The sequence below is a fragment of the Actinomyces ihuae genome, assembly GCF_001457875.1.
Lineage (GTDB): Bacteria > Actinomycetota > Actinomycetes > Actinomycetales > Actinomycetaceae > Pauljensenia > Pauljensenia radingae_A.
In genome coordinates this window covers 288,358-403,700 of sequence record NZ_CZPX01000005.1, presented here as the reverse complement: position 1 = coordinate 403,700, position 115,343 = coordinate 288,358, and the positions used below count along the sequence as shown (strand labels likewise).

Sequence of the window (115,343 nt, the reverse complement as noted above, 5' to 3'; positions counted from 1 at the left end):
CACGGCTAAAGTCGCTGATGGTGTGATGGAACGAAGACGCGCTGAGGCGCGGTGAGCAGTTTGGTTCGACATGTCTCTATCGTTGCACGATTGGAGGCCGTGCGGAAGAAAATTCCTAGGAATGGACGCGCTATGATCAGGGGTGCTGGTGCGGACGGTGGAAGCCAAAAACACAGATCTGTGATTTTCTACATGCGGCGTGAAGTTGTACACTGGCGCGTTAACGCCCTAAACTAGCGGGGCGGGTCATGGGCGTCAGCCTGTGACAAGCGGTGAAGGGCAGTGGCGCAATTAGGTAGCGCACCGGTCTCCAAAACCGGCGGTTGTGGGTTCGATTCCCGCCTGCCCTGCTACATTGTAGATATCGGCCTACACGACAAGGAGAGGTTCTGTGAGCGACAGTCGCGCACTTGGCGGACCCGACAATGACGGTCTGCCCGACGTGCCGGACAAGCCGAGCGCTCCTGTGCGTCGTGACCGCACGAAGAGTGCACCGACTCCGAGCCGTGAGAAGTCGACGCATGAGGAAGGCGAAAAGCGTGGACTGTTCTCCCGCATTCGCCTGTTCATCAGCCAGGTCATCGCTGAGATGAAGAAGGTGACGTATCCGACTCGCAACGAAACATGGACGTACTTCGTTGTCGTGATCGTCTTCGTCACCGCTGTGATGGCATACACAGGACTTTTAGACCTGATATTCGGTAAGCTAAACGCATTGATATTCGGCTGAACCCGATTGACCCGCCGGCAGGAACCTGCAGGCGGGTTTCTTCTACGGTTCGTCAACCACTGCTGACAAGCCCACGCGCGTTGGCTCTGAAGGAGGACACGTGAGCGACCACATTGAAAACGCACCAGATGCGGATGAGACTACCGCTGTAAACGATACGCACGTCGACGCTGATTCTGCCCCTCAGTTCGTCTCTGCATCCGAATCTGTATCGGAGGGCAGCGGCGCGCAGAAAGCTGATGGCGCCGAGACAGCTGATGGCGTCGAGACAGCTGACTCCACCCTCGCGCAGGAAGAAACTGCAGCTGTGATTGAGTCAGTTGCTGCCACCGAACACGGTGGATCCGATGCTGATGCGGCTGTAGCTGAGGCGCCCGCTCTTGATGAGGTGCCTGCTAAGGATCAGCCACCCTCGGAAATTGGCGACGCTGAAGCAAGCGAGCAGCCGGGCGATGCGGACACTGAATCCGCGGCTGACGAAATCGAAGACCCCATCGAAGTTCTGCGTGGCGAGCTGCGCCTTCTGCCAGGCGACTGGTACGTCATCCACACGTATTCCGGCCACGAGCGCAAGGTCAAGGCTAACCTTGAACAGCGCATCACCAGCCAGAACATGGAGGACTACATCTACCGCGTTGAGGTTCCCGACGAATATGTCATGGAATTCCGCGGCTCTCAGAAGAAGCGTGTGCGTCGTGTGCGCATCCCCGGATACGTCCTGGTGTGCATGGACTTCACTGACGCGTCATACCGAGTTGTCAAGGAAACGCCAGCCGTGACCGGCTTCGTTGGCGATCAGCACAATCCGATGCCTCTGTCTGAAGATGAGGTTGTCATGATGCTCACCCCGAACGTCATGGAAGAGGCCGCTCAGGAAAACAAGACTGGCCCGGCTCCGGTTCAGGAACTCAAGGTCAGCTACGAGGTGGGCGAAGTTGTCACAGTGGTGGACGGACCGTTCGAAACGATGAACGCCGTAATCTCCGAGATCATGCCCGAGACCCAGAAGCTGAAAGTTCTGGTCACGATTTTCGAGCGCGAAACGCCTCTGGAACTCAACTTCGATCAGGTTCAAAAGATCGACGACTAGTCGCCGCGGCGCAGGGGCGGACACGCCCGCCCAGGTGTTGCGCACAGCTTAGTGAGTGATGTCGCGCACGAGAACTTGGGATCAAGGTATCTGACGCGATATCATCGCTGTTTGTGCGTCTGCATTTGCGTGTAGGACGCGCAGGCGGATCGGCAACCGTCGGTTCGCTTCGAATCACCAATGAAAGACCCGTAACTTATATGGCACCAAAGAAGAAGGTCACCGGCCTGATCAAGCTGCAGATCCCTGCCGGTGCTGCAACTCCGGCTCCGCCAGTTGGCCCGGCACTGAGCCAGCACGGCGTGAACATCGTGGAGTTCACCAAGGCGTACAACGCTGCAACCGAATCTCAGCGCGGCAATATCGTCCCTGTTGAGATCACCGTCTATGAAGACCGTACGTTCACGTTCGTTCTCAAGACGCCTCCGGCTGCACAGATGATCAAGAAGGCGGCTGGCGTGGACAAGGGCTCACCGACGCCTCACACCACCAAGGTGGCAAACCTGACCAAAGATCAGGTTCGCGAGATCGCTGAGACCAAGATGCAGGACCTCAACGCCAACGACATCGAAGCCGCGATCAAGATCATTGCCGGCACCGCCCGTTCCATGGGCATCACCGTCAGCGACTGATACGTCACCAAACCAATCTTTGTGGAAGGGCAAGCGCTTGCCCGAACACACCACACCTGCAAGGAGATAGCAGAATGACAAAGCGCTCGAAGAGCTACCGGGCCGCCGCGGAGAAGATCCACGCCGGTGAGGTATACGAACCTCTTGAAGCCATGAAACTGGCAAAAGAAACCACTGTCACCAAGTTTGACGCCACCGTTGAGGTGATGTTCCGACTGGGTGTCGATCCCCGTAAAGCAGACCAGATGGTCCGCGGAACCGTTTCCCTGCCGCACGGCACTGGCAAGACCTCACGGGTCTTGGTCTTCGCTGTGGGCCCGCGCGCGCAGGAAGCGATCGACGCCGGAGCTGACGAGGTCGGCGGCGACGAACTGATTGAGAAGGTCCAGAAGGGCTACACCGATTTTGATGTGGCCGTCGCAACCCCTGACATGATGGGCAAGGTTGGCCGTCTGGGTCGCGTCCTCGGTCCTCGTGGCCTCATGCCGAACCCGAAGACCGGAACGGTCACGATGGAAGTTGGCAAGGCTGTCAAGGAGATCAAGGGTGGCCGTATCGAGTTCCGTGTGGACAAGCACGCGAACCTGGCGTTCATCATCGGCAAGGCATCCTTCACTGCTGAGCAGCTGACGGAAAACTACGCCGCTGCCCTCGATGAAGTCCTGCGTCTGAAGCCGTCCTCCTCCAAGGGTCGCTACATCACGAAGGCCACCGTTTCAACGACGATGGGCCCTGGCATCCCGTTGGATCCGACCAAGACGCGCGATCTGCTCGGCACTGACGACTGATTGTTCGATGCCTGACGGCATTGATTCTCGGTGCTTCGGCGATCGGTTGCAGAGATGACCGGTTGGGTTGATGACCAGACGGATTGATGCCTGAGCGATCATCGACGAGGGTGCCGCAGCGCCCGCGTCACGTCGCAATCTTGAAAAATGGGGGTGGGTTCGCACACGTGTGCGAACCCACCCTCATTGTGTGCCGTCATCGATGAGCCCTGTCTTGAATGCGCGGCCTCTTTCTAGCACGCCGTCTCCAGCGCATGGCATTTTGACCTGAGCCGACTTCAGCAAATGGCGACTCTCTTGTGGAATATCTTCGTTGCGTGCCACCTTTTCCGCGTCCGGTCTCATCCGCATTTCGTCTTACTCTCGGCAGCCCCCTTTTCCCGAAGCCCACCCACCCCTACCAATCCCAACTGTCGATCTCGATGGACCAAGAAGGCGGGCTGGATTACTGGCTTTCACCACTGACGAACGTTTTCACTGGTCAGAGAGTGTTATTCGCGGAAGGTGTGGGCCTCCCTCGTCAATTAGGACGATAACGGGAGCTCCAGATCGACAGTTGGGGATTAATGCGGACAGGATGAGGGGGGAAGGCGGGGAAGATGAGGGGAGGCGGAGAGGAAGGCCGAGGAGCAGGTCGAGAGCAGGCCACGAGGGATGCCGAGGGGAGCTAAGAGAGCGAGCGGAGAGAACGGCGAGAAAAAGCGAGAGGAGAACACGTGGGAATGTGCAGGATGCCAGAGGCATAAGGGCGGGAATAAATAGCGGCACACAAACGTGCTTTGTTGCACACAGCGCACAGTAGAGGCCACACATCGATCTTGGTATAGTGGAACAGCCAAAGACCGTCGGACATCTACTGACAGTAGATCGAAGCGCAAGAGCGACCGACGCAGGAAACGTGACTTGAACAGCTCCCTTGCGGAAACCTGGACAAGCGTGGTGCAAGCCCGACACGAACCTGCGTGTCGGGCTTTTTCGTGGGTACGGCGGCTGACTTTTCGGAAGGAGGACCATGGCGAGGTCTGACAAGGAGGCAGTTGTCGCCGAGCTGACGGAGAAGTTCCGCAACTCGGATGCCGTGCTGCTGACTGAGTATCGCGGTCTGACCGTTGCACAGCTCAAGGAGCTGCGTCGCGGTTTGGGCAATGACGTGAGCTACGCCGTGGTGAAGAACACGCTGGCACGGCTGGCGGCCCGCGAAGTCGGATTCGATTTCCTCGAGGACGACCTGAAGGGCCCGACAGCTATTGCATTCGTCAGCGGTGAGCCGGTTGAGGCCGCCAAGACGCTGCGTGATTTTGCCAAGGATAACCCGGCGCTGGTTTTGAAGTCTGGCGCTATGGATGGTGTCGCACTCGATGCTGACGCCGTCAAGAAGCTTGCTGATCTGGAATCCCGCGAGGTCCTGCTGGCCAAGGCTGCAGGTGCCCTCAAGGCGAAGCTCTCCCAGGCTGCGTACGCATTCAATGCACTGCCCACCAAGGCTGTGCGCACAATCGATGCTCTTCGCGACAAGCAGGAGCAAGCGGCCTGACGCGACAGGCCCCGGGTTACTGGCCTCACCGCCATGCACCCGGACTCATTTACACAACGTAATCTGCTCGCGTAGCAGGCCAAACAAGGAAGGATGCCACTCATGGCTAAGCTCTCCGCAGATGAGCTCATCGAAGCTTTCAAGGAAATGACCCTGATCGAGCTGTCCGATTTCGTCAAGCAGTTCGAAGAGGTCTTCGACGTTGAGGCCGCCGCACCGGCCGCCGCCGTTGTTGCAGCACCAGCCGCTGGCGGTGAAGAAGCAGCAGCCGAAGAAAAGACCGAGTTCGAGGTTGTCCTCGAAGCAGCCGGCGACAAGAAGGTTGCCGTTATCAAGGCTGTCAAGTCCCTCACCGGCCTCGGCCTGAAGGACGCCAAGGGCCTGGTTGACGGCGCACCGTCGACCATCTTCGAGAACGCTTCCAAGGAAGACGCCGAGAAGGCCAAGGCAGAAATCGAAGAGGCTGGCGGCACCGTCACCCTCAAGTGATTTCACTTGAAACTCTCGCGCTAGCTTAAGCGCATATCAAGTTGTCGCGGTTCAGCATCAGCTGGGCCGCGACACTTGTATATGGGCGGTGTGGCCACTGTGCGCAGTGTGGGCAGGCGGTGACGCGCGAGCCCCGCAACCGTGATGTCTGCACGCTAGCCGTCCGGCAGCGATGTCTGCACGCGAATGCCGCGCCCCGCTGCTCCGAGTGGGAGTGCTTTCCGTGTGACAATTGACGAGGGGAAAGGAGGATCCATGTCGGACACCATGAACTCCCTGCTGGTCACCGGTGGCTGCGGTTTCGTCGGCAGTAACTTTGTGCGATTCGCACTCGAACGCGATCCTCATATTCACATCACGGTGCTCGACAAGTTGACCTATGCCGCCAACCGGCACAGTCTTGATGGTTTGCCGCCCGGCAGAGTCGCCCTCGTCGTTGGGGATATCTGTGACGAGGAGCTGGTTGAATCCCTGGTCGCTGACCACGAGGCCGTCGTGAACTTTGCCGCCGAAAGCCACAATGACAAATCGATTGCTGACCCCGAGCCTTTCATCCACACTAACATTTCAGGCACCTACAGACTGCTGGAGGCATGCCGGCACCATGAGCGGCGCTTTCATCACGTCAGCACCGACGAAGTGTACGGCGACCTGGCTCTCGATGATTCCATGCGATTCACTGAAGAATCACCTGTGAAGCCGTCAAGCCCTTACAGCGCCAGCAAAGCCTCGTCTGACCTGCTGGCATGCGCGTGGTTTCGCACCTTCGGTGTCCGGGTGACGATTTCGAACAGCTCGAACAACTACGGACCATATCAACACATTGAGAAATTCATTCCTCGACAGATCACGAACATTTTGACCGGCCGGCGCGCCAAGCTGTACGGCGATGGACGAAACGTTCGCGACTGGATCCATGTCGACGACCATTCGGCGGCCGTTTGGCAGATCCTGTGTCGCGGCATACCCGGAGAAACATACCTGATTTCCGCCGAAGGGGAGCGTTCCAACTGTGACGTTTTACGCTCGATCTTGCGCCTCATGGGCAGGGACGAGGATGACTTCGACTGGGTCGGGGATCGGCCCGGCCATGATCGCCGATACGCGCTGGATGCGAGCAAACTGCGCCGGGATCTTGGGTGGGAGCCGGAAAAGAGGGATTTTGAAGCGGGGCTGGCTGAGGTGATCGCCTGGTATCGCTCACATGAATCGTGGTGGCGTGACGGCAAGGATGTCATTGAAGATCAGTACGCGCGCTGGGGGCACTGAAGATCTCGCCGTCTGCATCCTCGCTGTGTGGGGGCAGGATGTGTACTGGGGCGCCAAGCCGCGACTGGTGCGTCGTGTAATTGCAGGTATGCGGGTTTTCTGTGCTCCCGAAGCTCTCGGCAAAGGCGGCAGCTTCAACTCCGCCCTCCATTCCATTCCCCAACTGTCGATCTCACTTCGTTTGCAGACACGCCGTATATGCTCGCGAGCTTCTGACCTGCAAAAGGAGCGGAGTCTGCTCGGCAATAGGTCACTCAGACCCGTTGAAATCGACAGATGGGGGACGAGGGGTGTGAGGGAGCGAAGGGCGGTATGCGGATCGGCCCGTGCGGCGGTAGCGGTGGCAGCGGCGGTGAACCTGCGAGAAACTGACAGTGCAAGCGCGCAAAGGAGAGTGCCATGAATACGGAAATGAACAGCCGGACAGATGCAGCCGCACGTGACATCGACGCGGATGAGCCGCGCCGCGCCGGAGAGGTGCACGGCTGGGTCGACGAACGATTCGAGTCGGTCAAGACTCTTTTCGCACGCATGCTCCAGCGCGATCCCACCTACTCTGCTCAGGTGTGCGCCTACGTCAACGGTGACAAGATCGTTGACTTATGGGGCGGCGGTCTCATGGATGGGCAGACGGTTACAGGGTTTTTCTCGGCAACAAAAGGTGCTTCCGCACTGACCTTGGCGCGCTTGGTTGACTCAGGTGACTTGGATCTTGAGCAGCGAGTTGCGTATTACTGGCCGGAGTTTGCCGCCTGTGGCAAAGACCAGATTACAGTCAGTCAAATGCTGTCCCATCAGGCGGGACTGCTTGGCGAAGAATCGATGCGTTTGATGGATGTGCCCTATGACTCGCGCGGGATGGCGGCAAAGTTGGCAGCCATGTCACCGCTGTGGCGCCCGGGCACGGCGTTTGGCTACCACGGCCGCACGATCGGACCGCTGATGGAGGAACTTTTCCGTCGAGTCGCCGGCGAGGACCTGCAAACCCATTACGAGCGTGAGGTTCGTGCCCCACGTGACATTGACTTCTATATCGGCTTTCCTGAATCGGAAGATGATCGCTACGAACCCATCCTGCCGTCTCTTCCCTTCGAGAAAGCCCTGGCGGAACGTGACAAGCGTGGCGAACGGGTTCCGGGAACGGCCGCTCTGTCCGACGATCCTGGCGCCGGGCCTGTCAGCGCTGATGAGCTTGCGGCAGCGGTAGGCCAGTGCGAGCTCGGAGATTCGCTTGGCGCGCTGTCCGCACTCGGTGGCGGCGTCATTGAGCCAGACAACACACCCACACCGAACCACCGCCATATTCGTGCCGCCGGCGTTGCGTCGACAGGTGGGGTCGGTTCCGCTCGCGGCCTGGCTCGCCTGTACGCAGCAGCTGTCACCGGTCTCAACGACTGTTCTGTTTCACGAATTGACGAGGGAAACCCACGCCATGATCTGTCTGAGCCGTTCTTAACGCCTGACACGGTGAAACTAATGGGAACGCAGCAGGTGTTCGGGATGGATCGAGTGCTGCAAAACGTCATGTGCTTTGCTCGGGTGTTTCAAAAGCCCAATGGTATGTTCCCGTTTGGCTCCTATCAGGCTATCGGGCACGACGGTGCGGGCGGAGCGTTGGGCTTTGCTGATCCGTTCTACGGCTTGGCATTCGGATACAATGTGCGCCGCATGAACGAGCCTGGCGGACTGGACCCGAAGTCAGTGCTGCTGTCTGCTTGTATTCGCGACATCCTTGGCGGCGGCCGGTAGGGCCTGGTGTCTGCTGGCTCGCGTGTATTGAGCACCTGGCGAGCGGTTCCTAATTCGGTTCGCCGTTCGTTCCCGTGCTCGCTTTCTCTCACCACCCCCTTCCGTACTATTCCCGTCTGTCGATCTCGACTTTCTCCCCTCATTTACCCGACCGTCGATCTTGACTTCCTCCCTTCGATTCACCCATCTGTCGATCTCAGCGCACTCAGTTCGGGTGTCATTGCACGTCCGCGCCTGCGACCTGCATAAACGGATGGGTACCCTCGTCAATTGCGAAGAAAACCGGTCGAGATCGACAGAAGGGAAGCGGAGGGAGAGGAGGAGATAGGGAGAGGGGGAGAGGGAGGAGGAGGGAGAGGCGGCACTCGGGGCTGGGAAAAGACGGCGACCAGCCGCCGGCAACAACCAGCCAGACGGAAAGGGCAGAAACAGCGAATGGAAAGGGTGGAAAACAGTGAAGGGGAGGGACAGAGAAAAGTAGACGGGGGCAAAGAACAGTGAACGGGAGGGGCAGAGAAAAGTGAAAGCGCCGGTCAGGCCCCAAGCAACACGGCGGTGGGGTCCGTGAGATTGGGCACAGCTTCGCGCATACCCCTTGCCGACGGCGGCGAAGGATTCTAACATAACTATTTGCGCCTGATGACGCCCGAGGTGAGCTGTGCCCGCACGCGAGACCAGCGCTAAGTGTGCTAGCGACACAGTATCAGATAGGGGCGGCAGGCGGGAGCGCGCACTCACCGACTGCAGGGAAGGACACCCTTTGGCTGCCAGTAGCACCACTGCACATCAGCCCAGGAACCGTATCTCATTTGCGAAGCTTCGCGAACCTTTGCAGGCCCCGAACCTGCTGGGTCTGCAGATTCAGAGCTTCGATTGGCTTCTGGGGAACGACAATTGGAAACAACGCGTTGAGGCTGCGAAAGCTTCAGGCGGATTCGACGTGCCGGACGTTTCCGGGCTGGAAGAAATCTTCCAGGAGATCTCGCCGATTGAAGACGTCGCACAAACCATGTCATTGTCATTCCGCGACCATCGACTCGAACGCCCGAAGTACTCGGTCGAAGAGGCAAAGGCCAAGGATTACACGTACTCAGCACCGATGTACGTCACCGCCGAGTTCATGAATTACATGACCGGCGAAATCAAGTCGCAGACCGTCTTCATGGGTGACTTCCCCCTGATGACCAAGCGCGGCACTTTCATCATTAACGGCACGGAGCGCGTCGTCGTCTCCCAGCTGGTCCGCTCGCCTGGCGTGTACTTCGAGCGCACATCTGACCGCTCCTCCGATAAGGAAATCTTCGGAGCCAAAGTCATCCCCAGCCGCGGTGCCTGGCTCGAATTCGAGATCGACAAGCGCGACGCAGTGGGTGTGCGTATCGACCGCAAGCGTAAGCAGTCGGTGACTCACTTCCTCAAGGCTATCGGCATGACCGAAGCTGAGATCCGTGAACAGTTCGCGGACTACCCGGTTTTGCTGGAAACCCTTGAGAAGGACACGGTCGACACCCAGGAGGAAGCTCTCCTGGATATCTACCGCAAGATTCGCCCCGGTGAGCCCGCAGTCGTCGACGCAGCTCAGACACTGCTGAACAACTTCTACTTCGATTCCAAGCGCTACGACCTGGCGAAGGTTGGCCGCTACAAGATCAACAAGAAGCTGGCTCTGGATGCGGATCCTCGTACCTCCGTTCTGACGCTGGAAGACATCGTCACGACCATCAAATACATGCTCTCGATGCATAAGGGTGACAAGACGTTCACCGGCGTGCGTGGCGGCAAAGCCGTGGAAGTCAGCGTTGAGTCGGACGATATTGACCACTTTGGTAACCGTCGTATCCGCGCGGTGGGCGAACTGATCCAGTCGCAAGTGCGTACCGGCCTGGCGCGCATGGAACGCACCGTGCGTGAACGCATGACAACGCAGGAAGCCGATTCGATCACGCCTCAGTCGCTGATCAATATCCGCCCCGTTGTCGCAGCGATCAAGGAGTTCTTCGGAACATCCCAGCTGTCACAGTTCATGGATCAGAACAACCCGCTGGCCGGTTTGACGCACAAGCGCCGCCTGTCGGCACTGGGCCCTGGCGGTCTGTCGCGTGACCGTGCCGGCATGGAGGTCCGTGACGTTCACCCGTCGCACTACGGACGCATGTGCCCGATTGAAACCCCTGAAGGCCCAAACATTGGTCTGATCGGCACGATGGCGACGTTCGCGCGCATCAACCCCTTCGGTTTCATCGAGACGCCGTACCGCGTGGTGCGTGGCGGCCACGTCACCGACGAGGTCGAGTACCTGACCGCTGATGACGAGAACGGCCACTACATCGCTCAGGCATCATCGCCGCTGACGGAGGACAACACTTTTGCCGAAGAGATGGTTCTGTGCCGTCTCTCCGGCGAAGACCCGTTGCTCGTTGCACGCGACGACGTTGACTACATGGACGTTTCTGCACGTCAGATGGTCTCTGTTGCCACCGCGTTCATCCCGTTCCTCGAGCACGATGACGCCAACCGAGCCCTGATGGGCGCGAACATGCAGCGCCAGGCTGTCCCGTTGCTGCGCACCGAAGCTCCACTGGTCGGCACCGGCATGGAACGCCGCGCCGCTCAGGACTCAGGCGAAATGGTGATCGCTGAGCGCGCCGGTGTCGTCACCGAGGTCAGCGCCGACTTGATCGTCGTTGAAACTGACGAGGGTGGCCGCGACACCTACCGACTCGAAAAGTTTGAACGCTCCAACCCCGGCAACTGCACGAACCAGCGTGTCATTGTCGAGGAAGGCCAACGCGTTGAAGAAGCAGACGTTCTGGCTGATGGCCCGGCCACCGACAACGGTGAAGTCGCCCTCGGAAAGAACCTGCTGGTCGCCTACATGTCGTGGGAAGGCCTGAACTACGAGGATGCCGTGATTCTGTCACGCCGCGTCGTGCAGGATGACGTCCTGACCTCCATCCATATTGAGGAGTACGAGGTTGACGCCCGCGAAACGAAGCTGGGCGACGAGGAAATCACGCGCGACATTCCGAACGTGTCCGAGGAATCACTGGCTGACCTTGACGAACGCGGCATCATCCGCATCGGTGCTGAGGTTCAGGCCGGCGACATCTTGGTCGGCAAGGTCACCCCGAAGGGTGAAACCGAACTGACCAGTGAGGAGCGCCTGCTGCGCGCCATCTTCGGTGAGAAGGCGCGCGAAGTGCGCGACACCTGCCTGCGTGTCCCACACGGTGAAGAGGGCATCGTCATTGGCGTGCGCGAGTTCAATGACGAAGAAGACGATCTGAACCCCGGCGTGCGCCAGACGGTGCGCGTGTACGTGGCTCAGCGCCGCAAGATCACCATTGGTGACAAGATGGCTGGCCGTCACGGAAACAAGGGCGTCGTCTCCAAGATTCTGCCTGTCGAAGACATGCCGTTCCTGGAAGATGGCACACCTGTGGACATCATCTTGAATCCGCTGGGTGTTCCTGGACGTATGAACGTCGGTCAGGTGCTCGAGTACCACCTCGGCTGGCTGGCCCACCAGGGTTGGGATGCCACGAAGGCGAAGGAAGCTGGCGAAGACTGGACGAAGTTCCTGCCTGAGAACGGCATCAGCGCCGAGCCCGGCTCCTTGGTTGCAACCCCCGTGTTCGACGGTCTGGAAGCAGAGGAGCTGCAAGGCCTGCTGCGTTCAGTTCGTCCCAACCGCGATGGAGAGCGCTTGACCAACGATGAAGGTAAAGCTCAGCTGTTTGATGGCCGTTCGGGTGAACCGTTCCCGTACCCCATCGCAGTGGGGTACGCCTACATGCTCAAGCTGCACCACTTGGTTGACGACAAGATTCATGCCCGTTCAACCGGCCCGTACTCGATGATTACGCAGCAGCCGCTGGGTGGTAAAGCCCAGTTCGGTGGCCAGCGCTTCGGCGAGATGGAGGTGTGGGCACTGGAGGCCTACGGTGCCGCCTACGCCCTCCAGGAGCTGCTCACCATCAAGTCGGACGACACCGTTGGACGTGTCAAGGTCTACGAAGCCATTGTCAAGGGTGAAGACATCCCGGAACCTGGTATTCCAGAGTCCTTCAGGGTCCTCATCCAGGAAATGCGCTCGCTGTGCTTGAACGTTGAAGCACTCGACGCGGCAGGCAACCCGATTGACCTGCGCGACGAGGACGAATCGTACGATGCGCAAGAGGATATGGGCATCACCTTGGATGCCCGTCCGAACGCAGCAGCAACCATTGACGCCATTTAACTCAGTCGGTTCCGCGGCGCACAGGTCGCCCTCGTCAATCAAGACGACGAACGAGGGCGACGCGCTTGCGGGGAACCTCAGCCCCTCCAGCGGCGGGCTTGAGCAGACCACTTACGCTGGAACCGACGAACTAATGCAAGGAGCGAGACCTTGATCGACGCTAAGACGTTCGACAGCCTCAAGATCACCCTGGCAACGACAGATGACATCTCAGGATGGTCCCACGGCGAGGTAAAAAAGCCCGAAACGATTAACTACCGCACCCTCAAGCCTGAGCGCGACGGCTTGTTCGGTGAACAGATTTTTGGTCCGACCCGCGACTGGGAATGTGCGTGTGGCAAGTACAAGCGCGTGCGCTACAAGGGCATCGTGTGTGAAAAGTGTGGCGTCGAAGTCACACGCTCGAAGGTGCGTCGCGAGCGCATGGGTCATATCGACCTGGCAGCGCCTGTCACGCACATCTGGTACTTCAAAGGCGTGCCCTCACGCCTCGGATACGTCCTGGACCTGGCTCCGAAGGACCTCGAAAAGGTTATCTACTTCGCTGCCTACATGATCACCGAGGTTGACGAAAAGGGTCGCGACGAGGACCTTGCCGACCTGCGCAGCGAGCTCGAAGTTGAAAAGGGCCACCTGGAGTCCCAGCGTGACGACGCGATCAACCAGCGCGCCGAAAAGCTGGAGCAGACCCTGGCACAGATGGAAGCCGATGGCGCCAAAGCTTCCGATCGCGACCGTGAACGCAAGGCAGGGGAACGCGAAATGGGGCAGATTCGCCGCCGTTTCGACCGCGACCTGGAACAGCTGGAGACCGTGTGGGAGCGTTTCCGCGACCTCAAGGTTGGTGACCTGGAAGGTGACGAGCGCCTGTACCGCGCCATGCAGCTGCGTTACGGCACGTACTTCAAGGGCGATATGGGTGCAGCCGCCATTCAGAAGCGTCTGCAGACCTTCGACCTGGATGCCGAAGTGGAGAACCTGCGCAACACGATCGCCAACGAGTCGGGCCCGCGCAAGACCCGTGCGATCAAGCGCCTGAAGGTCGTCAACGCCTTTGTGCAAACCGGTAACAAGCCGGAGTCGATGGTGCTGACCGCTATCCCCGTCATCCCGCCGGATCTGCGCCCGATGGTTCAGCTGGACGGTGGCCGCTTTGCGACCTCGGACCTGAACGATCTGTACCGTCGCGTCATCAACCGCAACACGCGCCTGAAGAGGTTGCTGGAGCTGGGTGCGCCCGAGATCATTGTCAACAACGAAAAGCGCATGCTGCAGGAGTCTGTGGACGCCCTGTTCGACAACGGCCGTCGTGGCCGCCCCGTGGCCGGTCCTGGTAACCGCCCGCTGAAGTCGATCTCTGACATGCTCAAGGGTAAGCAGGGTCGTTTCCGTCAAAACCTGCTCGGTAAGCGCGTGGACTACTCGGGCCGTTCGGTCATCGTGGTGGGCCCGCAGCTGAAACTGCACCAGTGCGGTCTGCCCAAGCAGATGGCTCTGGAACTGTTCAAGCCATTCGTGATGAAGCGCCTGGTTGAGAAGTCGTTCGCGCAGAACGTCAAGGCAGCCAAGCGTAAGGTTGAGCGCCAGCGCCCCGAGGTGTGGGACGTCCTCGACGACGTTATTCGTGAGCACCCGGTGCTGCTGAACCGCGCACCTACACTGCACCGCTTGGGCATTCAGGCCTTCGAACCGCAGCTGATTGAAGGTAAAGCTATTCAGCTGCACCCGCTGGCCTGTGGCGCGTTCAACGCTGACTTTGACGGTGACCAGATGGCAGTCCACCTCCCGCTGGGTGCTGAGGCTCAGGCTGAGGCACGCATCCTGATGTTGTCGACGAACAACATCCTCAAGCCTTCCGACGGTCGCCCTGTTGCAATGCCGTCGCAGGACATGATCATTGGTCTGTTCCACCTGACCAGTGATCCTGATCCGGCTGTTGAGGTGGCGACTGATGAAAACGGTGAGCCGGTTGTGCCGTGCTATTCGTCAGTGGCTGAGGCACGTATGGCGTTTGATCGTGGCGAACTGGATCTGAATGCCCGTGCACGGATCCGCTTCACCGACATTGTGCCGCCCAAGGGCTGGGAAGTCCCGGAGAACTGGGAAGAAGGCGATCCGATCCTGCTGGAAACCTCGCTGGGGCGCGCGATCTTCAACGAGACTCTGCCGGTCGACTACCCGTTCGTCAACTACGTTGTGGGTAAGAAGCAGCTGGGAACGATCGTTAACACATTGACGGAGCGTTACCCGAACGTCCTCGTCGCCGAATCTCTGGACGCACTGAAAGCTGCCGGTTTCCACTGGTCAACTTGGTCTGGCATCACAATCGCGTTCTCTGACATTCAGGCGTCAGACCGCAAGGAAGAAATCCTGGCGCGTTACGAAGCCAAGGCTGCGGAGATTCAGGACCAGTTCGACACCGGTATCATCCTGGAAGAAACCCGGTACGAGGAACTGGTCAAGCTGTGGCTGAAGTGCACTGAGGAAGTTGCTGACGACATGCGTCAGAACTTCGATGCTCGCAACACCGTCTACCGCATGGTGTCGTCGGGTGCTCGTGGTAACTGGAGCCAGGTCCAGCAGATCGCCGGTATGCGTGGTCTGGTGTCTGACCCGAAGCAGAAGCTCATTGAGCGTCCGATTAAGGCAAACTACCGTGAAGGCCTGACGGTTCTGGAGTACTTCATCGCAACTCACGGCGCTCGTAAGGGTCTGGCTGATACCGCTCTTCGTACCGCCGAATCTGGTTACCTGACCCGCCGTCTGGTCGACGTGTCGCAGGACGTGATTGTGCGTGAAGAGAACTGCGGTACCCGCGCCGGCATTCGCGTGCCGATCGCCCGCAAGAACGAGTTTGACGAGTGGGAAGCCGTTGAAGCGGTTGAGACTACCGCGTACGCCCGTACGCTTGCTCGCGATGCGGTGGGTGAAGATGGCACTGTCGTGGCGGAGGCTGGCACCGACATTGGTGATGACCTGATTGCTCAGATGGTTGCCGCCGGTGTGACCGAGGTGACGACCCGTTCCGTGCTGACCTGTGAGTCGGCGGTGGGCGTGTGCGCCAGCTGTTATGGCCGTTCGCTGGCCACCGGTAAGCGTGTCTCGATCGGTGAAGCTGTCGGTATTATCGCAGCTCAGTCGATTGGTGAGCCTGGTACCCAGCTGACGATGCGTACGTTCCACACCGGTGGTGCTGCGTCGGCTGCTGACATTACCCAGGGTCTGCCGCGTGTTCAGGAGCTCTTCGAGGCGCGCAGCCCGAAGATTGAAGCCAAGATGAACGAGGCCGCCGGTCGCGTCCATATTGACGACGAAGATCCCGGTTCACGCAAGATCGTGATCACTCGCGATGATGGCCGTGAGGATTCAGTCATCGAGGTGACTCGTCGCCAGAAACTCCTGGTGAACGAGGGCGACCACATCGAAGCTGGAACCCCGTTGACTGAAGGCCAGTTGGATCCCAAGGAGGTCCTGCGTATTATGGGCCGCAATGTGGCTCAGAAGCAGCTGGTTGATGAGGTGCAGAAGGTCTACCGCGATCAGGGTGTGGGTATTCACGCCAAGCACATCGAGGTCATCGTGCGCCAGATGCTGCGCAAGATCACTATTCTGGAGCCGGGCGACACCTCGTTCATGCCGGGTCAGCTGGTGGATCGTTCAGCGTACTTGTCGGCCAACCGTCGAGTTGCCGCCGAGGGCGGTCAGCCCGCGTCAGGTCGCCAGATGCTGATGGGTATCACCAAGGCGTCGTTGGCAACGGATTCGTGGCTGTCGGCTGCGTCTTTCCAGGAGACCACAAAGGTCCTGACCGAAGCCGCCATGAACGGCAAGGTTGATCACCTGGTGGGTCTGAAGGAGAACGTCATCCTCGGAAAGTTGATCCCGGCCGGCACCGGCCTGGCTCGCTACAACCAGGTTGTCGTGGAGCCCACTGCTGAGGCAATGGCCGATGCGAACTATTCCGAACTGGATTTCCAGGATGGAGAAGTTCCTGAGTCCTTCCTGGCCTCGCTCGACTCGATCGATTTCGGAATTCCGTTCCACGGCCAGAACTGACCGTTAACCTCAGGTGGCTGGTGTAAGCCCGCGAATTGCGGCGGGCTTGCACCAGCCGCTTCTTTTTATGGCGCGGTGTGGTGCCTTGCACGGTGTGATGAGGTCCCTCGTTACGGCGTGGTGAGGCTCTTTGTGCGCTGAGAGGAGTATTTCCTCCGCGACTGGGCGAGTTGCCTTAAGCGGTGTGGTGGGGGCTCCTCGTTGTGGCGTGGCGAGTTTCCTTGTGCGGTGAAGGAGAGCTTGTGCGGTGAGGGAAAGCTTAAGGTGCGCGAGAGAGATTCATTGTGTGGTCTGGCGGCTGCCTCCCCGCTCAGCCACTGTCTCTTTTAAGGAAGTACCGATTGCGATGTCGAGGCGGTTATCTTTCTTGAATTAGCTGGTGTTTTCTCGGTTTTCTTTGTGGTTTCTCTGTTCGGTTAGTGTCCGTGGGCTTTTTCGGCGTGGTCGGTGAGGACTTGGTGGGGTTTGGTTAACAGGAATGGGGCGCTGGTTTCTCTTGTGCTTGTAATGCTAGGGATTGTGTGCGTGGCGCCGGTGAACGGGTTGGTTAGTGTGACGTCCCACGTGGTGGTCAGTGTGACGGTTTGGTGGGGTGATTCGTTTTGCCATGAGTGTGTGTGCACCATGTTGGGGTAGGGGTTTCCTGGGGTGGTGGTGACCAGTGGTGGGGTGTGGTCGTTGAAGTCGAATGTGTAGGTGGAGGCGTGAAGGGTGAGGGTGACGGTGTGGTTGAAGACGGTGAGGGTGTGGGTTTGGGTGGGTGTGGCGGCGTAGATGTTGGAGGGCACTTCGGTGAAGGCGTGTTGGTGTGGTTGGATGGTCAGGCCTGCGCCGCGTAGGGTGATGGTGTTTAGGGCTGTGCGTGCGATGGTGTCGGTTGACGGAGTGGCGGGCTGGTCTGGTTCTTTTCCTTCAGGTTTTTCTGTTGGTGGTGGGGTGCATTTGTCTGCTGGTGTGGCGCCGGCTGTGCCGGTGCCGATCTTGCAGCGCACCTGCCAGCCCGGTACACGAAAGCCACCAACCGGTCCCTCAACAACCTCAACCACACCACCAGCACCAGCGACGTCAACATTCTCCACGCCAGCACCCTCCACACCAGGCACCGACACCACCTGGGTAAAGGTGTGTTTGACAGTCAGCACGTTATTGTCTGCCTTAAGAATGTCTTGATCCCAGCTGTCATTTGTGTCTCCTACAGGTGCACTCATGACAAGAAATGACATTGCTAAAACGGGCTCGACGAGATGGAATGCACTCATGACTGGGGGCTTTCAGGTGATTCGGCGTATAACGACTTGGTGACGAAGGACCGCTCTCTTGCTTGGACTTCTACCTGGAATACCAGTTCTTTGTCAGGGTAGTTAGAAATGGAGTCATTTGAGTAGTTTGTGTATGGCGCTGCTTGGACAAGCATTTCTACGAAGTAGAGATTCTCATCATCTGGATGAGTGAGAACATCGTTGAACTCGGCGACCTCATACCCTATGCCTTCCGCCCATCCTCCTTTTTCGTATTGATCAGCGATTTTCGTTAAGTTGACTTGGCAGAGTTTGCAGTCTGGGCTGCTGACTTTTTTGAGGGTGGTGGTGTTGCCGGTGTTGATGGAGTATGCGAGGAGGTTGAGGTAGTACTCGGCGAAGTAGCGTGCCCCGAACGCGTCCATGTTGGTGGCAGCACTGGGCAGTTGTGGTTCGTGTGGTTCCACCCAGTCCACGGGCCTGCCGAGCTTCCCGTCGGGCAAGACCGGGTACTCGCCCGACATGGGTATGCTGTGGGCTGCATCGCCTGACCCACTTTGATTGGCAGAGACTTCAATGTTGTTGCTTTGCCCGTCTTGTGCCTGGCTACATGCAGCCAGCATGATCATTCCGGCCACTACTGGAACAAGGAGCCTGGCGTGCGTGGAGCGTCGTGATCGTCGTGTCATGTGCACCACACTACGGAACAGCACTGCTGCCCGTACAGCCCCAATTCATAATTGTGGACCAAACTCCTCCTGCACCCACCTGTCGATCTGGAAGCCTCTCACTGGATTCATCACGGCTCTACCTCCCGATAGGTAACTCCTGGCCAGTGCAAACGCCTCGCCCGTGGGTGCGATTGCCGGTGACCTGCCCTTCAGATCGACAGACGGGGAAAGAGGGAAGGAGAGGGAGAAGGAAAGTACAGATCTGCCGACGATTCCCAGAATATGGATCGTCAAAGTCGGCCCGAAACATCGAGAAAACTCACTGATGCCGATCTGGAGCGTACTGCGTGTAGCAGTAGATGGGAGTCTCCCTCGTTAATGGGTAGAATTTGGGTGGAACCGAGAGGGAGTGACGGATGAGAAAGCTCGGACTACCTGCGCTGATTGCTGTGACGGCACTCACTGCAGCCGGGTGTGTGGCCGATAACAGCCCTGCCGAGCCGGAGCAGTCTCTCGCTCAATCCGCCCTTTCGAATCAGTCAACCTCGTCGAACCAATCGGAAATAGAAACCGACAACCCCATCGAAGCTGCCCCCGACCAATCCCAATCCAGCCATCCAGCCGAGCAGTCTTTCATGACCACCGGAGAATGCGTGGACGTCGTGGCGATTAATGCGCGTGGAACGAATGAGGAGACCGGCGGCGGTGGCCTCACTGATGCCGTAGCGGGCGAGATCGTTGAGAAATGGTCGAAAGACGCGCGTGCCATTGCGCTGGAATATCCCGCAAGTTTTGACGTTAATGCTTCCGTCGAAGACGGGGTTTTAGCTCTGACCGCGATGCTTGAAGATGGCGCGGCTCGGTGCCCGAATCAGAAATACGTGCTCGTGGGTTATTCGCAGGGCGCGATCGTTGTCGCTGAGACGCTGAGCAAGCCTGAAGACCGGCTGATCATGGGCGATGTCGAGCGACTGAGTGAGCCTGCGCGGAAGGCGATTGCTGCCGTCGAGCTATACGGTGATCCTGGTTTTGTTGGGTCGATGCCGTATAACCGCGGCGACTACGATCCGCGTTTTAACGGGATGTTGCCGCGACACTCGCAGGCTTTAGCTGAATTTGCCACCCGGATTCGTGACTTTTGCGTTGCGGAGGATCTATTTTGCCAGGGGAGCCGGCGCACAGGTATTCAGCGCTCGGCTCATTCGCTCTACTGGACGAACGGCATGCAGGCTGAAGGTGCAGCTCACGCGCTGGAGCGCCTTTACCGGAGGGCCGAGTTGGCTGGAGAGGATATCGGTGCCGAAGGCGCAGCGCCTGAGGAAACTGACAGTGGCGACGCCCAAAGTGGAGGGGCAAATAACGGGCACTAAGAGCGCCGTGATGTGGCCTTTTGGCTCTGACATCGAGTGTCGTGACGCTTCCGAGACCTCTGGCGATTTTGTGTGCGAGGTTTCTTCAGATCTTGGTTGCCACAGTCGCAAAATGGTGCTGTTTCCCTCCCCGCCGCCCTGTCCACCCAAGTGTCGATTTGGCTGCCGTATCCTCCCAATTGACGAGGGTGCCCTACGCATCGTCACTGGCCAGCAGGCATTTGTGGATCGAGATGCGTGGAGAGAACCGTCGGATGGGCCTTGAAATCGACAGTAGGGGAGAGAAGGAGGTGGGAATTGGAGACTATTAACGGCGGAAGAACAGTATCGAGTCCCTGCATTGGCGCAGAGAAGCACATAGAATTGACTACGTTGATCCACTAGTCAAATGGAGGAGACACCGTGATCAAGAAACTCTTCAAGCTCGTTCTTTTTGGCGCTCTCGCAGCGTTCGCCGGCCTCATTGCGATCCAATACGATGGCCCTCGCAACTTCCTGAAAGACCTTGGTGTGCCGCTGTAAGCAACTAATTCGCAGATCGAAGACCTGTCGAATTTGCACGCTTAGTCACGCCGATTAGTCTCTAGGTGCCGAGCTGTACCACCAAGGTAGAGCTCGGCACCTTCATGCAGTTTTCGGCAGTTCTTTCACGAAGCAAGCACATTCAACAGTGCACCACATTCAGGGCATCTGCATTCAACTCGTTGACACCGATCTCGCGCGGGCGCTCGCGGCCTCCCTCGTCGATTCGGAGAACCAATACGTCGATCAGCGCTTTCCACGCGCGTCCCACGCAACCGGGCTTCGATCCGCGCAGCCGAATGCTCAGGGTGGTGCAAATCGTCCCAAATGAAGCGTTCGAAAACCCAGCCGCGCGCCTCCAAATCTCGCTGCCTCCTGCCCTCAGATTGGTAAGAGTGAGCGATCTGTGAGTGCGACACGCCTCGTTTGCTGCGGCCGTCAAATTCAAGTGCGACCTTCTCGCGCGGAAAAGCAATATCGATGAAGTACACGCTCGCCGGGCGCGCTCCAGCAAGGCTCTCAGCTGGGCGTTGGTGCACTTCAAACTGTGTACGCACAGCGTGAAGCTTCCGACTGCGAACTATCCACAGCAGCATCGCCTCGCCAATTGATTCGCAGCCCGCATCCGCATGCTGTATGAGCCATCTCGCGCGAGCCACATTGCGATGCCCCCTCGGAAAGCGACTAAGCTGGCGGACCAGAGCAGCTCGCACACGCTCTTCAGCCTTGCGAGACCTGTCCTGATGGTGCTTGTTGAAGTGACTCAGCCGACGCATCCCGTCGCATAGCGTCACGAACGCGTGGCTCGCCGGCATCGTGAGAGCGCACAAAATGAGCGTGTCCTCAAGTGTCGCCACACGTAGCAGCATTCGACGGCGCGACCCCGACACGTCGCTTTCACGCCCGCGGTCGATGCTGGATCCGCGGATTCTGACCGTGCGTATCGGCCCGATAGCTGGTACCTGGTGTCGCATTATTCGGGCAGCTGGGATAGAAATTCTGCTTGCTTCGATGGGGGATCGCCGAGGGTGGCCGCAACGAATCTCAATCCGAGGCAAGGTCGGGGATTCGTTTCCTGGTCTGCCATGCGTAAGGATGTGAACGTCAGGCGAACGGTCCCAGCACCACAGGCCGTGGAGCAAAGCTGCAGATGGGCCTATGAATGTCGCGTGCGGATGCGTCAGACAGGTGGCCGCAATCCGTGCCAAGGCGGCATCATTGCGGATCTTCCACGTTTCACTCTGGGTAGCGCTGGGATCGATGCGCCACGTGACGCCTCGCTTAACGCGCGCGTAGTACTGACCAGTTTGTTTCTTAAGGGCGCTGAGGCGGCGGTGGCGCGAGGTTGTGGCGAGGTGAAGGTGCTCGATGTAGGTGGTCACTCGGATACCTCCTTTCTAAGGGTGCCCAGTTGTCGAGCACTGACTGTGTGGCGATAGAGCTGGATGCGTGATGGTTGTGTTGGGCGTGCGGACGGTTATGTCGAGTTGCATGGCTGAAAGAGCATGACATGGGGAAGCGGCGTATGCGGCAATAAGAGCGGCAGCTTGTGGATACGGTGGTGGTAGGGGTGATACTTGTGGATAACTCGGCTTGAGCCGGGCGGGTACCCTCGGCCGTGAGGATTCCCTCTGGTCGGTTCGCCTTGGAATATTCCACGATTCCATCGGGACAACTTCTGCAGGGAGGTCGCCGGGCAATCTTTCCGCTTTCCTTCCACTACTCCCTCCCTTCCTTTCTTTCACCCAACTGTCGATCTCGAGGCGCGATTCGACAAGATGTTTTTTAAAACCGCAGGTCAAGAACAGTTTTTATGAAAGGTAGTGCCGAAGATCGTGCTGAAATCGACAGTTGGGTAAGGGTAAGAGTAAGAGTAAGAGGAGCAGGGGCGGAGGAAGGGACGGGGTCGATGGGAAGCCCTCCTTGGAAGGTCGCCCGGCAGTCGCCGTAAGCGGCCTGCCGCGAGGCGTCGGAAGTTTCCGTGACTCCATTCCTAACAATCCACTCTGACCGCGCCTCCGTCCAGAATGCGCCTTAGCTCACGCCGTACACAATTGACGTGCCCGCCGCCCACAAACTAAGCTGAAATGCGGTAACCCGAGTACATCGGGTCACCTGACCGCTTGATCACACGATCTGGCGGCGATGCGACACTGATCGCACCAGTGATCAAGACGCAGCGCCACAACCGGTGATACAAGCATCGGGCTCCACAAGGAGGATACCGAGCGGACGGCCATCGCCCCCTCGCCCTCGTGCCATCGGAGCTCCGGGCGTCATTCTCTGACCGCACGGGCAGCAGGCCCCACAGCCTGGGTGCACAGCAGAACAAGCTGAGCAACACGCTAACCGTCGGACATCATGGCGCGCCGGCCCCTGATGGATCAACGCTGCCCAGTCAGGGGACTTGACAATATCGGGCTGACTGAAGCCAGGGTGCCTGCGCTACGCCGGGCACCACACAAGAAAACGCACGACGATGCGTGGCTTGCCCTCGTCAACCGGCAACGATCCGCCGCCAAACTCACGGCAGCGAAATTCAACCGGACACTGGCCCGACAACGGGGCAGCTGCTGACACAGGCAAACACAGTCATCAGAGTGCACAACGACTGGAGAATTTTTCAGTGCCTACAATCCAGCAGCTCGTCCGCAAAGGGCGCAGCTCCAAGCGCGGCAAAGTGAAGACGCCTGCGCTCAAGGGCTCGCCTCAGCGCCGTGGCGTGTGCACCCGTGTGTACACCGCCACCCCGAAGAAGCCGAACTCTGCGCTGCGCAAGGTTGCCCGTGTGCGCCTTTCGTCAGGCATCGAAGTGACGGCTTACATCCCAGGTGAGGGACACAACCTCCAGGAGCACTCCATCGTGCTCGTCCGCGGTGGTCGTGTGAAGGACCTCCCTGGTGTCCGTTACCGTATTGTCCGCGGATCACTTGATACGCAGGGCGTGCGCAACCGCCAGCAGGCTCGTTCACGTTACGGTGCGAAGAAGGAGAAGAAGTAATGCCTCGTAAAGGCCCAGCTCCCAAGCGCCCGCTTGTCGACGATCCGGTTTACGGTTCCAAGATCGTCTCGCAACTGGTCAACCGTGTTCTGCTCGACGGCAAAAAGTCGTTGGCTGAACGCATCGTGTACGGCGCGCTCGAGACAGTGCGTGAGCGTACCGAGCAGGATCCAGTGGTGGTTCTCAAGCGCGCTCTGGACAACATCCGCCCAGCCCTTGAGGTGCGTTCCCGCCGTGTCGGTGGCGCTACCTACCAGGTTCCGGTTGAGGTTCGCCCGGCCCGCGCCACCACTCTGGCTCTGCGCTGGCTGGTTGACTTCTCGCGTCAACGTCGTGAGAAGACCATGACCGAGCGTCTCGCTAACGAAGTTCTCGATGCGTCCAACGGCCTCGGTGCCGCTGTGAAGCGCCGCGAGGACATGCACAAGATGGCCGAATCGAACCGCGCATTCGCCCATTACCGTTGGTGATTTTTCCATTCCCGAGGGCGGCCTCTGACGCCGCTGACAACCATGCTGCGTGAAATAATACTTTTGCCAGCTGTTTAATCCCCAGCGGGGCTCCGCCCTCGTTAATGGGGATCACCGAAAGAACGCACGACGAAGCGAAGGACAACTCCGTGGCACAAGAAGTGCTAACAGACCTGAGGAAGGTCCGCAATATTGGCATCATGGCTCACATTGATGCCGGCAAAACGACCGTGACTGAACGCATCCTGTTCTACACGGGCATTAACTACAAGATCGGTGAAACGCACGACGGTGCGTCAACCACTGACTGGATGGACCAGGAAAAGGAACGCGGCATCACGATTACCTCGGCTGCTGTGACCTGTTTCTGGAAAGGCAACCAGATCAACATCATCGATACCCCTGGCCACGTGGACTTCACGGTGGAAGTTGAGCGCTCACTGCGTGTGCTCGACGGCGCCGTGGCTGTCTTCGATGGTAAGGAAGGTGTGGAGCCTCAGTCAGAAACCGTGTGGCGTCAGGCCGACAAGTACAACGTCCCACGTATCTGCTTCATCAACAAGATGGACAAGCTGGGCGCCGACTTCTACTACTCGGTGCAGACCATCAAGGATCGCCTCAAAGCGAACCCGATCGTCATGCAGCTGCCCATTGGCGCCGAGGATACCTTCGAAGGCAACGTTGACTTGCTGTCAATGAAGGCTTTCCATTACCCGGCAACTGACGCAGACGGTAAGCCCACCCTTGGTGCCATCGTCGAGGAAGGCGAGATTCCCGCCGACCTGCAGGACAAGGCCGAGGAATACCGTGAGGCTCTGATGGAAGCCGCCGCTGAAGGCAACGACGAGCTCATGGAAGCCTACCTGGAAAACGGCGAACTGACCGTTGACCAGATCAAGGAAGGCGTGCGTGCGCTGACCGTTTCAGGCAAGGCCTTCCCGGTCTACTGCGGTACCGCACTGCGCAACATGGGTGTTCAGCCCGTGCTGGACGGTGTGATCAGCTTCCTGCCATCACCTCTGGATATCGAATCCGTCAGCGGTTTCGAACCTGGTGATGACTCTGAGGTAGAGAACCTCGTTCGTCATCCCGATGAGAACGAGCCTTTCTCAGCGCTGGCATTCAAGATTGCGGCGCACCCGTTCTACGGCAAGCTGACCTTCATCCGCGTCTACTCCGGCAAGATGGAAGCCGGCTCCCAGATCATGAATTCGACCAAGGGTAAGCGTGAGCGTATCTCCAAGATCTTCCAGATGCACTCCAACAAGGAGAACCCGGTTGATCTGGCGCACGCTGGTCACATCTACGCTGTGATCGGTCTGAAAGACACCACCACCGGCGACACGCTGTGTGACCTGAACGATCAGATTGTTCTGGAGTCGATGACCTTCCCGAAGCCCGTTATTCACGTGGCTGTCGAGCCGAAGTCGAAGGCTGACCAGGAAAAGATGGGCGTCGCCATCCAGAAGCTGGCTGAAGAGGACCCGACCTTCACCGTTGAGCTGGACCAGGAAAGTGGCCAGACCATCATCGGTGGTATGGGCGAGCTTCACCTCGACATCATTGTTGACCGTATGCGTCGCGAATTCAAGGTCGAGGCTAACGTCGGCAAGCCGATGGTCGCCTACCGCGAGACGATCCGTAAGACCGTCGAAAAGTTTGAATACACTCACAAGAAGCAGACCGGTGGTTCGGGTCAGTTCGCCCGCGTCATCATCATGCTGGAGCCGCTGCCGAGCGATTCCGAAGAAGAGTACGTCTTCGAGGACAAAGTCACCGGTGGCCGCGTTCCGCGTGAGTACATCCCCTCTGTAAACGCTGGTATTCAGGAAGCCATGCACTCCGGTGTTCTGGCTGGATACCCGATGGTGGATGTCAAGGCCACGCTTCTTGACGGTGCATACCACGAAGTTGACTCGTCTGAAATGGCGTTCAAGATCGCAGGTTCAATGGCCATGCGTGAAGCCGCCAAGAAGGCGAAGCCGGTTCTTCTTGAGCCGATTATGGCCGTCGAGGTGCGTACGCCTGATGAATATCTGGGCGACGTGATCGGCGACCTGAACTCTCGTCGTGGTGCCATCCAGTCAATGGATGAGCAGCATGGTGTGCGTGTTGTTCGCGCGCAAGTTCCGCTGTCGGAAATGTTCGGATACGTTGGCGACCTGCGGTCCAAGACCCAGGGACGCGCCGTGTACTCGATGCAGTTCGACAGCTACGCCGAGGTTCCTCGTAGCGTTTCAGAGGAAATCGTCGGAAAGTCTCGGGGCGAGTGAGTCCCACGGGGTCGGATCAACCCCGATCGGTGTACCGTAGTGCTATTGCCTGTTGCACTGCGTGATTGCACTGGTCAGATCGGTCAGCGGTGGGGGACTTCGCAGTAGCGGGGGTCCCGCGCCGGAACCGATCGGTCGAGACCGGAGCGTCAGTGCAGCGCAAGACGGATAGCGCCGGGATTCCGGTGAGCGAGGTGGCGGGGATCACTGTCAAGGGGCAGTGTGAAAGCTGCAGCGCAGATCCGCACTCCAATTCAATAGAAACCCTGTAGGATCTCACGCCCTGTGGGTGTTAAGCTAACACCTAGCCATAGGCTGAGAACATCTACCCGAGTCCAGGAGGACACAAGTGGCGAAGGCCAAGTTCGAGCGCACCAAGCCGCACGTCAACATCGGTACCATCGGACACGTTGACCACGGCAAGACGACGCTGACAGCAGCAATTACCAAAGTTCTGCACGACAAGTACCCGGAACTGAACGAGTACACGCCGTTCGAGAACGTCGACAACGCTCCTGAAGAGCGCGATCGTGGCATCACGATTAACGTCTCCCACGTGGAGTACCAGACCGAGAAGCGTCACTACGCACACGTTGACGCCCCCGGTCACGCTGACTACATCAAGAACATGATCACCGGTGCAGCCCAGATGGACGGCGCAATTCTGGTGGTCGCAGCAACCGACGGCCCGATGGCTCAGACCCGCGAGCACGTTCTGCTTGCCCGTCAGGTCGGCGTCCCCACCATCCTTGTTGCTCTGAACAAGAGCGATGCCGTGGATGATGAGGAAATGCTGGAGCTCGTTGAGGAAGAATGCCGCGACCTGCTCAACTCTCAGGACTTCGATGGCGACAACGCCCCGATCATCCGCGTCTCGGCACTCAAGGCTCTTGAGGGCGACGAGAAGTGGACGAAGGCAATCGAAGAGCTCATGGATGCAGTGGACGAGTACGTCCCGACCCCTGAGCGCGATCTCGACAAGCCGTTCCTGATGCCGATCGAGGACGTCTTCACCATCACCGGCCGTGGCACCGTTGTGACCGGCCGTGTCGAGCGTGGCAAGCTGGCTCTGAACTCTGAAGTCGAGATCCTCGGCATCCGCCCGACCCAGAAGACCACCGTCACCGGTATCGAAATGTTCCACAAGTCCATGGATGAAGCATGGGCAGGCGAGAACTGCGGTCTGTTGCTGCGTGGCACGAAGCGCGAAGATGTCGAGCGCGGCCAGGTTGTGGCCGTCCCCGGCTCCATCACGCCTCACACGAACTTCAAGGGCCAGGTTTACATCCTGAAGAAGGACGAAGGCGGCCGTCACAAGCCGTTCTTCTCCAACTACCGTCCTCAGTTCTACTTCCGTACCACGGACGTCACCGGCGTCATCACGCTGCCCGAGGGCACCGAGATGGTTATGCCTGGCGACACCACAGAAATCACCGTTGAACTGATTCACCCGATCGCAATGGAGCCCGGCCTGGGCTTCGCTATCCGCGAGGGTGGCCACACCGTTGGTTCAGGTCGTGTGACCGAAATCGATAAGTGATTCGGTAGCTGGGTACAGTTGGCATTGAGCCGACTGTAACTGGCGCTGGCACTCGCGAGGTTCCCCGTTTGGGCCGTTTGAGTCGGTATTGACGAGGGCGCCTGGCGGTGAGCCGAATGAGCTGAGATGGGCTTGGTGGCATCGAAAGATGCTTCCAAGCCCATCTTTTTTGTGCTGCTGTATCTTCTTGCCGTTTCTGTCTTTTTGCGTGCTCTGTTTCGAAGCGCGCCCATTCCTTTGGCGCCCTCTGGCCTGAAGCGTGTTCTGCCTTTTGGTAGCGCCGCCCTTTTCTCGTGCTCTGTCTTTTGGCGGCTCCGGCTCCTAGCTGTAGTCCGTCTCTTAGCCTGCTCCGGCCTTTAGCGTTCTCCGCCCTTTTGTCGGCCCAGTGTGATTCGTGCTTCCCATTGTCTGATCGTGAGATCAATAGCCAAGGGGCGTGTATATGCTTTCTGTCGCTATTACGCGGCGATGGCGCTGTATGCTCCAACGAATTCGGGTCTGGCACCTTTTCGCGCTCCGAACTGTTCCGGCCCCATCTCTTCTTGCGTTCCGAACTGTTCCGGCCTGAGCCGTTCTACTTTGAACTGTTCCGCCTCGAGCTTTTTGCTCCTAGCTGTCTATCTGCCTGTTTCCCACCGGTTGTTTACCCAACTGTCGATCTCGGCAGCATTCCGTTTGAGTAAACGAAGGTGAATTGGCTGTGACCTGCACCGATGCAGTCGCGCCAAGGGATGTCCTTCCATAGGTGTCCTTGAGATCGACAGATGGGTAGAGGCGGGGAAAGGGCAGTGCTGGAAAGAAGTCTCTGCAGAGATTAGGAGTGAAGGCGCGGTGGCGCCGCAAGAACTCCTCCGATCGGCTACGCGAACAATCTTGTAGGTATGCCTATGTGCTAGACCTAACATCTATTGTTTGCGAATGCTTCTCGAAGGAGTTCCGAAAAAACTTCGAACACGGATACTCCGCAGATCTTTTCGTTAAGACTTCCCTCCCTCTACCCGAGTGTCGATTTGAAGGCTGAAAGTTCCGGTCCTGCTTCCCTAGCAGGCCCTTGACCAGCTGTGATGCGTGGAAGTCTCAGCGGAGAATCGTCGATTCGACCCTCAGATCGACAGTTGGGAACTGGGGGATAGGGCAAGTGAGGGACAGGACTAAGTGGGGAGGGCCCGAGGAAAGAGGGGATCGATCAAAAGAAGGGCCCGAGCGGAAGAAGGGGCTATGGGGGGTGAGGGGACCAAGTGGGGAACGGGCATGAGATGGAGATGGGAGCAAGTGAGCGCTGAGAATTGAACGGACGAGCACATTGTGGAAGGGCAGACTGCCGAGTGACAGGCTGTAGAGAGACAGGGTGAGGTGGAAGGATGGCACGCGGGCAGAGTGCGGATGGGCAGGCTGGGGTAGCTGAGGGGGTGCACCAGCGATAGTGATACTGACGACAATTCTTGGCAGCAGGGTGACAGAATGTGCCTCCGTGGGCCCGTAGCAAGGCATAAAAGCTGGATAGCAGGCTAGTTGTCAGGTGATTCACACCGGTTTTTGCCTGAGCGGACTTGAACCAACGAGGGGTTTTCTGTCAAACTAATCAGGTTGCCCCGCGAGGGTGGGGCTCATCCAGACCAAAATCTGGCCGGGCTTTATAGCCCGAGTTCTTTAGATAAGACAACGGTCCGTCCCTCACCCGAGGGAAACCGCGTACGAATGTGTCGCGAATTGCGACACGCCCGAATGCGGGGACCGGTGACGAAGCTGTACGAGAAGAGGTAGACGGCATGGCGGGACAGAAGATCCGCATCCGGCTTAAGTCCTATGACCACGAGGTCATCGACAGCTCCGCGCGCAAGATTGTGGAGACCGTGCAACGCGCGGGCGCCACGGTCGTGGGCCCGGTGCCACTGCCGACCGAAAAGAACGTGTTCGTCGTCATTCGGTCGCCCCACAAATACAAGGACAGCCGCGAGCACTTTGAGATGCGCACACACAAGCGGCTCATCGACATCATCGACCCGACTCCGAAGGCCGTCGACTCGCTTATGCGTCTTGACTTGCCTGCGGACGTCAATATTGAGATCAAGCTCTGAGGACATCTGCAATGACAACTGATACCAAGCAGAAGGCCAGCACGCCCATGACGGCGCTGTTGGGCCGCAAGCTCGGCATGACCCAGGTATGGGACGCCGAAGGGCGTCTTGTCCCGCTCACTGTCGTGCAGGTCGGCACCAACGTCGTCACACAGGTGCGTACCGAAGAGGTTGACGGTTACTCTGCGATTCAAATCGGTTACGGCAAGATTGACCCCCGCAAGGTGACAAAGCCTCTCGCGGGACACTTTGCCAAGGCAGGCGTGGAACCACGTCGCCACCTAGCCGAAGTTCGCACAACCGAGGCCGATAACTACGCAGCGGGGCAGGAACTCGACGCAACCGTGTTTGAAGCGGGACAGCATGTTGACGTTTCCGGAAACACCAAGGGCAAGGGATTTGCCGGTGTGATGAAGCGTCACGGCTTTGCAGGCGTGGGAGCCTCTCACGGCGCCCACCGCAATCACCGCAAGCCAGGCTCCATTGGTGCCTGTGCAACACCTGGTCGCATTTTTAAGGGGCAGCGCATGGCCGGCCGTATGGGCAATGCGCGCCGCACAATTCAGAATCTGACGATCCAGGCTGTGGACGCCGAAAAGGGCCTCCTGCTCATTAGCGGCGCAATCCCCGGCCCGAAGAACGGTATCGTCCTGGTTCGCACGTCCGTGAAGGGTGCGTGACATGACTGATAACCAAACCACGCGCACGATCGATGTGCTCGACCGTGAGGGCAAGAAGGTTGACACGATCGACCTGCCCGGTGAAATTTTCGACGTGCCGGCGAACATTCCGCTGATGCATCAAGTCGTCGTGGCGCAGCTTGCTGCGGCCCGACAGGGAACACACGCGACCAAGACCCGTGGCATGGTTTCCGGCGGCGGCAAGAAGCCGTACCGCCAGAAGGGAACCGGTAACGCTCGTCAGGGCTCCATCCGCGCACCGCAGTTCACCGGTGGCGGAGTGGTTCACGGACCTCAGCCGCGTAACTACGCACAACGCACCCCGAAGAAAATGAAGGTCGGCGCTCTGCGCTGCGCGCTGTCCGATCGCGCTCGTAACGATCGCATTCACGTTGTGACTTCATTGTTCGAGGGCGACAAGCCGTCCACCAAGACAGCTCTGAAAGCTCTGCGGACAATCGTTGCTGGCAACGACAACGTCCTGGTGGTCCTTGAACGCGGTGAAGATCTGACGGCACTGAGCCTGCGCAACCTGCAGGAAACTCACATTCTGTGGGTTGATCAGCTCAACACCTATGACGTCCTCGACAACGACGATGTCATCTTCACCAAGGGCGCCCTCGAGACTTTCCTCGGTACTAAGGAGGAGACCAAGTGAGCGCACTCGAATCCACCAAGAACCCGCGCGACATCATCTTGAAGCCTGTCGTGACTGAGAAGTCATCGATCCTGATGGATCAGGGCAAGTACACATTTGAAGTTGATCCTCGCGCCAACAAGACCGAGATCAAGATTGCTGTCGAGGCAATCTTTGGTGTCAAGGTTGCCTCTGTCGCGACCCAGAACCGTAAGGGTAAGGAATACCGGACCCGCAACGGAATCGGAAAGCGCAAGGACGTCAAGCGAGCAATCGTGACCGTTCGCGAAGGCACCATCGACATCTTCGGCGATCAGGCCTGAAGGCAGCCGGAGAGGTAGAGGAACATTATGGGAATCCGCAAATACAAGCCCACAACGCCGGGCCGTCGCGGCTCAAGTGTGTCGGACTTTGCTGAAATCACGCGTTCTACGCCAGAAAAGTCGCTGCTGCGTCCGCTGAGCAAGACCGGTGGTCGTAACGCGCACGGCCGCGTGACCTCGCGTCACCGCGGTGGTGGCCACAAGCGCGCCTACCGCGTGATCGACTTCCGTCGCCATGACAAGGACGGCATCCCCGCCGTTGTGGCTCACATCGAATACGATCCGAACCGCACCTCGCGCATCGCACTGCTGCACTACGAGGACGGAGCCAAGCGTTACATCCTGGCACCAGCCAACCTGTATCAGGGTGACCGCGTGGAAGCAGGCCCACAGGCTGATATCAAGCCAGGTAACTGCCTGCCGCTGCGTAACATCCCTCTCGGTACCGTCGTGCACGCAGTTGAGCTGCAGCCCGGTGGCGGCGCGCAAATCGCGCGTTCCGCTGGGGCGTCTGTGCAGCTCGTTGCCAAAGAAGGCCGCTTCGCGCAACTGCGTATGCCTTCCGGTGAAATCCGCAACGTTGACGCTGCATGCCGTGCAACTGTTGGCGAGGTCGGCAACTCCGATCACTCCAACATCAATTGGGGTAAAGCAGGCCGTATGCGTTGGAAGGGCAAGCGCCCCCACGTTCGCGGTGTTGTGATGAACCCGGTCGACCACCCGCATGGTGGTGGTGAGGGCCGTACCTCTGGTGGTCGCCATCCGGTGTCACCGTGGGGCAAGCCCGAGGGCCGTACCCGTCGTCCGAACAAGGCCAGCGACAAGCTTATCGTGCGCCGTCGCCGGACCGGCAAGAAGCGCTGATAAGGAGCTGAAAATATGCCGCGTAGTTTGAAGAAGGGCCCCTTCGTCGACGACCACCTGCTCAAGAAAGTCGACAAGGCCAACGAAACCAATTCAAAAGCCGTCATCAAGACATGGTCACGCCGCTCAGTGATCACCCCAGACTTCCTGGGCCTCACATTTGCGGTGCATGACGGCCGCAAGCACGTCCCGGTGTTCGTCACCGAGGCGATGGTGGGTCACAAGCTGGGAGAATTCGCTCCCACTCGTACCTTCCGAGGCCATGACAAGGACGATCGCAAAGGACGTCGGCGCTGAGCCGGCCCTAGGGAAGAAAAGGCAGGATTTCATGGAAGCCAAGGCGCAGGCGCGTTACGTTCGCGTCACGCCCCAGAAGGCACGCCGCGTGGTGAACGAAGTTCGCAACAAGCGTGTCCTGGAGGCAGCCGACATTCTGCGGTTCGCTCCGCAGGCCGTCGCAACCGATGTCCAGAAGGTGCTTCACAGCGCTGTCGCCAACTCCAAATTCAAGGCTGAGCTGGCAGGGGAGGCTTTTGACGAAGCCGACCTGCTGGTCCTCGAAGCCTTTGTGGACGAAGGCCCGACTATGAAGCGTTTCCGCCCCCGCGCACAAGGACGCGCCGGACGGATCCTCAAGCGCACCAGCCACATCACCATTGTGGTGGGTACCAAGGACGATAAGCAGAAGGGAGACCAGTAATGGGGCAGAAGGTTAACCCAACCGGGTTCCGTCTGGGAATCACCACCGATCACCGGTCCCGCTGGTTCTCCGACTCAACCACCAAAGGCCAGAGCTACGCAGATTACGTAGCCGAAGACGTTGCTATTCGTCGCGCTTTGTCTGAAAGCCTTGAGCGCGCCGGCATTTCGAAAGTTGACATCGAGCGCACCCGCGACCGCGTGCGCGTCGACCTGCATACCGCGCGTCCCGGCATTGTGATCGGACGTCGTGGCGTCGAGGCAGATCGCCTGCGTCAATCTCTCGAGAAGCTGACTGGCAAGCAGGTCCAGCTCAACATCCTCGAGGTTCGCAACCCCGATCTGGACGCACAGCTGGTTGCTCAGGGCATCGCCGAGCAACTCGCAGCACGTGTCTCGTTCCGTCGCGCCATGCGTAAGGGCATCCAGTCCGCACAGCGTGCAGGCGCCAAGGGCATTCGTGTCCAGGTGTCCGGCCGTCTGGGTGGAGCCGAAATGTCTCGCTCCGAGTTCTACCGTGAAGGCCGTGTGCCGTTGCACACCCTGCGCGCGAACATCGACTACGGCTTTTTTGAAGCTCGTACCACCTTTGGTCGCATTGGCGTCAAGGTGTGGATCTACAAGGGCGACATGACCGAGCGCGAATTTGCTCGCCAGCAGGCTGAGCAGCAGAACCGCGGCGGACGCCGCGGTGATCGTCGCGGACCCCGTCGCGGCGGCCGTGGAGGCCAGGGACGCGGTGGACGTCAGCGCAACCAGGAACGCGCAAGCGAAAACACGCAGCCAGAAAAGGCTCAGACTGAGCCCCAGGCCGAACAGCCGGCTGCCGATCAAGGAACGGAGGCCTGAGTCTTATGCTCATTCCCCGTCGGACCAAGTTCCGCAAGCAGCATCGTCCACACCGCACTGGTGTGGCTAAAGGCGGCACCGAGCTGGCCTTCGGCGACTACGGCATCCAGGCTCTTGAAGGCGCCTATGTCACGAACCGTCAAATCGAGGCAGCTCGTATCGCGGTGACCCGTCACGTGAAGCGTGGCGGCAAGGTGTGGATCAACATCTTCCCTGACCGCCCGCTGACCAAGAAGCCCGCAGAAACCCGTATGGGTTCCGGTAAAGGCGCTCCTGAATGGTGGGTCGCCCCCGTCAAGCCGGGCCGCATTATGTTCGAACTGGGCGGCGTTTCCGAGGAGCTCGCTCGCGAAGCTCTGAGCCGTGCCCAGCACAAACTTCCAATGAAGACCCGATTTGTGGTCCGAGAGGGTGGTGAACTCTGATGGCCGACAAAGGTCTGACGACCGCCGACCTGGATGCAATGGACGCAGCACAGCTGTCCAAGGAGCTCGAGAAGGCTAAGGCTGAACTGTTCAACCTGCGCTTTTCCCAAGCCGTCGGTTCCCTCGAGGACCATGGACGCATGAAGGTAGTTCGTCGCAACATTGCCCGGATCTACACCATTAGCCGTGAGCGGGAGCTCGGCTTCCGCACAGCCCCCACTACGAAGGAGTGAGTCGCATGTCCGAGACCACTAATGAGGCTGTCGCACGTAATTTCCGTAAGGTTCGTCGTGGCTACGTGACCAGCGACAAGATGGATAAAACCGTCGTCGTTGAGCTCGAAGACCGCATGAAGCACGCACTTTACGGCAAAGTCATGCGTAAGAGGAAAAAGGTTAAGGCCCACGACGAGAACAACGAGTGCCACGTCGGTGACCTCGTTCGCATCATGGAGACCCGCCCGCTGTCAGCCACCAAGCGCTGGCGCGTCGCGGAGATCATCGAAAAGGCGAAGTAATTCGTCCTCATAGACCATCATCCGTTCGGTCAGGCTCTAGTGGCGCAACCGCGCTGCGATGAGAACCGGCACGACGACAGGAGTCACACACAATGATCCAGCAGGAGTCGCGACTGAAAGTCGCTGATAACACAGGTGCAAAGGAGATCCTGACCATCCGTGTTCTCGGCGGTTCGGGTCGACGCTACGCCGGAATTGGCGACACGATTGTCGCCACCGTCAAAGACGCTATCCCAGGCGGCAACGTCAAGAAGGGCGAAGTCGTTAAGGCGGTCGTCGTACGTACGCGTAAGGAAACGCGTCGTTCCGACGGTTCCTACATTCGATTCGATGAAAACGCCGCAGTGATTCTCAACAGCAATGGGGAGCCACGCGGGACGCGTATTTTCGGACCTGTCGGCAGGGAACTGCGCGACAGGAAGTTCATGCGCATCATTTCACTTGCCCCGGAGGTGCTCTGATGGCAGCGAAGATTCGTAAAGGCGACCTCGTCGAGGTTGTCCGTGGACGCACGTCAGACGAGGCCAAGCTCGCCAAGCGCAACGAGCGCCGCGAAGCTGAGGGCCTTGAACCCCTCAAGCCAGGTGACAAGGGCCGCCAGGGTCGCGTCATCAAGGTGTTCCCGAAGGAACAGAAGGTCCTGGTCGAGGGTGTCAACCTGAAGACACGTCATGTGCGCCAGGGACAGTCCCAGAACTCAAGTGGCGGCATTGAAACAGTGGAAGCACCGATTTCACTGTCCAAGGTCGCTCTGGTTGATCCCGACACAAAGCAGCGCGTTCGCGTGGGCTTCAGGGAAGACCAGGTTGAGCGTGACGGTCGTACCCGCACCGTGCGTGTTCGCGTGACCCGTGGTCGCGTGGCAGCAGGTATCGAGCAGGGCAAGGAGATCTGATCATGGCCCCGCGTCTGAAAGAAAAGTACAACTCAGAGATTCGTCAAGCGCTGCGTGACGAGTTCAAGCACAGCAACGTCATGGAGGTGGGCGGTCTCACCAAGATCGTCGTCAACATGGGCGTTGGTGAAGCCGCTCGTGACTCGAAGGCACTTGAAGGAGCACTGCGCGACTTGACGGCAATCACCGGCCAGAAGCCTGTGACAACCAAGGCCAAGAAGTCCATCGCACAGTTCAAACTGCGTGAAGGCCAGCCCATCGGCGCACACGTCACCTTGCGTGGCGATCGCATGTGGGAGTTCCTTGACCGTCTTCTGTCGACCGCTCTGCCCCGTATCCGCGACTTCCGCGGACTGTCATCGAAGCAATTTGACGGCAACGGCAATTACACCTTCGGTCTGTCGGAACAGTCCATGTTCCACGAGATCGATCAGGACAGCATCGACCGCGTGCGCGGCATGGACATCACAATCGTGACCTCAGCCCGCACCGATGAGGAGGGCCGTACACTGCTACGTCACCTCGGCTTCCCCTTTAAGGAGGACTGACCATGGCTAAGACGTCTCTCAAGATCAAAGCCGCGCGCGCCCCGAAGTTCGGTGTCCGTGGCTACACCCGGTGCAGCCGGTGCGGACGCCCGCGCTCGGTCTACCGCAAGTTCGGACTGTGTCGAGTCTGCCTGCGTGAGCTTGCCCTTCGTGGCGAACTCCCAGGCGTGACAAAGAGCAGCTGGTAAGCACTACGTCGTAGGTCCCGGGGACCCCGGTGGAAACCGCGACGAGGAAGGGGAATTAGTCCCCATGACAATGACTGATCCCATCGCAGACATGCTGACGCGTCTGCGTAACGCAAACTCGGCTCAGCACGAGTCGGTCTCCATGCCGTACTCCAAGCTGAAGGCCGCCATTGCGAACATCCTGGTGGAAGAGGGCTATATTGCCTCGACCTCCGTCGAGGATGCTCGCGTTGGCAAAACACTGATCCTCAATCTCAAGTACGGCTCCAAGCGTGAGCGTGCAATTGAAGGTCTGCAACGCGTGTCCAAGCCAGGCCTGCGCGTTTATGCGAAGTCGACGAACTTGCCGAAGGTCCGCGGCGGACTGGGTGTGGCTATTCTGTCCACATCTTCCGGTCTGCTGACCGACCGTCAGGCATCCGACAAGGGTGTAGGTGGGGAAGTCCTCGCCTACGTCTGGTGAGAGGGGGGAACCGACAATGTCACGAATCGGTAAGAGCCCAATCGCAATCCCGTCGGGAGTTGACGTCGACATCAAGAGCGCCACAGTCACGGTGAAAGGCCCCAAGGGCGAGCTGAGCCATGAGCTTCCTCATCTGATCTCAGCACGCGTCGAGGACGGCCAGATCATCGTCGAGCGTGCGGATGACGGCCGCGAAGCCCGTTCACTGCACGGACTGAGCCGTTCACTGATCAACAACATGGTTGTGGGCGTGACCCAGGGCTTCAGCAAACAGCTCGAGATCACCGGCACCGGTTACCGCGTAGTCGCCAAGGGCAAGGACTTGGAATTCTCGCTGGGATTCTCCCACACCGTTCCGTTCAAGGCCCCTGAAGGCATTGACTTCACGGTTGACTCACAAACGAAGTTCACGGTCTCAGGCATCGACAAGCAACTCGTCGGTGAAACTGCAGCGCGGATTCGTAAGATCAAGAAGCCTGAACCGTACAAGGGCAAGGGTATTCACTACGTGGGTGAAACGATCCGCCGCAAGGTCGGAAAGGCTGGTAAGTGATGGGCTACTCCGTCAAAGGCAAAGGCAAAGTTGTTGCGCGTAAGCGTCGCCATCAGCGTCTTCGCAAGAAGATCAGCGGCACTGCCGAGTGCCCGCGCTTGGTCGTGACCCGTTCGAACCGTCACATGGTCGCACAGGTCATCGACGATACGGTTGGCAACACCCTCGTGTCCGCTTCCACGATGGAAGACGAATTTGCTTCGGCAGAAGGCTCGAAGGTGGACAAGGCTCACCGTGTAGGCGAACTGATCGCAGAGCGCGCCAAAGCTGCTGGCATCTCCGCAGTGGTCTTCGACCGCGCAGGATACAAGTATCACGGCCGCGTCGCGGCTGTCGCAGAGGCCGCCCGTGAGGGCGGATTGAACCTCTGAAAGCGACTGAGGGAAAGAGAGATCAACTGATGGCTGCAGCGCAGCGAAGCAGAAACGGTCAGGAATCCTCCGGGCGCAACGAACGTGACAGCGAGCGTCGCGATCGCCGCCAGGGGCGTAACACTGACCGTCGCGACAACCGTCGCAACGAAGACAAGAACCAATACATCGAGCGTGTCGTCACGATCAACCGCGTTTCCAAGGTGGTCAAGGGTGGACGTCGCTTCAGCTTCACCGCTCTGGTAGTGGTGGGCGATGGCGAAGGCACCGTCGGCGTCGGCTACGGAAAGGCCAAGGAAGTTCCCCAGGCTATTTCCAAGGGCGTTGAAGAAGCTAAGAAGTCCTTCTTCCACGTGCCCATGATCCGCCGCACGATCACTCACCTGGTCCAGGGCGAAGATGCAGCCGGAATCGTGCTGCTGCGTCCCGCTACACCAGGTACCGGTGTTATTGCCGGCGGCCCTGTGCGCGCCGTCCTCGAGGCAGCTGGCGTACAGGACGTGCTGACCAAGTCGCTCGGATCCGACAATGCACTTAACATCGTCCGAGCAACGGTGGCAGCTCTGAAGCAGCTGGAAACACCTGAAGCAGTGGCCGCACGTCGTGGACTTCCGGTGGAGCGTGTTGCTCCGTCCGGCATGTTGCGCGCACAGGCAGAAGGCGAAGCGGAAAAGAAAGCTCAGGCCGAGCAGAAGGAAGCCGCCAAAGCCTCCGCAGGGGTGAGTGAATAATGGCAAAACTCAAGATCACGCAGGTTCGATCAACGATCGGCGCCAAGCAGAACATGAAAGAGACCATGCGTACCCTTGGGCTGCGCAAGATCCGCCAAAGCGTTGTGCGTGAGGATTCCGAGTCAGTTCGCGGAATGATCAACACAGTGCGACACCTGATTACAGTGGAGGAGGCTGACTGATCATGGCGAAATCAACGTCGAACAAGACGACTGAGGAAGCCCCCGCAGGCATCCTCAAGCTGCACGACCTGCGTCCCGCCAGGGGAGCCAATAAGGCCAAGATCCGTGTGGGTCGTGGTGAAGGCTCCAAGGGTAAAACCGCCGGCCGCGGCACGAAGGGCACCAAGGCCCGCCGTTCCGTCCCAGTTGGCTTCGAGGGCGGCGCCAAGCCGATTCACGTGCGTCTTCCTCAGCTGCGCGGATTCAAGAATCCGTTCCGCGTGGAATACCAGGTGGTTAACGTCGGCAAGCTGCAGGAACTGTTCCCCGAGGGCGGCTCCGTTTCATCGGAAGACCTGGCTCAAAAGGGAGCTGTTCGTGACGGACACCCGGTCAAGGTCCTCGGAGGCGGAGAAGTGACCAGCGCATTCACCCTGGATGTGGATGCATGCTCACAATCGGCTCAGGACAAGATCACGCAGGCTGGTGGCACCGTCACGGTGCGATAAGTCTGAAACACGGTGGGGGTGGTTTGTTAGCCAAACCACCCCCATAGTGTCGCAGGTCGATCACATGGGCGCAGATGGCGCGTCATCGGGTCGCCCTCGGCAATGAACTAACGAAAAACCGCGGTGTAGCCAATCCAATTGACGTGAGACGTGCTAACTCGGGTAGGCTAGGCACGGTGAGTAAAGTTGTGATTGCGTCAAGCTGTCACACCATCAACCTAGGAAGAGGAAGCCGTGTTAAGTGCCTTCACACAGGCGTTCCGCACTCCTGACCTGCGTCGGAAGTTGCTGTTCTCCTTGATGATCATGGCGGTATTCCGCCTCGGAGCATTTATCCCGACCCCAGGCGTCAACACTGTCAACGTGCAGAAGTGCCTGGCAACTCAGGAAGAAGGATCCCTGCTCGGGCTCGTCGACCTGTTCTCAGGCGGCGCGTTGCTCCAGCTGTCGATCTTCGCGCTCGGCATCATGCCGTACATTACGGCGTCGATCATCGTCCAGCTTCTGCGAGTTGTCATTCCTCGGTTCGATGACCTGCACAAGGAAGGTCAGACGGGTCAGGCCAAGCTCACGCAATACACGCGGTACGGCACAATCTTCCTCGGCGTACTGCAGTCGACCACCATGGTGTACATGGCGCGCTCGGGCAACATGTTCCCCGGCTGCCAGCACGACATCATAGCTGACCGGTCCATCCCCATGTACCTCGTGATGATCGTTACTATGACCGCGGGTACCGCCGTCATCATGTGGCTGGGTGAATTGATCACTGAGCGTGGCATCGGCAATGGCATGTCACTGCTGATCTTCACGTCGATCACCGCTCGTATGCCTGCTCAGTTGTTCTCGATCGGACAAGGTGGCGGCTGGGGCAAAGTTGCCGCAATTGTCGGCATGATTCTCGTAGTCGCACTTGCCATTGTCTACATCGAGCAATCACAGCGCCGAATCCCCGTTCAGTACGCCAAGCGCATGATCGGCCGCCGCATGTACGGCGGTTCCTCGACATACATCCCGCTGAAGATCAATATGTCGGGCGTTATCCCCGTCATCTTCGCGTCATCGATCCTGGCTATGCCGGTGATGATGGCGAACTTTGGCTCACCAGAATCGACGTGGGTGCAGTGGGTGCGTTCAAACTTCAACCACCAGTCATGGCTCTACCTCGTGCTGTACGCCCTGATGATCCTCGGCTTCGCATTCTTCTACACTTCCATCACCTTCAACCCGGACGAGGTTGCCGACAACATGAAACGCTACGGCGGTTTCATCGTGGGGTACCGTGCTGGACGCCCGACCGCTGAATTCCTGCGTTACGTCATGAACCGCATTACCACGGCGGGTGCGTTCTACCTGATGATTGTCGCCCTTGTACCGTCGCTGATGATGATCCCACTCGGTCTGCAGAATGGACAGATGCCGTTCGGTGGTACCACGCTGCTGATTATGGTCGGCGTCGGCCTGCAGACCGTGAAAGAAATCAACACTCAGCTCGAACAACATCATTACGAGGGATTCCTTCGATGACAGCTATTATCCTGCTCGGTCCTCCTGGAGCGGGCAAAGGAACTCAAGCAAGCATAATTGCATGCAAACTCGGCATCCCGGCCATTTCAACAGGGGAAATTTTCCGCGCCAACATTGCCGAACAGACGGAACTCGGCATCCTCGCACAGTCCTACATGGATCGCGGCGAACTTGTTCCCGACTCGGTCATCAACCCGATGGTGCATGCTCGCCTGAAGGCGCCTGATGCCGCTGAGGGCTTCCTGCTCGATGGCTATCCGCGCACTGTTGAGCAGGCACATGCTTTGCGTGACACGCTCGCTGACCTGGGAACCGAACTTGACGTGGTGATCGAGCTTCAGGCGGATGAAGATCAGGTTGTGCACCGCATGCTCAAGCGCGCAACCGAACAGCACCGCTCAGACGACACTGAGCCGGTTATCCGTCATCGCCTGGCGGTTTACCATACGCAAACTGAGCCGGTCGCCACGTACTATGTCGATCAGGATCTGCTCGAAGCAGTCGATGCGAACGGGTCGGTCGAAGAAGTCAGCGAACGCATTTTTGCCATTCTCGATTCACTGAACGGTGCCGGCTCCGGGAGCGGTGCTGACTCAGCGGACGGTGCCGGCGCGGATGAGGTGACGGGCGGCCAGGCCACCCTCGACGATCCTCGTGATCCGTGGTTCGAAGCCCACCAAAACGGTGAAGGAGAGTGCTGCGGGGCGGAAGAATTCCCCGAAGATGACCCAGCCGAGGCTTCGGAGCCTGCCAGCTCCAGCTCGTCTGACCAGGGCGGCGCTGCTGCCTCGGCAAATGCGGATGCTTCGGTCTCAGAAGGTCGCTGAGGACGATGGGTCACGCGCGTATTGAGCTGAAAACCAGGGATCAGATTCTGCAGATGCGTCGCGCAGGTTTGATCGTGGCGGATATCCACGCAGCACTGCGCCGCGCGGCTCAACCAGGCGTCACATTGACGGAACTGGACCGCATCAGTGCCGAAGTGATTTCCCAGGCGGGAGCGACCTCGAATTTCCTGAACTACTTCGGATACCCGGCGACGGTCTGTATCAGCATCAATGACACTGTTGTGCACGGCATTCCGAATGATGATGTCCTGCGCAACGGCGACATCGTCTCCTTCGACTGCGGAGCCTACGTGACGCACCACGGCCGCGGCTGGCACGGTGATGCCGCGTTCTCCATGATTGTGGGCGATGAACAGGCCGCATCTCAGCGCCGGCGTGAACTCAACGAAGTGACGCGCGCTGCTATGTGGCGTGCGATCGCAGCGTTGGCTTCTGCTCGCCGCGTCAGCGCGGTGGGACAAGCTGTTGAAGACACCTGCGAGGATTACCGGGACACGTTCGGGTGGGAAGCACAGATCGTTGAAGAATTCGGCGGACACGGCATCGGAACGGCGATGCATCAACCGCCCGACGTGTTGAACTACCGTGCGACCGGGATCAGCCCGCGTCTGAAGCCAGGTATGGTGCTGGCGATCGAACCCATCCTCGTGTCGGGCAACCCTGCGACGCGCACCGAAGCTGACGGGTGGACCGTGCACACGCTGGATCACAGCGATGCCGCGCACTGGGAGCACTCCGTTGCCATCATGGAGGAGGGCATTTCAGTCCTGACTGCGCCAGACGGTGGGGTAGAGGGCCTGGCTCATTACGGAGTAACCCCCATTTCACTGGACTGATACACGCAGCCTGCGTATTTCTGATTGCTGTGTGATCGGCGCTCCAGGCGTCGCCCTCGTCAATATGGAAGGCAACTCGAGACCGGCGCGTGAGGGATATCCCACTGAATGGGCTTCACCGGCGTTGCATCCTCCTCTAGAATGGACAGTCGGGCTGACTTTCTTGCCGATTGGCGAGGGGAACGCCCGCCACGGTTTCGGCCGTGAGCCCTACTGACAAACGTAGAGGATAGACGGAGGACATGGCGAAGAAAGACGGAGTTATTGAGGTCGAAGGCACCGTTATTGAGGCGTTGCCGAACGCGATGTTTCGTGTTGAGCTCACCAACGGTCACGAAGTTCTGGGATACATCTCAGGAAAGATGCGTCAGCACTACATTCGTATCCTGCCTGAAGACCGCGTAGTCGTCGAGCTCAGCCCGTATGACCTTGAAAAGGGTCGAATCGTCTACCGATACAAGTAAACCGACACAACAAGCGTCGCCTGGCGACGTGGAGGTGCACCATGAAGGTCAAGCCTAGTGTCAAGAAGATCTGTGACAAGTGCAAGGTGATTCGTCGCCACGGCAACGTCATGGTTATTTGCGACAACCCCAGGCACAAGCAGCGTCAAGGATGAAAGCCGTAGCTGCTCAGTGGCAGTGAGCCACTGGCGGGCGATTTGCCCACAGCACACCGTCGACCGCGCAAGCGGGACCCCTGGTTCGGAGGCCGGGGCTGATTGATGGATCAGAGACGGGGTGACGACCTCCGAAAACCATGTGGAGAAAAGTCATGGCACGTATTGCCGGCGTTGACCTCCCCCGTGAAAAGCGGATGGAGATTGCGCTTACTTACATTTACGGTGTGGGACGCACCCGCGCCAAGGAAACACTTGAAGCAACCGGGGTCAGCCCCGACCTTCGCGTACGCGACGCCAGTGAAGAAGATATGGTCAAGCTGCGCGACTACATCGAGGCCAACTTTAAGGTCGAAGGCGACTTGCGTCGTGAGGTCCAAGCCGATATCCGCCGCAAGATCGAGATCGGATGCTACCAGGGCATGCGCCACCGTTTTGGCCTGCCTGTTCATGGTCAGCGGACGAAGACAAATGCGCGTACCCGTAAAGGACCCAAGCGCACCGTGGCTGGCAAGAAGAAAGCCACCAAGTAACTCATAGAGCTGGGTGATGAAACCTGGCCCCTCGACTTCAAAAGGAAAATCAATGGCTGTCAAGTCTACTCGCTCATCTTCGGCGCGTAAGCCGCGTCGTAAAGAGCGCAAGAACGTCACGCACGGCAAGGCGTTCATCAAGTCGACGTTCAATAACACGATCGTCTCCATCACCGATCCCACCGGCGCTGTCCTGTCATGGTCATCGTCCGGTCAGGTCGGTTTCAAGGGCTCACGTAAGTCCACCCCGTTCGCCGCTCAGCTTGCCGCTGAGGCTGCAGCACGTCGCGCGCAGGAACAGGGCATGAAGAAGGTTGACGTTTTCGTCAAGGGCCCGGGCTCCGGCCGCGAAACGGCGATTCGTTCGCTGCAGGCCGCTGGTCTTGAGGTTGGATCCATTCAGGATGTCACTCCGCAGGCTCACAACGGTGCACGTCCCCCGAAACGTCGCCGCGTCTGAAAGACCCGTGTGAGGGACGAGGGCGACCCGTCCGCGTCCCACGTCACGATGTTCCCACACAAGTGGGAACCATCTGCACCCTGTTTTTTCCGTCACTGTTCGCGTGACGGGACCACAAATCCGACATCATATAGCGGTTGTCGGAAAGAAAGGACCAAGACGTGCTCATTGCAGAACGCCCCATCCTCTCAGAGGAGAAGGTGAGCGATTACCGCTCCCGTTTCACTCTTGAGCCACTCGAGCCTGGGTTTGGATACACACTGGGTAACTCCCTGCGCCGTACATTGCTGTCGTCCATTCCGGGCGCAGCGGTCACCTCGATCCGCATTGACGGTGTGCCACACGAATTCCACACGGTGGAAGGCGTGAAGGAAGACGTCGCTGAGATCATCCTGAACATCAAAGACATCGTTCTGTCCTCTGAAGAGGATGAGCCTGTCGTGATGTACCTGCGCAAGGCTGGCCCCGGTGAGGTCGTCGCAGGGGATATCACTCCTCCTGCAGGCGTGGAAATCCACAACCCTGACCTTCATCTGGCAACGCTCAATGAGAAGGGCAAGCTCGAGATTGAACTGACGGTTGAGCGTGGCCGTGGCTACGTTTCCGCTGCTCAGAACAAGGATCCGCAAGCTGAGATCTCCCGCATCCCGATCGATTCGATCTACTCGCCGGTGCTCAAAGTGACATACAAGGTGGAGGCCACCCGTGTCGAGCAACGCACCGACTTTGATCGTCTGATCATCGATGTGGAAACCAAGCCAGCTATCAGTCCGCGCGATGCTCTCGCGTCAGCCGGAAGCACCCTGGTGGAGCTCTTCGGCCTCATGCGTGAACTGAACGAGGAAGCAGAAGGCATCGAAGTGGGCCCATCGACTACCGATGAGACCCTTGCGCAAGACCTGGCCTTGCCGATCGAAAGCCTGAACCTGCAGTCCCGTTCGTACAACGCGCTGCGTCGACGCGGCATCCTCACCGTGGGTGAACTCGTTGCCCACTCTGAGGCTGACCTGCTGGATATCCGCAACTTCGGAACCAAGTCCATCGAGGAGATCAAGGAAGCCTTGGCATCCTTGGGTATGACCCTCAAGGATGCAGTCATGCCTGAACGCGCCGGCGGAGAAGACGCCGGAAACGTTCAGTTCAGTGACGACCAGTCTTTCTGATCGAATCCACTTTGCGTCCGTGCCGCCTCCAGCGGCCGTCATCGATGGACGAGGACGCCCAAACAAACTGTGTAGGAGAAACTCATGCCCACCCCTAAGAAGGGCCCACGTTTGGGTGGCAGCCCAGCGCACCAGAAGCTGCTGTTGGCTAACCTTGCTGCTCAACTGATCGAACACCGTGCGATCACCACGACCGAGGCCAAGGCCCGCGCGCTGCAGCCGTACGTTGAAAAGCTGGTCACTAAGGCAAAGCGCGGCGACATTCACGCTCGCCGTACGGTTGCCCGCAAGATCCCGAACAAGGATGTCCTGTACATGCTGTTCGACGAGGTCGTTCCGGCCATGGATCCAGAGCGCAACGGTGGCTACACCCGCATCACCAAGCTGGGGCCGCGCCGCGGCGACAATGCTCCGATGGCTCGTATTGAGCTTGTCATGGAGAAAGTCGAGAAGAAGGCTGTCGTTGCCGACGCTGAGCGTACCGCTTCGAAGGCTGCTGCAAAGTCCGGTAAGGATTCCAAGGCGACCGGCAAGGCTGACGAAAAGGCCGAGACCGAAGCTGAAGCAGCAGAAACAGCCGAGCCGGCTGCTGACGAAGCCGCTTCACAGGAGTCAGCTGACGACAAAGCTGAAACCGAAGCTGAGGAAGCTGCCAAGTAGTCATGCACCGTCGTGACCTGCTGATCTGACTGGCACTGCGCTGATTGAGCGGTGACCAGTCCAGCGGATGGCTGATCGGAAGCTGGGTAAACCCCGTGTGGGTTTACCCAGCTTCCGTGTATTCGCGCGGTTGGTGTGCCGGCCGTGTCGGATGCTCTTTAGGTGGAGCCCGTGTGCACTCGCCCCTCGTTCCCCAACTGTCGATCTCACTGGGGCCGCGCAGCACGAACCCGACCCGAAATTGCTGTGACCAGCACGGATGTGTTGCAGGCCAGTCGGTGACCCCGCAGAGTTCACGCGAGTTCGACAGTTGGGGACATGCAGGGGAGGGGTAGAGCCGCGGATGGGTCGCCCTCGTCAATGAACAGGAAGCTGGCGTGGGGCGGACAGCTCGTTGGAAACCCGAGGTGAGAGCAAGCCATTATGCTAAGAACATGTCTGAAGAGATGACCCTCGCTGTCGACTGCGGCGGGGGCGGAATCAAAGCCTCAGTGCTCGACTCGCGCGGAACGCTGACCGCATCGCCGGTGCGCACGCCCACGCCCTACCCGCTCCCTCCCGAACTGCTCGTCAAGACCACACAGGACCTTGCCGCGCAACTGCCTGCCGCCACGCGCGTCACGATGGGAATGCCTGGCATGCTGCGCCACGGAGTGGTCATCACGACTCCGCACTACATCACGCGTGACGGCCCGCGATCACGGATCCTGCCTGAACTGGTCGAGCAATGGGCCAACTTCGACATGGGACGGGCACTTGAAGCTGCTCTGGGCATGCCGACACTGGTGCTCAACGACGCTGAAGTGGCCGGCGCAGGTGTCATCACGGGCACGGGCCTCGAAATGATCGTGACCCTGGGGACCGGGCTGGGAAACGCGGTTTTCGATTCAGGTGTGCTCGCGCCGCACGTGGAAGTATCGCAGGGATTTGTGCGATGGGGACTGACCTATGACGACTACATTGGCGAGCATGAACGCCTCCGGCTGGGAGACGCGCACTGGTCTCGACGAGTGCGCCGAGTGATCGACGGCCTGCGCCCGATGTACGTGTGGGATCGCCTGTACCTGGGTGGTGGAAACTCGAAACGCGTCACGGCGATGAACCGGGCCAAACTCGGTGACGACGTGGTGATCGTTCCCAATGACGCCGGCATCATCGGCGGTGTTCGCGCATGGACACTGTGAGGGCGCGGCTTGACCTGGCATACGACGGCACCTTCTTCCACGGCTGGGCCGCACAGCCCGGACTACGCACCGTGGAAGGTGAACTGGTTCGAGCCCTGTCGCTGATCGCCCGCCAGGAAGTGGCGGTGACTGTGGCGGGACGCACCGATGCGGGAGTGCACGCAGATCATCAGGTGGCTCACGTCGACCTGCCGGCGCAGGTGTGGGACAGCCTTCCGGGAAGGTCCTCGCGCACACCCGAAGATGCGCTGGTTGACCGTCTGGCCTCTCTGCTTACCCGCGCGCACGGTGATTTCATGAAGGCGCACGGGCTGGTGTCGCCGAGAGGGTACTGCGACGTTGCGCTTCTGAGTTCTCATCGCGTGCCGGAAACCTTCGATGCGCGTTTCAGCGCTGTGGGGCGTCACTATGTGTACCGGCTGCTTGACCAGCGCGCGGGCAGTGACCCCTTTTCCGGGCGACGCATCTGGACGGTTCCTGCACGCCAGACGCTTAATTTGGAAGCCATGGCTGAAGCTGCTTCCAGCGTCATCGGTGAGCATGATTTTCTGTCCTTTTGCAAGCCGCGTGAGGGCGCGACCACGATCCGTACGCTCCGCCAGCTGGACGTCGTGGCGGCGGGGGAAACGTCGCCGATCCTGGTGCGCGTCCATGCTGACGCTTTTTGCCACTCAATGGTGCGATCCCTGGTGGGAGCACTGATTGACGTGGGGACAGGCCGCCGCTCGCCGGCGTGGATGAGACATCTGCTGGATGCGCGTTCGCGTGAGGCAGCCGCTCCGCTGGCTCCGGCGCATGGCTTGACTTTGGCGCACGTGGACTATCCGCCTGCCGATCAGTGGGCACAGCGCGCGCAACAGACCCGCGCGGTCCGCTCTTTGGGCTGCTGCTAGGTGGACTGTTTTGCTGCCGTGTTGCAGATGACCGGCTTCGTTGGGATTCAGGATGGACGAGGGCGGCTCGGGCTTCCTGAGTCGAGCCCGTCGGAGTGGAGGATGGTGGTGCCTACTTTTTGTGAATGCGCTTGGCACTGGTGCGCCACGTGGGTGTGGTACTGACGCGCGTGTGGTGAGGCTCGCGAGCTGTGTGCTCAGCTTTGGGCGTTGAAATCGACTCGATGAGCTGGCTGACAGCGGTTGCCGTCATGTCCTGCAGTGGCCACATCACCGTGGTCAGGCCCATGGAATTGTCTTCGTGCGCATTGTGATCGCCGAAGCCGATGATGGACAGATCGTTGGGGACATGCTTACCCAGGTCGCGTGCAGCGGAGAAGACGCCCGGTGCCTGTGTGTCATCAGCGCACCATACTGAATCAATGTCGGGGTGGGCGGTGAGCATGCGCATGCAGGTCTCGTACGAGTCGTGAGCACTCCAGGTGGGCAGGGAGAGAAACTCTGCGCGGTCCTGGAAATGCTCGAGGACAGGTACCTGACGGAAGTGGTTGATGTTGGGGCCTGCAAGGTACAGGGCCCGTGACGTGTCCGTGGCGTCGAGGTCGCTGAGGATTTCCCGGACTCCTGTTCCTTCATCAATGCTGACGAGGCCCACTCCGCCGAAATGGTTCGAGGTTTCAATCATCGACATCCACATCACTGGAATGTCGAGCTGGCTGAGCAGGGGACCAACGAACTGCTGGGTGGAGGTGGTCTCGCAGATTGCACCTGCCAGTTGAATATCGGAGAGCACCGATTGAATGAAACGGCGGTTGGCGGCATCGCCCTCAGGTTGGAAGAGCGGCAGAAGAAGGTAGCCGCGACGTTGAACCTCAATCATGGCTGTGGTCAGTACTTTGTGGACGACCGGCACGAACGGGTCTTCCGGCAGTTCAGCCATGATCAAAGCGATGATGTTGGTGGATCCTCGCCTCAGTGATCGTGCCGCAGCGTTGGGGACGTAGTTCATTTCACGGGCGACGTTCGTGACGTGCTCGATCGTAGCCGGTGCAATCTTGACTTCGTGCCCGTGGCCGTTGAGTATAAGAGAGACGGTGGATGGTGCGACGCCTGCTTTCCGAGCGACATCAGCCCGAGTTGTCCGTGTCATGGTGAATTCCTTCAAGAAAAAGTACCGCGAAGTCAGCCAGAGCGACGCAGCTCTGAGCGGTAACACAGTAACTATATCGTGTTAGTTCTGGAAAAGATATTTGGGTATTGGCCCTTTTGTGGATGTGCTGTATGAAGCTGGATTGACGTGGCCTGGCCGGAGTGTGGACTATCGTCTGGATACGCAGGGCGTCGATGCGTACAGCTGGCCGAACGCGCGGGAATTGCATCTGATTTTGAGGTGCCAGAGTGTGTGGTGTGAGGTTTCTTACATTTGTGATCGACGGTGAGAAACGGTGGGTGGGTGCGGGGTGTGTCGCTCACGATATTTCCGATCGAAAACGTGCGGAAACGTGATGAGCGTTAAAGTCTGACGTACCGGTTTTGTCGCCGGTCGTAATCAAAGTGAGATCTTTGGGGTTAGTGAAAACCGTAAAAATGTCTTATTCTTTCACTGTCACCTAACACGAGATAGTTAGAGAGACGTCAACCGGCACGCAGCCGGCTGGCTTTCTTCTCGACCAATGGAGGTCTTTAAATGAGATTGACACGAGCAACACGCGGCGCCCTTGGGGTGCTTGCCGTTTCATGCCTGTCATTAACAGCGTGTGGAGGCGGAGCTGAAGAGAGCGGAACATCATCAGCCAGTGGCATCCCAACGCCCGACGTTGCCTGCGACATTCCAGAAGGCAACGTTGACGGCAGCGTTGTTGACACTTCGAAAGTGGAAGGCGAAATCACCTTCCAGACACAGGGCCTGCAAACCGATTTCGCCGACTTCTTCCAAGCCAAGATCAAGGAATTCGAAGAGGCAAACCCGGGGACCACCATCAAATGGACCGACCAGGGCGGAGGTACAGACTTCGACCAGGCCATCACATCCCAGGCAACAAACTGCAAGATGGCAGACGTCGTCAACGTGGCATCGTCATCCATCCTGGCGCTGTCCAAAGCCAATTTGCTGATGGACTTTGACGTCAAAGCACCCCAGATCGGTGACAAGTTCGTTGAAACCATCTGGAACTCAACGAACCTCGGCGCTCAGGATCATCACACCGCGCTGCCCTGGTACTTCGGCCCCTACATCACCACATACAACAAGGACGTCTTCCAACGTTCCGGACTGGATCCGGAAAAGGCGCCCTCGACAATGGACGACCTGCTGGACGCGGCAGCCAAGGTGGGGGCAGCCGGAAACGGCGACTATGGCATCTACGGATCACCAGACTGGTACCTGGTTGCGCAGCTGCATGGAATGGGCGTGCAACTGCTCAACGATGACCACACTGAGTTTGACTTCGCAGATAATGCAGATGCAGTCCGATACGTCACCAAGATGGCGGAACTGTACAAGACCAACGCCATCCCGAAAGACTCCCTGACCGGCGAGCCCGACCCGTCCAAGGCCTATTCCAATGGAAACCTCGCATTCGGCACTCCGAACGCCTCGTTCCTGAAAGCCATTAAAGACAACAACCCGCAGGTCTACGAAGCAACAGGTGTTGGCCCGTTCCCAACAAACGAAGGTATCAAACCTGTCTATGAAGGCCAGTACGTCGGCATCTCCGTGACCACCCAGAACGCGCCGCTGGCGATGAAATGGGCCGAGTTCATCACGAACGCCGAAAACGAATACGCCTGGGCACATGACGGTGGAGCAATCGTCTTCCCGGCTGCTACCGAGGCACTCGACAAGATTATGGAAAACCCGCCGGAGGTTGCACAGGATCCTGTCTTCAAGGCTGCATATGAACAGGCCGCAAATGCCGCTAAAGACGCAGAAGCATACTTGGACGTCTTCTACGTCACCGGTTCAGTTCAGAAAGCACTGGTCGACAACGTCAACCAGGCCATCCGCGGCGAAGTCAGCCCAGAGGATGCACTGAAGACTGCTCAAGAACAAATGAACCAGCTGCTGGACGATCTGAACTCCTAATTATCCGGAACCAGCGAAGCGTGTGTGGGCTTATTCAGGTCATCACATGACCACCATGAATAAGCCCACACCGCCTGACGCGGTCCACTTTTACGAACGAAGCGTACCCAGAGTGATGGAGGATAGCACTCATGGCGACTCAGAAGAAGACAAGCGCGCGTAGTCTCAATGGCGCAGCACGGTTCCGAAAATGGTGGGTGCCGTGGCTGTGGGTCACAATCCCCGTGCTGTGTATTATCACTTTCTATATCTACCCATTCATCAACACGGTCGTGACGTCCTTCACCAAGACGAAACCACTTGGCAGGCTCGGACGCTTCAACGGAATTGACAATTACGCGCACATTTTCTCCGACCCGGTGTTCTGGGAAGCCACACGCAACTCCGTGATCTACGCGCTGTGCGTTGTTCCCCTGATGGTGCTGCTGCCGCTGCTGCTGGCACTGCTGGTGCGCCAACACGTGCCGGGAATCGGCTTCTTCCGTGCCATCTACTACGTGCCGGCGATCTGCTCGCTTGTCGTCATCTCACTGGCGTGGCGATACATCCTGGACCAGAAAGGCCCGCTGAACTCCTTTTTCGAAGGTATCGGGCTGATCCAGTCGCCCATTCCCTTCCTGTCCAACGAGTGGCTGATCCTCATCTGCGCAATGATCATCACCTTGTGGCAGGGGTTGCCGTACTACATGATCCTGTATCTGGCTGCATTAACCAACGTTGATCAGTCTTTATACGAAGCAGCCGAAATTGACGGTGCAGGCAGCGTCCGCCGCTTCCTGACGGTCACCGTGCCGGGCGTGCGGGTCATGATGTACCTGGTCGGTGTCCTGTCGACGATCGGATCACTGAAAATCTTCACCGAGGTATATCTGCTGGGCGGAACGAACTCGCCCACACAGACCCTGACCATGTATATCCGTAACCGAATCATGGACCCAACGTTTGGATCACTGGGACAAGGCGACGCCGCTTCGGTGTTCCTGTTCCTGATCACATTCGGATTCATCATTGCCTCACAGAGGCTGCAGAACAAGGCGGAAGCATAATGACTCATTCACCCACGCACACACCTGTCGCGACTGCGCCTCACACCAGCAAACTCAGCGAGTACCGCCACCGCCGCAAACTTGAACGTCAGGGCCGCCAGGTCGCATCCCGGCAAATACGCGGGTGGCGCCTCGTTGGACGCTACGCGGTCCTCATCATTGTGGCGTGCCTGCTGGTCGGCCCACTCTTGCTGCCTCTGCTTGTCGCATTCAAAGCCCCAGGTGAGCCCGTCTTCGGCCAGGGGGCAACGCTCTTTCCGCAGGACTGGTCGCTGGAATCCTTTGCGCGCCTGTTTGAGCGCACCAACATTTTGCTGTCCATCCGTAACTCGGCAATTGTGGCAGCGCTGCTGGTGACATCCAACATGGTGCTCTCATGCCTGGGCGGCTACATGTTGTCCAGGCGCGGATGGACAGGGCGAAACATCATGTACTTCGTGGTGTTGTCGGCAATGATCTTTCCGCTTGAATCCATCATGCTGTCCCTGTTCTCAATGATGGTGCACGTCGGACTGTACGATCATCTGCTGGGAGTGTGGCTGCCAATTCTTATTGGCCCATTCCAGATCCTTCTGATGCGCGCGGCCTTCATGGGAATCCCAGACGAGATCGAAGACGCAGCACTGATCGATGGTGCAGGCGAGTTGCGTCGTTTCTGGACGATCTTTCTGCCCCAGGTTCGCGGCACCCTAACGGTTGTCGGCCTGACAAGCTTTATCGGCGCGTGGTCTGACTTCCTGCTGCCACTGATCATGCTGCCCAGCCCGAAGAATCAGACACTCATGGTGACCCTGTCAGCCATTCAGAATTCCCCGCAGGGCACGAGCTACCAGTTGGTTCTGGCCGGAGCGGTCGTCGCCCTCATGCCGGTTGTTGTGGTCTTCATGTTTTCTCAGAAGTACTTTTTCCGCGGCATTGAAGCAGGCGGCCTGAAGTTCTGAGCTTCATCTGACCCGGTTCGTCCCGGAAGGGATGCTGCGGCGGACGCGGATTTGCCGGGCCCGTTGAGCAAGCCGGTTCGCACTCAAGCTGCACGTGAATCACAGGTTCACGTGCAGCTTCTTCTTTCCGCCACGATCGAGGCAGCCCGCGCGTGGGCGACGACATCTGCGGCTCTTCGTGCGAGCCTTTGCGATACGTCGTGTTGAGTGTTCCCCGGGGTGTGCGGGCACGGACTTTCCTGCCCCGCCCCATGTGTCGTTTACGACGAACCATGGACGAGGGCGACTACGGTCGCAATTGGCTGGCCTGCATGAATGCTCCGAGGGGTCTCCCACTGTCGGGCGAGCGCGCCTCGAGATCGACAGGAGGGGCACATGGACGGTACGGGCGGTCAGCGTCGCATCTGCAGCACGCTTCTTCCCGCTCCCCAGGTTCGAATTCGGCGGCGCTACGCTGTGCTGCAACAGCATGGGGCCCGTATCGTTGCTGGTCAGCGCGTAGGTGGCGGTGCCTACCCTGCTGAAGGCGCGTCGAGTTCGAACCTGGGGGGATGAAAGAAAAGGGGGAGAAGGGCGAGAGAGGAAAAGCAACCATGGGTGCCGCACGGCGCATGGATACGACGAAACACGGGGCGAAAGAAGGCCCTCGTTTAAGAAGGGGTGCTTCCTTAAACGGGGGCCTGACCGTTCACAGTCGAAGCCGAAGACGGCCCCGATGTGCGGCCAACCTATCGTCTGACAGCAAAGGAACGCCTGCGTGCAGCGTAGATGCTGACCGCTCCTGCCCCGAGAACCATCAGAGAAAACGGAATCACCTGTGCTGATGCACCCGAGTGCGCCAGGAAGCTCCCTGAATTGGTGCTCGATTTGCGCTGTTGATCGGACGACACGCCGGTGGTCGCAGGAAGGGATTGCGCAGAGCCATCGCTTTGTGATGACTGGGCTCTCTGGCTGTCAGCAGACTGCGGATCGGTCTGCGTGCCCTGGTCGGCAGTCGGAGACTCGCCGACCCAGTACAGCAGGCGAGCCTGACCGCCACCGATATTGGACAGCGTCACCGTTAAATCAGAATCTGCGCTGCGAGACTGCGTCAATGGCGCGGGCTGAGCTTCAAAAGTGTTCGGATCAACCATCATGAGTTTCGCGTTGTCAAAAGGTTTCTCCACATGCAGTGTGACGTCCTGAGCGGTTTGCGCATATGAGCCGTCATCGGTTCGGGTGCTCAAGCCGTAAGATGGCCAACGCGTTGTGCCGGTCAGAGCATTGACCACCATGAAAGCGCGCGGATCCTGAGTGGTCTTGCCAAAGATCTCCTCGGTCTTCGCGGCATCAAGCCCGGGCAGCTTCTCAAAGTAACCGACCACAACATCGCCCGGTTTACCGTCATTGACCGTTCCGGTATTGGTGACGTCCATTCCGGTGATGCCAACCGCCTTATTGGCGGCCTTGCCGTCGCCCTCGCCAAATGCTCCCAGTGCGTAACCCGATACGTTGGGTGCCTGAGGACGGTCCGCGTACTCACCGGCGTTGATGCCAACGTATGTTGAGTTCAGAGCAACTGCGTACTTGCCCAGCCCAGTCAGGTCCTTGAAAATTCTGCTGAATTCGTAGAAGGAGCGGGTAGGCGCGCCATCCTGATCGATGATCGAGGAGCGATCGTAGCCGTTGTATTCCATACGGAACAGCCCAAACCACTTTTGACCGGTGGCAAGACCGAGCGAAGGGACGACGGCTTTTTGAGACTCGGACACGTTGGCGTCCCAGTTGTAGTCCAGATACTGGCCGTACAGGATCGGGCTCGTACCGTCACCAGTAAGACCGGCGAGGGCGGCCTGACGCTGAGTCTTCCACATATTGTTGCCCAGCATGTCGTGAACAACGCTCGAGGGTGCCGACCCCCAGTTGGATCCGTAGTAATAGGTATCCCACGACAGCAGATCAGGCTGAGCGTTTTGCACGTAATACTCCATGTTTGCCGGCTGGCCCCAGTCAGCTGCGTTGTACTGGTTGGAGTGCACGACGGCTCCCGGGATGTTCTCTTTTGACCATTCGAACCATCGGCCGAATGCGTCAGACTCGGCGTGGCTGAAGCCGCCCTCGTCACCGTACTGAATGTCGATCAGGGTGTCGGCGTAGGGCTTCATCGCATCGGTGAGGAAAATGTGAGGCTCGCCGGCGTCCTGAATGCCGTTGCCGCCAGCTGGAGCCTTGGCGAATGCCCAGGGGGTTCCCTCGCCAATCTGTTCCATCACGGGAGTGTTGAACAAAGGCATGTCATAGAACATCGGGAATGCGCCGCCGGTCAGACGTGATTCGCGTGCGTCAAATGCGCCGCGACCGTAGCCTTCGGAGGGAATCCAGGCTGGCAGCATCACGCCGTATTGCAGCGCCAGAGTCTGAGCGCGGTTCACGCCCCACTTTCCGTCACCGGGGTCAAAACCGCGATAAATGTCAGAGTGCTCGTTGGGTGCAATCTCGGGAGGCGTATGACCGGCGGGCAGACCCCACACTTCGGCTTCGTACACCGACATGCCTGTTGCCTGGTTACCGGGATTTCCTGGCTGCTGCTGCGGCTCAGTAGCGGTGTTGAGCCACACGCGGATGTGTTTTGCCTGGTGGTACTGGTTGAAGTCCCAGTACCACAGTCCGCCAGAATCACGGGTCAGTGAGGCATGCGTGATGATGGTCTGCCACGGGGCGCCGTCATCGGCTTGAACAGCAATCGCAACGGAAGAGCCGCCGTGCCAGCCGGGCGCATTGGCGGGCATCTGCGGCCAGCCCCATGCGCTCACGCGGTGCACGTAGCGCGGCTGGTCAAGATCGAGTTGGAAACCAGTGGTGTTGTCGCTCCACTCGTCGCTCTTCTTCAGAGGGGAAACTGTCCACCCGGTGGCCATGTTCTGATCGGTCAGCGCACTGATTTCCGCTTCACTGCCTCCATTGATGGTGGCGGCGGCATCGATCAGGACATTCCCGCGGAAATCGGTGTTGTGTTTCGTGACGTTGACAACGTAGGTAGCGCGTTGCCCTCCTGCTGTGATGGTCGCCGTGAAGGCGTTCATGCCTTCGCGCACCACGAGGTTGGATACGCGTCCGTCGCTGTCCGCCGGTAAACCGTTAACGCTGACGGAAGCAGTGGGATCAGCAGGACGGACGCGGATTGAAATCTGATCCGTGTGATAGTAGGCGTGTGCGATGTATGTATGAGTGGCCGGATCGAATGTGACAGGTTCGCCTGGCTCCCCAAAGGGAAGCTGGTCAACGAAGAAATCGGCGGCAAGGTTGTCACCGCTTCCCTCTCCTGGATCAGTGAACTGAGGCTGGCAGGGGATCAACTTGAGATCGGATCCTGACATGCCTTTCTTGTCCTCTGCCACTGCACGCAGACCCACCAATGAAAAGGCCTGTGCTTTCGTGGGCGGAAATGAAATGGTCTGGGGATCGTTGACTCCTTTGAGTGCTCCGCGTGACAGGAGTGTGCCTGCCTCCATGGTGGAACTGTCCAGTCCCTGTTTCCAGGCGTTGAAGGCTTCGTCACCGCCTTGCCGCGGATTTGTCGGGGCAGATTCGAATGAATACAGCTGGAATGAACCGGGCGCATTTCCGGCTCCTTCGACTGCGCCATATGTGGGGCGCGCAGTGTATTGAACGCCGCACAGCTCCTGGTCAGGTCTGGGATTGGCGAAGGCTAGTGCGTGTGGGAAATCTTCCTCGGTGCCTTTCCACTGGGATGTCCAAAATGACACGTCCTGGGCAGCTTTCCCTGAATCGTCATCTACCAGTGCAGATATCGGCCCGTTTGGAGCAACTTCGCCCTGAGTTTCTTCAGACGTTGCCCACAACATGGTGGGATGATACGGAGCCAGCGATGAGTCCGGGGCAGCGTATGTCGGCACTGATCCCACCACACTGATTCCCGCGCACAAGGCAGGCACCGTGAAGAGGGCGGCGATCCGATGCGTCTTTGCCATAACGGTCTTCCTTAAATCGGTGAATAAAAACGCATATCAGGCTCAGCACAGAACCTGATACAAATCACTACGCAAACGGTCACAACCACTGTGCTCGTCACGTAGGCCACAATACTAACACGTGTCAGTTGTGGTGGGTAATCCCGATGGACAGTGCGCCACCGTCAGCCAAGACCATTGGTGTGGCAGCAGTGTGCGCCGCCGGCCGCCCTCGTCGGGCATGAAAATCTGAACGAAGCGCGCGCCGGGCAACGCGGTGGGCCACGTGCAATGAGGAATTGCCCACAGTGAGGGAATAACTTTGACCAGGGTGCCTCCAGGTCGATAGACTTAACGACGCTGTGCGTTAGCGCTACTTGGGGCTTTTCCCACTCGCCCGGTATGTGCCAACGACTCGCGCGAACCGAATCGCAATGCGAGCAAGCGTTCCACCAATAAGTGGTGGTGATGTTTGCTCTTAGATCGAAAGAATTGAAGGTTACGCCCGTGCGCACCTATTCACCCAAGCCGGGGGACACTGAGAAGAAGTGGTACGTCATTGACGCTACCGGTGTCGTCCTTGGTCGTTTGGCGTCTCAAGTCGCCGCCCTCCTTCGTGGGAAGCATAAGCCGACGTTCGCTCCGCATATGGATCAAGGCGATTACGTCGTCGTCATCAACGCGGACAAAGTCGTGCTGACTGGTAACAAGCTGGACCAGAAGATGGCCTACCATCACTCGGGTTATCCGGGTGGCCTGCGGGCTACCAGCTACCGCCAAATGCTTGCCGAACATCCGGAGCGCGTCGTGGAAATTGCCGTTAAAGGCATGCTTCCTCACAACTCACTCGGCCGTCAGCAACTGCGCAAGCTGCATGTGTACGCAGGCAGCGAGCATCCGCATGCCGGCCAGACGCCAGAGAAATTCGAAATCACCCAGGTCGCCCAGTGAGCGCGTCGCGCTTCTGAGCCCACGAACTGCACTGAGGAGAACTGTGGCTGACACCACGCAGATCGAAGAGCTGGACGAAGAAACCGTCCCCAGCTCATACACAACTGAAACCGCAACAGCACCTCAAGGCGCTGGCCAATCCGTGACCGCACCTGGCGCGGGACTTGGTCGCCGCAAGGAAGCTGTTGCTCGAGTCCGTCTGATTCCCGGCACCGGCCAGTGGAAGGTCAACGGACGCACACTGGAGGACTACTTCCCGAATAAGCTGCACCAGCAGCTCGTGAAGTCTCCTTTCACACTGCTCGACCTTGACGGCCGTTTCGACGTCATCGCCCGCATCAACGGCGGTGGCATCTCCGGCCAGGCAGGCGCTCTGCGACTGGGCATTGCGCGTGCTCTCAACGAGATCGACCGCGAAGCAAACCGTCCGGCTTTGAAGAAGGCTGGCTTCCTGACCCGTGACGCACGCGCCACGGAGCGTAAGAAGGCCGGCTTGAAGAAGGCCCGTAAGGCGCCTCAGTACTCGAAGCGTTAATCGGTTTTCTTTCCTGCTGATCGGGTTCGAGGGGGTCCGCGCGAGTCGCCGTTTAATCGGGTGCGTGAAGCGATCCGAAGGAACCTGAGCTGGTTCGGTGCACGTGCATGGTGCGAGCGTTGAAGATGAAACGTGTAGCGCAAGGCACGGAGCTGAGCCAGTGAGCACAAAGTCATCACCGAAGGGGTGAGGTGGGCACGAGAGTGCCTGTCTCACCCCTTTCGTGCTGGTTCCGAATGGCTCGTGAGCAACTGTGCAAAAAGTTCGAATATCGCGGGCAAACTCGAACAGGACTATAAATCAACCAGAGGTTCGCGTCGCGACGGATTAGGCTGTGTGCAGATAATGCTCGTGCGGTGGCCCAGCAAGAAGTGAGCTGCCGCCCGTGAAAAGAACGAAACAGGAGCAATGTGATGCCGCGACTATTTGGAACTGATGGGGTGCGTGGGCTGGCCAACGGTGAGCTCACCGCACAGCTTGCTTTGGAACTGGGTGAAGCAGCGGCTCGGCATATTGCTGGTGGTCCGAAGAAAAATGGCGACAAGCCTCGAGCGATAATTGGCCGTGATACGCGTATTTCCGGCGAATTCCTCGATCACGCAATTTCGGCTGGCTTGGCGGCATCAGGTATGGACGTCACGCGCATTGGCGTGGTGTCCACGCCGACAGTGGCACATCTGACAGCGGCAGAAAATGTTGACCTCGGCGTCATGATTTCCGCCTCACACAATCCCATGCCGGATAACGGCATTAAGTTTTTTGCCCGGGGCGGCTTCAAACTGGCTGACTCGGTCGAAGACGGCATTGAGAAACTTCTCGGCGCGGACTGGGATCGCCCAACAGGCGCTGCAGTCGGTGAGGTCCACTACGACGATGATTGGGCCAAGCACTCCTACATTGAGCACCTCGTCACCTCTGTCGGCTCTGATCTGCATGGCGTGCGAATCGCAGTGGACTGCGCGAATGGCGGCGCCTCTGACATCGGGCCACAGGCCCTGCGTGAGGCCGGCGCCGACGTCGTGGTCATGAACTCATCACCTGACGGGCGCAACATTAACGATAACTGCGGTTCAACGCATCCCGAGCAGATTCAGGCGGTGACCGTTGCATCAGGTGCGGACTTCGGCGTCGCCTATGATGGCGATGCTGACAGATGTCTAGCCATTGATCGCCGTGGCAATTTGATTGACGGCGACAAGATAATGGGCGCCCTTGCCCTCGCCATGCACGAGGCGGGCGAACTTGACCACGACACACTGGTCGTCACCATCATGTCGAACCTTGGCCTGAAACTTGCAATGGAGAAAGCTGGTATCACCACTGTTCAGACGGCAGTGGGTGACCGCTATGTCCTCGAAGCAATGATTGAGGGCGGGTTCGCGTTGGGTGGTGAGCAGTCCGGACATGTCATCGCGCGCCATCATGCCACGACGGGGGATGGTGTTTTGACGTCAATGTTGCTGGCTCGCCTCGTGCATGAAAGCGGTCGCGATCTGGCTGATCTGACCGCGCCGATCGAACGCTTGCCACAGACTTTGATCAACGTGTCCGGCGTGGACAAGGCTCGCCTCCATGACGATCAGGCGTTGGCCGACGAGGTTGCCGTTGCTGAGAAGAAGTTGGGGGAGACGGGTCGCGTGGTGATGCGCCCATCCGGTACCGAACCGCTCGTCCGTGTCATGGTTGAAGCGGCCAGTGAGGATGAGGCTGACAGGATTGCGCAGCACCTGGCCGATGTGGTGCGTGATCGCCTCGCACTGTAGACGGCCCTGAGTTGTAGCGGTCTTCAGGCCTGGGGGAGCAGCTGGTTGTGCGGTGCTGGAGCGAGAGCACTGGTTCTGCTGCCTTAGGCTGACTAAGCTGGACTAACTGCGCTGGAGAATCGGTGGTCGTCTGACCGTAATGAACTGGAGGTGCGGGGGTAGCCGTGCCAGATTCGTAGCGCTGCCACTTCGGGCGCTGCATCACGCGCTAGCCATCTGCGCATCGGGGCGCGTCTGAGTGCCGTCAGTGGCGCAGCCTCATTTCTTACCGCTGTCCCTGTCTGCCTCGCCCGCCCCGTCCCCCAGGTTCGAATTCGGCGCCCGTCTTATTGCCGAGGGTGACTTGCCTCGGCGCTGAACTGCATCAATAGCTGCAGTATCTGTCCGTGCCTGGCCAAATGCGTGCCGAGTTCGAACCTGGGGGAAGGACAGGTGGATGAACGCACGTTGAGTTCGAACCTGGGGAACTGGGGGAGGACGGTACGGATGGTAGAGCTCGACTGGCTCAGATCCTAACCGGAGCGAGGGGTGCTATTCCTTGCGCAGATGAAGGGATTCGACCCGGTGATCGGCGCCCTTGGTGAAAATCAGCGTGGCGCGTTCGCGTGTCGGCAAAATGTTCTCGTACAGGTTCGGCAAGTTGATAGCGTGCCACACCATCCGAGCAGTGGCCTCTGCTTCAGAATCACTCAAGCCCGCATAGGTCCGGAAGAAGGAATCCTCACGTTGGAAGGAGGTCGAGCGAAGCTGCGCGAATCGGTCGACGTACCACTGCTCAATGTCATCCTCACGCGCGTCCACGTAGATGGAGAAATCAAAGTAGTCTGATACCGCTAAACCGAGGCCGCCAGGATGGGTACGAGGCGGCTGTAACACGTTCAGCCCTTCAACGATCAAGACTTCCGGATGCTCGATCGTGGTGAACTTATCGGGACGAATATCGTATGTGACATGCGAATAAACAGGAACCTGCAGAGGGGAAATGCCCGCCTTCACCGACGCGACAAAGTTCAGCAGTGCTCCGCGGTCGTACGATTCAGGGAATCCCTTACGTGCCAGGATTCCTCGCTCTTCCAAGACCGCGTTGGGCAAAAGGAAGCCATCTGTGGCCACCAGGTCGACCCGAGGCGTGTGCGGTGATCGCGACAACAGGAGCTGCAACAGGCGAGCAACAGTGGATTTGCCAACCGCAACCGACCCAGCGATACCGATGACGAAAGGTGTCACAGGCGCATCCTCTTCGAGGAAGTCGGCCCGTGCGCGTGCCCGCAGATACCGTCCTTGTATGTAGACCTGCAACAGCGCGCACAACGGCCGGTAAATGGCGTCAACCTCGTTCATGTCGATGGGGTCGCCCAGGGACGCCAGTTGTGAGATGTCCTCGTCGGTCAGCGGCAGGGGCGTGCGCGCGGCCAGTTTTTTCCAGTGCTCACGGCTAAACGATGAGAATGGGCCTTGTGCTCGGGGGGACTCGTCATTAAAGATCACGGCGCTATTGTCCCCTAATACAGCGTTCCAGTGCAGGGATTTGGCGTGAATATGACGGTCTGTGAGCAATCTTGGATGCCTTGGTCGCGTGGCTCCGATCGCGAGGACTCGATGGCTGTGCCTCGCAAGCGCTCTTAACCGCTTGCCTCCTGGCTGCTGTCGTGCACCCACATGCCTGCCGGCCAGCTGGAGCAAGACGACGCGGGCCGATCCCCACTGCCATGCATCCCACTCATGGCACGCGAGTCGACGCCACGGGCGTCAAAAACTCCCGATCGCCCCCTGCATGTGTTGAAATGTCTAATATGTGTGGAATTGTTGGATACGTGGGGGAAGTCCCCTCCCAGCGCCCGCTTGACGTTGTCATGAAGGGTCTGGCAAATCTGGAATACCGCGGGTACGACTCAGCTGGAGTCGCACTCGGATCGGCCGACCGGCCCAAACCCACAGTCATCCGCGCGGTCGGAAAATTGTCCCAGTTGCGTGCGCAGATTGACAGTCAGCGCCCCGACGATGCTATTGAGGCGATCGGCCATACCCGCTGGGCAACACATGGCCAGCCGAGCGTTGCCAACGCACACCCGCATACATCCGCGGATGGGAAAGTCGCCCTCGTCCATAACGGAATTATCGAAAACGCCGACGCATTACGAACGCAGCTTGCCGCAGCGGGCGAAACCTTTGAATCCGACACCGACACCGAAGTCGTCGCGCACCTCATCGGGCGTCTGTACTCCGGATTGCCCATTGACGAGGGAGGTGTCGGCACCTCGGCTGACCGCGTGGCAACCACATCCACCGCGCCGCGCTGGTCGGAAGATCTGACAGGCGTACCGGCAGAACAACGCGATGGTGCGCAACGCCTCGTGGGCGCCATGCGCGCGGCAACTGAGCAGATCAGCGGCACGTTCACTCTGCTGGCGATCTGTGATGATGCACCGGGCGTGATCGTGGCGGCACGACGCTCATCGCCTCTGGTGATCGGACTCGGTGAAGGGGAGAACTTCCTCGGCTCCGACGTGCTTGCTTTCAGCGAATTCACTACTGATGTCATCGAAGTGGGGCAGGACCAGCTCGCCCTTGTCACCGCGCAGCACGTGACGATTATTGACCAGGATGGCGCTGTTACCGAGCCGAAGAAGCTGGAAGGTGACTACTCGCGTCGACCGGTGACAAAAGAAGGTTTTGGCACGTTCATGGAAAAGGAAATCCATGAAGAACCCGGAGCGGTTGAGCAGACACTGGCCGGGCGGATGGATGCCTCAGGCAAACTGTCGTTGGACGAACTGCGCATTCCGGAAAGCGTACTGCGCAGCGTGGACAAGATGATCATTGTTGCCTGTGGCAGTGCCGCTCACGCCGGGCAGGTGGCGCGATATGCGATCGAACATTGGTGCCGCATCCCCGTGGAAGTCGAGCTGGCTCACGAGTTCCGTTATCGCGACCCGGTTGTGTCCGAAAAGACGCTTGTTGTCGCCATTTCTCAGTCGGGGGAAACGATGGATACCATCATGGCGATTCGTCACGCCCGCGAGCAGGGCGCCCGCGTGATCGCACTGGTCAACACGCCTGGCTCCACGATTTCTCGTGAATCAGACGCTGTGCTGCTGACACATGCCGGCCCGGAGATCGCGGTTGCCTCCACGAAGGCGTACACCGCGCAGATCGCAGCGACGTATATTTTGGGGCTGTATCTGGCGCAGGTGCGCGGCAACAAGTACCCCGATGAAATCGCAGATTACATGGACAAGCTCTTTGCGATTCCCTCGAAAATCAGCACGATCATCAGCGGCTGGGACCAGATTCGCGACGTTGCGCGTTCGTTGACCGATGTCGAATCGATGATCTATCTGGGCCGCCACGTCGGTTTCCCCACCGCCCTTGAAGGTGCGCTGAAACTGAAGGAACTGTGCTACATCCACGCCGAAGGGTTCGCCGCCGGCGAGCTCAAACATGGCCCGATTTCACTGATTGAAGATGGGCAGATCGTGGTGGTGGTTCTGCCCACGCCTCGCCGCCCCGAACTGCACCGCAAAGTGGTCTCCAATATTCAGGAGGTGCGCGCTCGCGGCGCTCGGACATTGGTGGTGGCCGAGCAAGATGACCATTCGGCTGACGAATGTGCAGATGTGATCTTCCGGATCCCGCCCGCTCCCACGTTGTACGCACCACTTCTGACGGTGATCCCACTCCAGATTTTGGCCTGTGAACTGGCAGGCGCGAAGGGGCTGGATGTCGATCAGCCGCGCAACCTGGCCAAGTCAGTGACCGTTGAATGATGCATGACGCTGATGACGTGACAGCCTATACACCTGAGGTTGTGCGCGAAGCTGAAGCGGTGCATGTGGATCGTGCCTGCCGCGAGGATGACCCCGACCGGCTCATGCGCAAGGCAGCTCGCGGCGTGGCTGATGCAGTGCTGGAGATGTGTCCGGCTGACGGGGCAACGGTGCGGGTCACAGCGTTGGTTGGCGGCGGAGACAACGGTGGAGATGCCCTGTATGCCCTGTCTTATGTGGCCTTGTCAGAAAGCGTTGGCGCGGCGGTCGCCCTCGTCATATCGGACCACCCACACTCTCGTGCCCTTGAAGCAGCACGCCAGGCCGGTGCGCGCATAATTTCCGCATCGATGGACGAGGGGGACCTATGCGCGGATCTACCGCCAACCGACATCTGGATCGACGGGTTGTGCGGAACGGGACTGAAGGGTGCGTTGCGCGAACCGCTCGCTCGACTCGTGGACGCCGTCAATGAACAGGCGCAGAAAACTGGTGCGCTCGTCGTGGCGGTGGATGTGCCAACAGGGGTGGGGAGCGCTGATGGAGCGTGTCCGACCCATGCAGTTCATGCGACGCGAACTGTCACGATGGGTGCGCTGAAGACTCCACTGGTACTGCCTCCTGCGTGCTACCGCGCAGGAAGTATTGACGTGGTGGATCTGGGCCTTGCCGCTGATCTGGAACAAGCTGACAGTGGCGGCAGGGGACTTGCTGGGGACCTTCCGCAAGCCGATAGGGCTGCTCGGCCTGACGAGTACACTCAAGGCGAATTCGATGCCCGACCACACGCGACGGTGCGTGTGCTGACATGTGCGGATGCTCGAAGATGCATGCGCGCCCCTGGCCGCCTCGATCACAAGTACACACGCGGTGTTGTGAGCATCTGCAGCGGATCCGAAACCTACCCGGGGGCCGGAGTGCTCGCCGTCAGCGGCGCACATGGCGTGGGTGTTGGGATGATTCGCCTTGATTCGACCGCCTCGGTGCGTACCCTTGCCCTGATGAGGTTTCCCGACATCGTGTGCGGCACCGGATGCGCGCAGTCAGTTGTTGTCGGATGCGGAATCGATGACGAGCGCTTGAGCCATGCCCGAGATGTCATCATTGACACGCTGAACCAGCACCTGCCGACGGTCATTGACGCGTCAGCATTACCTCTGGTGGTGGAGCTGAGTGAGACATGTGACATGTCCTCAGCAGTGCTCACTCCCCATGCGGGGGAGGCAGCGACATTGCTTGATGCACTGACTGACCGTTCGCCCAGCCGTACTGACATCGACTCCTGCCCTGCTCATTGGGCAGCTGAGCTGGCGCGCGCGAGTGGGGCGACCGTCGTTCTCAAAGGCGCAACAACGGTAATCTGTGCGATTGACGAGGGCGGTCTACCGCTGCTTGTGGTCAACGCTGAATCGTGTGGCTGGACCGGTGTGGCCGGCTCAGGAGATGTTCTGGCTGGCGTGATCGGCGCAGTGCTGGCTACTCCCCAGTGTGCGGTCGATACAGCGGCTCGCCGCGTAGGAGCAGTGGGCGCTGCGGTGTGGCTGCACGCGCAGGCAGGGATCCAAGCAAGCGGTGCGCGCAGCACGCGTACTAGTCCATCCGACACGCGCAGCGATGCCGAGGACGCCGCAGAACTCCGCGAGGCCAAGAACCCGAGCAGACCGATCGGCCAGGACCGCGCACACCATGGGGTGATCAGCACATTCAGTGGGGGACATCCAATCGGTGCAGCCGACATTGCTGCGGCAATCAGCCCTCTCGTCGGCACTGTACTGCAACGGCCGACGGCCTCGTGAACAGCTCTTATAACGCAGCGCACAGTCGCGTGAATATGTACCGGCGACCAGCAGTGCAATACTAAAGGCGTGTTGTTGAACGAATCAGTCGGTGAATGTGACTCCATCGCAGTGGAAGAGTACCCCTCCCGCGCTGTCATCGACCTGGGTGCCATCGAGCATAACGCTGCCGTTTTGCGCCAGGATGGTCCCACGTGTCAACACATGGCGATCGTGAAGGCAGATGCCTACGGGCACGGGCTCGCTCAGGTCACATTGGCAGCAGCCCGCGTTGGATTCACCTGGTTTGGCGCAGCCCAGCTGGCAGAGGCGCGGCGCGTGCGAGCCGTCCTCGACCGGGCAGGATACTCGCGCGACGACGTCCATATTCTGACGTGGCTCGGCCCCAGCGACACCACGTGGCGCGGCGCGATAGATGATGACATTGACGTGTCCGTGTCGGTAGTGTCCACACTCGCCCGTCTGGCAGCCAGTGCCCGGGAGGCCGGCAAGACTGCACGCGTCCACGTCAAGATCGACACCGGAATGTCCCGAGCCGGAGCCACCCTGTCAACGCTGCCGGCCCTGGCGTCAGCATTGGCGATGAGTGTCCAGGACCAGACGGTTGATGTCGTTGCAGCCTGGACACATCTGGCTCGCGCCGATGAAGACTCCCCGGAAGGACTGAGCGCCACTGCCACTCAGCTGGACCGCTTCGACGCCGGCCTGGAGATTCTGGCCGACGCCGGGATCCGCCCACGTATCCGCCACGTCGGTGCAACCTCCGCGATCCTGTGGCATGAACGCGCATGCTTCGACATGGTGCGCGACGGTATCGGCCTGTATGGTCTGAGCCCCAACCCCGCTCAGCGCACCGCTCGCGACCTCCACTTCAGGCCTGCCATGCGCCTGGAAGCAAACCTCGAGATGATCAAGATTGTCGAGGGGGATCAGGCCGTCTCCTATGGAGGTACATGGACAACACCTGGGCCACGATGGCTCGGTTTAGTGCCGATCGGCTACGGCGATGGAGTACCTCGCGCAGCTTCGAATGCGGGGCCAGTCAGCGTGATCACCCCGACGGGCACCATCCGTACCCACGCGGTCGGCCGGATCTGCATGGACCAGTTCATGATCGACCTTGGACCGGTGAGCGACGCTGAAAACGCCCAGCCTGGCGAACAAGGACCCGATCTTGGCCAATACCATGAGCCACCCGCACCGGTTGGCAGTCGAGTCATTCTGTTTGGAAACCCGGATGACCCCGACACGCCGGACGTTCCACTTGCCGACGAGTGGGCTCAGGTTGCAGACACCATCAACTATGAAATCGTGACGCGTATCGGGCCGCGTGTACCCCGCGTGTATATCCCGGCCACTGCACGCCCGTAACGAAAGATCGTGGAGATGACTCAGATTCAGGAATCGACAATTCACGTCACCAGCGCCGACCATACGCGAGCCATTGGCAAAGCGTTGGCCAGCACACTGCGCGCAGGCGACGTCATCATGCTCAACGGCCCATTGGGTGCGGGAAAAACCACGCTGACGCAGGGGATTGGGCAGGGACTGAATGTGCGTGGCCACGTCACGTCTCCGACATTTACCGTCAGCCGTATCCACCCGCCGTTGGACGAGGGCGGGCTCGCCCTCGTCCATGCTGATGCCTACCGCATCACCGACCTGGATGATCTGGAAACCGTAGACTTGGACTCCACTGCGTACGACACGGTCACGGTTATCGAGTGGGGCGAAGGCAAGACCGAGCAGTTGTCGGATGATCGGCTGGAAATCGTGATCGAACGCGCCGAAGGAACCGCTGCCGGCGGTGACGATGAGGGCACAGATGCTCACTTAGGCCGTCACACAGACGCTCACGCCGGCGGCCAGGCCGGTGAGGCAGATATCCACGCCGACGCTCAGACGCATCACGACGTGATCAATCTGGAAGATATCGACAGTGGCGAACGCACGCTGACCTTCATTTTGCATGGAACCCGCTGGGCTGGCGTACTCGATGACCTGGATGAAAAGGCTCGGGCGCTCGCAGGACTGGACGCGCCCACCACTGACTTACACGACGAAGTAGGATCCCACCGTGACTGACCTTTGTATTGACACCTCCGGCGCTACCACCATCGCGCTTGTCCGCGAGGGTGAACCAACGCTGTATGCCTCCAATGACTCTGCTCGCCACCATGCCGAATCCATTGCGCCACTCATCCACCAGGTGCTGGCCGAAGCAGGTATCGAAGGGCCTTTGAACTCGGACGATATCGATGCCGCTATCGTGGGAACCGGTCCGGCACCCTTCACAGGTTTGCGAGCCGGCTTGGTCAGTGCACGCACCATTGCGCGCGCAGCCGGCATCCCGCTGTACGGCGTGTGCTCCCTGGACATGATTGCCCGAGCCGGCCTGGACCTTTTGCCACCAGATCAGCGTGTGATCGTGGCGACGGATGCTCGCCGTCATGAAATGTACTGGGCACAGTACGAAGCTCAAGGTCCCGACGATGTAGCCACCATCACCGAGCCGACGGTGGGGCCAGTGCGCACGTTGGCGAACGAACTGCAGGCCAGCGCCTCCATGCTGGTGACCACCGGAACACTTCCGTCTTTCGCTGAGGAAGCTCTTTCAGCCGTCCAGACAGTGCCTGTGACTCCCTTCGATGTGTCCGTGGCCAGCCGAATTGTCCGCTCCCGCCTCGAACGCGGCTTAGAGGACACACTGGACACGCAACCCCTGTACCTGCGCCGCCCCGACATCCACGGACAGCGTCCCGAACGCATGTAAATGGCCAATTCGCCTGACAGTGCGCCCGCGCACGACACCAGTGAGCAGGTCCCCCTCGTCAATTTTCGACCCATGGGCGAGGGCGACGCTGCCATCATGGAAACCCTCGAACGCGACATTTTTGCCGAAGACCCGTGGACCAGCACCATGATCGAACAGGAACTGCGTGCACCCGGACGGTTGTACCTGCTCGCTCAGGCTGGCGGATCTGAGAAGTCTGCGGCGGAACCCGTGGGATACGGCGGAGTGCGGATTGGTCCTGACGCCGACATCATGACGATCGGTGTGACCCGCGCGTGGCGCGGCCGAGGGATTGGGCGCGAACTGCTCAATCGGCTCATGGAGGGCGCCTGGTCGGCTGGTGCTGAACGAATTTTCCTGGAAGTACGTTCGTCGAACGTCGCTGCCCAGCGCCTTTATGAGAATGCAGGGTTCGATGCAATGGGACGAGTCCCTCGCTACTTCCATCACCCGCTCGAAGATGCCATCACGATGCGCGCACTCGCCGCTAACCGGGACTTCCGTCATATTTGAAAGTTATGGGTTGCCTAATTGCGTGGTTCGCAGTGGGCGCCACACGGTCGCTGCTGTGGTGACAACGCGGAAACGGCCGGTAGCGCGAGGCGACGCAGGCGCGAAAATAAGCCAAAAACGTCCTCCTCAAGGTAGGAAGGGCGGAAAAATGGGTGGCGGTTTGGGCGTGATGGCCGTGTCAGGTCGATAGGCTAAAGCCATGGCCACGAAAACTGTTGTGACGAAGAAGCGACATGCGTGGACCACGTCAGTGTTCATGAAACAACTGATGGCGGTCTCCGGTCTGGTCTTCGTAATATTCTTGCTGTTCCACTCGTACGGCAACCTGAAAATGTTCCTCGGTCAAGAGGCGTACGATCACTACGCCCACTGGCTGAAGGGTGAAGCGTTCGTTCCAATCTTCCCTTACGGCGGATTTATCTGGGTATTCCGCGCTGCAATGATCCTCTTCCTGGTCATTCACGTTGCATCCGCCGCTCACGTCTGGCTGCGTTCACGCCGAGCACGCCCCACACGCTACGTCGTCAAGAAAGACGCGGCAGTTGCGTATGCGGCACGCACCATGCGCGTGACGGCAGTATTGCTGCTGATCGGCATCGTCTTCCACATCCTGCATTTCACGATGGGTGTGGTGCGCACCGGCTTCGCCCTCGAGAGCACGCCTTATGAGCGAATGGTTGCGACCTTCCAGAATCCGTTGATGGTATTGGTGTATGTCGTGTTCGTAGGCGCTGCCTGCCTGCACGTCAGCCACGGCTTCTGGTCGGCATTTCAAACCCTGGGGTGGGTGCGCTCCAACACCCGCAAAGTCATGGTGATTCTGTCAGGGCTCATTGGCGGCCTCATCTTTGTCATGTTCATGGCTCCTCCGGTTGCCATCGCGGTTGGCATGATCTCCTAGTAGGTAAGGCACAGATACAAAATGAGTGAGACATTAATAGCAGGCTTGTATCGCGAGGGCGACGCCATTGCCGACACGAAAGCGCCTCTGGACGTGCCCTTGTCACAATGCTGGGAGCAGCGGAAATTCTCCGCAGCCCTCGTCAACCCTGCAAACCGACGCAAACTCCACGTCATCATCGTGGGAACCGGTCTGGCGGGCGGCGCCGCTGCCGCGTCGCTGGGCGAAATGGGCTACCACGTCGACGTGTTCTTCTATCAGGATTCCGCCCGTCGAGCACACTCCATTGCTGCTCAGGGTGGCATCAACGCGGCAAAGAACTACCGCAACGACAACGACTCGGTTTACCGGCTCTTCTACGACACGGTCAAGGGTGGTGACTACCGCGCCCGTGAAACAAACGTGTATCGACTGGCAGAAGTCAGCGCCAACATCATTGACCAGTGTGTCGCGCAGGGCGTGCCGTTCGCACGCGAGTACGGCGGTCTTCTGGACAACCGCTCCTTCGGTGGTGTGCAGGTATCCCGTACGTTCTACGCACGTGGCCAGACAGGTCAGCAGCTGCTGATCGGTGCCTACCAGGCGCTGGAGCGTCAGGTTGCGGCAGGAACCGTCATCGAGCACTCACGTCATGAAATGGTCGAACTGATCGTCTCTGACGGCAAGGCTCGCGGCATCGTCGCTCGCGATATGACCACCGGCGAGCTGGAACCGTACGTGGCTGACGCAGTCGTGTTGGCGACCGGCGGATATGGCAACGTGTTCTTCCTGTCAACCAACGCAATGGGCTGCAATGCAACCGCCATCTGGCGTGCACACCGTAAGGGCGCATACTTCGCGAACCCGTGCTTCACGCAGATCCACCCGACCTGTATTCCTCAGCATGGCGATCAGCAATCCAAGCTGACACTGATGAGTGAATCCCTGCGAAACGACGGTCGCATCTGGGTGCCGAAAAAGAAGGAAGACTGCAAGAAGGATCCTCGCGAGATTCCGGAGGAAGATCGCGACTACTACCTCGAACGCATCTACCCCTCATTCGGTAACCTCGTTCCCCGCGATATCGCGTCGCGCCAGGCGAAGAACATGTGCGACGAAGGTCGCGGTGTCGGACCTGAGATTCAAGGCGTGGCCCGTGGCGTGTACCTGGACTTTTCAGAAGCCATCGAGCGTATGGGGCGCGAAGCCGTCAGCGCCAAGTACGGCAACCTGTTCGACATGTACGAGCGCATCACCGGTGACAACCCGTACGACGTTCCGATGCGTATTTACCCGGCAGTGCACTACACCATGGGCGGCCTGTGGGTTGACTACGACCTCGAGTCGAACCTCGATGGTCTGTACGTGGCAGGTGAAGCGAACTTCTCCGACCACGGTGCTAACCGACTGGGTGCATCGGCACTGATGCAGGGCTTGTCAGATGGCTACTTCGTTCTGCCCAACACCATCAACGACTACCTGGCGCACGCTTTCGGCCTGCCGAAGCTTGACGAGGCCAGCCCGGACGTTGTGGCAGCGATGAAGGAAGCACAGGACAAGATCGATCGCCTGATGGCAGTGGGAGGCAACCGCTCGGTGGACTCCTTCCACAAGGAACTCGGCCACATCATGTGGGAATACTGCGGCATGGAGCGTACCGAGGAAGGCCTGCGCAAGGCGATCGATATGATCCGTAAGTTGCGCCAGGACTTCTGGGCAAACGTGCGTGTGCCCGGACGGTCAGTCGGAGAACTCAACCAGTCCCTGGAGCGCGCCGGTCGCGTCGCTGACTTCATGGAGCTGGGCGAGCTCATGTGCGTGGATGCGTTGCACCGCGAGGAATCGTGTGGCGGCCACTTCCGCGCAGAGTCCCAGACACCCGAGGGCGAGGCACTTCGTCACGACGACAAGTTCCTGTACGTCGCCGCTTGGGAGTGGACCGGTGAGGGGCAGCCCCCAATCCTGCACAAGGAAGATCTGATCTACAACAACATCGAGCTGAAACAGCGGAGCTACAAGTGAACCTGACATTAAGAATCTGGCGCCAAAACGGGCCCGAGGACCCCGGTGCCATGCACGAGTACGAAGTCCGCGGAGTATCCGAGGAATCCTCATTCCTCGAAATGCTCGACATTCTCAACGAAGAACTCTTCGAACGCGGGGAAGAACCGATTGCATTTGACTCGGACTGCCGTGAAGGCATCTGCGGTCAGTGCGGCCTGGTCATCAACGGCATCGCTCACGGACCCGAGGTGACGACCACATGTCAGCTGCACATGCGTCACTTCAACGATGGCGACACCATCACCATCGAGCCGTGGCGTGCCAACGGTTTCCCGGTTATTCGCGACCTGGTCGTGAACCGTTCTGCTTTCGACCGCATCATCCAGGCTGGCGGCTACATTTCCGTCAACACGGGTGCTGCGCCGGATGCGCACGCCACGCCGATCCCGAAGCAGGATGCAGACAAGGCGTTCGAAGCTGCTGCCTGCATTGGCTGCGGTGCGTGTGTGGCTGCATGCCCGAATGCATCGGCCATGTTGTTCACCTCCGCGAAGGTCACGCACTTGAACCTGCTGCCGCAAGGTAAGCCGGAGAACCTCAAGCGCGTCAACGCGATGCTTAACCAGATGGACGCTGAAGGCTTTGGCGCTTGCACCAACATCGGCGAGTGCGCGGCTGTCTGCCCGAAGCAGATCCCGTTGGATGTGATCTCCACGCTGAACCGTCAGCTCGGAAAGGCACTGTTCAAGGGGTTGTAAACTTCGAGGACCTGTCACCCATGGGGCAGTAGCCCCGACAGGTGCCAGAGTCTTGCAGTTGGGGGCGGGAGCCAAGTGAAAACTTGGCTCCCGCCCTTCATGCTGCCGCCCTCGATCCTGTCACCTACGCTGACGCTGCTGTCTGTGCTTTCCCTTCTGTGCGCGCAAAGCCTGCGTGACCTCGGACCCAACTATGCTGCTGGGTCCAACCATGCTGCCGAACTCAACCCTGCTGCGTCAGTGCCGCACCCTCCCGTACCCCGAGGTTCGAATTCGGCGCGGTTTGAATCGGTGTGATGGAAGCAGGAAGCTTGTGACCTGCGCTTTTATCGTGATCAGCCTCGTCGAGTCGCCCTCGTCGATGCCGAATTCGAACCTGGGGGACTGGGACGGGACTGAGACGGGACTGGGACGGGACTGGGGTGAGATGCGACTGGGTCGGGATGGGTACGAACGCTAGCATTTGTACTGGACTGGCTCTAGAACAGGGGGACGTGTAATTGGGCTTGGGGCCCTAGGACTTGGACTGGGGCAGGGCTCGGGGCTTGTGCCTGGGGCTTGAGGCGCGGGTGGATGCGGTTCGTCACCGGGTGGTGTCGCGGCCGCAGGGAACACGCATAATACAATCGACGCATTGGCAGTGCCGGTGACGCATGCGAACGGAGGTGTTGGCGATGCCGATATTCCTATCAGCGGGCGGGCGCCAACACACACGCATCGGCAGGAAAGCGCGGCGCCCTTTACCTGATCCGCTTGCACTTCGCACCGATACGAAGACCGCCGCCGGTACGACCAGCGCTGCCGACCCTGACGGTTCCTCCAGCATCACCAGCACAACAAGCGCAGACAGTGCCGAGGGAGGTGAGGAACTCCGAGGTAGCACAGACTCCGAGATGCCGGCCTCCTATCCGCCGCAACCTTGGGATGACCCGACCTGTGAACGGCCTGGTTCATTTCCCCTTCGGCCTGTCTCACCTAAAGAAAGCGATTCGACCGGCAGTGACAGTGCGTACGCGGATCACAAACGCTTCCCGGCGCACACTTCCCATTCGGCAGGTGCAACCATCGCAACGGTGACGACACGCGTGGGAATTTGCCTGCTGGCCAGCATCCTTGTCGCGGTAGCGTTGGCATGGGACAGTCCCACCATCAGTGCGCTGCGTGCACAGGTGGAAAACACGCCAGCAGCCGCGAGCCAGTCGGCCGGTGACGATAACGTCGAGCCGGCGCGAGCAGTCGACGTGACAGCCAACCAGTCGCAATCGGCTGAAAACATGCCCATCGCGCACGACCCGTTCGACCACCCTGCAGTGGCTACAACTGCTGCGAACTGGCAGGTGATGGATGCCCAAACCGGCGACCTGATCGCGGCCGAACAGATTGATCGCGCCGTCAGTGCTGCCAGTACTCAGAAGCTCTTCACCGTTGAATACGCCGTGAGTAGGCTCTCCCTCGACGATGTTCTCAGTGTCGATGAGGAAACACTTTTGATGCCGCCCGACAACTCCTCACTCGCTGGAATCGTGCCGGGGAAGTACACGTTGCGCGAACTGCTCACGGGGTTGCTGCTGCCCTCAGGCAATGACGCGGCATATGCAATAGCCGTGGGAACCGGCCGCGACCTGCTCAATAATGAAAAGGCTGCGCCACAGGACGCCCTCGCTGCCTACGTCGAGGGGCTGGCGCAATTCCTAGCGGACCACGGCTACAACGATACGCACATCTCCGAGCCCTCAGGTCTGAACACCGTTGACCGATCGACTGTGCGGGACGTTTCGCGCGTGGTGACCGCACTCATGACCAAACAGTGGTTCCGCGATATTGTCGCAATGCCCGCAGCGTCAGTTCAGACCTCCACGGGCGAGTATCAATGGAAAAACACGAACTACTTCCTGGACCCCGACAAGCCGCAGTACGATCCGCATGTGTACGGAGTCAAAACCGGCTCAATCCCGGACCTGTTCAACATCGTCACCGCCTATCGAGCAGATAGTTCCGACGAGTATCTTCTTTTCGTTTACGGATCAGCCACGGATGAGGACCGATACGCGGATACGAGGCTGCTCATTGACACTTTCATCACCGACAAATAGAGCTTCGTCGGCCACCCTCGTCACTGTTGAGGTGTGCAAAATCGTCATCAGGGCGCGCAGGGACTACAATCGCGTCTGTGACTGGCGAATCTGAACCCCTCATTCTTGGAATCGAATCGACATGCGACGAAACCGGTGTGGCACTGGTACGCGGAACTGAGCTGCTGATCGACCGCACCGCCACATCGATGGACGAATACGCTCGGTACGGCGGAATCATCCCCGAAATTGCGTCACGCGCACACCTGGAATCTTTCATTCCGACCCTCGACAGTGCATTGCACGAGGGAGGCGCCTCGCTATCCGATGTAGATGCCATTGCCGTCAGTGCAGGTCCAGGACTGGTTGGATCTCTGACAGTGGGAATCTGCGCGGCAAAATCGCTGGCATTGGCACTCGATAAGCCACTGTACGGAGTCAACCATGTCATCGGGCATATGGCGGTAGACGGGCTGGCTGAAGGTCCCCTTCCGGAGCGCTTTATCGGTCTTGTTGTCTCGGGCGGACACTCCAACATCCTGCTCGTCGAGAACTGGGTCGATGGCGTGCGTGAACTCGGAGGCACACTGGACGACGCCGCAGGTGAGGCTTTTGACAAGGTTGGCCGTCTGCTCGGGCTGCCCTACCCTGGAGGGCCGCACGTGGATCGCCTGTCCCAGCAAGGAGACCGCGACGCCATTCGTTTCCCACGAGGCCTCCACGCCGTTAAAGACAAGGACCGTTACCGCTACGACTTCAGTTTCTCAGGGTTGAAGACCGCAGTCGCCCGATACGTCGAGGGAGAGAAGGCTCGCGGCGCTGAGCTTCGGGCAGAAGATATCTGTGCCGGCTTTTCCGAAGCCGTCAATGACTCGCTGACCGCCAAAACGGTGAGGGCATGCCTCGATACGGGGTGCGACACCATTGTGATCGGCGGAGGTTTCTCAGCCAACTCGCGGCTTCGCCAGCTGATCCAGGAGCGCGCCGAGGGCGCAGGACTGACTGTGCGTATGCCTCCCATGCGTTTTTGCACTGACAACGGGGCGCAGATCGCGGCACTGGGAGCTCGTCTCGTTGCCGGTGGTGCGGCGCCATCGGACTGGGACTTTTCACCGGATTCTGCGATGCCGTTGACTCAGACGTGGATGGCGCCGACAAACGCCGACATGGCAGTGGTCTCCGAGTAAGAATGTTGTTCACCTAACCGGTGATGCGAGGCAGAAGGTCGCCCTCGGCAATGCTGACAGCAGCACGCCGAGAGGCGAAAAACACTACTTCTTGGAGTCTCGGTCCGTGCTCGGAGCACCCTTGGAGCGGGTGTTGAGGAACTCGAGCGGGTTAAGCGGGCGGCCGGCACGCATCTCGGCGAGCAGCAGCTCGGTGACCGCTTCGCGAGAGTTGTGCCGTGCATTCTCAGCGACGATGCGTTGACGCTGGTAGGACGCTCCGAGTTTGAGGATCTTCTCAATACTTGCCAACTCGTCAGCGCATTTGAGGTCTTTCGCCACAGGCTCCAGATCGTTCAGCATACGAACGACCGTGTCGGTGACCAATTCTTCGTTGCCATGCGCATCCAAAATGAGGATCGCTTCCATCCCGTAACGCGCTGAACGCCACTTGTTCTCAGCGACAAACCACTCCGGCATAGGCTCGATCTGCTCCCCGGCGTCGAGTTTGCGTGAATACCATTCGACTAGGCAGTGTGTCAGTGCTGCAAGGGCTGCGACCTCCGTCGCGTTGGTGGCGGCATCGAAGACGCGGTTTTCCACGGTGCCGAGCTTGGGGGAGGGGCGCACGTCCCAGCGCACCTCATCAAAACCATCGATGATGCCGGTGCGAATCATGTCTGCGACGTACTTTTCCAGCTGGTCCCACTGTTCGAACTGTTGAGGGATGCCGGCTGTGGGAAGTTGCTGGAAAACCATCGCGCGGTTCGAGGCGTACCCGGTGTCGCGTCCTGACCAGAAGGGCGAGGATGCTGCGAGTGACTGCATATGTCCCAGGCGCGAGGCGAGGGCTGATTGAAGCGGGAGCACTTTGTCTCGCGACTCGACGCCGACGTGGACGTGGATGCCGTACAGGAGCATCTGACGACCCCAGTACTGTGTGCGTTCAACCAGCTCTGCGTAGCGCTCTGAGTCAGTGACGCGCTGGAAGGCTGGAGAGGCGAACGGGTGGGTTCCGGCGCTGCCGAGCTCGATGCGCAGGCGGTCCGTGACCGGTCGGAGAAGCTCGATCGTCTCGGTGATGTCGCGCATGCATTCACCGACCGTGTGCCGGGCTCCGGATGTGATCTCGATGGTGTTGAGCAGCATCTCGCGTTGAATGTGGGGGTGAAGTTTGCCGTCGACCTGAGCTTCGGGCGCGTCCAGAATGGCGTTGGCAGCCTGGCGCAGATCGTTGGAATCCTTGTCAATGAGCTGGAGTTCCCATTCAACGCCAATGGTGGATCGTTCGGACGAGGAGAACGTGAGGTGCATGTTCTCTGCCTTTCGGTGGATGAAACGCGTGGGCGGGTGGTGGCTGGTGCGGCTGGTTTTGGTTGAAGGGATGTCCGTGCGCACCGGCTGTTGTGCTCGCGCTCATGCGAATTAGTAACTGGATCATTGTCCCAGTCTGAAAGGCTGCGCGCACGACAACTCGGCGAATTTCGTCAATCGCGATCGGGCGCGTGGGCGGGTCGATGTTGAGCAGCTGGCTGCTTGGCGCGGTTGCGGCAATTGCATTCAGGCAGGGGCTGCTCGCGTTCGGCGACTCCTCGATCCGTTGATACTACGCTTGTTTCTTCTTGCGCCACCTTCCTCCCCATCCCCGAGGTTCGAATTCGACGGGATTTTCGAGGTGAACGAAGAGGGTGGATGGCTGTGACCTGCGGTTTCGTCCGGAAATACCTGAGAATGCGTGAATAACTGCATCGAATTCGAACCTCGGGGATGAAGTGAAGAGGTCAGTAGGGCAGGAGTGGCAGTTGAAAGACGGCAGTGCGCCCGCTTGTCCACAGGTCTGCCTCGTCGATGGCCGGATTCCACAGATGCTTGCGACCGCTGAGCATCCGTGCCCGTACTCTCGCATACTGGCTCAATCGACGAGGGGGGAGCGGGCAACGCGGCGGCCTCAGAATGCGCGAATGTGAAAGGAAGGGCTCGATGGAGTCAGCCAACGGCGGCCACGGTCCACCAACGCTGCGGTGGGTTGCACGGTACATGGCCAAGACGTCGAGACGGCAGCGCCCGAAGCAGGTAGCGGCAGAAACTGGGCGCTTACTGATTCAGATCGTGCGCGGAATTTACCTGTCGACCGCCGTTTTCGATGGCATTGCAGAGCCGTGGAAAATACGGCGAATCATTGAGCTGTCGCGGATCATTGCAGCAGCCATGACCTACCGAGATGCAGTCGTGATTGGAGAATCGGCTGCACTGGTGCACGGCTTGTATACATATGAACTCAGCGGCGATGTCCATCTGCTGGTGCCCACACGACCTGGAAAAGCTGTTCCGACCATGCGAACGATTCGATTGGAATCGTGCAGGACCCAGGGAGGGGTGATCTACTGGTGGGAGCAGCGCAGTGGCGAATCGGTGACAGCGTCGCTGGCACGCGAAGATTCGCAGCGGCAGACGGTCCATGTGAAAATGGCGCGGATCCGACGACACTCTTCGCGGTCCTTCATGAGCGAAAGACCGCGTCAGCTGGACCTTCAGATGGGGCGTGCGCTGCCAAGTGGCCACCGTCGCTCGCCTCGGTGCGTGATTTTGCGGTGCACATCGGTGAACGCAACAGCCCTGACGGCAGCTCTCACGGCGCCTCTGCCGTGCGCATTCGCGATGATGTGCGGTGCGCTGAATCGGACGTCGGGGTTCAAGCGGAGCGTCGAGCACCGTTCGCGCAAGCAGGAAGGCCGTGTGCGTGAGACGTGGCTACGAGCGATTCGACAGCTTCCGAAAGGGTTTCGCCGCAGACGCTGGGCCGAGTGGATATGCAGGCATAGTGATGCCGGATGCGAATCAACTGGTGAAGCGGCCCTTATGTGGGTGTTGAAATCTGGCGGCTGTACGGGTCTGACCACCCAAGTGCGCTCACCTGCCGATCGACTCGGCGGATGCTTCTACATTGACGTGGCACTCGAAAAAGCCAAAGTCGCCATTGAGTTCGACGGCTATGCCAAGTACGGAGACAACCGCTTTGAAGTATCAGATTCCTATGCTCAGCAAATGCGGCGCCAGCACATCCTCGAAAAACGAGGGTGGATCGTCGTGCGTGTGACCTGGTCGGATCTCTTCCACCCCGACCATGTAATCGGCAAAGTATGGGCCGCTGTGGAGCAACGGTCTCGGCTATACGAGACAGTGAAACGAGGTGGACGCCCCAGGCGTCAGGTGAGCAATGACGCGGTCAGAGCCTAGAGGAATGACGCGGTCAGAACCTAATGAGAAGTGCGGTTTCCTGCATGATCGAGTCGACGGGTGAGGATTGCACGGTGAGTGTCGCCAAGCCGTGTTGCGAAAACGGTCATCTCACCGCCATCCGAGTCGGAAGAAAGCGCCGAGGCTAAAGCGCGCTGCATTGCTCCGGTATCGATTGAAGCACCGCGCTTCTTGATTTCAACCGAGCTGGGGTCGAATTCGCGAAGCGCCTTCTTGATGGCTTTCATTCGCAGAGGAACCACCGAGCACACCTCAAACCGTGTCCACCATTCGGCAGCGGGTAGCGAGTCTGCGGTGAGGTAAGCAATCGAACCGGAAATGAGGTGTGCACCGAATTGCTCGGCCAACGTGGCGATTCCTCCGGACCGGATCACTGCAGGATCGGGCTCAGTGAGCATCGAGCCAAGGACACCGACAGGTGCCTGCGCAACGCGTGCAGCGCAGTTTCCGCGGGCTCCCTCGTCAATCAGCGTCGAAAACACTGTGCCGGAAGCAGCGCTCCGCATGACACAAGCGGAGCGGCCCGCTGGCAGCCCCATCGCGGGGGAGTAGAGCAGTGCTTCGACCAGTTCCCCGTCGACGCTGGTCCACTGCGCATGCCAGGTTGGCGGCAGCGTGGCATGCTCGATTCCCGGAGCAACTTTGATGGCGACACGACCGATTGTCTTGGCCCAGGAAATCGCCTGTGACAAGGGCGGAGACCACTGTTCCGGATCGTAAATGCGTTGCGAACCGCGTGCAGCGCCGGTCCTCCTGGAGGGGTCAACGAAGAGAGCATCCACGCCGTCTGTGCGCAGTGTGTCGATATCGAGCGCCGTCACGTCAGCAACCCGCACGCGTGCAGTGGGGTAACTCGAGAGATTGGCGGTGGCCATGGCTGCGGTCGTTGCGTCCAGTTCGACGGCTTCAACTCCTAATCCCGCTTGGGCGAAGGCTCGCGAATCCGAACCGATCCCGCACCCAAGGTCCGCCACTGCATGCGCCCCTGCCTGTACAAATGCCGCCGCGTGGCGTTCGGCAATGACACCGCGCGTGGCCTGTTCGAGCCCGTCACGAGTAAAAAACATATCGGCTGCTGCTTCACCGAATTTCGCTTTGCCCTGGATTCGTAGGCTCGTCAAAGTCAGTGCCGCTGCGATCAGATCCGGCGCGTATCCTCGGGATCGAAGCTTGGCATTGAGCGTGTTGAGGTGCGGCTGAGCGGTGCGCGCGGTGAGGCCTTCAGGCAGGAAACCTGTGATCTCGGAGAGGAGTTTCTTGCCGTCCCCGCTGATCAACTCGCCGAAAACTTGCGATGCATCCGAATAAACCACGCTCCTATCCTGACATGTATAAAGGGCAGAACGAGTGCCGCCCTCACTGGCGTGGCTCACCAATGCTGGAGCGCGAGACGTTGTTGCCTGTGCGAATGCGCGCTGAGGAGTAAGTTTCACTGGCAAATGCGACGAGATACGTGTCTTCCTGGGCTCTGACGTGCCAACTTATGCCGTATTAGGTTGGGTGTAGCGCACTCGCGAATACCCTCAGCTCTTCATCCCCGACGCCCGATCCCGAGGTTCGATCTCAACGACACACCCTGTGGCCCGACGTCCCCCTTAAGTCCCGAGGTTCGATTTCGGTGATCTACGAGGGGGACGCTGCTTCGTGACAAGTCTCTGACCAGCGGATTTGTTAAGCCGTGTGCCTGTTGTGCCGATGAAACAGTGCCGAGTTCGAACCTGGGGAACAGGGGGAGGAGGGATGGCAAGAGCTGGTCGGTGTGGAGGCAATCCACTGAGATCTGCGCGCCCCAGGCCACGCGCTAGGCCATGGGACACGGTATTTTGGCACTCGGATTGTCAGAGTGCCAACTGAGCTTTAAAATAGATGCATACGTGAAGTTCGGATCCCTATCCAGCTTCGCGCAACAATGAATGTCTCCAGACCCTGGCCCCCGCGACGGCAGGCGTGAGGAGGCGACCATGAACCTGTTCGAATGAGAAAGGGAGTCAACGAAGTGTCGATCTCCATTAAGCCGCTCGAGGATCGTATCGTGATCCGTCAGCTCGAAGCGGAACGTACCACCGCTTCCGGTCTGGTTATTCCTGATACCGCCAAGGAAAAGCCGCAGGAAGGCGAAGTGATCGCCGTGGGTCCGGGCCGCATTGACGACAACGGCAACCGTGTTCCGATGGACGTGAAGGTTGGCGACTCGGTTATCTACAGCCGCTATGGTGGCACCGAGGTCAAGTACGACGGTGAGGAATACCAGATCCTGTCTGCTCGTGACGTGCTGGCAATTGTCGAGCACTGAGCCAACTGACAAGTAAGTGGTGGGGTTCTGCAGCTGAGCTGCAGGACCCCACCACTGTTTTAAAGCATGTATCAGATTGACCTGTAAGGCGTGTGTCTAAGCGGGACTTTCAGGTAGGCACCGACCTTATCTGGGAGATAGGCAGCCGATTTCCTCCAAGAGACCGGCATGCCAGCGACCTGATCAGGACACGCGGCGACGTTTACGCTGGACGATCTCGCGACGTTCCTCTTCGGTCATGCCACCCCAAATACCATAGGGTTCCTGAGAAGCAAGTGCGTGCTGTCGGCACTGCTCGATGACGGGACAGGTAGCGCACACTGCTTTCGCGTTTGCTGCGCGACGCCGCCTGGCAGCACCACGCTCACCTTCGGGATGGAAGAACATCTCGGTGTCCATGTCTCGGCACGCACCGTCGTACTGCCATTCCCACACGTCCATCATTGGGCCTGGTAGGCGTGACACATCGGTCATTAGAGCTCCTCACTGACTTTTAGCGCATAGGTTCTCAGGGGAAACGGAAGAGTGTTTCTGAGTCCGCTGATGCGGCTTTGATGAAAGGCAATAGCGTCGGGTCCGAGCGAAGTGTTCGGATCTTGAGCTGTTCCCGTTATCGCCACGAGTTAAGACTATATTTTTGTGCAGCTCTTATTCAAGACCGTCTGGAAAATTCCATGCGAATTCCCAGCTGTTCACGCTAAGAGCTGAACGATCCGAGGGGCCCGCGCCTATTCGTAGCCATTCGTTGAATAGAAATTGCGTAAGTAGTGAATAAGTTTCCGGTGGCAGGAAGCTGAGGAAGGGGCGAGAATCAGAGCTGAGGGCCGAGGCGAAGTGCGCTGAGCGCCTCGAGAACCAAAGGAGAGGGGCCGTGAGCATCGAGAACGGTGGCGAATTTGACTTCTCACACGCCCCACTGGCAACACCCACACTGCCACTGTCAGCGAGCCAGCCACCCAAAATAGGCCCCGTCCCGCTCACCGTGACAGCTGTCGCCGAACGTCTGGGAATCTCCCCGTCGACGGTACGAACATGGGAACGCCGCTACGGAATGGGCCCACGCCGACGCGCAGGTGCTCACCGTCGCTATTTTGCAGATGACATCATGCGGCTGACCCGAATGGTCGAGCTGGTCCGCTCAGGAGTTGCTCCATCTAACGCAGCGGCAACGGTGCGTGAGCTTTCAGCCCGAGACCTGGCAGCGGCGGCGCCCGCGGCGCCACCCTCGTCCCCTGACCAGCTCCTTGATGCCGTGCAACGAGATGATTTCGCGGAGGTTGCCCGGCTGGTCGAAGCGTCAGTGGCGACGCACGGACTGATCCACACCTACACTGACTTCGTCGAACCAGTCACCGAAATGCTTCGTAACGACCCGGCCGGCGAAACCCCCGGCGGCGCATCCTCACTGATGTTGACAGCGATCGTGCTGCGCGTGCTACGAGCCCTCGCTCCGCATGCTGGCAAAGTCTGCCACAGTGACGAGGGCGGCCCACGTGACCGTGATGGGAAGACTCACATGCACGACGCCGCGAATGATGCTGTAGCACGCGATCATGACTCCGCACGATCCGCCGGCATGAACGCGCAGAGCGCCTGGTGCCATCACCGTCTGGTCATTATGGCTGATCCTGCGAACTTCATTGCCGCGCATATGGTTGGGGTGGATGTGCAATGGAGAGGCCTGCCAACCTCTATTTTGCTCACCGGATTGTCGGACGCAGCCAGCGCCGTACGGCAATTTGAGAGGCATCGGCGCGAACTGGGCTGCTCTGTCGTGATCGTCATGGGCAAAGGATCAGGGGCGCAGGAGCTAATAGAGCAGCTCACGCGCATAGACGATCTGCATATCGTGCTGGTGGGAGAACGCGCCCCCCACATTGTTGATGCGCGCATTCAGCGCGTGCGCACACTGAGCGCATGCGTCGACGAGACGGTGGCTTTGATGCGCGAATTGTGCCGCACGCCATGAGCTCGACGGCCGACCGTATTAGGCTGTCATGTAGCTATGGCCGAGGGCGGTGAACGCCCGCACCGTCATAACCGATAGTCAACCGCACCCGACTCGAAGAAGAACCGCAATGGAAATGCCCTGGTCCAACACCGATCTCATGGTCGGTTTCGATGAAGAATTTGACGCGATTGTCGACTTTGCACGCGCGAGCCGCGTAGATGGCGGATTCGGCTATCTGGATGCGGACGGAGTTGTTGACCCGACCCGGCCGATTGAACTGTGGATCACGTGCCGGATGACACACGTGTTCGCCATGGCCGCGCTCAAAGGTGATGACAGTGCGCGCGAATTTGTCGAGCACGGTGTCGCGTCGTTGCTTGGCCCCCTGCACGATGATGAGCACGGCGGCTGGTACTCAGCGATCACGCCTGACACACACGAAGTTGCCCTCGACAAGAAAGAAGCTTATGCGCACGCTTTCGTCGTTTTGGCGGCAACCTCCGCGCTGGCAGCGGGGATCCCGCAGGCTAACGAACTTTTGGATGAGGCGCTGCGGGTCGAAGAGCGTTACTGGTGGGAACCGGAATTTGGCCGCGTATGCGAATCGTGGGACCTGGCGTTCACTCGAAAAGAGGACTACCGCGGCATCAACGCCAATATGCATACCACCGAGTGCTTCCTGTCTGCTTGGGATGCGACAGGGGATCGCAAGTGGCTTGACCGCGCACGCGGAATCATCCGCTTCGTCTACGACCAGGCTTCCCAGCACGAGTGGCGAATCCCGGAGCACTTCTCAGCGAACTGGCGCATTATCCCGGATTACAACCGTGATGAGCCGGCCCACCCCTTCCGGCCCTTTGGCGTGACGCCTGGTCACGGCTTGGAGTGGGCTCGCCTGTTTGTCCAGGCGCATGCTGCACTGGCGCAGGAGGGCGAACCAGGCGACGACATCGCGTGGATGACCGAGGGAGCAGTACGCCTGTTTGAGCGCGCCGTGGCTGATGGATGGGACGTAGACGGCGCTCCCGGCTTCGTCTACACCACCGATTTCGAGGGTACGCCGGTTGTGCGTGAGCGCATGCACTGGGTGATGTGCGAAGCGATTTCCGCTGCTGTCGCGATTGCCCCCTTCTTGTCCGAGCATCCAGCCGGCAAGTCGCATGCTGGTAACGACAAGGGTGGTGCGCGCAGTCAAAATGATTTACGAGGTGAGGGTGACCTGCGCGATGAGTCGGCTCCGACGATTACCACGCGCAGCCTTCAGGAACTGTATGCGCAGTGGGTGGCGTACGTGGATGAATACCTGCGAGAAGCTCCCGGCCGCTGGTATCACGAGCTGACACCGGACAATGCTCCCGGAACACGCACATGGCCCGGGAAGCCGGATGCATATCACGTGGCTCAGATGCTGATTTTTGCGCGTCTGCCTCTCACACCGACGTTCGCTTCGGCTATCAAGGATGGGTTGCTCGCACCGCTGGATCGCTGATTGTTCTGCGGTGGAGACGCGCAACGGCTCCCTCGTCTGTGCTGCTGACCTGGCGGCGCGACCGGCCCCCTCGTACCTGTGCGTCTGCTCTGCGCATGCCCGAGCTGATCCCGGGGAGCTGCGACGTGTGCACAGAGCAGCCCCGGCTGATCCGCACACACCCGCGCTGATCCGTGACCATTTTCATTGTCATCGAGGGCGATTCGTCGTCCCGATTTGCCTACACTTTGGATATGGCAGACTTTAACGCACATAACCCGTTCGAACTCGTTGGTCTTACATACGACGATGTCCTGCTTCTTCCCGAACTGACAAATGTTGTCCCATCCTCTGTGACAACCCGAGCGCAGCTCACGAAGAGGATCTCCCTCCATATTCCGTTGATCTCGGCCGCGATGGATACCGTCACCGAAGCGCGCATGGCGATCGCGATGGCTCGGCAAGGCGGCATCGGCATCCTGCATCGCAACCTGACGATCGAGGATCAAGTCTCGCAAGTGCGGCAAGTCAAGCGCTCGGAATCGGGCATGGTGGAAGACCCCGTGACAGTGGGGCCCGACGCCACGATTGACGAGCTCGACAAGAAGTGCGGCCATTACCGCGTGTCCGGTCTGCCGGTTGTGGATGACGACAATGTTGTGGTCGGCATTATCACCAACCGTGACCTGCGTTTTGTGCCGATGGATCAGTGGTCGACGTTGACAGTACGCGACTGCATGACACCGCGTGAGCGCCTCATCACCGGCAAGGTTGGAATCTCGCGTGAGGACGCCAAGCAGCTGCTGGCTGATCATCGAATCGAGAAGCTTCCGCTCGTTGACGACGAAGGCCACCTGACCGGCTTGATCACGGTGAAAGACTTCGTCAAGACCGAGCAGTACCCGAATGCGACGAAGGACGATCGTGGCCGGCTGGTTGTGGGCGCTGCGATTGGTTTCTGGGGCGACGCGTGGGATCGCGCCGTGGCTCTGGCTGAAGCCGGTGTTGATGTGCTGGTTGTCGACACCGCCAACGGTGGAGCCGAACTCGAACTTGAGATGGTGCGCCGTATCAAGTCAGACTCTCGTTTCGACGGCGTGGATGTGATCGGCGGAAACGTTGCGACCACCGAAGGAGCTCAGGCTCTGATTGACGCAGGTGTGGACGCTGTCAAGGTGGGCGTAGGCCCCGGTTCGATCTGCACTACCCGTGTGGTGGCAGGCGTGGGCGTTCCTCAGGTCACCGCGATCCACCTCGCTGCACAGGCCTGCCGCCCAGCTGGAGTTCCGCTCATTGCCGATGGCGGTCTTCAGTACTCAGGCGATATCGGTAAGGCGCTGGTAGCGGGAGCTGACACGGTCATGCTTGGTTCCCTGCTTGCCGGTTGCGAGGAGTCGCCCGGTGAGCTGGTCTTCACAAACGGTAAGCAGTACAAGCGTTACCGCGGCATGGGCTCTCTTGGAGCAATGAGTTCGCGCGGCAAACGTTCCTACTCGAAGGACCGCTACTTCCAGGCCGATGTGACATCTGATGATCAGATTGTGCCCGAAGGTATTGAGGGACAGGTGCCGTACACCGGTTCACTCGCCGCGGTCGTCTACCAGCTGATCGGTGGTCTGCACCAAACCATGTTCTACCTGGGTGCTCATACGTTGGACGACTTGAAGCAGAACGGACGTTTCGTGCGTATCACCTCCGCCGGCCTGCGTGAATCTCACCCGCACGACGTGGAAATGACCACTGAGGCGCCGAACTATCACGGAGCCGGAAAGTAGTTTTACCTGGTCGCGCACCGACGCAGCTATTGCGTACCGTGCTGCGTTGCGCGCGTGAAGGGGTGCCTGTCCGCGCACCGACGCGACAGTGCCTGGGCCACCCTCGTCCATTCGTCATGAGATGAGCGACGAGGGTGGCTCTCGCTTGTCTATATCGTACGTGCTCATGGGCAGCGCTGGCTGATATCTGGTCGTAGAAGGGCGGGCGGCTGTAAGCTCGGTATAACGTCCTATGAGAGGCGCTTTTCCGCGTCGAGATCAGCCAAAGGAGCTCATGATGACCACGCACGACACCTTCGTTCTTCGACGTAATGCTGACATGCAGCGCGAGGCGCGCGAACACATGCGGGACGGCGCAGGCACGGTGCACCTGACTCACATTTTGAAGCCTGAGGAGATGTTTGGGCGTGGCCGGATGTTCTCCGAGATCACGCTGCAGCCGGGTGAGTCGATCGGAGTGCATGATCATCAGGGCGAGTCCGAGTTTTACTACATTCTGGCCGGGCGTGGGACGTATGCAGTTGATGATGAGACGTTTGAGGTCGCGGCCGGCGATCTGACTGTTGTGCCTGATCATCATCGACATGGCATCGAGAACACCGGTGATGAGCCGCTTGTGTTCATTGCGCTGATCCTTTTCACCGACGACCACGAGTAAGGCACGCGCGGGAGAAATATAAAGGTCGGGTTAGACCGGCGCGGTGCAGGTCGGAAAAGGCCGGCACAGGATAGACACAGGCCGGGCTAGGCGGACACGGGATAGACACAGGCGCGACAATACCTGCACGGGAAAGGCGCGGGCCGAACAATAGCTGCACGGCCGGATATCTCATGCGCATCCCTTTTTTCTTTTCGTCCCCGAGGTTCGATTTGGCGTGGTGGTGGGTTCGTTGTGAGGCTGTGGGTGCTACGTGCCGTTAGGTGGGCGAGCCTGTGACCTGCAGGAATGCTTGGCCAGTGAGGTCAGTGCGGGTCTTTTGGGCTGTGGGTGTGTGTCGAGTTCGAACCTGGGGGAACATGCCCGGGGCCTCGTGTGATTGTCGAGGGTAGACAGGGGTCGTGCTTTGTGGGGATGGCTCAAGCTTGTGCTTTCTTGTGGGCTGAAGGGTTTCGTGTGGGGGTGCGCGTGCGCATACAGCGTCTTTCCACATTGTGGGAATTCTTGTTTACGCATGCTTGTCCTCCCCTCTTTCCCCGTCTGTCGATCTGAAGAGCAGGTCACCGGCAATCGCACCCACGGGCGAGGCGTTTGCACTGGTCAGGAGTTACCTATCGGGAGGTAGAGCCGTGATGAATCCAGTGAGAGGCTTCCAGATCGACAGGTGGGTGCAGAAAGAGTTTGGTCCACAATTATGAATTGGGGCTGTACGGGCGGTAGTGCCGTTTCGTAGTGTGGTGCACATGACACGACGATCACGACGCTCCACGCTGCTGGTTCCAGTATTGGCTGGCTTGCTCACTCTGGCTGCATGCAACCAGGCACAAGACGGGCAAAGCAACAACATTGAAGCCTCTGCCAATCAAAGCGGGTCAGGCGATGCAGCCCACAGCATACCCATGTCGGGCGAGTACCCGGTCTTGCCCGACGGGAAGCTCGGCAGGCCCGTGGACTGGGTGGAACCACACGAACCACAACTGCCTAGCGCCGCGACCAACATGGACGCGTTCGGGGCGCGATACTTCGCCGAGTACTACCTCAACCTCCTCGCCTATTCCATCAACACCGGCAACACCACCACCCTCAAAGAAACCAGCAGCCCCGAATGCAAAGTCTGCCAATCATACATCGACCTAATTGGGAGGGTGTATGGGGATGGGGGATGGGTTGACGGCAAGAACTATACAATCACGCGGATTGGCGAACCGATTCCGCACCCACAGACTAAAGGGCTCTACTTCGTAAAGATTCACGCAAAGAACGCTCCCTATGTCGAATATCGTGGGGGAGAGCTTCATCCGGCGTTAGAAAGCCAGAAGATAATCGAATTAGAAATACTACAGCGGAACTCTTCGTTCCTGGTTAAGAGCTATCACGCCGAAGATTTCATTGCAGAAGACGAGAGTGAGAAAGCGCAATCATGAGAAAAAGGGCTCTCAGAATTGTTGCAGTGTTCGTTCCACTCATATCACCTTCAATGGTTGCGCCTCCGGGCGATTTAGAAAGCTTCGATGACACCGTGAGGAGCGACGTGGCTGGCAGTGTGACTGTTGAGTCTTCGTTTACTGAGGCGGTGTCGGTGCCTGGTGTGGAGGGTGCTGGCGTGGAGAATGTTGACGCCGCTGGTGCTGGTGGTGTGATTGAGGTTGTTGAGGGGCCGGTTGGTGGGTTTCGTGTACCGGGCTGGCAGGTGCGCTGCAAGATCGGCACCGGCACAGCCGGCGCCACACCAGCAGACAAATGCACCCCACCACCAACAGAAAAACCTGAAGGAAAAGAACCAGACCAGCCCGCCACTCCGTCAACCGACACCATCGCACGCACAGCCCTAAACACCATCACCCTACGCGGCGCAGGCCTGACCATCCAACCACACCAACACGCCTTCACCGAAGTGCCCTCCAACATCTACGCCGCCACACCCACCCAAACCCACACCCTCACCGTCTTCAACCACACCGTCACCCTCACCCTTCACGCCTCCACCTACACATTCGACTTCAACGACCACACCCCACCACTGATCACCACCACCCCAGGAAACCCCTACCCCAACATGGTGCACACACACTCATGGCAAAACGAATCACCCCACCAAACCGTCACACTGACCACCACGTGGGACGTCACACTAACCAACCCGTTCACTGGCACCACGCACACAATCCCTAGCATTACAAGCACAAGAGAAACCAGCGCCCCATTCCTGCTGACCAAACCCCACCAAGTCCTCACCGACCACGCCGAAAAAGCCCACGGACACTAACCCACGAGAAGAGAACGCCAAGCCAACAGGGAAAAGCAGCGACTGAGCGGAGGAGAGGGCTAGAGAACTAGAGAGTCTGCACATCTGCTTAGTGACAGGTGGCACTGGTGCTGCATGTACAACTAAGTCGGCAGCATGCCAACATGACAAGACTGCAGCTTGGCCGGCCACAGCATCGCGGCACGCCAGCACAGACGGACAGTGAAAACGTCGAATACAGTGCGGGTAAACCGTCGGCTACAGCGGCCACTCAGTGTTGATGTGCTCCACACGCCCCTTCGAGCGCAGGAATTCTTCAAAATGGATCGCCCATTCACGGTGCGCACGCTTCTCAAAGGCATGGACCTCGGCGCCACTCATGGTCGTGATCTGCGGGTACGCACGAGCGATCGCTGCCAACAGATCTAAGGTCATGGCAACATCAACTTCCGCAGTGTGCGCGTTTTCATCCAGCGGCACCCCGTATGCCGGTGCGAGAATAGCCAACGTTCGTTTGCCCCTTCGATAGCGATTGAGCGCCCGATCCAGCACGAGCGGATCCAGCAACGGCGCGGGTTCGCCCCCTAACCGTTCCGCGAGTGAGCCCGCACCATGACGCCGCAGCTCAGCATCAAGCAAACTCACGTCATACGAACCATTAAACGCAACAACCGGGAAGCCGTTCGACCAGTGATCGACCAGCGCAGAGGCAACCTCGTCAAGCACTTCGACGATCGGGCGGCCATGCTCGCGCGCATACGCGGTCGAAATCCCGTGAACCTCCGACGCCCTCACGGGAATCTCGATGCCAGGATCGGCCAGCCACGTGCGCACCTCGTCTCTTCCAGCGTCCATCACACCGTGCTCGCGACGTACGAGGGCGGCCGTGACAAGTCGGTCTTCATCGACATTGACGCCGGTTGTTTCGAGGTCAAAGCCAAGCCACGGCTCATCGGTCCACGTCATTTTCTGCTCCTTTTCTTGTGCTGCCCTTGGCGAGCTGATCCACCCACTGACAGGTCGATCTGTCAGTCGCTTAGCTGTGCTGCCTGTCGATGTCCAGTGTGCACTGAAGCGTGGGCATTTGTGAACTATCCCCGTGCTGAGCTGCACTATCATGACAGCGCTCATGTGAATCGAACACTACATCCACCCGGACAGCTAGGATCGAAGTGTGAGCTACGAAGTTGAAATCGGCAGAGGAAAACGCGGCCGGCGAGCCTACTCGCTCGATGACATCGCACTGATCCCAGCCAGACGCACCCGCGATCCTGAGGACGTCAACGTCGGCTGGCAAATTGACGCGTACCACGTGGATATCCCGATCATGGCAGCGCCCATGGACTCGGTGATGAGTCCGAAAACCGCGATCGAGTTCGGCAAACTCGGTGGAATCGGCGTGCTCGACCTCGACGGCCTGTGGACACGGTATGAGGATGCGGACGCCGTTCTCGAAGAAATCGAACAGCTGGATGAAGAACACTCGATTGCGCGCCTGCAGCAGATCTACTCTGAGCCGATTAAACCTGAGCTCATCACTGCACGCCTACAAGAAATTCGCCAGGCCGGAGTGGTAGTCGCCGGTAAATTGTCGCCCCAGCGCACTCAGCGCTACTGGCGCTCAGTGGTCGAGGCAGGTGTGGATCTCTTCGTCATTCGCGGAACCACCGTTTCCGCCGAACACGTGTCCTCTCACCGTGAGCCGCTCAACCTCAAGCGCTTCATCTACGAGCTGGATGTACCGGTCATCGTTGGCGGCGTGTGCACCACGACCGCTGCCCTGCACCTCATGCGCACTGGCGCAGCGGGAGTTTTGGTCGGCTTTGGTGGGGGAGCGGCACATTCGACGCGCCAGTCGCTGGGTGTTCATGCTCCCACCGCAACGGCAATCGCTGATGTCGCGGCCGCGCGACGCGACTACATGGACGAGTCGGGTGGCCGATATGTGCATGTCATCGCCGATGGTGGTATTGGGCGCTCAGGCGATATGACCAAGGCGATTGCCTGCGGTGCTGATGCGGTGATGCTGGGCGCAGCTCTGGCCCGCGCGGAGGAGGCTCCGGGCCGCGGATGGCATTGGGGCTCCGAGGCCACCCACCCGGACATGCCCAGAGGCCACCGCGCCTACGTCGGCACAGTCGGCTCGATGAAACAGATCCTCTACGGCCCTTCCACCAGGGCGGACGGTTCACTGAACTTCGTAGGCGCGTTGCGGCGCACGATGGCGTCGACCGGATTTTCGGAAGTCAAGGATCTGCAGCGTGTCGAAGTTGTGGTCAGCCCCTATACGCCCTCGTAGCCGCCCGCGGGCCGCCAAGAGATACACGCGCCGCACAGTGGGCGGCCAGCTCCTACGCCCCTCGCAAACGCCTGCGTGTCGTTATTAAGGCCTGCGTACAGCAGGCCGACCCTTGCATAACCTCGTACACCCCTCCGCTGCTTGTTTCAGACAACAGGTATCGTTTCTGGACAGCAAGTTGCCCTCGTCAGTAATTGACGAGGGCGACTGCGTGAGCTCGCCGGGCGAAAACTCACATGTGAGACCCCTGAGGCACGGCGAGCGCTCCGCGAAGGAGCTTAGGGATTAGTGTGAGCGGCGACGCGTGTACAGACCTGCGCCAGCGCCGAGCGTGACGAGCACAGCAGCTGCGGCCGCGAGCGGAACTGCGGTTGAGCCGGTGCGTGCCATTCCCGGACGGCTGGCAGCGTACTTCTTGTCGCCAGCATCGGTGTCTTGGCCCTTACCAGTGGTGTCGGGCTTGACCTGGCCCTTACCGCCGGCAGGATCGGTGCCCTTTCCTTTGCCTTGGTCAGGGGTCTCTGACGTGGCGACGAATTGATTATCGACAGCCAGCGGCGCGGAATCAAAGCCAAGAGCATTGATCATCGTGTAGTACAGGTCGGACTGGTCGGTGCGACCCACAACGTTCTCAGCACCCGGGCCGGAGGCTGCGACGCGCAGCTGTGCACCGGTGTGTCCCTGGCCGCCGAGAGCCACGTCATCGTCGTTGCTTCCAGCGTTGGCGTAGTTGATCACCATGTCGGAGCCATCGGCTGTGCGCAGCTTGGTGGTGCGGCCGAATGTCTCGGTGCCCCCGCTGGTGATCTGGCTGGTATGCGCGTGATCAGCGGTTACCACAATCAAGGTTGGCTGGCCGCTGGCGGCGACCCAGTTCTGTGCTACCTGGATGGCCTGGTCGAGGTCGTCGAGCTCGCCGATCTGGCCGCATGCGTCAGCAGCATGATCGGCCTTGTCGATCGAGGCTGCCTCCACCTGCAGGAAGAAGCCCTTGTCGTTCTGCAGCAGGTTGATGGCCTTCTTAGTCATTGCTGCCAGTGTGGGGATCTCCGCGGTGCGCTCCGGGTTGAACTCACAGGACTGGGCCGGAAGCGAAGCGCCATCCGTGGTCGGAACCGTCTCGTTGAACATGCGGGGCATGTTGCCGGGGGAGAACAGTCCCAGAACAGGTGCATCCTGGTTGGCGTTGGTGACAGCATCAAGCTCATCGGCGGTGGTGACCACCTGGAAACCGTTGTCCCTGGCGTTGTCGACGACGGACTTGCCGGCAGTCCACTTCGTGGTGTCGCCCCATGTGCCGTCAACCTGAACTGTCTGGTCGAAGGCCTTTGCGCCACCGCCCAGTGTCACGTCAGCGCGCACGTCCACGAGCTGCTCGGAGATCGATCCGAGTCCGCCGTTTTCACGGAACTGCTTCAGGTACTCATCACCCTGGCAGGAGCTGCTGTTCTTGTCGTATTCAGGTCCGTAGCACTTGCGGTTCAGTGCGTGAACGGCAGCGCCGGCAGGTGTGGCGTCCTGGATTTCAGAGGTGGTGACGTTACCGGTCTTGTACCCGGCCGCTTTCGCCTTCTCCATCAGGTTTGACACAGCATTTCCCTGCAGGTCCACACCGATCGCGCCGTTGTAGGTCTTGGTACCTGTTGACCATTCGCTGGCGGAGGCAGCCGAGTCGGTCACGTAGTTGACTGTGCCGTCCTTATTGAGTGCGAAGTGCGTGTAGGAGCCTGTGTAGTCGAGATTGTCGACTCCGGGCAGGCGTCCGTTTGCACCGTACAGGTAGTTGCGCGCGGAGGTGATTTCCGAATCGCCCATGCCGTCTCCGATGAACAAGATGACGTTCTTGGCTTCGCCTTCAGAACCTGAACGCTGCGGGCCGTCTGCACCGTACTGTGAACATTCGCCGGCTGCGGGCACGTGCACTGAACCGTCCTTTTCAACGATTCGGCAGGTGGTGAATGCATCCTGAGCGGGAACAGGCTTTGGCAGCGTTCCTGTGGGCACTGCGGTGCGGGCGCTGGATCCGTTGCCTGCACTGTCCAGGTATGGGTTCATGTTCAGGGCATTGGCGATGGTGAAGAACAGGTCGGTTTGGTCGGTCTGACCCAGAACATTTTCCTCACCCGGACCGAAAGCGGCGACGCGCAACTGAGCGCCCGTGTGCTGCTGCGACCCGCTGGCATTCGTACCATACGCGATGCTCATGGTGGAATTGTCAGCGGTGAGCAGGCGCGTCACCGGGGAGACGTTGTCGGAACCATCAGCAACGATCTGGCTGGTGTGAGAGTGATCAGCAGTGACGATGACCAGCGTCTGACCATCCTGCTTGGCGAATTCGAGGGCAGCCTGGGTTGCCTGGTCAAGGCGCTCGGTCTCACCGATCTGGCCGCATGCGTCTGACGCGTGGTCGCGCTTGTCGATGGAGGCAGACTCGATCTGGAGGAAGAAGCCCTTATCGTTGTCCTTGTTCAGGAGTTCGATAGCCTTGTCGGTCATGGCTTCCAGTTCAGGCTCAGTGCCGATGTCCTGCTTCGTGCACTGGATGGCCTCGCCTTTCGCTCCACCAATTGTGGCCGGTGACGACGCGAAGGTGGTCGTCATGTTGCTTGGTGCGAAGAGGCCCAGAACAGGGGTATCTTGGTTAGCTACGGTCACCTGATCCAGTTCGTCAGCGGTGGTCACCACCTGGTAGCCATTGTTCTTGGCATTGTCGAGGACGCTTGCGCCCTTCATCCAGGTAGTGTTGTACTTCGCGCTACCGGTCAGGAACGGGTTCGTGTTGCCGGAATCAGCCATGACCTCTGTGTCGAAGAATGATGCGCCACCGCCGAGGGTGATGTCGGCGCGGGTATCGATGAGCTGCTCAGAAATGGAACCCAGGCCGCCGTTAACGCGCTGATCTTCGGGGCAATTTGCTTTCTTCTTGCCGGATGGGGCGTAGCACGAGCGTGACGCCACGTGTGCGCCCATGACGGCAGGCGTTGCGTCCTGGATCTCTGACGTCGTGATGTTACCGGTGCGCATGCCCTTGTTCTTCGCCACTTCGATGAGGTTGGCGACGGGCTGACCCTTGATGTCAACGCTGATCGCATTGTTGTAGGTCTTCGTGCCTGTTGCCCATGCGGTACCCGATGCAGCTGAGTCGGTGACGTAGTTGAACGAGCCGTCCTTGTTGACCGAGTGGTGAGTGTACAGTCCCTCACTGGTCAGCTCGTCGATTCCTTCGAAACGGCCGGCAGCGCCGACGAGGTAGTTACGAGCAGCGGTGATTTCCTGCTGGCCCATGCCGTCGCCGATGATGAGAATAACGTTCTTTGCGTGAGCGTCAGTGCGTCCCTGGCCCTCCACACCGTATTGCGCACAATCGCCCGGCTGCAGAGCAACAACGTTGCCATCGGAGTCGAATGCAGTGCATTGTTCTGGTTTGTTGGTCTCATGCGTCGTGGGGGAGTCGGCGACACCTGCCGCCATGCACAGGGGTGTCAGAACCAGAGCCAGAGCACCGGTTCCACACGCCAGACCCACGCGCCGATTACGACGTGAATGCATCTTCCTGCCTTCATCTGGAGGTGTTACTGGATGTTCTTCGCTGCGCACGCAAGGAAAGGCAGAAGCGTAACGACGAACTATCTGTAGCAAAGCAGCCCAACGCAACAGTTCGGTGACACTGTGTAACAGAAAGGTAAACACTTCAAAACTATGCAGGTCACCAAGTGCCGCCTGACGAATCTGATGACGCTATCATTCAAGAAAGAACGCTGGTCACGCGTCCAGAGGCCGTCTGTTCGTGGCGGTCTGGACCCCTCGACCGTCGACGATGATTGATCAATCACATGCGGTGCGCGCGGTCAAGGGTGAGATGACTGAAAGGACATGAGATGCCGGTTCGTCGCAAGCGCGCGTCAATGGCTGATGTCGCCAAACTTGCGGGTGTTTCCCCGCAGACCGTTTCACGCGTCTCGAACGGCGAACCCTACGTTGTCGACGACAAACGCCAACGAGTCTTCAAAGCGATGAAAGAACTGGGATACAGACCCAACAGTGCGGCACGCGCCATGAAACGCGGCTCGTTCGACACCCTGGGAGTGGTGTACTACTCCCTGCACGACGTTGGGAACTACCGTTCCCTTGAAGCCATTTCAGAGGCGGCAGCTGAGCGCGGATACGCCACCACGTTGATACCGCTTCAGGCGTCAACTCGGCGCGCCACTGACGGCGCATTCACCAAACTCGGTGAGATGACTGTGGACGCTGCCATTGCCATTATCCCGTCACAATTCCAGGATGACGCGGCTCTCCACCTGCCGCAGGGCATCCCGCTGGTCGTCCTCGGCCCACGCCTGTGGGACGAGGCAAGCGCCGTTGACTTCGAACAAACGTCAGGCGTGAGCGACGCCATGCATCACCTGATCGATCTGGGACACCGGCACATTGACCATATCAGCGGACCGACGGACTCCTATTCCGCGCAGGCGCGACGCCGCATCTATGAAGCGGTACTGTCCGAATCTAAACTTCCAGCAGGACGCATCTGGCGCGGTGACTGGAGTCCACAATCGGGCTATCTGGCGTGCAGCGCGTTGCTTGACGCGGTGTGTGAGAAGCGCACAGACATGCCGACCGCCATCTTCGTGGCCAACGACCAGATGGCGCTGGGAGCATTTCGCGCCCTGCTCGAACGCGGTCTGCGCGTGCCCGAGGACGTTTCGCTGATCGGTTTTGACAATATTGACGAGGCAGTGGAGTTCCCGACGCCGCTGACCACAGTCATTCAAGACTGGGACAAAGTGGGAGCCAATGCTGTTGACCTTGCTATTGAGATGCTCAACGGTGGTGCACCGACACTGCGTTCAGTCCCAACCCGCCTCATCGTCCGCCAGTCAACGTCAGAGCCAGGTGGACACGGTCGCCCTCGTCAATAGCCTGTGCGCGACGGAGGAGCAAGCGTGCGCGGGCAGGAACGATCCGCGCGACGGCAGACTGTGCGAGGCGCTTCACCGACAGTCCCACGAAAGTCCCTCGCCGAAGCGGGCAATATGACGGACAATAGGAACGACATAGTTTTCCACCCAAGGAGCTTTCATGACTGAATACCGTATCGAGCACGACACGATGGGTGAGGTTCGCGTCCCCGCCGACGCACTCTACCGCGCGCAGACGCAGCGAGCAGTGGAGAACTTCCCGATCTCGGGTGAGCGGCTGAACTCCCACCACATTGCGGCTCTGGGCGAAATCAAGCGCGCAGCGGCGCTGGCCAACCTGGAGCTCGGCGTGATCGACCAGGAAACGTCGGATGCCATCGTTGCCGCCGCCGATGAGGTCATCGCCGGTCAGCACGACGACAACTTCCCGATCGACATCTTCCAGACCGGCTCGGGCACGTCGTCAAACATGAACACCAACGAGGTGATCGCCACGCTGGCAACCCGTGCCTCCGGTAAGGAGATTCACCCGAACGACCACGTCAACGCCTCGCAGTCCTCCAACGACGTGTTCCCCTCTTCGATCCATATCGCCGCATATCAGGCGGTCGTTGAGGTGCTGCAGCCAGGACTGAAGAAACTGCACGCCTCGCTGGACGCCAAGGCGAAAGAGTTTGCCAATATCGTCAAGTCGGGACGCACCCACCTGATGGATGCCACACCGATCATGCTGGGCCAGGAATTCTCCGGATATGCCGCACAGATCTCGCACGGCCTGGATCGCATTGAAGCAGCGCTGCCCCGCCTGGCTGAATTGCCGCTGGGCGGTACGGCCGTAGGCACCGGCATCAACACGCCGGAGGGCTTCTCGGCTCGAGTGATCGAACTGATCGCCGAGCACACCGGCTTGCCATTGCGCGAAGCAGACAACCACTTCGAGGCTCAGGCCGCTCAGGATTCGCTGGTCGAACTGTCGGGTGCGCTGCGCACGGTTGCTGTGTCGCTGGTGAAGATCGCCAACGATCTGCGGTGGATGGGCTCCGGCCCGCGCGCCGGTATTGGTGAGATTCACCTGCCCGACTTGCAGCCAGGCTCCTCAATCATGCCCGGCAAGGTCAATCCGGTTCTGCCTGAAGCAACTGTGCAGGTTGCCGCTCAGGTCATTGGCAACGATGCGGCGATCACGTTTGCCGGTTCGCAGGGCAACTTCGATCTGCTGGTGATGCTGCCCGTGATGGCCGCCAATCTGCTGCAGTCGATCAACATCGTGGGCAACGTGACGGCAGTACTGGCCGAGCGCTGCATTGACGGCATCGTGGCGGACGAAGAGCGCTGCCTGACGCTGGCGCAGTCCTCACCGTCAATCGTGACGCCGCTGAACCGCCTGATCGGATACGAAAACGCTGCCAAGATCGCGAAGCACTCCGTCAAGAAGGGCATCACAGTGCGTGAGGCAGCCCTTGACCTGGGATTCGTGGAGCGTGGTGAGCTGACCGAAGAACAGCTGGACAAGGCTCTGGATGTTCACTCAATGACCGGTTCATTCTGATTCGTTGGTGAATCACACTGACTGAAGTCAGGAACGAGGGCGGCTCTGCTGAGTCGCCCTCGTTTTGTTGTCTGCGCGGCAGCTGAATCGCCGAGTGGTCGCATGCAAGCGACCACTCGGCAACACCCCCGGCACCATCTGGCGTCATCCCGGTACTATCCCGGCAGCATCAGGAGACGGTACTGTGTCCGATGAGCATGACGAAGCGCCATGATTTCTCGCGCCTGCCCTGCGAAAGGACTAGCATGGAACGCGTCCTACCGACAGGTCAATTACCGTGCGGGTCTTGAGGAGAACACGTGCCCCCACCGAATCAGAAAGTGACATTCCAGCAGGCACGAGCAGCCCGCCTGGCTGTCGCCGCGCTGTTCTTCACGAACGGTGCCCTTTTTTCGAACCTGATACCCAGGTACCCTGAAATCAAAGACATCTTCGCGCTGTCTGATTCAATTTACGGTCTGACCATCGCACTGTTCCCACTGGGAGCAATCTGCGCAGGACCACTGGCGGGAGCGTTCATCCGCCGCTTTTCATCCGCTCGCACAGCATGCCTGGGAACTGTGGGGATCGGTGTATTCCTCTCAATCGTCGGACTGATCGCCACGTGGCGCGCTTCCCTTGGCGCGCAGGCAACCGGAACAACACTGGCCACTGCCGTCTACATACTGTACGCCGTCATGTTTTTCTCTGGCGGCGCGTTCGACTCCGTGACCGACGTGGGACAAAATGCCCACGGCCTGCGTGTACAGAAACTCTATGGGCGTTCCATCATTAATTCCTTCCACGCGGCGTGGTCCATCGGTGCAGTGGCTGGCGGCCTCATGGGCTCCCTCGCCACCTCGCTGCACATTCCGCTGGGCTGGCACCTGACCGGCTCATCACTGATCTTCATCATTGTCGGATTCACTGCGTACCGCTTCACCCTTCCCGGCAGCGATGGCGTACCGGAGCGTATCGAACGCATCACCGACGCCGAATCAATGACATTGTCGGGACGCACAACACCGGGAGGCCCCGATATCGCCAGTGACCAAGCGGAATCAACTCAGACGCAGCAGGTACGTCCGGTGGCCGTCAGCACTCTTGTTGCCATCACAACGCTGACATTCCTGTCGATCTCAGGAACGCTGGTTGAAGACGCCGGAAACGCGTGGTCCGCTCTGATTATGCGCGACTATCTGGGGATCCCCGGTGGAGCTGCAGGACTCGCGTTTGTCGTGCTGCTCTTCTCGCAGGCCATCGGCCGAATCGTTGCTGACAAGGTGATCGACGCGATCGGTGCGCGCGGGACGAGTTTCATAGGCGGTGCCATGGTGCTTGTCGGCGGTGTTGTTGCCTTCGTCTACCCGCATGTGGCCACGATGATCCTCGCGATGGTTCTTGCCGGTGCGGGATGCTCGGCAATTGTGCCAATCGCCATGAACGCGGCAGACAACATTCCCGGGATGAAAACAGGTAGTGGCCTGACAATCGTGACGTGGTTGATGCGCTTGGCGTTTCTGCTGTCGCCGCCGATCATGGGCATGATTGTTGAAGCTACTTCGTTGCGGGCAGTCCTGGCCGTGCTTGCCGTCAGTGGCGCATTGACATTGGCGACGGCGTGGATCATTGCCCCTCGCGATCGACGAGGGCGACTGAGCTAAGCCGCCGCACTTCCAGCGAAGCGCCTGTGCCTCTCAGTGGGCAGCAGCGCTGGGCGCGGCTCAGTCAGAGTCAGAACTAGAGTCAGAATCCACGTCAGATTCTGATGCCACAGCTGCGCGTGCCGCAGACTTCGCTCCAGCACGCGCCAACCACTGCACCAGTGCAGCGGTGATCAGACCCATGCAGATCAGGATCAGGACAAAAGAAGAAAAATCGTCGCCCATAAACAACAACGTCATGATGATTGCAATGGAGTGGACGGCACAGATGATACCGGCGGCACCGACCAGTGGCCACGCTGCACGATGAGCGGCACGCCATGCTCCTTCGCTGACGCGCGCTTCTTCAATCGGGATACCCCACGATGATCCCATGGGGAGGTCAGGGCGTCGAATACGCCGGGCCTGGTTGATAAGGTAGCCGCCGGCAGCCAGCAAAATAGCCGCGCTGACCCACGCGAAGATGGTGAAAACAGCTAGAGCCATGTCTCCGTACTTTCTGTATCAGTGCGCAGGGCAGCGATCACATCTGTGCGCAGCACCATCGGTTCATCGTTCCTCCTCCGAATATCAGAGGAAGGGAATCCGGTCACGCCCCGAGGAGCCAGATCCGAGAGGAATACCTCAGACATGTCTCCTCAGGAGCGCTTCCGGAAACCTGTTCTTTCAGTCGTGCTGAGCCAGGCTCAGAGCCTGACGTGCAATCGCCAGCTCCTCGTTGGTGGGGTAGCACAAAACGGTGACTGACGAATCAGGGTGTGACAGGACGATCGGAGCCTTGACATGCCAGTTTTCCCAGTTCAGATCATGGTTGATCTTCACACCGAACGGTGCGAGGGCATCACATAGCTCTTCACGCACGCCCGGATCGTTTTCGCCAATGCCAGCGGTAAACGTCAAGGCGTCCAGTCCGCCCAGCTCCGTCCAGTACGCGCCCACATACTTTACCAGGCGATGAATGTACACATCCATGCCCGCGCGTGCGCGCTTGGAAATCTCCTCAGGACCGTTTTCAATGAGCTCCCAGTTGGTGCGCATGTCAGCTTCGCCGGTCATGCCCTTCATGCCGGAGCGCTTGTTGAGGAATTCGTCAACCTGATCGACTGTCATGCCAGCTTCGCGCTGCAGGTGGAACACAACAGCTGGATCGATGTCGCCTGAACGAGTGCCCATCACCAGGCCCTCCAGAGGCGTCAATCCCATCGAGGTGTCGATCGCGCGCCCGCTGTCCACGGCCGAGGCCGACGCGCCGTTGCCCAGGTGCAGCACAATCTGCTTGAGGTCATCGCGGCCCAGCATCTTGGAAACCTCTTCGGAGACGAACTGGTGAGACGTGCCATGAGCACCATAGCGGCGAATACCGTACTGGCGGGCAACATCGCGGTCAATCGCATACATTGCCGACGCCTCGGGCAGATGCTGGAAGAACGCGGTGTCAAAGACTGCCACGTGCGGCACGTCGGGCATCAGCTCACGCGCAACATCGATGCCTTTGAGGTGTGCAGGGTTGTGCAACGGTGCCAGTGTGCACAGCTTTTCAATCAACGCGCGCACATGATCGTCCACCAGTGCGGGCCCATCGAAGTAGGATCCGCCCTGCACGATTCGGTGGCCGACGGCCACAATCCCAGCTTCAGCAAGCGTGGGGCCAACCTCGTCAAAAATGGCGAGAACCTTCTGCAGCCCATCACCGTGATCGGGGACCGGCTCTTTACGAACGAGTTCCTCGCCCGCATGCTTGTGCGTGATGATGCCGACCGGCTCACCGATTCGTTCGACGATTCCTTTGGCGAGGACGTCTCCCGACACGGGGTTGATCAGCTGATATTTAATGGAGGACGATCCGGAGTTGATGACCAGAACTGTGGACACGCGGGTGGCCTTTCGTTGGAAGTTTCCGTAAATAGTGACAAATGGGATCTGGTGGTGCGCCTGGAGTGGCGGCGCACCACCTGACTACTGCTCAGCCTTGTGCCTGGACAGCGGTCAGAGCGATGGTGTTGACGATGTCTTCCACCAAAGCTCCTCGAGACAAATCGTTGACGGGCTTGTTCAGGCCCTGCAGCACCGGGCCGACAGCCACGGCGCCAGACGAGCGCTGGACGGCCTTGTAGCCGATATTGCCGGCATTCAGTGACGGGAAGATGAACACGTTCGCCTTGCCGGCAACATCAGAATCGGGCGCCTTCTTGGCGGCAACCGCCGGATCCACCGCAGCATCGAACTGAATCGGGCCTTCGATGGCCAGCTCGGGGGCCTTTTCTCGGGCAAGACGCGTGGCCTCCACAGTTGCGTCGATATCGGGGCCGGAGCCGGACGTGCCCGTCGAGTAGGACAGCATTGCGACGCGCGGGTCCACGCCGAATTGCTCGGCAGTCTTAGCCGATGAAATCGCGATGTCAGCGATCTGTTCTGGCGTGGGATTCGGGTTGACGGCGCAGTCGCCAAAGACCCACACGCGATCCTTCATCAGCATGAGGAACACGGAGGAAACGATCGACACGCCCGGCGCCGTCTTGATGATTTGGAAGGAGGGCACAATCGTGTGAGCCGTGGTGTGAGCTGCACCGGACACCATGCCGTCAGCATCGCCCATGTGCACCATCATCGTGCCGAAGTAGGACACGTCGCGGATCTTCTCGCGGGCCTGCTCAATGGTGACGCCCTTCTTAGCGCGCAGGCGAGCAAATTCTTCGGCGTACTTTTCGACCAGTTCAGCATCGTCGAGTGCCACTACTCGCGCGGCTGCGATATCAAGGTTGAGCTGCTGTGCGCGCTCGCGGATGGCAGCCTCATCGCCCAGCAGAATAATGTCGGCAATGCCCAGTTCGAGCACCTCAGCAGCCGCCTGCAGGACGCGATCGTCATCAGGCTCAGGAAGGACGATGCGCTGGCGATCGGCGCGGGCACGATCAATGAGGTCAGCCTGGAATGACACGGGGGTCACGACACCTGCCAGTTTTGCCGAGGTAATCTGCTCCACGGTGTTCTGGTCGAGGCGGTCCGAAATGACGGGGATCTGCTCGCATGAAACGGATTCGGCGCGCACGCCCGGAACGATCAGCGCCACGACTTGTGCGTGGTGGGCTCTGGCGCGAGCGCATGCCGCCTGGGCCTGCACGCTCACGAGGTCAGCAGGGACGCCCTCGGCATCGAGGACGAGGATGACGCGCGCACCTACGGAGGCTGCGACGTCAAGGCTCCATCCGATTGAATCGAAAGTGGGCACTGCGGAAAAGTCTGCATGTTCGAGCAGGGTTACGTCGGATGAATCGGCGCGAACGGCGTTGATGACGTGAGCGAAAGCTGAAGCGGAGTCCTGCGCAACCTCTGTGATGGAAGTGTCCAGGAGGGTGTCTGCACGGGTCACTGAGTGGTCCTTTTCCAGTGCAGATACGAGGTCATCGCATATCTGTGTAGCGTTGACGGTAGGTTCGGGTTGAATGACGAGGTAGCGGTCGGTCACTGTCTCTCCTAGCTCTACTACGAGGAAGTCCCTCACCGGATTCGCGACGACGGGACACTGGTTTCATGGTATCGCCGCGAGCGTGACCCATGCCGTAATCTTGGGGCAAAACGTTGTGGATGTGCCCACGTTTGGGGCACTTCAGTGGTGTGCGTCTCCTTTTGAGGTCTTTGTGATGGATGTGTGCGCGACGCATGGATTGTTCGTGTGTGCTGCCTTGTTCAGGTGGCGTGCACGGTGCCGACTCTGTCACTTGATGTGGCGCAGTAGGTGTGACGAGGCAGAGCCGATACAGTAAAGGCAATGAATACATCTGAAGCCGGCTCCGAGCACGGTCGGACGCATCCGCTTGATCGTCGCGCGAACGCGATACTGCGAACCGCGACGATTATTTTGACGTGCCTCGGCGTGGTGACGATGGTGGTCTTCACGCTGTTCGACCATCCGCATCGGGCGGTGGTTGTGCTGATTGTGATGTTGTATGCCTTTGCTGTAACGCGGGCGATATGGCCGACTCCTGTGTGGTTCGGCTCGCGTCGCCGCTTCTTCGACGTCGCGTTGTACGCCGGTTTGGCGAGCGCCATCTGGTTCCTCTCGCCCTTTACTGCGACCGTCGCCAGCTAGGTGTGGCGAGCTCCGCCAGTCGGATTCCTTCGCCACTGAAAGCTCGGGTTCTGCAGCCCTGGCCAGCTAGATTTGATGTGCCCCGTCGGCTCACTTCTGCAACTGTCTCCAGCTCAGGCCCAGCATCCCTCGGCAAAATCTTTGCCTGCCCAGGCCCTGCACTCATCGTCACAATCTTCGCTTGTCAAAGCCCTGCATCCCTCGCCAGAAATCACACCAGCCCGGGTGCCACGCGCGAAGCCGGCCATCGAGAGCAAAAATCTGCCAGAGTGCTGAAAGATATCTCGATATCGAGTAATCTTCTTTTTAGGTGAACCACATCACCGCGCGCGCTGCAGATGGCGTGCTGATTGCGAAGATCTGAAGACCGTAAGGAGCAGTCCGACAATGTCAACCATTAAGGTACAAGGACCAATCGTCGAACTTGACGGCGATGAAATGACACGGATCATCTGGCAATTCATCAAAGATCGCCTCATCCACCCGTACTTGGACGTCGACTTGCGCTACTACGACCTGTCGATCCAGAACCGCGATGCCACCGACGACCAGGTGACGATCGATGCAGCGCACGCTATCCAGGAACACGGTGTCGGCGTCAAATGCGCCACCATCACTCCTGACGAGGCGCGTGTCGAAGAATTCGGTTTGAAGAAGATGTGGCGTTCTCCCAACGGCACGATTCGCAACATCCTCGGTGGCGTCATTTTCCGCGAACCCATCATCATCTCGAACGTTCCGCGCCTTGTTCCTGGATGGACCAAGCCAATCGTTGTGGGACGTCACGCATTTGGCGATCAGTACCGCGCAACAGACTTCAAGATCCCCTCGGCCGGCACGGTCACGATTACCTTTACCCCTGAAGACGGATCTGAGCCCATCGAACATGAGGTCGTCAAGGTGCCCGAGGGTGGCGGCGTTGCCATGGGCATGTACAACTTCAACGAATCGATTGCCGACTTTGCGCGCGCCTCATTCGCATACGGACTGCAGCGCGGATACCCCGTCTACCTGTCAACGAAGAACACCATTTTGAAGGCCTACGATGGGGCATTCAAAGACATCTTCCAGGACATTTTCGACCACGAATTCAAGGCCGAGTTTGAAAAAGCAGGACTGACGTACGAGCACCGTCTGATCGACGACATGGTCGCCTCGTCACTGAAATGGGAAGGCGGATACATCTGGGCGTGTAAGAACTATGACGGAGACGTCCAATCCGACACCGTTGCACAGGGATTCGGCTCCCTGGGCCTCATGACGTCAGTTCTGCTCACCCCAGATGGCAAGACGATGGAGGCCGAGGCCGCTCACGGAACAGTCACGCGCCACTACCGTCAGCATCAGGCTGGCAAGCCGACTTCCACCAACCCGATTGCCTCGATTTTCGCGTGGACCCGAGGCCTGGCACACCGCGGCAAGCTGGACTCAACGCCGGAAGTGACCGAGTTTGCGCAGACCCTTGAAGACGTCGTCATCAAGACTGTCGAGGGCGGCCAAATGACGAAGGATCTGGCACGACTGATCGGACCGGATCAGCAGTGGTTGACAACGGAAGAGTTCCTGACAGCTCTGGACGAAAACTTGCAGGCGCGATTGCAGTAGCTCGTAGCTGTTACCTGAAGGAGCGGCGCAGTGTCCACAGCAGATGCTGCGCCGCTCTTTCATGCGGTGTGTCGATGTACGCGGCGGCCTGTCGTGTAGGTGTGCATAGTCGGTGTCCTGTGCTGGTGTGCATAGTCGGTGTCCTGTGCTGGTGTGCATAGTCGGTGCACTCGCGCGCAGTCCTCGTCTACTACGCATTGTTGGCGCCCTCCCATATACTCACCTGTCGATCTGATGCGAGACCACTCCTCCCATCCCCGTCACTTACACAACTGTCGATCTGATGCGAGACCATTCCACCCATCCCCTCCACTTACACAACTGTCGATCTGGGCGGCTGAACTGGTAACTCTTTTTCAGGCGAACCGCTCTGAACTGCATCGATGGTGATGAAAGCTGATCAGGTCACCCTCGTACCTCGTCCTGATCGACAGAAGGGGGCGAAGAGGGCGAAGAGGGCAAAGAGAAGGAGAGGGGTGAAAAGGGCAACGGCGTGAGGGGGCAGGGGAATGAAGAGGGGCGAGGGGGGGAAAGTGAGGGGGAAAGAAACGGGCGAAGGGAGGAACGCGTGTCGCAATGGTGAAGCGAGAATTCACTGGCGCCGCGTTGGCCGTCACTGACACGATGAGCGGGCAATTGCGAGATGCCCCATCGGGCCAATTGACGGTAGTCTAGTTACGGGCATGCTGAACTTCGTGACCTGCGAGGCCAGCAACGCAGATGCACCGGTACGATTTTGGAGGAACTTCATGTCGACTGAGCCAACCAGCACCGAGGCAATGACCCTCGATAATTCGTCGAATACGCATGATCCCAATACGCCGCAGGTCGACACAGATCCTGATGCTCCGCGAATCGGCGTCCTCACGTCTGGTGGTGACGCTCCAGGAATGAACGGAGCCGTGCGCGCCGTTGTTCGCAGCTGCCTGGCCCGCGGGGCGCACCCCTACGCCATTATGGAAGGGTGGGCAGGTGCTGTCAGCGGCGGAGACGCCATCAAGGAAATGGGATGGTCAGACGCGTCAGGCATCCTCGCTGAAGGCGGAACCATCATCGGCACAGCACGGTGCGACGAATTCCGCGAGTACGAGGGGCGCCACCGCGCAGTCCTGAACCTTGTCAGGAACGGAATCGACCGGCTCGTCACCATCGGCGGCGACGGCTCCCTGTCAGGCTCAGAAGAATTTCAGGACGAGTGGCCCCAACACATCCGTGAGCTTCGCGACGAGGGGGAAATCAGCGATGAGGACGCCCGCCGCCATGAGTACCTTCGGGTGGTCGGCCTGGTTGGATCCATCGACAACGACCTGGTCGGCACAGATATGACGATCGGTGCGGACACCGCGCTGCACCGCATCATCGACGCCATCGACCACATATCCTCCACCGCGGCATCGCACCAACGTACCTTCATCATCGAAGTAATGGGCAGGCATTGCGGGTACCTCCCGCTCATGTCGGCAGTGGCAGGCGGCGCGGATTATGTATTCACGCCGGAAAACCCGGCAGGCCCCGGCTGGCAGGAAGACATGTGCTCCAAGCTCCTCGCAGGACGTGCAGCCGGACGACGCGAATCGATGATCCTCGTCGCAGAAGGAGCCACCGACCAAGACGGCGAACCAATCACCACGCAAAACGTGGCCGACGCGTTACGTGAAGGAACAGGCGAAGACCCCCGCATCACAATCCCGGGCCACACTCAGCGAGGCGGATCACCCTCGGCATACGACCGTTGGATGTCGACACTGCTCGGATACGCAGCCGTCCAGGAACTTGTGAAAGCAGGCGACGATTTTTCCCCATGTGTGCTGGGCGTGCGCCACAATCGCGTCACTCGTATTCCGCTCACCAGAGCAATTAAACGCACACGCTCCGTCAAAGCGATGATCGCGGCTGGCGACTACACGGCAGCGCAGCAGGCGCGAGGTTCCTCGTTCTCAACCATGCTGGAAGTCAATGAGATACTGTCAGCGCCTCCGGTTGACATCACGATTGCAGACGACGCGAAACGAGTCGCGATCCTGCATGTCGGCGGACTGGCACCTGGTATGAACACTGCAGCTCGCGCAGCGGTTCGTCTGGGTATCGCACGAGGCTGGCGGATGCTGGGCGTTGACGGATCATGGTCAGGCCTGATGGATGGGAGAGTCCGCGATCTCACGTGGTCTGACGTAGAAGGCTGGGCCTTCCACGGTGGAGCGGAGCTGGGCACTCGCCGCGCGATTCCGACAGTGGAACAGTTCTATGAGATTGGCCGTGCAATCGAACGCAACCGCATCGACGCCCTCGTCATTATCGGAGGACTGAACGCGTACCTGGCAGTCCAACATATGACTGCTGAGCGGGTACGATACCCAGCGTTCAAGATTCCGATGATCCTGGTGCCGGCCTCAATTGACAACAATCTTCCCGGCGCGGAGCTGTCTATTGGTGCTGACACCGCGCTGAACAATGCTGTGTGGGCGCTGGACCGTATCAAGGAATCGGCTGCCGCGTCGAGGCGCTGCTTTGTTGCCGAGACGATGGGCAGGCGTTGCGGCTACCTCACCCTCATGGCCGCGATGGCGACCGGCGCCGAATACGCCTACATCCATGAGCGCAATTTCGACTTGGCCGATCTGGACAAGGACGCCAAGCGCATGCGCAGAGCGTTCGAAGAAGGTCGGCGCCTGTTCCTGGTGGTTGTCAATGAAGAAGTGTCCGCGCATTATGACCGAGAATTCCTCGCCTCAGTGTTCGAAGCTGAAGGTCAAGGGCTTTTCGACGTGCGTGACTCCGCCCTCGGCCATCTGCAGCAGGGAGGAGCACCGACTCCCTTTGACCGACTGCTCGCCACAAGGCTCGTGTATTACGCATTGAAGCACCTGGCTGAACAGTTTGATGCTGATGACCACCGCGCGGTCTATATCGGGATGATTGAAAACGACATTGAGGCGCGGCCGGTAGAATCAATGTCAGCTGATTTGGACTCTGAGAACCGCAGGCCAATTGACCAGTGGTGGCTTGAATTGCTGCCCGTGCTGTCTGCCGTATCCTTGGAGCATTCAGATACACCACTGGCCGACGTGTCGATCTCGCTGGCTGAGCCTGTTCCAGCTGATGGCGAGTGAGCGCTGCGGCACTGTGACCCAGACATACGCTCTATGAAGGAGGACGCAATGGGGATGGAAGCTCCCGTTAATCCGACAACAACCTCAGCTTGGGGACAACTCGACGAGTTGGCAGAAGTCTTTGTTCCTGACTTGCGCGGATGGTTCGAGAGCGAGCCGAACCGTGCCCAGCAGTGGACGCGACGCGTGGGTGACCTGCACGTGGATCTGTCGAAGAACCTCATCACCTCCGACGTTCTGGAGCGCCTCCTTGAGCTGGCGCAGCAGTGCAACGTGGGGGAGCGGCGCGACGCCATGCTGCGCGGCGAGCACATCAACGTCACCGAGGACCGCGCAGTGCTGCACACCGCCCTGCGCCGCGCACCCGATGACGTTTTGGAAGTTGACGGTGTCAACGTGGTCAAGGATGTGCGCGCAGAACTCAAGAAGATCTACGCCTTCGCGGACAAGGTTCGTGCAGGAAAGTGGTTGGGCGCCAGCGGAAAACCGTTGACGACAATTGTCAACGTCGGCATCGGCGGATCCGATCTCGGTCCCGTCATGGCATACGAGGCGCTCAAGCCGTACGTCCAGGATGGCATCGAATGCCGCTTCATCTCCAACATCGACCCGACCGATGCGGGAGAAACAACGAAGGACCTTGACCCTGAGACCACGCTGATCATCGTGGCCTCGAAGACATTCACAACCCTTGAGACAATCACGAACGCCAAGGTCGTGCGTCAATGGCTGCTGTCCGGGTTGCGCGAACGCGGCATCATTGCCGAGGGTGGCTCTGCCGAATCGGCGGGCGCCGCTGGTGAGCAGAGCGCCGGAACGGTGAGTGAAAGAGAAGCGATCTCGCGCCACTTCGTTGCGGTGTCGACTGCTCTGGACAAGGTCGAAGAATTCGGCATCGATCCTGCCAACGCGTTTGGATTCTGGAACTGGGTCGGCGGGCGCTATTCGGTGGACTCCGCGGTTGGTACGTCCCTTGTGGTGGCAATTGGTCCGGAACGCTTCGAGGAATTCCTCACCGGTATGCGCACGGTTGACCAGCACTTCGCGACCGCCAAACCTGAAGACAACGTACCCCTGCTGATGGGTCTGCTCAACGTGTGGTACGGCAACTTCCTGGGTGCTGACACTCACGCGGTTTTGCCATATTCACAGTATCTGCACCGTTTCCCTGCTTACCTGCAGCAGCTCACGATGGAGTCCAACGGCAAATCAGTGCGCTATGACGGGGCTCGGGTGGACTACGACACGGGTGAAATCTTCTGGGGTGAGCCTGGCACGAATGGTCAGCATGCTTTCTACCAGTTGATTCATCAGGGGACCCGCATGGTGCCGAGCGACTTCATCGCATTCGCCAACCCGACGTGGAATCTGCGCGACGAATGTGCCGGTGAGAATGGTGCCGATATGCATGAATTGTTCCTGTCGAACTTCTTCGCTCAAACTCAGGCACTGGCGTTTGGCAAGACTGCTGAGGAGGTACGCGCGGAAGGCACTCCCGAGGAAATCGTGCCGGCACGCATCTTCGGTGGAAACCGTCCGACCACGTCGATCATGGCACCCAGCCTGACACCGTCAGTTCTGGGGCAGTTGATAGCTCTGTACGAGCACATCACCTTTGTCCAGGGCGCGATCTGGGGGATTGACTCCTTCGATCAGTGGGGTGTGGAGCTTGGTAAAGTGCTCGCCCGCGGCCTGATGCCTGCCATTACCGGCGATGAGGACGTCTTGGCGTCGGTGGACTCTTCGACTCGCGCGCTGATCGAGTACTACCGCGCCTACCGGCGGGACTAAGCAACCGATGGGTAAGCCGACGGGGTGACTCAGCGCCGTATATCTGAATGCTTGCCAGTGGCTGCAGGAACTGAGATAGTTCCTGCAGCCACTTTTGTGTGCGGTGAGCTAACGACGGTGTAGCTCATGGTAGGACTCGGGCGCTTCAGTACGAAGATTCTAAGTGCCGACATTCGGTCGCGGTCGGCATTTATAAGAGAGGTAGAAACTCTGTGGACGACATGGTAAGAAAAACATACACACCGGCACATAAGTCGGTGCAGATAAAATCTCAACAACACGGCAGTAGGCCAAGGATGTTCCCCGAGTTCTGACATCCTAGAGGGGGAATCTCAAGAAAGCCGAAATGGAGGCAAACGTCGAGGGATGGAGTCCGTGATGATTGTCGGGTTTATTGTGGCTGTAGTTCTAATCCTTCTGATCGCCGCCGCAGCGGTGGTTGCGCGGCGAAAAATGCCGAGCAACCGGACCGACTACTTCACCGCCAAGTACGGCGGTTCAATCGACCGCATGTTAAGAGAATCTCCCGTTGATAAAGACTCACTGCGCCTCATCCGCGACACCGATAAACGCGGCGAAATCAGGGCAACGCGGGCCCTCATCAAGCAAGATCCTGTCCCGCTTGAAGTTGCAGTGGAGTTTATCCGCCGCCTGTAAACGACGCGAAGGGTACTTCCCGCCAGTAAACGTGTGGCCGCCCCGGAAGGGGCGGATGCCTTCTCCGATGGCTCAAACTGCGGAGCGCCTGACGGCCCAAGCCCCGCGGCGCGGGCATGCTGTACGAATCACCGTGAGCACGCCCGTGCATCTACCGCGCTCACCGTGTTCCGGCAGCTACGTGCTCCGACAGTTAGTTGTATCGGAACGCGTCGGTTGACAGGCGAATCTCATCCGCATCATCACCTGAACCAGCAGACTGTGAGTCATCAGAGTCACCCTCGTCGTCCTCGTCCATTACGGCGAGGGCGTCGAGGAACTCTTCATGCGAATCTGAACGCTCGAACGCAAAGCGAGCCAAAGCCTCCGGCGACGTCGTCTTCTCCAAATCAACAAGCGCCTGGTCAACATCGAAGTCGGCCTGAGGCCACGACGGATTGATGTCGATAAGCGTGCGGCGCAGAATCTCTGAAACCGCCAATCGCGCATACCACTTGCGATCAGCGGGGACAACATACCACGGTGCGTCATCAGTGGAGGTCCGCGAAATCACTTCCTGATACGCCTGCTGATATTGCGACCACTCATTGCGCACCACCAGGTCGCCAGTCGAGAACTTCCAGTGCTTGTCACGACGGTCGAGGCGCTCACGCAGCCGCTCCCCCTGCTCTTCAAAAGAAATCGCAAGGAAAATCTTGATGATATGAATACCCTTTTCCAGGGTGCGCTTTTCGAAACGCCTGATGGCGCGGTAGCGATCTCGAAGGGTCTTGTCGTCGACGACCCATGAGCGCCCATGCTCATCATCGTGACCCACCAGTTTTTGCGCCGTCGGCACCAAGACATCCTCATAGTGGGAGCGGTCAAACACGCCAATCATTCCAGGTTCGGGAAGCTCGCGGCGAATGCGCCACAGAAAATGGTGCTTGAGTTCTTCTTTCGTGGGGGCTTTGAACGCCGCCAGGGACACGCCCTGCGGGTCCACCAACCCCATCACATGCCGCACAATGCCGCCCTTACCGGCGGTATCAAGCCCTTGGAGGACGATCAACACTGCTTCAGAGCTGCCGTTATCGCTGTGAGCCTGCGCAAAGAGTCGTTCCTGCAGCTCGGCCAGATCAGTTGCCTGATCTTCCATAGCTTTCTGGCCGTCCTTCTTACCCTCGTCCCAGCCGGGAGTCTTGTCACGGTAAATGGTTGCCAAATCCAGCTCTCCGTGAACGGCAAGCAGTTTGCGCGGATCAGTTGTCCAGCCTCGCTGCCGGGAAGAATCCATCGTCGAGGCACGTGTAGGCACGGCATCTGCTCGGTCGGCGCGCTTCTTTTTCTTCTTCGAACCCATGGGTGACATTTTAGTGACGAGGGCGACTCTTTTACACCTTAGAAACGCCTGTAAACGCGGAAAAGATCGACCGTTTTGCACAGAGTCGTCGCAAACTTGGGACTGCTTTCCCTAGTAAAGGACAAAATTGCGCCGTAGGCTTGTCATGAGAGCTCGGAGCACGGATCCGGGCCGGAACGCGAACCCTACCGGGAACGCTCGATCATTCAATCAAGGAGTTCCACATCATGGCTCAACCCAAAATCGTCACCGTAACCGGTGCCGCTGGAAACATTGGATACGCGCTGCTTTTCCGCATCGCATCAGGCGCAATTTTCGGACCCGACGTTCCAGTCAAGCTTCATCTGCTGGAGATCCCTCAGGCTGTCAAGGCAGCTGAAGGCACAGCCATGGAGCTCGACGACTGCGCATTCCCGCTGCTGGCCGGCGTCGACATTTTCGATGACGCCACCAAGGCATTCGAGGGAACCAGCGTTGGCCTGCTCGTGGGTGCACGCCCGCGTTCGAAGGGCATGGAGCGCGCTGACCTGCTTGAAGCCAATGCCGGAATCTTCGGACCTCAGGGTGCCGCAATCAACGCTGGCGCAGCCGATGATGTGCGCGTCCTGGTCGTGGGCAACCCCGCCAACACGAACGCCGTGATCGCAGCCAACGCTGCGCCCGATGTGCCAGCCGACCGCTTCACCTCCATGATGCGTCTGGATCACAACCGCGCCATCAGCCAACTGGCCCACAAGACCGGTGCAGCTGTCAGCGACATCAAGAACATTGTTGTGTGGGGCAACCACTCGGCCGACCAGTACCCGGATGTCTCCTACGCCACCGTTGACGGAAAGCCGGCCACCGACCTGGTTGACGAAAAGTGGCTCGACGAGGAATTCCGCCCTGTCGTTGCCAAACGTGGCGCCGCCATCATCGCCGCACGTGGCGCGTCCTCAGCGGCATCAGCAGCCAACGCCGCGATCGACCACATGCACACCTGGATCCACGGCACGCCCGAAGGTGAATGGGTCACCGCTGGTGTCCATTCAGATGGCTCGCACTACGACGTTCCTGAAGGCTTCTCCTTCGGCTTCCCGGTGCGCGCAGTGAACGGCGAATACCAGATCGTTGAAGGCCTCGAAATCTCCGAAGCCACCCGCGCCGGCATCGACCACAACATCAAGGCTCTGCAGGAAGAATACGACGCAGTGAAAGCCCTCGGCTTCATCAAGTAGTTCTCGCCAGCAGGACAGTCCAGAAGAACGCTGGAACGCCCTCCCTGACTTGCTCCACGAGCAATAATCAGGAAGCGTGTCCAGCGTTCTTTTTGTGCTGTGACTGGCATACTTGAATATGAATGCGCCATCCCTGTTTTCAGAGATAGAGTTTGTTATCACTTCAACGATGCAGTGTGGAAACAATATCGAAAGGATTCAAATGATTGGGTTCCTCATAGCGACTGCCACGACCGTGGTTGTGGCGTATCTGATTTTTCACCGTTATCATCCGCAGACCGTCCTGATTTTTTCCGGTCTATTTATGCTGCTTTGTGCTATTCCACTGTCAATGAAACCATTGATGGATGAAGACCAGACCACTGGCTCGGCGTTCCTGGATGTCTTCGACCAGATCACTCAGACGTTCGGGAATCTAGGTGCCAAGCTCGGTCTGATCATCATGGCGGTCGGCGGTTTCTCGCTGGTCATGGACCGAGTCGGTGCATCATCAGCACTGGTCGCCATCGCAACCAAACCGCTCCAGAAGATCAACAAGCCCTACGTTGTTCTTGCCTCCACCTACATCCTGGCTCAGACACTGTGCTTGATCATTCCATCGGCAGCTGGCCTGGCGATGCTGCTGATGGTGACCGTCTATCCGCTCCTGCGATCCCTGGGAATCTCGAAACTGTCTGCCACGGGCGTCATCGCGACCGGCAGCTGTCTGGACCTTGGCCCTGCTTCCTCAAACGCCAATATGGCGGCCCAGACGTCCGGCATGACCGTCCAAGAATATTTTATTCAATACCAGCTGCCCGTCGCACTGGTGGTCGTCGCATCGGTGTTCATCCTCCATTACTTCGTCCAGCAGTACTTCGACCGCAAGGCCGGAACTACTCCCGACAAAGCAGACTGGGATGAAATCAAGGCTGAGCTCGCAGGTATTAAAAGGTCCTCGGGCGGAAAGTCGGCCCTGGCACAACGCGCTGCAAATGGTGGGTCCGACACCGCCGCCAAGACCAAGGCGGACACCAAGGAAGCTGAACGTGTCGACAAGCCGACCCCGAAGGCATACGCGCTCCTTCCATTTACGCCACTGGTCCTGCTCATTGTTTTCTCGCCTTTCGTGATTACCAGCATCAAAATGAACGTGGCAACTGCCATGATTATTTCCGGAATGCTCGCCGTTATTTGCGAAATGATTCGCTACCGTTCATTCCAACGCGGCGCGGACGCTTTCTCCGTTTTCTTCGAGGGCATGGGTCGCCAATTCGTCAACATCGTGACACTCATTGTCGGCGGCCAGATGTTTGCTGCCGGTTTGACCCAGCTCGGGTTTATTTCGTTCGTTATTGATGGCGCCGAGCGATTCAATATGGGGGCAATTCCGATCACCATCATCATGACGTTGGTGATCTTCCTGTCAGCGGTCCTGATGGGCTCCGGCAACGCACCGTGGTTCGCGTTCTCAGAACTTATCCCCGACATTGCCAAACCCCTGGGCGTTGACACCGTGTTCCTGGCTCAGCCAATGGAACTGGCATCAGGCATCGGTCGCTCCATGTCGCCTATCGCGGGCGTCGTGATTGCA

Annotated in this window: 100 protein-coding genes, 1 tRNA gene and 1 pseudogene (2 of these 102 only partly in view); 86 read left to right on the top strand and 16 right to left on the bottom strand. The window is 59.1% G+C overall.

Features of this window, described 5'->3' with window-relative positions:
* Positions 1 to 72 carry the 5' portion of a pyridoxal phosphate-dependent aminotransferase gene (locus BN3002_RS06485; protein ID WP_058237183.1) on the bottom strand. It extends 1,143 nt beyond the left edge of the window, so only the first 72 of its 1,215 coding nucleotides appear in the window; its start codon is at positions 70 to 72; its stop codon lies off the left edge, out of view.
* A gap of 204 nt (positions 73 to 276) precedes the next feature.
* Here BN3002_RS06485 and BN3002_RS06480 point away from each other — a divergent pair.
* The 11 genes from BN3002_RS06480 to BN3002_RS06430 all read left to right on the top strand — a co-directional run bounded on the left by BN3002_RS06480 (position 277) and on the right by BN3002_RS06430 (position 16,577).
* Positions 277 to 350 (top strand) — tRNA-Trp (locus tag BN3002_RS06480).
* Positions 351 to 433: 83 nt separating this feature from the next.
* Entirely contained in the window at positions 434 to 730 is a 297-nt protein-coding gene (gene secE / locus BN3002_RS06475; RefSeq protein WP_058237861.1) for a preprotein translocase subunit SecE, read from the top strand.
* Between the two features lie 100 nt (positions 731 to 830).
* Positions 831 to 1,820 carry a transcription termination/antitermination protein NusG gene (nusG, locus tag BN3002_RS06470; RefSeq protein WP_371935773.1) on the top strand — a complete coding sequence of 330 codons (990 nt, stop codon included), beginning with the start codon at positions 831 to 833 and terminating at the stop codon, positions 1,818 to 1,820.
* A gap of 200 nt (positions 1,821 to 2,020) precedes the next feature.
* A complete protein-coding gene (rplK, locus tag BN3002_RS06465) occupies positions 2,021 to 2,452 on the top strand; it encodes a 50S ribosomal protein L11 (protein ID WP_058237182.1) in 432 nt (143 codons plus the stop codon).
* Positions 2,453 to 2,526: 74 nt separating this feature from the next.
* A complete protein-coding gene (rplA, locus tag BN3002_RS06460; protein WP_058237181.1) occupies positions 2,527 to 3,240 on the top strand; it encodes a 50S ribosomal protein L1 in 714 nt (237 codons plus the stop codon).
* A gap of 1,012 nt (positions 3,241 to 4,252) precedes the next feature.
* The gene (rplJ, locus tag BN3002_RS06455; protein WP_058237180.1) at positions 4,253 to 4,774 is read left to right on the top strand and encodes a 50S ribosomal protein L10; all 522 of its coding nucleotides are present in this window, start codon (positions 4,253 to 4,255) and stop codon (positions 4,772 to 4,774) included.
* 102 nt (positions 4,775 to 4,876) lie between these two features.
* Positions 4,877 to 5,263 carry a 50S ribosomal protein L7/L12 gene (rplL, locus tag BN3002_RS06450; RefSeq protein WP_058237859.1) on the top strand — a complete coding sequence of 129 codons (387 nt, stop codon included), beginning with the start codon at positions 4,877 to 4,879 and terminating at the stop codon, positions 5,261 to 5,263.
* A 255-nt stretch (positions 5,264 to 5,518) separates the two neighbouring features.
* Positions 5,519 to 6,532, top strand: a complete 1,014-nt coding sequence (gene rfbB, locus BN3002_RS06445) for a dTDP-glucose 4,6-dehydratase (protein ID WP_058237179.1) — start codon at positions 5,519 to 5,521, stop codon at positions 6,530 to 6,532.
* Positions 6,533 to 6,931: 399 nt separating this feature from the next.
* A complete protein-coding gene (locus BN3002_RS06440) occupies positions 6,932 to 8,281 on the top strand; it encodes a serine hydrolase domain-containing protein (RefSeq protein WP_058237178.1) in 1,350 nt (449 codons plus the stop codon).
* A 760-nt stretch (positions 8,282 to 9,041) separates the two neighbouring features.
* Positions 9,042 to 12,521, top strand: a complete 3,480-nt coding sequence (gene rpoB / locus BN3002_RS06435; RefSeq protein ID WP_058237177.1) for a DNA-directed RNA polymerase subunit beta — start codon at positions 9,042 to 9,044, stop codon at positions 12,519 to 12,521.
* Positions 12,522 to 12,671: 150 nt separating this feature from the next.
* Positions 12,672 to 16,577 carry a DNA-directed RNA polymerase subunit beta' gene (locus BN3002_RS06430; RefSeq protein ID WP_058237176.1) on the top strand — a complete coding sequence of 1,302 codons (3,906 nt, stop codon included), beginning with the start codon at positions 12,672 to 12,674 and terminating at the stop codon, positions 16,575 to 16,577.
* A 416-nt stretch (positions 16,578 to 16,993) separates the two neighbouring features.
* On the opposite strand, the gene BN3002_RS06425 is transcribed toward BN3002_RS06430, so the two are convergent.
* Positions 16,994 to 17,719, bottom strand: coding sequence for a hypothetical protein (locus BN3002_RS06425; protein WP_257525536.1), 726 nt, complete (start codon positions 17,717 to 17,719; stop codon positions 16,994 to 16,996).
* Between the two features lie 113 nt (positions 17,720 to 17,832).
* The gene (locus BN3002_RS06420; RefSeq protein WP_154955709.1) at positions 17,833 to 18,504 is read right to left on the bottom strand and encodes a DUF6318 family protein; all 672 of its coding nucleotides are present in this window, start codon (positions 18,502 to 18,504) and stop codon (positions 17,833 to 17,835) included.
* Between the two features lie 398 nt (positions 18,505 to 18,902).
* Here BN3002_RS06420 and BN3002_RS06415 point away from each other — a divergent pair, with 398 nt between their 5' ends.
* The 37 genes and pseudogenes from BN3002_RS06415 to truA all read left to right on the top strand — a co-directional run bounded on the left by BN3002_RS06415 (position 18,903) and on the right by truA (position 47,876).
* Positions 18,903 to 19,856, top strand: a complete 954-nt coding sequence (locus tag BN3002_RS06415) for a cutinase family protein (protein WP_058237173.1) — start codon at positions 18,903 to 18,905, stop codon at positions 19,854 to 19,856.
* Positions 19,857 to 23,004: 3,148 nt separating this feature from the next.
* Positions 23,005 to 23,379 (top strand): 30S ribosomal protein S12, encoded by a 375-nt coding sequence (gene rpsL, locus BN3002_RS06405; protein WP_058237858.1) that lies wholly within the window; start codon positions 23,005 to 23,007, stop codon positions 23,377 to 23,379.
* Positions 23,379 to 23,849 (top strand): 30S ribosomal protein S7, encoded by a 471-nt coding sequence (rpsG, locus tag BN3002_RS06400; RefSeq protein ID WP_058237171.1) that lies wholly within the window; start codon positions 23,379 to 23,381, stop codon positions 23,847 to 23,849. The genes rpsL and rpsG overlap by 1 nt, the downstream gene beginning before the upstream one ends.
* A 149-nt stretch (positions 23,850 to 23,998) precedes the next feature.
* Positions 23,999 to 26,122 carry an elongation factor G gene (gene fusA, locus BN3002_RS06395; protein ID WP_058237170.1) on the top strand — a complete coding sequence of 708 codons (2,124 nt, stop codon included), beginning with the start codon at positions 23,999 to 24,001 and terminating at the stop codon, positions 26,120 to 26,122.
* Between the two features lie 349 nt (positions 26,123 to 26,471).
* Entirely contained in the window at positions 26,472 to 27,662 is a 1,191-nt protein-coding gene (gene tuf, locus BN3002_RS06390; RefSeq protein WP_058237169.1) for an elongation factor Tu, read from the top strand.
* Between the two features lie 1,769 nt (positions 27,663 to 29,431).
* Positions 29,432 to 29,740, top strand: coding sequence for a 30S ribosomal protein S10 (gene rpsJ / locus BN3002_RS06380; protein WP_058237857.1), 309 nt, complete (start codon positions 29,432 to 29,434; stop codon positions 29,738 to 29,740).
* 11 nt (positions 29,741 to 29,751) lie between these two features.
* Positions 29,752 to 30,420, top strand: coding sequence for a 50S ribosomal protein L3 (rplC, locus tag BN3002_RS06375; protein WP_058237167.1), 669 nt, complete (start codon positions 29,752 to 29,754; stop codon positions 30,418 to 30,420).
* A gap of 1 nt (position 30,421) precedes the next feature.
* On the top strand, positions 30,422 to 31,078 hold the full coding sequence (rplD, locus tag BN3002_RS06370; protein ID WP_058237856.1) for a 50S ribosomal protein L4: 657 nt from the start codon (positions 30,422 to 30,424) through the stop codon (positions 31,076 to 31,078).
* Positions 31,075 to 31,380, top strand: a complete 306-nt coding sequence (rplW, locus tag BN3002_RS06365) for a 50S ribosomal protein L23 (protein ID WP_058237166.1) — start codon at positions 31,075 to 31,077, stop codon at positions 31,378 to 31,380. Before rplD ends, rplW begins: the two co-directional genes overlap by 4 nt.
* Before the next feature lie 27 nt (positions 31,381 to 31,407).
* On the top strand, positions 31,408 to 32,244 hold the full coding sequence (gene rplB / locus BN3002_RS06360; RefSeq protein WP_058237165.1) for a 50S ribosomal protein L2: 837 nt from the start codon (positions 31,408 to 31,410) through the stop codon (positions 32,242 to 32,244).
* Positions 32,245 to 32,259: 15 nt separating this feature from the next.
* On the top strand, positions 32,260 to 32,541 hold the full coding sequence (gene rpsS / locus BN3002_RS06355) for a 30S ribosomal protein S19 (RefSeq protein ID WP_058237164.1): 282 nt from the start codon (positions 32,260 to 32,262) through the stop codon (positions 32,539 to 32,541).
* A gap of 31 nt (positions 32,542 to 32,572) precedes the next feature.
* Positions 32,573 to 32,944 (top strand): 50S ribosomal protein L22, encoded by a 372-nt coding sequence (rplV, locus tag BN3002_RS06350; RefSeq protein WP_058237163.1) that lies wholly within the window; start codon positions 32,573 to 32,575, stop codon positions 32,942 to 32,944.
* Positions 32,944 to 33,792: a 30S ribosomal protein S3 gene (gene rpsC, locus BN3002_RS06345; protein ID WP_058237162.1), complete on the top strand. Its 849-nt coding sequence runs from the start codon at positions 32,944 to 32,946 to the stop codon at positions 33,790 to 33,792. The genes rplV and rpsC overlap by 1 nt, the downstream gene beginning before the upstream one ends.
* A gap of 5 nt (positions 33,793 to 33,797) precedes the next feature.
* Complete coding sequence (rplP, locus tag BN3002_RS06340) at positions 33,798 to 34,217, top strand: 50S ribosomal protein L16 (RefSeq protein WP_058237161.1); 420 nt, start codon at positions 33,798 to 33,800, stop codon at positions 34,215 to 34,217.
* A complete protein-coding gene (rpmC, locus tag BN3002_RS06335) occupies positions 34,217 to 34,450 on the top strand; it encodes a 50S ribosomal protein L29 (protein WP_058237160.1) in 234 nt (77 codons plus the stop codon). The genes rplP and rpmC overlap by 1 nt, the downstream gene beginning before the upstream one ends.
* A 5-nt stretch (positions 34,451 to 34,455) precedes the next feature.
* Positions 34,456 to 34,734 (top strand): 30S ribosomal protein S17, encoded by a 279-nt coding sequence (gene rpsQ / locus BN3002_RS06330; protein WP_058237159.1) that lies wholly within the window; start codon positions 34,456 to 34,458, stop codon positions 34,732 to 34,734.
* A gap of 92 nt (positions 34,735 to 34,826) precedes the next feature.
* Positions 34,827 to 35,195 carry a 50S ribosomal protein L14 gene (rplN, locus tag BN3002_RS06325; RefSeq protein ID WP_058237158.1) on the top strand — a complete coding sequence of 123 codons (369 nt, stop codon included), beginning with the start codon at positions 34,827 to 34,829 and terminating at the stop codon, positions 35,193 to 35,195.
* On the top strand, positions 35,195 to 35,629 hold the full coding sequence (rplX, locus tag BN3002_RS06320) for a 50S ribosomal protein L24 (protein ID WP_058237157.1): 435 nt from the start codon (positions 35,195 to 35,197) through the stop codon (positions 35,627 to 35,629). Before rplN ends, rplX begins: the two co-directional genes overlap by 1 nt.
* Positions 35,630 to 35,631: 2 nt before the next feature.
* Positions 35,632 to 36,177 carry a 50S ribosomal protein L5 gene (gene rplE / locus BN3002_RS06315; protein WP_058237156.1) on the top strand — a complete coding sequence of 182 codons (546 nt, stop codon included), beginning with the start codon at positions 35,632 to 35,634 and terminating at the stop codon, positions 36,175 to 36,177.
* 2 nt (positions 36,178 to 36,179) lie between these two features.
* Complete coding sequence (locus BN3002_RS06310) at positions 36,180 to 36,365, top strand: type Z 30S ribosomal protein S14 (protein ID WP_058237155.1); 186 nt, start codon at positions 36,180 to 36,182, stop codon at positions 36,363 to 36,365.
* Between the two features lie 64 nt (positions 36,366 to 36,429).
* Positions 36,430 to 36,828, top strand: coding sequence for a 30S ribosomal protein S8 (gene rpsH / locus BN3002_RS06305; protein WP_058237154.1), 399 nt, complete (start codon positions 36,430 to 36,432; stop codon positions 36,826 to 36,828).
* A 16-nt stretch (positions 36,829 to 36,844) separates the two neighbouring features.
* The gene (gene rplF, locus BN3002_RS06300) at positions 36,845 to 37,381 is read left to right on the top strand and encodes a 50S ribosomal protein L6 (RefSeq protein WP_058237153.1); all 537 of its coding nucleotides are present in this window, start codon (positions 36,845 to 36,847) and stop codon (positions 37,379 to 37,381) included.
* Positions 37,381 to 37,752, top strand: coding sequence for a 50S ribosomal protein L18 (gene rplR, locus BN3002_RS06295; RefSeq protein WP_058237152.1), 372 nt, complete (start codon positions 37,381 to 37,383; stop codon positions 37,750 to 37,752). Before rplF ends, rplR begins: the two co-directional genes overlap by 1 nt.
* A 29-nt stretch (positions 37,753 to 37,781) precedes the next feature.
* Positions 37,782 to 38,483, top strand: coding sequence for a 30S ribosomal protein S5 (rpsE, locus tag BN3002_RS06290; protein WP_058237151.1), 702 nt, complete (start codon positions 37,782 to 37,784; stop codon positions 38,481 to 38,483).
* Positions 38,483 to 38,665 carry a 50S ribosomal protein L30 gene (rpmD, locus tag BN3002_RS06285; protein WP_058237150.1) on the top strand — a complete coding sequence of 61 codons (183 nt, stop codon included), beginning with the start codon at positions 38,483 to 38,485 and terminating at the stop codon, positions 38,663 to 38,665. Before rpsE ends, rpmD begins: the two co-directional genes overlap by 1 nt.
* 2 nt (positions 38,666 to 38,667) lie before the next feature.
* The gene (rplO, locus tag BN3002_RS06280; RefSeq protein WP_058237149.1) at positions 38,668 to 39,153 is read left to right on the top strand and encodes a 50S ribosomal protein L15; all 486 of its coding nucleotides are present in this window, start codon (positions 38,668 to 38,670) and stop codon (positions 39,151 to 39,153) included.
* A 234-nt stretch (positions 39,154 to 39,387) separates the two neighbouring features.
* Entirely contained in the window at positions 39,388 to 40,680 is a 1,293-nt protein-coding gene (secY, locus tag BN3002_RS06275; RefSeq protein WP_058237148.1) for a preprotein translocase subunit SecY, read from the top strand.
* Positions 40,677 to 41,243: pseudogene (locus BN3002_RS06270) on the top strand (adenylate kinase); the annotation flags it as partial. The gene secY and the pseudogene BN3002_RS06270, both read left to right, overlap by 4 nt.
* A gap of 269 nt (positions 41,244 to 41,512) precedes the next feature.
* Positions 41,513 to 42,364, top strand: a complete 852-nt coding sequence (map, locus tag BN3002_RS06265) for a type I methionyl aminopeptidase (RefSeq protein ID WP_058237147.1) — start codon at positions 41,513 to 41,515, stop codon at positions 42,362 to 42,364.
* A gap of 242 nt (positions 42,365 to 42,606) precedes the next feature.
* Positions 42,607 to 42,828 (top strand): translation initiation factor IF-1, encoded by a 222-nt coding sequence (infA, locus tag BN3002_RS06260; RefSeq protein ID WP_058237146.1) that lies wholly within the window; start codon positions 42,607 to 42,609, stop codon positions 42,826 to 42,828.
* A gap of 41 nt (positions 42,829 to 42,869) precedes the next feature.
* Positions 42,870 to 42,983, top strand: coding sequence for a 50S ribosomal protein L36 (gene rpmJ / locus BN3002_RS06255; RefSeq protein WP_003790577.1), 114 nt, complete (start codon positions 42,870 to 42,872; stop codon positions 42,981 to 42,983).
* 155 nt (positions 42,984 to 43,138) lie between these two features.
* The gene (gene rpsM / locus BN3002_RS06250) at positions 43,139 to 43,516 is read left to right on the top strand and encodes a 30S ribosomal protein S13 (protein ID WP_058237145.1); all 378 of its coding nucleotides are present in this window, start codon (positions 43,139 to 43,141) and stop codon (positions 43,514 to 43,516) included.
* A 52-nt stretch (positions 43,517 to 43,568) separates the two neighbouring features.
* Complete coding sequence (rpsK, locus tag BN3002_RS06245; RefSeq protein WP_058237144.1) at positions 43,569 to 43,976, top strand: 30S ribosomal protein S11; 408 nt, start codon at positions 43,569 to 43,571, stop codon at positions 43,974 to 43,976.
* A gap of 161 nt (positions 43,977 to 44,137) precedes the next feature.
* Positions 44,138 to 45,139 (top strand): DNA-directed RNA polymerase subunit alpha, encoded by a 1,002-nt coding sequence (locus BN3002_RS06240; protein ID WP_058237143.1) that lies wholly within the window; start codon positions 44,138 to 44,140, stop codon positions 45,137 to 45,139.
* Between the two features lie 84 nt (positions 45,140 to 45,223).
* Positions 45,224 to 45,799, top strand: a complete 576-nt coding sequence (rplQ, locus tag BN3002_RS06235) for a 50S ribosomal protein L17 (RefSeq protein WP_058237142.1) — start codon at positions 45,224 to 45,226, stop codon at positions 45,797 to 45,799.
* 434 nt (positions 45,800 to 46,233) lie between these two features.
* A complete protein-coding gene (locus tag BN3002_RS06230; RefSeq protein WP_058237141.1) occupies positions 46,234 to 46,983 on the top strand; it encodes an ROK family protein in 750 nt (249 codons plus the stop codon).
* On the top strand, positions 46,971 to 47,876 hold the full coding sequence (truA, locus tag BN3002_RS06225; RefSeq protein WP_058237140.1) for a tRNA pseudouridine(38-40) synthase TruA: 906 nt from the start codon (positions 46,971 to 46,973) through the stop codon (positions 47,874 to 47,876). The genes BN3002_RS06230 and truA overlap by 13 nt, the downstream gene beginning before the upstream one ends.
* A gap of 112 nt (positions 47,877 to 47,988) precedes the next feature.
* Here truA and BN3002_RS06220 read toward each other — a convergent pair whose 3' ends face one another.
* The gene (locus BN3002_RS06220) at positions 47,989 to 49,026 is read right to left on the bottom strand and encodes a LacI family DNA-binding transcriptional regulator (protein WP_058237139.1); all 1,038 of its coding nucleotides are present in this window, start codon (positions 49,024 to 49,026) and stop codon (positions 47,989 to 47,991) included.
* Positions 49,027 to 49,563: 537 nt separating this feature from the next.
* Between BN3002_RS06220 and BN3002_RS06215 the strand changes: the two genes are divergently transcribed.
* The 4 genes from BN3002_RS06215 to BN3002_RS06200 all read left to right on the top strand — a co-directional run bounded on the left by BN3002_RS06215 (position 49,564) and on the right by BN3002_RS06200 (position 53,503).
* Entirely contained in the window at positions 49,564 to 50,961 is a 1,398-nt protein-coding gene (locus BN3002_RS06215; protein ID WP_058237138.1) for an extracellular solute-binding protein, read from the top strand.
* Positions 50,962 to 51,092: 131 nt separating this feature from the next.
* On the top strand, positions 51,093 to 52,007 hold the full coding sequence (locus BN3002_RS06210; protein WP_058237137.1) for a carbohydrate ABC transporter permease: 915 nt from the start codon (positions 51,093 to 51,095) through the stop codon (positions 52,005 to 52,007).
* The gene (locus BN3002_RS06205; protein WP_058237136.1) at positions 52,007 to 52,948 is read left to right on the top strand and encodes a carbohydrate ABC transporter permease; all 942 of its coding nucleotides are present in this window, start codon (positions 52,007 to 52,009) and stop codon (positions 52,946 to 52,948) included. Before BN3002_RS06210 ends, BN3002_RS06205 begins: the two co-directional genes overlap by 1 nt.
* A gap of 375 nt (positions 52,949 to 53,323) precedes the next feature.
* Positions 53,324 to 53,503 carry a hypothetical protein gene (locus BN3002_RS06200; RefSeq protein WP_058237135.1) on the top strand — a complete coding sequence of 60 codons (180 nt, stop codon included), beginning with the start codon at positions 53,324 to 53,326 and terminating at the stop codon, positions 53,501 to 53,503.
* A 173-nt stretch (positions 53,504 to 53,676) separates the two neighbouring features.
* On the opposite strand, the gene BN3002_RS06195 is transcribed toward BN3002_RS06200, so the two are convergent.
* Positions 53,677 to 56,919 carry a cadherin-like beta sandwich domain-containing protein gene (locus tag BN3002_RS06195; RefSeq protein WP_058237134.1) on the bottom strand — a complete coding sequence of 1,081 codons (3,243 nt, stop codon included), beginning with the start codon at positions 56,917 to 56,919 and terminating at the stop codon, positions 53,677 to 53,679.
* Between the two features lie 486 nt (positions 56,920 to 57,405).
* Between BN3002_RS06195 and rplM the strand changes: the two genes are divergently transcribed.
* From rplM to glmM, 3 genes are all read left to right on the top strand, one after another.
* Complete coding sequence (rplM, locus tag BN3002_RS06190) at positions 57,406 to 57,849, top strand: 50S ribosomal protein L13 (protein WP_058237133.1); 444 nt, start codon at positions 57,406 to 57,408, stop codon at positions 57,847 to 57,849.
* A gap of 43 nt (positions 57,850 to 57,892) precedes the next feature.
* A complete protein-coding gene (gene rpsI / locus BN3002_RS06185; RefSeq protein WP_058237132.1) occupies positions 57,893 to 58,384 on the top strand; it encodes a 30S ribosomal protein S9 in 492 nt (163 codons plus the stop codon).
* A gap of 413 nt (positions 58,385 to 58,797) precedes the next feature.
* A complete protein-coding gene (glmM, locus tag BN3002_RS06180; RefSeq protein WP_058237131.1) occupies positions 58,798 to 60,147 on the top strand; it encodes a phosphoglucosamine mutase in 1,350 nt (449 codons plus the stop codon).
* A 531-nt stretch (positions 60,148 to 60,678) separates the two neighbouring features.
* On the opposite strand, the gene coaA is transcribed toward glmM, so the two are convergent.
* Positions 60,679 to 61,632: a type I pantothenate kinase gene (coaA, locus tag BN3002_RS06175; protein ID WP_058237855.1), complete on the bottom strand. Its 954-nt coding sequence runs from the start codon at positions 61,630 to 61,632 to the stop codon at positions 60,679 to 60,681.
* 308 nt (positions 61,633 to 61,940) lie between these two features.
* Between coaA and glmS the strand changes: the two genes are divergently transcribed.
* From glmS to tsaD, 12 genes are all read left to right on the top strand, one after another.
* Positions 61,941 to 63,914 carry a glutamine--fructose-6-phosphate transaminase (isomerizing) gene (gene glmS / locus BN3002_RS06170; RefSeq protein ID WP_058237130.1) on the top strand — a complete coding sequence of 658 codons (1,974 nt, stop codon included), beginning with the start codon at positions 61,941 to 61,943 and terminating at the stop codon, positions 63,912 to 63,914.
* A gap of 17 nt (positions 63,915 to 63,931) precedes the next feature.
* The gene (locus BN3002_RS06165) at positions 63,932 to 65,710 is read left to right on the top strand and encodes an NAD(P)H-hydrate epimerase (RefSeq protein ID WP_257525522.1); all 1,779 of its coding nucleotides are present in this window, start codon (positions 63,932 to 63,934) and stop codon (positions 65,708 to 65,710) included.
* 75 nt (positions 65,711 to 65,785) lie between these two features.
* Complete coding sequence (gene alr / locus BN3002_RS06160) at positions 65,786 to 67,081, top strand: alanine racemase (protein ID WP_257525521.1); 1,296 nt, start codon at positions 65,786 to 65,788, stop codon at positions 67,079 to 67,081.
* A gap of 15 nt (positions 67,082 to 67,096) precedes the next feature.
* The gene (tsaE, locus tag BN3002_RS06155) at positions 67,097 to 67,795 is read left to right on the top strand and encodes a tRNA (adenosine(37)-N6)-threonylcarbamoyltransferase complex ATPase subunit type 1 TsaE (protein ID WP_058237853.1); all 699 of its coding nucleotides are present in this window, start codon (positions 67,097 to 67,099) and stop codon (positions 67,793 to 67,795) included.
* Positions 67,788 to 68,483, top strand: coding sequence for a tRNA (adenosine(37)-N6)-threonylcarbamoyltransferase complex dimerization subunit type 1 TsaB (gene tsaB, locus BN3002_RS06150; protein ID WP_058237128.1), 696 nt, complete (start codon positions 67,788 to 67,790; stop codon positions 68,481 to 68,483). The genes tsaE and tsaB overlap by 8 nt, the downstream gene beginning before the upstream one ends.
* Positions 68,484 to 69,017, top strand: coding sequence for a ribosomal protein S18-alanine N-acetyltransferase (gene rimI, locus BN3002_RS06145; protein ID WP_227469332.1), 534 nt, complete (start codon positions 68,484 to 68,486; stop codon positions 69,015 to 69,017).
* Positions 69,018 to 69,216: 199 nt separating this feature from the next.
* Entirely contained in the window at positions 69,217 to 69,918 is a 702-nt protein-coding gene (locus BN3002_RS06140) for a succinate dehydrogenase cytochrome b subunit (RefSeq protein ID WP_058237127.1), read from the top strand.
* Positions 69,919 to 69,939: 21 nt separating this feature from the next.
* Positions 69,940 to 71,919, top strand: coding sequence for a fumarate reductase/succinate dehydrogenase flavoprotein subunit (locus BN3002_RS06135; protein ID WP_058237126.1), 1,980 nt, complete (start codon positions 69,940 to 69,942; stop codon positions 71,917 to 71,919).
* Positions 71,916 to 72,659 (top strand): succinate dehydrogenase/fumarate reductase iron-sulfur subunit, encoded by a 744-nt coding sequence (locus BN3002_RS06130; protein WP_058237125.1) that lies wholly within the window; start codon positions 71,916 to 71,918, stop codon positions 72,657 to 72,659. Before BN3002_RS06135 ends, BN3002_RS06130 begins: the two co-directional genes overlap by 4 nt.
* A 313-nt stretch (positions 72,660 to 72,972) precedes the next feature.
* Positions 72,973 to 73,119, top strand: a complete 147-nt coding sequence (locus BN3002_RS11135; RefSeq protein ID WP_157843521.1) for a hypothetical protein — start codon at positions 72,973 to 72,975, stop codon at positions 73,117 to 73,119.
* A gap of 214 nt (positions 73,120 to 73,333) precedes the next feature.
* On the top strand, positions 73,334 to 74,752 hold the full coding sequence (locus BN3002_RS06120) for a D-alanyl-D-alanine carboxypeptidase family protein (protein ID WP_058237123.1): 1,419 nt from the start codon (positions 73,334 to 73,336) through the stop codon (positions 74,750 to 74,752).
* Between the two features lie 77 nt (positions 74,753 to 74,829).
* The gene (gene tsaD, locus BN3002_RS06115; RefSeq protein ID WP_257525517.1) at positions 74,830 to 75,918 is read left to right on the top strand and encodes a tRNA (adenosine(37)-N6)-threonylcarbamoyltransferase complex transferase subunit TsaD; all 1,089 of its coding nucleotides are present in this window, start codon (positions 74,830 to 74,832) and stop codon (positions 75,916 to 75,918) included.
* Positions 75,919 to 76,002: 84 nt separating this feature from the next.
* Here tsaD and BN3002_RS06110 read toward each other — a convergent pair whose 3' ends face one another.
* On the bottom strand, positions 76,003 to 77,211 hold the full coding sequence (locus BN3002_RS06110) for a glutamate--cysteine ligase (RefSeq protein WP_058237850.1): 1,209 nt from the start codon (positions 77,209 to 77,211) through the stop codon (positions 76,003 to 76,005).
* A 666-nt stretch (positions 77,212 to 77,877) separates the two neighbouring features.
* On the opposite strand from BN3002_RS06110, the gene BN3002_RS06105 reads away from it, so the two are divergent.
* Positions 77,878 to 79,134, top strand: a complete 1,257-nt coding sequence (locus BN3002_RS06105) for a putative endonuclease domain-containing protein (RefSeq protein WP_058237122.1) — start codon at positions 77,878 to 77,880, stop codon at positions 79,132 to 79,134.
* Positions 79,135 to 79,154: 20 nt separating this feature from the next.
* Here the strand turns inward: BN3002_RS06105 and BN3002_RS06100 are convergent, their stop codons facing one another.
* Positions 79,155 to 80,468, bottom strand: coding sequence for a class I SAM-dependent methyltransferase (locus tag BN3002_RS06100; RefSeq protein WP_058237121.1), 1,314 nt, complete (start codon positions 80,466 to 80,468; stop codon positions 79,155 to 79,157).
* A 683-nt stretch (positions 80,469 to 81,151) separates the two neighbouring features.
* Here BN3002_RS06100 and groES point away from each other — a divergent pair.
* Positions 81,152 to 81,448 carry a co-chaperone GroES gene (gene groES / locus BN3002_RS06095; protein ID WP_058237849.1) on the top strand — a complete coding sequence of 99 codons (297 nt, stop codon included), beginning with the start codon at positions 81,152 to 81,154 and terminating at the stop codon, positions 81,446 to 81,448.
* 183 nt (positions 81,449 to 81,631) lie between these two features.
* On the opposite strand, the gene BN3002_RS06090 is transcribed toward groES, so the two are convergent.
* A complete protein-coding gene (locus BN3002_RS06090; protein WP_058237120.1) occupies positions 81,632 to 81,922 on the bottom strand; it encodes a WhiB family transcriptional regulator in 291 nt (96 codons plus the stop codon).
* Between the two features lie 397 nt (positions 81,923 to 82,319).
* On the opposite strand from BN3002_RS06090, the gene BN3002_RS06085 reads away from it, so the two are divergent.
* From BN3002_RS06085 to BN3002_RS06060, 6 genes are all read left to right on the top strand, one after another.
* The gene (locus tag BN3002_RS06085; protein WP_058237119.1) at positions 82,320 to 83,417 is read left to right on the top strand and encodes a MerR family transcriptional regulator; all 1,098 of its coding nucleotides are present in this window, start codon (positions 82,320 to 82,322) and stop codon (positions 83,415 to 83,417) included.
* 109 nt (positions 83,418 to 83,526) lie between these two features.
* Positions 83,527 to 84,888 (top strand): AGE family epimerase/isomerase, encoded by a 1,362-nt coding sequence (locus BN3002_RS06080; protein WP_074026199.1) that lies wholly within the window; start codon positions 83,527 to 83,529, stop codon positions 84,886 to 84,888.
* Between the two features lie 233 nt (positions 84,889 to 85,121).
* Positions 85,122 to 86,642, top strand: a complete 1,521-nt coding sequence (gene guaB / locus BN3002_RS06075; RefSeq protein ID WP_058237847.1) for an IMP dehydrogenase — start codon at positions 85,122 to 85,124, stop codon at positions 86,640 to 86,642.
* Between the two features lie 277 nt (positions 86,643 to 86,919).
* Complete coding sequence (locus BN3002_RS11415) at positions 86,920 to 87,300, top strand: cupin domain-containing protein (protein ID WP_058237118.1); 381 nt, start codon at positions 86,920 to 86,922, stop codon at positions 87,298 to 87,300.
* 743 nt (positions 87,301 to 88,043) lie between these two features.
* On the top strand, positions 88,044 to 88,724 hold the full coding sequence (locus BN3002_RS06065; protein ID WP_154955708.1) for a DUF6318 family protein: 681 nt from the start codon (positions 88,044 to 88,046) through the stop codon (positions 88,722 to 88,724).
* 107 nt (positions 88,725 to 88,831) lie between these two features.
* Complete coding sequence (locus BN3002_RS06060; RefSeq protein WP_058237116.1) at positions 88,832 to 89,566, top strand: hypothetical protein; 735 nt, start codon at positions 88,832 to 88,834, stop codon at positions 89,564 to 89,566.
* A gap of 237 nt (positions 89,567 to 89,803) precedes the next feature.
* Here BN3002_RS06060 and BN3002_RS06055 read toward each other — a convergent pair whose 3' ends face one another.
* Positions 89,804 to 90,511, bottom strand: a complete 708-nt coding sequence (locus BN3002_RS06055; protein WP_058237115.1) for an exonuclease domain-containing protein — start codon at positions 90,509 to 90,511, stop codon at positions 89,804 to 89,806.
* Between the two features lie 208 nt (positions 90,512 to 90,719).
* Between BN3002_RS06055 and BN3002_RS06050 the strand changes: the two genes are divergently transcribed.
* A complete protein-coding gene (locus BN3002_RS06050; RefSeq protein WP_058237114.1) occupies positions 90,720 to 91,844 on the top strand; it encodes a GuaB3 family IMP dehydrogenase-related protein in 1,125 nt (374 codons plus the stop codon).
* A gap of 285 nt (positions 91,845 to 92,129) precedes the next feature.
* Here the strand turns inward: BN3002_RS06050 and phoA are convergent, their stop codons facing one another.
* Positions 92,130 to 95,393: an alkaline phosphatase gene (phoA, locus tag BN3002_RS06045; RefSeq protein WP_082628563.1), complete on the bottom strand. Its 3,264-nt coding sequence runs from the start codon at positions 95,391 to 95,393 to the stop codon at positions 92,130 to 92,132.
* 329 nt (positions 95,394 to 95,722) lie between these two features.
* Here phoA and BN3002_RS06040 point away from each other — a divergent pair, with 329 nt between their 5' ends.
* From BN3002_RS06040 to BN3002_RS06030, 3 genes are all read left to right on the top strand, one after another.
* Entirely contained in the window at positions 95,723 to 96,766 is a 1,044-nt protein-coding gene (locus BN3002_RS06040; RefSeq protein WP_058237112.1) for a LacI family DNA-binding transcriptional regulator, read from the top strand.
* A gap of 160 nt (positions 96,767 to 96,926) precedes the next feature.
* A complete protein-coding gene (locus BN3002_RS06035; RefSeq protein WP_058237111.1) occupies positions 96,927 to 98,315 on the top strand; it encodes a class II fumarate hydratase in 1,389 nt (462 codons plus the stop codon).
* Between the two features lie 299 nt (positions 98,316 to 98,614).
* A complete protein-coding gene (locus BN3002_RS06030) occupies positions 98,615 to 99,958 on the top strand; it encodes an MFS transporter (protein ID WP_058237110.1) in 1,344 nt (447 codons plus the stop codon).
* A 60-nt stretch (positions 99,959 to 100,018) separates the two neighbouring features.
* Here the strand turns inward: BN3002_RS06030 and BN3002_RS06025 are convergent, their stop codons facing one another.
* From BN3002_RS06025 to pta, 4 genes are all read right to left on the bottom strand, one after another.
* Positions 100,019 to 100,444 carry a hypothetical protein gene (locus BN3002_RS06025; protein ID WP_058237109.1) on the bottom strand — a complete coding sequence of 142 codons (426 nt, stop codon included), beginning with the start codon at positions 100,442 to 100,444 and terminating at the stop codon, positions 100,019 to 100,021.
* Positions 100,435 to 100,590 (bottom strand): hypothetical protein, encoded by a 156-nt coding sequence (locus BN3002_RS11130; RefSeq protein WP_157843517.1) that lies wholly within the window; start codon positions 100,588 to 100,590, stop codon positions 100,435 to 100,437. The genes BN3002_RS06025 and BN3002_RS11130 overlap by 10 nt, the downstream gene beginning before the upstream one ends.
* A 34-nt stretch (positions 100,591 to 100,624) precedes the next feature.
* On the bottom strand, positions 100,625 to 101,830 hold the full coding sequence (locus BN3002_RS06020) for an acetate/propionate family kinase (protein WP_058237108.1): 1,206 nt from the start codon (positions 101,828 to 101,830) through the stop codon (positions 100,625 to 100,627).
* A 91-nt stretch (positions 101,831 to 101,921) separates the two neighbouring features.
* Positions 101,922 to 103,424: a phosphate acetyltransferase gene (gene pta / locus BN3002_RS06015; RefSeq protein WP_058237107.1), complete on the bottom strand. Its 1,503-nt coding sequence runs from the start codon at positions 103,422 to 103,424 to the stop codon at positions 101,922 to 101,924.
* Positions 103,425 to 103,727: 303 nt separating this feature from the next.
* Here pta and BN3002_RS06010 point away from each other — a divergent pair, with 303 nt between their 5' ends.
* The 5 genes from BN3002_RS06010 to BN3002_RS05990 all read left to right on the top strand — a co-directional run bounded on the left by BN3002_RS06010 (position 103,728) and on the right by BN3002_RS05990 (position 111,211).
* Positions 103,728 to 104,048, top strand: a complete 321-nt coding sequence (locus BN3002_RS06010; RefSeq protein WP_058237106.1) for a DUF3017 domain-containing protein — start codon at positions 103,728 to 103,730, stop codon at positions 104,046 to 104,048.
* Positions 104,049 to 104,435: 387 nt separating this feature from the next.
* Positions 104,436 to 105,653 (top strand): NADP-dependent isocitrate dehydrogenase, encoded by a 1,218-nt coding sequence (locus tag BN3002_RS06005; RefSeq protein WP_058237105.1) that lies wholly within the window; start codon positions 104,436 to 104,438, stop codon positions 105,651 to 105,653.
* Between the two features lie 749 nt (positions 105,654 to 106,402).
* Complete coding sequence (locus tag BN3002_RS06000; protein ID WP_257525510.1) at positions 106,403 to 108,763, top strand: 6-phosphofructokinase; 2,361 nt, start codon at positions 106,403 to 106,405, stop codon at positions 108,761 to 108,763.
* Positions 108,764 to 108,811: 48 nt separating this feature from the next.
* Positions 108,812 to 110,554 (top strand): glucose-6-phosphate isomerase, encoded by a 1,743-nt coding sequence (pgi, locus tag BN3002_RS05995; protein WP_058237104.1) that lies wholly within the window; start codon positions 108,812 to 108,814, stop codon positions 110,552 to 110,554.
* A gap of 378 nt (positions 110,555 to 110,932) precedes the next feature.
* The gene (locus BN3002_RS05990; protein WP_154955707.1) at positions 110,933 to 111,211 is read left to right on the top strand and encodes a hypothetical protein; all 279 of its coding nucleotides are present in this window, start codon (positions 110,933 to 110,935) and stop codon (positions 111,209 to 111,211) included.
* Between the two features lie 193 nt (positions 111,212 to 111,404).
* On the opposite strand, the gene BN3002_RS05985 is transcribed toward BN3002_RS05990, so the two are convergent.
* Positions 111,405 to 112,562, bottom strand: coding sequence for a PPK2 family polyphosphate kinase (locus BN3002_RS05985; protein ID WP_257525506.1), 1,158 nt, complete (start codon positions 112,560 to 112,562; stop codon positions 111,405 to 111,407).
* A gap of 218 nt (positions 112,563 to 112,780) precedes the next feature.
* Here BN3002_RS05985 and BN3002_RS05980 point away from each other — a divergent pair, with 218 nt between their 5' ends.
* The gene (locus BN3002_RS05980) at positions 112,781 to 113,770 is read left to right on the top strand and encodes a malate dehydrogenase (protein WP_058237102.1); all 990 of its coding nucleotides are present in this window, start codon (positions 112,781 to 112,783) and stop codon (positions 113,768 to 113,770) included.
* Positions 113,771 to 113,888: 118 nt separating this feature from the next.
* Positions 113,889 to 115,343 carry the 5' portion of a C4-dicarboxylate transporter DcuC gene (gene dcuC, locus BN3002_RS05975; RefSeq protein ID WP_082628562.1) on the top strand. Its footprint extends 129 nt past the window's final position, so only the first 1,455 of its 1,584 coding nucleotides appear in the window; it begins with the start codon at positions 113,889 to 113,891; its stop codon lies beyond the right edge, outside the window.

What these genes read in the sequence shown, in the direction of transcription:
- phoA (WP_082628563.1), bottom strand. Translation starts at nt 95,393, where the DNA reads ATGCATTCACGTCGTAATCGGCGCGTGGGTCTGGCGTGTGGAACCGGT.
- map (WP_058237147.1), top strand. Translation starts at nt 41,513, where the DNA reads ATGGGTCACGCGCGTATTGAGCTGAAAACCAGGGATCAGATTCTGCAG.
- rplX (WP_058237157.1), top strand. Translation starts at nt 35,195, where the DNA reads ATGGCAGCGAAGATTCGTAAAGGCGACCTCGTCGAGGTTGTCCGTGGA.
- rfbB (WP_058237179.1), top strand. Translation starts at nt 5,519, where the DNA reads ATGTCGGACACCATGAACTCCCTGCTGGTCACCGGTGGCTGCGGTTTC.
- BN3002_RS06415 (WP_058237173.1), top strand. Translation starts at nt 18,903, where the DNA reads ATGAGAAAGCTCGGACTACCTGCGCTGATTGCTGTGACGGCACTCACT.
- rpmD (WP_058237150.1), top strand. Translation starts at nt 38,483, where the DNA reads ATGGCAAAACTCAAGATCACGCAGGTTCGATCAACGATCGGCGCCAAG.
- rplA (WP_058237181.1), top strand. Translation starts at nt 2,527, where the DNA reads ATGACAAAGCGCTCGAAGAGCTACCGGGCCGCCGCGGAGAAGATCCAC.
- BN3002_RS06000 (WP_257525510.1), top strand. Translation starts at nt 106,403, where the DNA reads ATGTCGACTGAGCCAACCAGCACCGAGGCAATGACCCTCGATAATTCG.
- rpsG (WP_058237171.1), top strand. Translation starts at nt 23,379, where the DNA reads ATGCCTCGTAAAGGCCCAGCTCCCAAGCGCCCGCTTGTCGACGATCCG.
- rpsJ (WP_058237857.1), top strand. Translation starts at nt 29,432, where the DNA reads ATGGCGGGACAGAAGATCCGCATCCGGCTTAAGTCCTATGACCACGAG.
- infA (WP_058237146.1), top strand. Translation starts at nt 42,607, where the DNA reads ATGGCGAAGAAAGACGGAGTTATTGAGGTCGAAGGCACCGTTATTGAG.
- BN3002_RS05990 (WP_154955707.1), top strand. Translation starts at nt 110,933, where the DNA reads ATGATTGTCGGGTTTATTGTGGCTGTAGTTCTAATCCTTCTGATCGCC.
- BN3002_RS06215 (WP_058237138.1), top strand. Translation starts at nt 49,564, where the DNA reads ATGAGATTGACACGAGCAACACGCGGCGCCCTTGGGGTGCTTGCCGTT.
- BN3002_RS06200 (WP_058237135.1), top strand. Translation starts at nt 53,324, where the DNA reads ATGGACGGTACGGGCGGTCAGCGTCGCATCTGCAGCACGCTTCTTCCC.
- rplD (WP_058237856.1), top strand. Translation starts at nt 30,422, where the DNA reads ATGACTGATAACCAAACCACGCGCACGATCGATGTGCTCGACCGTGAG.
- BN3002_RS06220 (WP_058237139.1), bottom strand. Translation starts at nt 49,026, where the DNA reads ATGACACGGACAACTCGGGCTGATGTCGCTCGGAAAGCAGGCGTCGCA.
- BN3002_RS05985 (WP_257525506.1), bottom strand. Translation starts at nt 112,562, where the DNA reads ATGTCACCCATGGGTTCGAAGAAGAAAAAGAAGCGCGCCGACCGAGCA.
- BN3002_RS06440 (WP_058237178.1), top strand. Translation starts at nt 6,932, where the DNA reads ATGAATACGGAAATGAACAGCCGGACAGATGCAGCCGCACGTGACATC.
- BN3002_RS06010 (WP_058237106.1), top strand. Translation starts at nt 103,728, where the DNA reads ATGAATACATCTGAAGCCGGCTCCGAGCACGGTCGGACGCATCCGCTT.
- rpsC (WP_058237162.1), top strand. Translation starts at nt 32,944, where the DNA reads ATGGGGCAGAAGGTTAACCCAACCGGGTTCCGTCTGGGAATCACCACC.
- rpsH (WP_058237154.1), top strand. Translation starts at nt 36,430, where the DNA reads ATGACAATGACTGATCCCATCGCAGACATGCTGACGCGTCTGCGTAAC.
- rpsE (WP_058237151.1), top strand. Translation starts at nt 37,782, where the DNA reads ATGGCTGCAGCGCAGCGAAGCAGAAACGGTCAGGAATCCTCCGGGCGC.
- BN3002_RS06005 (WP_058237105.1), top strand. Translation starts at nt 104,436, where the DNA reads ATGTCAACCATTAAGGTACAAGGACCAATCGTCGAACTTGACGGCGAT.
- truA (WP_058237140.1), top strand. Translation starts at nt 46,971, where the DNA reads ATGGACACTGTGAGGGCGCGGCTTGACCTGGCATACGACGGCACCTTC.
- BN3002_RS06065 (WP_154955708.1), top strand. Translation starts at nt 88,044, where the DNA reads ATGACACGACGATCACGACGCTCCACGCTGCTGGTTCCAGTATTGGCT.
- BN3002_RS06195 (WP_058237134.1), bottom strand. Translation starts at nt 56,919, where the DNA reads ATGGCAAAGACGCATCGGATCGCCGCCCTCTTCACGGTGCCTGCCTTG.
- rimI (WP_227469332.1), top strand. Translation starts at nt 68,484, where the DNA reads ATGGCCAATTCGCCTGACAGTGCGCCCGCGCACGACACCAGTGAGCAG.
- rpmJ (WP_003790577.1), top strand. Translation starts at nt 42,870, where the DNA reads ATGAAGGTCAAGCCTAGTGTCAAGAAGATCTGTGACAAGTGCAAGGTG.
- pgi (WP_058237104.1), top strand. Translation starts at nt 108,812, where the DNA reads ATGGGGATGGAAGCTCCCGTTAATCCGACAACAACCTCAGCTTGGGGA.
- glmM (WP_058237131.1), top strand. Translation starts at nt 58,798, where the DNA reads ATGCCGCGACTATTTGGAACTGATGGGGTGCGTGGGCTGGCCAACGGT.
- tsaE (WP_058237853.1), top strand. Translation starts at nt 67,097, where the DNA reads ATGACTCAGATTCAGGAATCGACAATTCACGTCACCAGCGCCGACCAT.
- BN3002_RS06025 (WP_058237109.1), bottom strand. Translation starts at nt 100,444, where the DNA reads ATGGCTCTAGCTGTTTTCACCATCTTCGCGTGGGTCAGCGCGGCTATT.
- rplE (WP_058237156.1), top strand. Translation starts at nt 35,632, where the DNA reads ATGGCCCCGCGTCTGAAAGAAAAGTACAACTCAGAGATTCGTCAAGCG.
- rplC (WP_058237167.1), top strand. Translation starts at nt 29,752, where the DNA reads ATGACAACTGATACCAAGCAGAAGGCCAGCACGCCCATGACGGCGCTG.
- rplQ (WP_058237142.1), top strand. Translation starts at nt 45,224, where the DNA reads ATGCCCACCCCTAAGAAGGGCCCACGTTTGGGTGGCAGCCCAGCGCAC.
- BN3002_RS06205 (WP_058237136.1), top strand. Translation starts at nt 52,007, where the DNA reads ATGACTCATTCACCCACGCACACACCTGTCGCGACTGCGCCTCACACC.
- guaB (WP_058237847.1), top strand. Translation starts at nt 85,122, where the DNA reads ATGGCAGACTTTAACGCACATAACCCGTTCGAACTCGTTGGTCTTACA.
- BN3002_RS06090 (WP_058237120.1), bottom strand. Translation starts at nt 81,922, where the DNA reads ATGACCGATGTGTCACGCCTACCAGGCCCAATGATGGACGTGTGGGAA.
- glmS (WP_058237130.1), top strand. Translation starts at nt 61,941, where the DNA reads ATGTGTGGAATTGTTGGATACGTGGGGGAAGTCCCCTCCCAGCGCCCG.
- BN3002_RS05980 (WP_058237102.1), top strand. Translation starts at nt 112,781, where the DNA reads ATGGCTCAACCCAAAATCGTCACCGTAACCGGTGCCGCTGGAAACATT.
- BN3002_RS11415 (WP_058237118.1), top strand. Translation starts at nt 86,920, where the DNA reads ATGACCACGCACGACACCTTCGTTCTTCGACGTAATGCTGACATGCAG.
- rplO (WP_058237149.1), top strand. Translation starts at nt 38,668, where the DNA reads ATGGCGAAATCAACGTCGAACAAGACGACTGAGGAAGCCCCCGCAGGC.
- rpsQ (WP_058237159.1), top strand. Translation starts at nt 34,456, where the DNA reads ATGTCCGAGACCACTAATGAGGCTGTCGCACGTAATTTCCGTAAGGTT.
- BN3002_RS06210 (WP_058237137.1), top strand. Translation starts at nt 51,093, where the DNA reads ATGGCGACTCAGAAGAAGACAAGCGCGCGTAGTCTCAATGGCGCAGCA.
- BN3002_RS06040 (WP_058237112.1), top strand. Translation starts at nt 95,723, where the DNA reads ATGCCGGTTCGTCGCAAGCGCGCGTCAATGGCTGATGTCGCCAAACTT.
- rplR (WP_058237152.1), top strand. Translation starts at nt 37,381, where the DNA reads ATGGGCTACTCCGTCAAAGGCAAAGGCAAAGTTGTTGCGCGTAAGCGT.
- rplK (WP_058237182.1), top strand. Translation starts at nt 2,021, where the DNA reads ATGGCACCAAAGAAGAAGGTCACCGGCCTGATCAAGCTGCAGATCCCT.
- BN3002_RS06035 (WP_058237111.1), top strand. Translation starts at nt 96,927, where the DNA reads ATGACTGAATACCGTATCGAGCACGACACGATGGGTGAGGTTCGCGTC.
- BN3002_RS06105 (WP_058237122.1), top strand. Translation starts at nt 77,878, where the DNA reads ATGGAGTCAGCCAACGGCGGCCACGGTCCACCAACGCTGCGGTGGGTT.
- BN3002_RS06055 (WP_058237115.1), bottom strand. Translation starts at nt 90,511, where the DNA reads ATGACGTGGACCGATGAGCCGTGGCTTGGCTTTGACCTCGAAACAACC.
- BN3002_RS06140 (WP_058237127.1), top strand. Translation starts at nt 69,217, where the DNA reads ATGGCCACGAAAACTGTTGTGACGAAGAAGCGACATGCGTGGACCACG.
- BN3002_RS06135 (WP_058237126.1), top strand. Translation starts at nt 69,940, where the DNA reads ATGAGTGAGACATTAATAGCAGGCTTGTATCGCGAGGGCGACGCCATT.
- BN3002_RS06310 (WP_058237155.1), top strand. Translation starts at nt 36,180, where the DNA reads ATGGCTAAGACGTCTCTCAAGATCAAAGCCGCGCGCGCCCCGAAGTTC.
- rplP (WP_058237161.1), top strand. Translation starts at nt 33,798, where the DNA reads ATGCTCATTCCCCGTCGGACCAAGTTCCGCAAGCAGCATCGTCCACAC.
- BN3002_RS06230 (WP_058237141.1), top strand. Translation starts at nt 46,234, where the DNA reads ATGTCTGAAGAGATGACCCTCGCTGTCGACTGCGGCGGGGGCGGAATC.
- rpsM (WP_058237145.1), top strand. Translation starts at nt 43,139, where the DNA reads ATGGCACGTATTGCCGGCGTTGACCTCCCCCGTGAAAAGCGGATGGAG.
- BN3002_RS06120 (WP_058237123.1), top strand. Translation starts at nt 73,334, where the DNA reads ATGCCGATATTCCTATCAGCGGGCGGGCGCCAACACACACGCATCGGC.
- BN3002_RS06420 (WP_154955709.1), bottom strand. Translation starts at nt 18,504, where the DNA reads ATGACACGACGATCACGACGCTCCACGCACGCCAGGCTCCTTGTTCCA.
- BN3002_RS06080 (WP_074026199.1), top strand. Translation starts at nt 83,527, where the DNA reads ATGGAAATGCCCTGGTCCAACACCGATCTCATGGTCGGTTTCGATGAA.
- rpsS (WP_058237164.1), top strand. Translation starts at nt 32,260, where the DNA reads ATGCCGCGTAGTTTGAAGAAGGGCCCCTTCGTCGACGACCACCTGCTC.
- BN3002_RS11130 (WP_157843517.1), bottom strand. Translation starts at nt 100,590, where the DNA reads ATGTCTGAGGTATTCCTCTCGGATCTGGCTCCTCGGGGCGTGACCGGA.
- rpsK (WP_058237144.1), top strand. Translation starts at nt 43,569, where the DNA reads ATGGCTGTCAAGTCTACTCGCTCATCTTCGGCGCGTAAGCCGCGTCGT.
- rpmC (WP_058237160.1), top strand. Translation starts at nt 34,217, where the DNA reads ATGGCCGACAAAGGTCTGACGACCGCCGACCTGGATGCAATGGACGCA.
- BN3002_RS06110 (WP_058237850.1), bottom strand. Translation starts at nt 77,211, where the DNA reads ATGCACCTCACGTTCTCCTCGTCCGAACGATCCACCATTGGCGTTGAA.
- rplL (WP_058237859.1), top strand. Translation starts at nt 4,877, where the DNA reads ATGGCTAAGCTCTCCGCAGATGAGCTCATCGAAGCTTTCAAGGAAATG.
- rplV (WP_058237163.1), top strand. Translation starts at nt 32,573, where the DNA reads ATGGAAGCCAAGGCGCAGGCGCGTTACGTTCGCGTCACGCCCCAGAAG.
- rplN (WP_058237158.1), top strand. Translation starts at nt 34,827, where the DNA reads ATGATCCAGCAGGAGTCGCGACTGAAAGTCGCTGATAACACAGGTGCA.
- rplJ (WP_058237180.1), top strand. Translation starts at nt 4,253, where the DNA reads ATGGCGAGGTCTGACAAGGAGGCAGTTGTCGCCGAGCTGACGGAGAAG.
- rplB (WP_058237165.1), top strand. Translation starts at nt 31,408, where the DNA reads ATGGGAATCCGCAAATACAAGCCCACAACGCCGGGCCGTCGCGGCTCA.
- rplF (WP_058237153.1), top strand. Translation starts at nt 36,845, where the DNA reads ATGTCACGAATCGGTAAGAGCCCAATCGCAATCCCGTCGGGAGTTGAC.